This window comes from Nocardioides endophyticus (genome assembly GCF_039543845.1).
GTDB classification, from domain to species: Bacteria; Actinomycetota; Actinomycetes; order Propionibacteriales; family Nocardioidaceae; genus Nocardioides; species Nocardioides endophyticus.
This window is the reverse complement of record NZ_BAABKN010000036.1, coordinates 54,937-170,279: the sequence shown is the minus strand read 5'-3', so window position 1 is coordinate 170,279 and position 115,343 is coordinate 54,937. Positions and strand designations below refer to the sequence as shown.

General features: G+C 70.3%; 106 protein-coding genes and 1 riboswitch (2 of these 107 only partly in view). Of the genes, 45 read left to right on the top strand and 61 right to left on the bottom strand.

The window, feature by feature from the left end; all coding sequences use genetic code 11:
- The 3 genes in view from ABEA33_RS25335 to ABEA33_RS25325 are tightly spaced (at most 7 nt apart) and all read left to right on the top strand, a layout consistent with a single transcriptional unit that may run on beyond the window.
- Positions 1–3, top strand: partial view of a YbaK/EbsC family protein gene (locus tag ABEA33_RS25335; RefSeq protein WP_345529893.1) — the 3' end only. 471 nt of this gene lie to the left of the window's left edge; the window shows 3 of its 474 coding nt (coding positions 472–474); its start codon lies beyond the left edge, outside the window; the stop codon is at positions 1–3.
- The gene (locus tag ABEA33_RS25330; protein WP_345529892.1) at positions 3–359 is read left to right on the top strand and encodes an ArsC/Spx/MgsR family protein; all 357 of its coding nucleotides are present in this window, start codon (positions 3–5) and stop codon (positions 357–359) included. The genes ABEA33_RS25335 and ABEA33_RS25330 overlap by 1 nt, the downstream gene beginning before the upstream one ends.
- Positions 360–366: 7 nt before the next feature.
- Positions 367–1,665: a phytoene desaturase family protein gene (locus ABEA33_RS25325; protein WP_345529891.1), complete on the top strand. Its 1,299-nt coding sequence runs from the start codon at positions 367–369 to the stop codon at positions 1,663–1,665.
- A gap of 97 nt (positions 1,666–1,762) precedes the next feature.
- Here the strand turns inward: ABEA33_RS25325 and metF are convergent, their stop codons facing one another.
- On the bottom strand, positions 1,763–2,653 hold the full coding sequence (gene metF, locus ABEA33_RS25320) for a methylenetetrahydrofolate reductase [NAD(P)H] (protein ID WP_345529890.1): 891 nt from the start codon (positions 2,651–2,653) through the stop codon (positions 1,763–1,765).
- Between the two features lie 65 nt (positions 2,654–2,718).
- On the opposite strand from metF, the gene ABEA33_RS25315 reads away from it, so the two are divergent.
- A complete protein-coding gene (locus tag ABEA33_RS25315) occupies positions 2,719–3,789 on the top strand; it encodes a polyprenyl synthetase family protein (protein ID WP_345529889.1) in 1,071 nt (356 codons plus the stop codon).
- 13 nt (positions 3,790–3,802) lie between these two features.
- On the opposite strand, the gene ABEA33_RS25310 is transcribed toward ABEA33_RS25315, so the two are convergent.
- Positions 3,803–4,174, bottom strand: coding sequence for an Rv2175c family DNA-binding protein (locus ABEA33_RS25310; protein ID WP_345529888.1), 372 nt, complete (start codon positions 4,172–4,174; stop codon positions 3,803–3,805).
- Positions 4,175–4,295: 121 nt separating this feature from the next.
- Between ABEA33_RS25310 and pknB the strand changes: the two genes are divergently transcribed.
- The 5 genes from pknB to ABEA33_RS25285 all read left to right on the top strand — a co-directional run bounded on the left by pknB (position 4,296) and on the right by ABEA33_RS25285 (position 10,435).
- Positions 4,296–6,311 (top strand): Stk1 family PASTA domain-containing Ser/Thr kinase, encoded by a 2,016-nt coding sequence (gene pknB / locus ABEA33_RS25305; RefSeq protein WP_345529886.1) that lies wholly within the window; start codon positions 4,296–4,298, stop codon positions 6,309–6,311.
- A gap of 26 nt (positions 6,312–6,337) precedes the next feature.
- Entirely contained in the window at positions 6,338–7,222 is an 885-nt protein-coding gene (locus ABEA33_RS25300) for a deoxyribonuclease IV (RefSeq protein WP_345529885.1), read from the top strand.
- Entirely contained in the window at positions 7,219–8,115 is an 897-nt protein-coding gene (locus ABEA33_RS25295) for a DMT family transporter (RefSeq protein ID WP_345529884.1), read from the top strand. The genes ABEA33_RS25300 and ABEA33_RS25295 overlap by 4 nt, the downstream gene beginning before the upstream one ends.
- 303 nt (positions 8,116–8,418) lie before the next feature.
- Positions 8,419–9,468: a 3-deoxy-7-phosphoheptulonate synthase gene (aroF, locus tag ABEA33_RS25290; RefSeq protein ID WP_345529883.1), complete on the top strand. Its 1,050-nt coding sequence runs from the start codon at positions 8,419–8,421 to the stop codon at positions 9,466–9,468.
- 37 nt (positions 9,469–9,505) lie between these two features.
- Positions 9,506–10,435: an NADase-type glycan-binding domain-containing protein gene (locus ABEA33_RS25285; protein WP_345529882.1), complete on the top strand. Its 930-nt coding sequence runs from the start codon at positions 9,506–9,508 to the stop codon at positions 10,433–10,435.
- Positions 10,436–10,512: 77 nt separating this feature from the next.
- On the opposite strand, the gene ABEA33_RS25280 is transcribed toward ABEA33_RS25285, so the two are convergent.
- The 14 genes from ABEA33_RS25280 to ABEA33_RS25210 form a co-directional block, all read right to left on the bottom strand.
- Positions 10,513–11,505, bottom strand: coding sequence for a threonine aldolase family protein (locus ABEA33_RS25280; protein WP_345529881.1), 993 nt, complete (start codon positions 11,503–11,505; stop codon positions 10,513–10,515).
- 54 nt (positions 11,506–11,559) lie between these two features.
- Complete coding sequence (locus ABEA33_RS25275) at positions 11,560–12,000, bottom strand: PIN domain-containing protein (RefSeq protein ID WP_345529880.1); 441 nt, start codon at positions 11,998–12,000, stop codon at positions 11,560–11,562.
- The gene (locus tag ABEA33_RS25270; RefSeq protein ID WP_345529879.1) at positions 11,997–12,203 is read right to left on the bottom strand and encodes a type II toxin-antitoxin system VapB family antitoxin; all 207 of its coding nucleotides are present in this window, start codon (positions 12,201–12,203) and stop codon (positions 11,997–11,999) included. The genes ABEA33_RS25275 and ABEA33_RS25270 overlap by 4 nt, the downstream gene beginning before the upstream one ends.
- A 384-nt stretch (positions 12,204–12,587) precedes the next feature.
- A complete protein-coding gene (locus tag ABEA33_RS25265; protein WP_345529878.1) occupies positions 12,588–13,118 on the bottom strand; it encodes a hypothetical protein in 531 nt (176 codons plus the stop codon).
- Positions 13,118–13,708 carry a hypothetical protein gene (locus tag ABEA33_RS25260; RefSeq protein WP_345529877.1) on the bottom strand — a complete coding sequence of 197 codons (591 nt, stop codon included), beginning with the start codon at positions 13,706–13,708 and terminating at the stop codon, positions 13,118–13,120. Before ABEA33_RS25260 ends, ABEA33_RS25265 begins: the two co-directional genes overlap by 1 nt.
- On the bottom strand, positions 13,705–14,871 hold the full coding sequence (locus tag ABEA33_RS25255; protein ID WP_345529875.1) for an MlaD family protein: 1,167 nt from the start codon (positions 14,869–14,871) through the stop codon (positions 13,705–13,707). The genes ABEA33_RS25260 and ABEA33_RS25255 overlap by 4 nt, the downstream gene beginning before the upstream one ends.
- A gap of 11 nt (positions 14,872–14,882) precedes the next feature.
- A complete protein-coding gene (locus tag ABEA33_RS25250; RefSeq protein ID WP_345529874.1) occupies positions 14,883–16,274 on the bottom strand; it encodes an MCE family protein in 1,392 nt (463 codons plus the stop codon).
- Entirely contained in the window at positions 16,271–17,326 is a 1,056-nt protein-coding gene (locus ABEA33_RS25245; protein WP_345529873.1) for an MCE family protein, read from the bottom strand. The genes ABEA33_RS25250 and ABEA33_RS25245 overlap by 4 nt, the downstream gene beginning before the upstream one ends.
- Positions 17,323–18,336 carry an MCE family protein gene (locus ABEA33_RS25240; RefSeq protein WP_345529872.1) on the bottom strand — a complete coding sequence of 338 codons (1,014 nt, stop codon included), beginning with the start codon at positions 18,334–18,336 and terminating at the stop codon, positions 17,323–17,325. The genes ABEA33_RS25245 and ABEA33_RS25240 overlap by 4 nt, the downstream gene beginning before the upstream one ends.
- Positions 18,336–19,427, bottom strand: coding sequence for an MCE family protein (locus tag ABEA33_RS25235; protein ID WP_345529871.1), 1,092 nt, complete (start codon positions 19,425–19,427; stop codon positions 18,336–18,338). Before ABEA33_RS25235 ends, ABEA33_RS25240 begins: the two co-directional genes overlap by 1 nt.
- Positions 19,424–20,791, bottom strand: a complete 1,368-nt coding sequence (locus ABEA33_RS25230) for an MCE family protein (RefSeq protein ID WP_345529870.1) — start codon at positions 20,789–20,791, stop codon at positions 19,424–19,426. The genes ABEA33_RS25235 and ABEA33_RS25230 overlap by 4 nt, the downstream gene beginning before the upstream one ends.
- A gap of 67 nt (positions 20,792–20,858) precedes the next feature.
- A complete protein-coding gene (locus tag ABEA33_RS25225; RefSeq protein WP_345529869.1) occupies positions 20,859–21,758 on the bottom strand; it encodes an MlaE family ABC transporter permease in 900 nt (299 codons plus the stop codon).
- Position 21,759: 1 nt separating this feature from the next.
- Positions 21,760–23,520: an ABC transporter permease gene (locus tag ABEA33_RS27565; protein WP_425577475.1), complete on the bottom strand. Its 1,761-nt coding sequence runs from the start codon at positions 23,518–23,520 to the stop codon at positions 21,760–21,762.
- A 222-nt stretch (positions 23,521–23,742) separates the two neighbouring features.
- Complete coding sequence (locus ABEA33_RS25210; protein ID WP_345529868.1) at positions 23,743–24,738, bottom strand: hypothetical protein; 996 nt, start codon at positions 24,736–24,738, stop codon at positions 23,743–23,745.
- Between the two features lie 209 nt (positions 24,739–24,947).
- On the opposite strand from ABEA33_RS25210, the gene ABEA33_RS25205 reads away from it, so the two are divergent.
- Complete coding sequence (locus ABEA33_RS25205; RefSeq protein ID WP_345529867.1) at positions 24,948–25,697, top strand: hypothetical protein; 750 nt, start codon at positions 24,948–24,950, stop codon at positions 25,695–25,697.
- Positions 25,698–26,150: 453 nt separating this feature from the next.
- Positions 26,151–26,900 (top strand): hypothetical protein, encoded by a 750-nt coding sequence (locus ABEA33_RS25200; protein ID WP_345529866.1) that lies wholly within the window; start codon positions 26,151–26,153, stop codon positions 26,898–26,900.
- A 66-nt stretch (positions 26,901–26,966) separates the two neighbouring features.
- Here the strand turns inward: ABEA33_RS25200 and ABEA33_RS25195 are convergent, their stop codons facing one another.
- The 5 genes from ABEA33_RS25195 to ABEA33_RS25175 form a co-directional block, all read right to left on the bottom strand.
- Positions 26,967–28,643 carry an RCC1 domain-containing protein gene (locus tag ABEA33_RS25195; protein ID WP_345529865.1) on the bottom strand — a complete coding sequence of 559 codons (1,677 nt, stop codon included), beginning with the start codon at positions 28,641–28,643 and terminating at the stop codon, positions 26,967–26,969.
- A gap of 239 nt (positions 28,644–28,882) precedes the next feature.
- Positions 28,883–30,856 carry a copper amine oxidase gene (locus ABEA33_RS25190; RefSeq protein WP_345529864.1) on the bottom strand — a complete coding sequence of 658 codons (1,974 nt, stop codon included), beginning with the start codon at positions 30,854–30,856 and terminating at the stop codon, positions 28,883–28,885.
- A complete protein-coding gene (locus ABEA33_RS25185) occupies positions 30,846–31,646 on the bottom strand; it encodes a hypothetical protein (RefSeq protein WP_345529863.1) in 801 nt (266 codons plus the stop codon). Before ABEA33_RS25185 ends, ABEA33_RS25190 begins: the two co-directional genes overlap by 11 nt.
- 99 nt (positions 31,647–31,745) lie before the next feature.
- Positions 31,746–33,299 (bottom strand): RCC1 domain-containing protein, encoded by a 1,554-nt coding sequence (locus ABEA33_RS25180; protein WP_345529862.1) that lies wholly within the window; start codon positions 33,297–33,299, stop codon positions 31,746–31,748.
- 329 nt (positions 33,300–33,628) lie between these two features.
- Positions 33,629–34,390: a hypothetical protein gene (locus ABEA33_RS25175; RefSeq protein ID WP_345529861.1), complete on the bottom strand. Its 762-nt coding sequence runs from the start codon at positions 34,388–34,390 to the stop codon at positions 33,629–33,631.
- 471 nt (positions 34,391–34,861) lie between these two features.
- On the opposite strand from ABEA33_RS25175, the gene ABEA33_RS25170 reads away from it, so the two are divergent.
- From ABEA33_RS25170 to ABEA33_RS25155, 4 genes are all read left to right on the top strand, one after another.
- Complete coding sequence (locus ABEA33_RS25170) at positions 34,862–36,115, top strand: hypothetical protein (RefSeq protein ID WP_345529860.1); 1,254 nt, start codon at positions 34,862–34,864, stop codon at positions 36,113–36,115.
- A gap of 144 nt (positions 36,116–36,259) precedes the next feature.
- The gene (locus ABEA33_RS25165) at positions 36,260–37,534 is read left to right on the top strand and encodes a hypothetical protein (RefSeq protein WP_345529859.1); all 1,275 of its coding nucleotides are present in this window, start codon (positions 36,260–36,262) and stop codon (positions 37,532–37,534) included.
- Positions 37,535–37,960: 426 nt separating this feature from the next.
- A complete protein-coding gene (locus ABEA33_RS25160; RefSeq protein ID WP_345529858.1) occupies positions 37,961–39,223 on the top strand; it encodes an RsbRD N-terminal domain-containing protein in 1,263 nt (420 codons plus the stop codon).
- A complete protein-coding gene (locus tag ABEA33_RS25155; protein ID WP_345529857.1) occupies positions 39,220–40,326 on the top strand; it encodes an HAD family hydrolase in 1,107 nt (368 codons plus the stop codon). The genes ABEA33_RS25160 and ABEA33_RS25155 overlap by 4 nt, the downstream gene beginning before the upstream one ends.
- A gap of 28 nt (positions 40,327–40,354) precedes the next feature.
- Here the strand turns inward: ABEA33_RS25155 and ABEA33_RS25150 are convergent, their stop codons facing one another.
- The 4 genes from ABEA33_RS25150 to ABEA33_RS25135 all read right to left on the bottom strand — a co-directional run bounded on the left by ABEA33_RS25150 (position 40,355) and on the right by ABEA33_RS25135 (position 45,608).
- The gene (locus ABEA33_RS25150; RefSeq protein WP_345529855.1) at positions 40,355–41,695 is read right to left on the bottom strand and encodes a class II 3-deoxy-7-phosphoheptulonate synthase; all 1,341 of its coding nucleotides are present in this window, start codon (positions 41,693–41,695) and stop codon (positions 40,355–40,357) included.
- 73 nt (positions 41,696–41,768) lie between these two features.
- Positions 41,769–43,226, bottom strand: a complete 1,458-nt coding sequence (locus ABEA33_RS25145; RefSeq protein ID WP_345529854.1) for an APC family permease — start codon at positions 43,224–43,226, stop codon at positions 41,769–41,771.
- A 113-nt stretch (positions 43,227–43,339) separates the two neighbouring features.
- Complete coding sequence (locus ABEA33_RS25140) at positions 43,340–44,368, bottom strand: 6-phosphofructokinase (protein WP_345529853.1); 1,029 nt, start codon at positions 44,366–44,368, stop codon at positions 43,340–43,342.
- A gap of 34 nt (positions 44,369–44,402) precedes the next feature.
- Positions 44,403–45,608 carry a pyrophosphate--fructose-6-phosphate 1-phosphotransferase gene (locus ABEA33_RS25135; protein ID WP_345529852.1) on the bottom strand — a complete coding sequence of 402 codons (1,206 nt, stop codon included), beginning with the start codon at positions 45,606–45,608 and terminating at the stop codon, positions 44,403–44,405.
- A gap of 99 nt (positions 45,609–45,707) precedes the next feature.
- Here ABEA33_RS25135 and ABEA33_RS25130 point away from each other — a divergent pair, with 99 nt between their 5' ends.
- Together ABEA33_RS25130 and glpK are read left to right on the top strand one after the other, a co-directional pair.
- Positions 45,708–46,535 carry a DUF1028 domain-containing protein gene (locus tag ABEA33_RS25130; RefSeq protein WP_345529851.1) on the top strand — a complete coding sequence of 276 codons (828 nt, stop codon included), beginning with the start codon at positions 45,708–45,710 and terminating at the stop codon, positions 46,533–46,535.
- Positions 46,532–47,998 carry a glycerol kinase GlpK gene (glpK, locus tag ABEA33_RS25125; RefSeq protein ID WP_345529850.1) on the top strand — a complete coding sequence of 489 codons (1,467 nt, stop codon included), beginning with the start codon at positions 46,532–46,534 and terminating at the stop codon, positions 47,996–47,998. Before ABEA33_RS25130 ends, glpK begins: the two co-directional genes overlap by 4 nt.
- 135 nt (positions 47,999–48,133) lie before the next feature.
- Here the strand turns inward: glpK and ABEA33_RS25120 are convergent, their stop codons facing one another.
- Genes ABEA33_RS25120 through ABEA33_RS25110 form a run of 3 tightly spaced genes read right to left on the bottom strand, consistent with a single transcriptional unit; the run spans position 48,134 to position 50,267 of the window.
- Positions 48,134–49,027, bottom strand: coding sequence for a hypothetical protein (locus tag ABEA33_RS25120; protein ID WP_345529849.1), 894 nt, complete (start codon positions 49,025–49,027; stop codon positions 48,134–48,136).
- On the bottom strand, positions 49,027–49,536 hold the full coding sequence (locus ABEA33_RS25115) for a flavin reductase family protein (RefSeq protein WP_345529848.1): 510 nt from the start codon (positions 49,534–49,536) through the stop codon (positions 49,027–49,029). The genes ABEA33_RS25120 and ABEA33_RS25115 overlap by 1 nt, the downstream gene beginning before the upstream one ends.
- Positions 49,533–50,267, bottom strand: a complete 735-nt coding sequence (locus tag ABEA33_RS25110) for a lysophospholipid acyltransferase family protein (RefSeq protein WP_345529847.1) — start codon at positions 50,265–50,267, stop codon at positions 49,533–49,535. Before ABEA33_RS25110 ends, ABEA33_RS25115 begins: the two co-directional genes overlap by 4 nt.
- A gap of 84 nt (positions 50,268–50,351) precedes the next feature.
- Between ABEA33_RS25110 and ABEA33_RS25105 the strand changes: the two genes are divergently transcribed.
- Genes ABEA33_RS25105 through ABEA33_RS25095 form a run of 3 tightly spaced genes read left to right on the top strand, consistent with a single transcriptional unit; the run spans position 50,352 to position 52,921 of the window.
- On the top strand, positions 50,352–51,122 hold the full coding sequence (locus ABEA33_RS25105) for an alpha/beta hydrolase (RefSeq protein WP_345529846.1): 771 nt from the start codon (positions 50,352–50,354) through the stop codon (positions 51,120–51,122).
- Positions 51,123–51,154: 32 nt separating this feature from the next.
- Positions 51,155–51,646, top strand: a complete 492-nt coding sequence (locus tag ABEA33_RS25100) for an NADH dehydrogenase subunit 6 (RefSeq protein WP_345529845.1) — start codon at positions 51,155–51,157, stop codon at positions 51,644–51,646.
- A gap of 30 nt (positions 51,647–51,676) precedes the next feature.
- Entirely contained in the window at positions 51,677–52,921 is a 1,245-nt protein-coding gene (locus tag ABEA33_RS25095; protein WP_345529844.1) for an ornithine cyclodeaminase, nickel-pincer nucleotide-dependent, read from the top strand.
- On the opposite strand, the gene ABEA33_RS25090 is transcribed toward ABEA33_RS25095, so the two are convergent.
- From ABEA33_RS25090 to ABEA33_RS25060, 7 genes are all read right to left on the bottom strand, one after another.
- On the bottom strand, positions 52,854–53,819 hold the full coding sequence (locus tag ABEA33_RS25090; RefSeq protein WP_345529843.1) for an ROK family protein: 966 nt from the start codon (positions 53,817–53,819) through the stop codon (positions 52,854–52,856). The genes ABEA33_RS25095 and ABEA33_RS25090 overlap by 68 nt on opposite strands.
- A gap of 4 nt (positions 53,820–53,823) precedes the next feature.
- Entirely contained in the window at positions 53,824–55,575 is a 1,752-nt protein-coding gene (locus tag ABEA33_RS25085) for a TadE/TadG family type IV pilus assembly protein (protein WP_345529841.1), read from the bottom strand.
- Positions 55,572–56,198 (bottom strand): TadE/TadG family type IV pilus assembly protein, encoded by a 627-nt coding sequence (locus ABEA33_RS25080; protein WP_345529840.1) that lies wholly within the window; start codon positions 56,196–56,198, stop codon positions 55,572–55,574. The genes ABEA33_RS25085 and ABEA33_RS25080 overlap by 4 nt, the downstream gene beginning before the upstream one ends.
- A 238-nt stretch (positions 56,199–56,436) precedes the next feature.
- Positions 56,437–57,378, bottom strand: a complete 942-nt coding sequence (locus ABEA33_RS25075; RefSeq protein WP_345529839.1) for an ROK family glucokinase — start codon at positions 57,376–57,378, stop codon at positions 56,437–56,439.
- Positions 57,375–57,791: a hypothetical protein gene (locus tag ABEA33_RS25070; RefSeq protein ID WP_345529838.1), complete on the bottom strand. Its 417-nt coding sequence runs from the start codon at positions 57,789–57,791 to the stop codon at positions 57,375–57,377. The genes ABEA33_RS25075 and ABEA33_RS25070 overlap by 4 nt, the downstream gene beginning before the upstream one ends.
- Before the next feature lies 1 nt (position 57,792).
- Positions 57,793–58,980 (bottom strand): ArsA family ATPase, encoded by a 1,188-nt coding sequence (locus tag ABEA33_RS25065; protein WP_345530051.1) that lies wholly within the window; start codon positions 58,978–58,980, stop codon positions 57,793–57,795.
- Positions 58,981–58,982: 2 nt separating this feature from the next.
- A complete protein-coding gene (locus ABEA33_RS25060) occupies positions 58,983–59,420 on the bottom strand; it encodes an SRPBCC family protein (protein ID WP_345529837.1) in 438 nt (145 codons plus the stop codon).
- A gap of 84 nt (positions 59,421–59,504) precedes the next feature.
- Between ABEA33_RS25060 and ABEA33_RS25055 the strand changes: the two genes are divergently transcribed.
- The 8 genes from ABEA33_RS25055 to ABEA33_RS25020 all read left to right on the top strand — a co-directional run bounded on the left by ABEA33_RS25055 (position 59,505) and on the right by ABEA33_RS25020 (position 70,110).
- Positions 59,505–61,304 carry an AMP-dependent synthetase/ligase gene (locus ABEA33_RS25055; protein ID WP_345529836.1) on the top strand — a complete coding sequence of 600 codons (1,800 nt, stop codon included), beginning with the start codon at positions 59,505–59,507 and terminating at the stop codon, positions 61,302–61,304.
- 196 nt (positions 61,305–61,500) lie between these two features.
- The gene (gene cpaB, locus ABEA33_RS25050; RefSeq protein WP_345529835.1) at positions 61,501–62,229 is read left to right on the top strand and encodes a Flp pilus assembly protein CpaB; all 729 of its coding nucleotides are present in this window, start codon (positions 61,501–61,503) and stop codon (positions 62,227–62,229) included.
- Positions 62,230–62,284: 55 nt separating this feature from the next.
- On the top strand, positions 62,285–63,478 hold the full coding sequence (locus ABEA33_RS25045; RefSeq protein WP_345529834.1) for a CpaE/TadZ family protein: 1,194 nt from the start codon (positions 62,285–62,287) through the stop codon (positions 63,476–63,478).
- 4 nt (positions 63,479–63,482) lie between these two features.
- Positions 63,483–64,946, top strand: coding sequence for a TadA family conjugal transfer-associated ATPase (locus ABEA33_RS25040; RefSeq protein ID WP_345529833.1), 1,464 nt, complete (start codon positions 63,483–63,485; stop codon positions 64,944–64,946).
- Positions 64,947–64,951: 5 nt separating this feature from the next.
- Entirely contained in the window at positions 64,952–66,880 is a 1,929-nt protein-coding gene (locus ABEA33_RS25035) for a type II secretion system F family protein (RefSeq protein WP_345529832.1), read from the top strand.
- Between the two features lies 1 nt (position 66,881).
- Positions 66,882–67,805: a type II secretion system F family protein gene (locus tag ABEA33_RS25030; RefSeq protein WP_345529831.1), complete on the top strand. Its 924-nt coding sequence runs from the start codon at positions 66,882–66,884 to the stop codon at positions 67,803–67,805.
- Positions 67,805–69,430 (top strand): sensor histidine kinase, encoded by a 1,626-nt coding sequence (locus ABEA33_RS25025; RefSeq protein WP_345529830.1) that lies wholly within the window; start codon positions 67,805–67,807, stop codon positions 69,428–69,430. The genes ABEA33_RS25030 and ABEA33_RS25025 overlap by 1 nt, the downstream gene beginning before the upstream one ends.
- On the top strand, positions 69,427–70,110 hold the full coding sequence (locus ABEA33_RS25020; protein ID WP_345529829.1) for a response regulator transcription factor: 684 nt from the start codon (positions 69,427–69,429) through the stop codon (positions 70,108–70,110). Before ABEA33_RS25025 ends, ABEA33_RS25020 begins: the two co-directional genes overlap by 4 nt.
- Here ABEA33_RS25020 and ABEA33_RS25015 read toward each other — a convergent pair.
- The 8 genes from ABEA33_RS25015 to ABEA33_RS24980 form a co-directional block, all read right to left on the bottom strand.
- Entirely contained in the window at positions 70,107–70,292 is a 186-nt protein-coding gene (locus tag ABEA33_RS25015) for a Flp family type IVb pilin (RefSeq protein ID WP_345529828.1), read from the bottom strand. The two genes, ABEA33_RS25020 and ABEA33_RS25015, sit on opposite strands and share 4 nt — an antisense overlap.
- Positions 70,293–70,383: 91 nt before the next feature.
- Positions 70,384–70,599, bottom strand: coding sequence for a Flp family type IVb pilin (locus ABEA33_RS25010; RefSeq protein ID WP_345529827.1), 216 nt, complete (start codon positions 70,597–70,599; stop codon positions 70,384–70,386).
- A gap of 334 nt (positions 70,600–70,933) precedes the next feature.
- Positions 70,934–72,175 carry a M48 family metallopeptidase gene (locus ABEA33_RS25005; RefSeq protein WP_345529826.1) on the bottom strand — a complete coding sequence of 414 codons (1,242 nt, stop codon included), beginning with the start codon at positions 72,173–72,175 and terminating at the stop codon, positions 70,934–70,936.
- Positions 72,172–73,443: a hypothetical protein gene (locus ABEA33_RS25000; RefSeq protein WP_345529825.1), complete on the bottom strand. Its 1,272-nt coding sequence runs from the start codon at positions 73,441–73,443 to the stop codon at positions 72,172–72,174. Before ABEA33_RS25000 ends, ABEA33_RS25005 begins: the two co-directional genes overlap by 4 nt.
- 23 nt (positions 73,444–73,466) lie before the next feature.
- A complete protein-coding gene (locus ABEA33_RS24995; RefSeq protein ID WP_345529824.1) occupies positions 73,467–74,450 on the bottom strand; it encodes a C40 family peptidase in 984 nt (327 codons plus the stop codon).
- A gap of 13 nt (positions 74,451–74,463) precedes the next feature.
- Positions 74,464–74,661, bottom strand: a riboswitch (cyclic di-AMP (ydaO/yuaA leader).
- Positions 74,662–74,845: 184 nt separating this feature from the next.
- Positions 74,846–75,052, bottom strand: coding sequence for a hypothetical protein (locus ABEA33_RS24990; protein ID WP_345529823.1), 207 nt, complete (start codon positions 75,050–75,052; stop codon positions 74,846–74,848).
- 65 nt (positions 75,053–75,117) lie between these two features.
- Entirely contained in the window at positions 75,118–76,395 is a 1,278-nt protein-coding gene (locus ABEA33_RS24985) for an NYN domain-containing protein (RefSeq protein ID WP_345529822.1), read from the bottom strand.
- Positions 76,396–76,406: 11 nt separating this feature from the next.
- The gene (locus ABEA33_RS24980; RefSeq protein ID WP_345529821.1) at positions 76,407–76,673 is read right to left on the bottom strand and encodes a hypothetical protein; all 267 of its coding nucleotides are present in this window, start codon (positions 76,671–76,673) and stop codon (positions 76,407–76,409) included.
- Positions 76,674–76,771: 98 nt separating this feature from the next.
- Here ABEA33_RS24980 and ABEA33_RS24975 point away from each other — a divergent pair, with 98 nt between their 5' ends.
- The 7 genes from ABEA33_RS24975 (at position 76,772) to ABEA33_RS24945 (ending at position 86,791) form a co-directional block, all read left to right on the top strand.
- Positions 76,772–78,550, top strand: a complete 1,779-nt coding sequence (locus ABEA33_RS24975; RefSeq protein ID WP_345529820.1) for a DEDD exonuclease domain-containing protein — start codon at positions 76,772–76,774, stop codon at positions 78,548–78,550.
- Positions 78,551–78,639: 89 nt separating this feature from the next.
- Positions 78,640–79,338 carry a glycosyltransferase family 2 protein gene (locus ABEA33_RS24970; protein ID WP_345529819.1) on the top strand — a complete coding sequence of 233 codons (699 nt, stop codon included), beginning with the start codon at positions 78,640–78,642 and terminating at the stop codon, positions 79,336–79,338.
- Complete coding sequence (locus ABEA33_RS24965; protein WP_345529818.1) at positions 79,335–79,697, top strand: DUF2304 domain-containing protein; 363 nt, start codon at positions 79,335–79,337, stop codon at positions 79,695–79,697. Before ABEA33_RS24970 ends, ABEA33_RS24965 begins: the two co-directional genes overlap by 4 nt.
- Positions 79,690–80,610 carry a glycosyltransferase gene (locus ABEA33_RS24960; protein WP_345529817.1) on the top strand — a complete coding sequence of 307 codons (921 nt, stop codon included), beginning with the start codon at positions 79,690–79,692 and terminating at the stop codon, positions 80,608–80,610. Before ABEA33_RS24965 ends, ABEA33_RS24960 begins: the two co-directional genes overlap by 8 nt.
- A gap of 10 nt (positions 80,611–80,620) precedes the next feature.
- Complete coding sequence (locus tag ABEA33_RS24955; RefSeq protein WP_345529816.1) at positions 80,621–82,108, top strand: DUF2142 domain-containing protein; 1,488 nt, start codon at positions 80,621–80,623, stop codon at positions 82,106–82,108.
- Complete coding sequence (locus tag ABEA33_RS24950; RefSeq protein ID WP_345529815.1) at positions 82,105–82,383, top strand: Lrp/AsnC family transcriptional regulator; 279 nt, start codon at positions 82,105–82,107, stop codon at positions 82,381–82,383. The genes ABEA33_RS24955 and ABEA33_RS24950 overlap by 4 nt, the downstream gene beginning before the upstream one ends.
- Before the next feature lie 136 nt (positions 82,384–82,519).
- The gene (locus tag ABEA33_RS24945; protein WP_345529814.1) at positions 82,520–86,791 is read left to right on the top strand and encodes an Ig-like domain repeat protein; all 4,272 of its coding nucleotides are present in this window, start codon (positions 82,520–82,522) and stop codon (positions 86,789–86,791) included.
- Between the two features lie 13 nt (positions 86,792–86,804).
- Here the strand turns inward: ABEA33_RS24945 and trpD are convergent, their stop codons facing one another.
- From trpD to ABEA33_RS24930, 3 genes are read right to left on the bottom strand one after another with little or no spacing between them, the layout of a single operon-like run.
- Complete coding sequence (gene trpD / locus ABEA33_RS24940; protein WP_345529813.1) at positions 86,805–87,833, bottom strand: anthranilate phosphoribosyltransferase; 1,029 nt, start codon at positions 87,831–87,833, stop codon at positions 86,805–86,807.
- Positions 87,830–88,249: an Rv3143 family two-component system response regulator gene (locus ABEA33_RS24935; protein WP_345529812.1), complete on the bottom strand. Its 420-nt coding sequence runs from the start codon at positions 88,247–88,249 to the stop codon at positions 87,830–87,832. Before ABEA33_RS24935 ends, trpD begins: the two co-directional genes overlap by 4 nt.
- A 10-nt stretch (positions 88,250–88,259) precedes the next feature.
- A complete protein-coding gene (locus tag ABEA33_RS24930; RefSeq protein ID WP_345529811.1) occupies positions 88,260–89,228 on the bottom strand; it encodes a cytochrome c oxidase assembly protein in 969 nt (322 codons plus the stop codon).
- Between the two features lie 73 nt (positions 89,229–89,301).
- Between ABEA33_RS24930 and ctaE the strand changes: the two genes are divergently transcribed.
- From ctaE to qcrB, 4 genes are read left to right on the top strand one after another with little or no spacing between them, the layout of a single operon-like run.
- On the top strand, positions 89,302–89,940 hold the full coding sequence (gene ctaE / locus ABEA33_RS24925; protein ID WP_486348359.1) for an aa3-type cytochrome oxidase subunit III: 639 nt from the start codon (positions 89,302–89,304) through the stop codon (positions 89,938–89,940).
- A 33-nt stretch (positions 89,941–89,973) separates the two neighbouring features.
- The gene (gene qcrC / locus ABEA33_RS24920; RefSeq protein WP_425577474.1) at positions 89,974–90,849 is read left to right on the top strand and encodes a cytochrome bc1 complex diheme cytochrome c subunit; all 876 of its coding nucleotides are present in this window, start codon (positions 89,974–89,976) and stop codon (positions 90,847–90,849) included.
- Positions 90,846–91,934, top strand: a complete 1,089-nt coding sequence (gene qcrA, locus ABEA33_RS24915) for a cytochrome bc1 complex Rieske iron-sulfur subunit (protein WP_425577473.1) — start codon at positions 90,846–90,848, stop codon at positions 91,932–91,934. The genes qcrC and qcrA overlap by 4 nt, the downstream gene beginning before the upstream one ends.
- Positions 91,935–91,936: 2 nt before the next feature.
- Positions 91,937–93,685: a cytochrome bc1 complex cytochrome b subunit gene (gene qcrB, locus ABEA33_RS24910; protein WP_345529810.1), complete on the top strand. Its 1,749-nt coding sequence runs from the start codon at positions 91,937–91,939 to the stop codon at positions 93,683–93,685.
- A 374-nt stretch (positions 93,686–94,059) separates the two neighbouring features.
- Here the strand turns inward: qcrB and ABEA33_RS24905 are convergent, their stop codons facing one another.
- The 4 genes from ABEA33_RS24905 to ctaC form a co-directional block, all read right to left on the bottom strand.
- Entirely contained in the window at positions 94,060–95,268 is a 1,209-nt protein-coding gene (locus ABEA33_RS24905; protein WP_345529809.1) for a L,D-transpeptidase, read from the bottom strand.
- A gap of 103 nt (positions 95,269–95,371) precedes the next feature.
- Entirely contained in the window at positions 95,372–95,770 is a 399-nt protein-coding gene (locus tag ABEA33_RS24900; protein ID WP_345529808.1) for a cytochrome c oxidase subunit 4, read from the bottom strand.
- Entirely contained in the window at positions 95,770–97,524 is a 1,755-nt protein-coding gene (gene ctaD, locus ABEA33_RS24895) for an aa3-type cytochrome oxidase subunit I (RefSeq protein WP_345529807.1), read from the bottom strand. The genes ABEA33_RS24900 and ctaD overlap by 1 nt, the downstream gene beginning before the upstream one ends.
- On the bottom strand, positions 97,521–98,450 hold the full coding sequence (gene ctaC, locus ABEA33_RS24890) for an aa3-type cytochrome oxidase subunit II (RefSeq protein ID WP_345529806.1): 930 nt from the start codon (positions 98,448–98,450) through the stop codon (positions 97,521–97,523). Before ctaC ends, ctaD begins: the two co-directional genes overlap by 4 nt.
- Positions 98,451–98,541: 91 nt before the next feature.
- Between ctaC and ABEA33_RS24885 the strand changes: the two genes are divergently transcribed.
- Together ABEA33_RS24885 and ABEA33_RS24880 are read left to right on the top strand one after the other, a co-directional pair.
- Positions 98,542–99,654 (top strand): cysteine desulfurase family protein, encoded by a 1,113-nt coding sequence (locus tag ABEA33_RS24885; protein ID WP_345529805.1) that lies wholly within the window; start codon positions 98,542–98,544, stop codon positions 99,652–99,654.
- Positions 99,654–99,890 carry a sulfurtransferase TusA family protein gene (locus ABEA33_RS24880; RefSeq protein ID WP_345529804.1) on the top strand — a complete coding sequence of 79 codons (237 nt, stop codon included), beginning with the start codon at positions 99,654–99,656 and terminating at the stop codon, positions 99,888–99,890. The genes ABEA33_RS24885 and ABEA33_RS24880 overlap by 1 nt, the downstream gene beginning before the upstream one ends.
- Here ABEA33_RS24880 and ABEA33_RS24875 read toward each other — a convergent pair.
- A complete protein-coding gene (locus tag ABEA33_RS24875; protein ID WP_345529803.1) occupies positions 99,883–100,866 on the bottom strand; it encodes a carbohydrate kinase family protein in 984 nt (327 codons plus the stop codon). The two genes, ABEA33_RS24880 and ABEA33_RS24875, sit on opposite strands and share 8 nt — an antisense overlap.
- A 64-nt stretch (positions 100,867–100,930) precedes the next feature.
- On the opposite strand from ABEA33_RS24875, the gene ABEA33_RS24870 reads away from it, so the two are divergent.
- Positions 100,931–101,131 carry a hypothetical protein gene (locus tag ABEA33_RS24870; RefSeq protein WP_345529802.1) on the top strand — a complete coding sequence of 67 codons (201 nt, stop codon included), beginning with the start codon at positions 100,931–100,933 and terminating at the stop codon, positions 101,129–101,131.
- Positions 101,132–101,270: 139 nt separating this feature from the next.
- Here the strand turns inward: ABEA33_RS24870 and erpA are convergent, their stop codons facing one another.
- A complete protein-coding gene (erpA, locus tag ABEA33_RS24865; RefSeq protein WP_028645772.1) occupies positions 101,271–101,633 on the bottom strand; it encodes an iron-sulfur cluster insertion protein ErpA in 363 nt (120 codons plus the stop codon).
- Between the two features lie 61 nt (positions 101,634–101,694).
- Positions 101,695–102,789, bottom strand: coding sequence for a glycerate kinase family protein (locus ABEA33_RS24860; RefSeq protein WP_345529801.1), 1,095 nt, complete (start codon positions 102,787–102,789; stop codon positions 101,695–101,697).
- A 35-nt stretch (positions 102,790–102,824) separates the two neighbouring features.
- Between ABEA33_RS24860 and ABEA33_RS24855 the strand changes: the two genes are divergently transcribed.
- The 3 genes from ABEA33_RS24855 (at position 102,825) to ABEA33_RS24845 (ending at position 106,853) form a co-directional block, all read left to right on the top strand.
- On the top strand, positions 102,825–103,706 hold the full coding sequence (locus ABEA33_RS24855; protein WP_345529800.1) for a GNAT family N-acetyltransferase: 882 nt from the start codon (positions 102,825–102,827) through the stop codon (positions 103,704–103,706).
- Between the two features lie 41 nt (positions 103,707–103,747).
- Positions 103,748–104,920: a quinolinate synthase NadA gene (gene nadA / locus ABEA33_RS24850; RefSeq protein ID WP_345529799.1), complete on the top strand. Its 1,173-nt coding sequence runs from the start codon at positions 103,748–103,750 to the stop codon at positions 104,918–104,920.
- 97 nt (positions 104,921–105,017) lie between these two features.
- Positions 105,018–106,853 (top strand): hypothetical protein, encoded by a 1,836-nt coding sequence (locus tag ABEA33_RS24845; protein WP_345529798.1) that lies wholly within the window; start codon positions 105,018–105,020, stop codon positions 106,851–106,853.
- A gap of 3 nt (positions 106,854–106,856) precedes the next feature.
- Here ABEA33_RS24845 and ABEA33_RS24840 read toward each other — a convergent pair whose 3' ends face one another.
- The 8 genes from ABEA33_RS24840 to pspAB all read right to left on the bottom strand — a co-directional run.
- The gene (locus tag ABEA33_RS24840) at positions 106,857–108,014 is read right to left on the bottom strand and encodes a sensor histidine kinase (RefSeq protein ID WP_345529797.1); all 1,158 of its coding nucleotides are present in this window, start codon (positions 108,012–108,014) and stop codon (positions 106,857–106,859) included.
- A gap of 70 nt (positions 108,015–108,084) precedes the next feature.
- Positions 108,085–109,230, bottom strand: a complete 1,146-nt coding sequence (locus tag ABEA33_RS24835; protein ID WP_345529796.1) for a hypothetical protein — start codon at positions 109,228–109,230, stop codon at positions 108,085–108,087.
- A 226-nt stretch (positions 109,231–109,456) separates the two neighbouring features.
- Positions 109,457–111,199 carry an HlyD family efflux transporter periplasmic adaptor subunit gene (locus tag ABEA33_RS24830; RefSeq protein WP_345529795.1) on the bottom strand — a complete coding sequence of 581 codons (1,743 nt, stop codon included), beginning with the start codon at positions 111,197–111,199 and terminating at the stop codon, positions 109,457–109,459.
- Positions 111,196–112,020, bottom strand: coding sequence for a hypothetical protein (locus ABEA33_RS24825; RefSeq protein ID WP_345529794.1), 825 nt, complete (start codon positions 112,018–112,020; stop codon positions 111,196–111,198). Before ABEA33_RS24825 ends, ABEA33_RS24830 begins: the two co-directional genes overlap by 4 nt.
- Before the next feature lie 31 nt (positions 112,021–112,051).
- Positions 112,052–113,278 carry an ABC transporter permease gene (locus ABEA33_RS24820; RefSeq protein WP_345529793.1) on the bottom strand — a complete coding sequence of 409 codons (1,227 nt, stop codon included), beginning with the start codon at positions 113,276–113,278 and terminating at the stop codon, positions 112,052–112,054.
- Positions 113,275–113,970: an ABC transporter ATP-binding protein gene (locus ABEA33_RS24815; RefSeq protein WP_425577478.1), complete on the bottom strand. Its 696-nt coding sequence runs from the start codon at positions 113,968–113,970 to the stop codon at positions 113,275–113,277. The genes ABEA33_RS24820 and ABEA33_RS24815 overlap by 4 nt, the downstream gene beginning before the upstream one ends.
- Positions 113,971–113,975: 5 nt before the next feature.
- Positions 113,976–115,181 carry an efflux RND transporter periplasmic adaptor subunit gene (locus ABEA33_RS24810; protein WP_345529791.1) on the bottom strand — a complete coding sequence of 402 codons (1,206 nt, stop codon included), beginning with the start codon at positions 115,179–115,181 and terminating at the stop codon, positions 113,976–113,978.
- Between the two features lie 112 nt (positions 115,182–115,293).
- Positions 115,294–115,343 carry the end of a PspA-associated protein PspAB gene (gene pspAB / locus ABEA33_RS24805; RefSeq protein WP_345529790.1) on the bottom strand. Its footprint extends 538 nt past the window's final position, so the window shows 50 of its 588 coding nt (coding positions 539–588); its start codon lies beyond the right edge, outside the window; the stop codon is at positions 115,294–115,296.

Genomic DNA, 115,343 nt, shown 5'->3' with positions numbered 1-115,343 from the left:
TGATGGAGATCTGGCTCAACCCGGCGTGCTCGAAGTGCCGCACGGCCGTCGCCGAGCTCGACCGGGCCGGGGTCGACTACACGGTGCGCCGCTACCTCGACGAGCCGCCGACCGTCGACGAGCTCGGTGCCGTCATCGAGCGGCTGGGCCTCGAGCCGTGGGACGTCGCTCGTCCGAAGGAGGCGCGCGAGGAGGGCATCGACCTGCCGAGGGACGCCGAGCACCGCGCCGAGTGGCTGGCCGCGCTGGCGGCGCATCCGCGGACGATCCAGCGACCGATCATCACGGCCGCGGACGGCACCACCGTCGTGGGTCGCGACGAGGGCTCGCTCGCGCGCGTCATCGACGCGGAGGCCTGAGCACCCGATGGCACGGGTGGTGGTGGTCGGCGGCGGCTTCGGCGGCTTGGCGGCGTCCCTCCGGCTGGCCAAGCTCGGACACGAGGTCACCCTGGTCGAGCGCTCGGCCGGCCTGGGCGGGCCGCTGTCGGAGGTGACCGCAGGCGAGTTCGCCTGGGACGCAGGACCGACGTACACGCTGCTGCCCGCCGTCCTGCGCGACCTCTTCCGCAAGTCCGGCCGGCCGATCGAGCGTGAGCTGGAGCTGGTGCCGCTCGATTGCATCCGCGAGCACCGGTTCGCCGACGGCTCGTCGGTCGTGGTGCCGAGCGGGCGGGCGGGCCAGCTCGCAGCGTTCGACGGGCTCAGCCGCGGCCTCGGGCAGCGGTGGGTCGACCACGTCGCGTCGTACGCCGACGACTGGGAGGTGCTGCGCCGGGGCTATCTCGAGAATCCCTGGTCGCCGGACGACCTGCCCCGCAACCTGGCCGCGCGGCTCGACAGCCGGGAGATGCTCTTCAAGCGGCTGAAGAAGACCTTCAAGGACGAGCGGCTGCGGCTGGTGGCGGGGCACCCGTTCGTCGCCGAGGGACACGACCTTCGCAACGTGCCGGCGTGGGCGGGCTCGACGGCGTACGTCGAGCAGCGGTTCGGCGCCTGGACCGTCGAGGGCGGGATGGCCCGGCTCGGCGCCGCGCTCACCGACCGGCTGACGACGCGGAAGGTCACCACCCTGACCGGCACGAAGGCGACCGACCTCGTCGTCCGCGACGGCCGGGTCGTTGCCGTGGAGACCAGCGTCGGCTCGCTCGACGCCGACGTCGTCGTGTGCGCCGTCGACCCGCGCGGGCTGCCCGCGCTGGCGGCGTACGTCGCGCGCACCATGCCGGCGATCCCGCCGGTGGTCGCACACCTGGGGCTGGAGGGTGACCTGCCGGACCTGCCGCATGAGCTGGTGCTCCACGGCGAGGCCACGCTCGTCGTGCGCACCGGGGGGCGGGCTCCTTCCGGCGCGTCGACGCTGACGGTGCACGGGCGTGGTCGACTCTCCGAGGACATCCTGCGCGCGCTGGCGCGGCACCGGATCGACGTCCGCAAGCAGGTGGTGGAGCGGGTCGACCTCAGCCCGCGCGAGCAGGTCGAACGCTGGGGAGGCTCACCCATGGGCGTGCTGTGGCAGGGCCGCGCGACCGTGCGTCAGCGGCTCGGGCCGCGCACCCCGATCGCCGGCGTGTACGCCGCGGGCGCCCACGCCACTCCCGGGGCCGGGCTGCCGTTCGTGGGGCTGTCGGCCGCGCTGGTGGCGGCTGAGGTCGGGCCGGCGTAGGTGGTCGCGTCGGGATAGCCACGGACGATCTGGTTGCCTCCGGGACCGCCGCACGACCATTTCGTCCGTGGGTACGCCGCCGACGCCGCGGCCGAGCTCAGACCGACATGTTGAGGGCGGCGAAGATCTCGCGCGTCGCCTTCGACCGGTTCAGCGTGTAGAAGTGCAGGCCCGGCGCGCCGCCGGCGAGCAGCTCGTCGCACAGCTCGACCGCGATCTTGATGCCCTCGGCGCGTACGGCGACCGGATCGCCCTCGTGGGCGGAGATCCGGTCGATGATCTCGGCCGGCACCTCGGTGCCGATCAGCTCACCCTGGCGACGGATCGCGTTGAGGTTCAGGATCGGCATGATGCCCGGCAGGATCGCGATGTCGACCCCGCGGGCCCGGACCCGCTCGACCAGCGCGAAGTAGTCGGACGCGCGGAAGAACATCTGGGTGACGGCGAACTCCGCACCGGCCCGCGCCTTCGCGACCAGTACGTCGGCGTCGTGGTCGAGCGACTCGGCCGACGGGTGGCCCTCCGGGAACGCGGCCACCCCGACGCTGAACTCGTGGCGAGCGCTCGCCATCTCGACGAGCTCCTGGGCGTAGTTGAGCCCGCCCTCGGTCGGCGCCCACTCGGCCCGGGGACCCTCGGCCGGGTCGCCCCGCAGGGCCAGCACGTTGTGCACGCCGGCTTCGGCGTACGCGTCCAGGATGCCCTCGAGCTCCTCGCGGGTGTGGCCGACGCAGGTGAGGTGGCCGAGCGGCGTCAGCGAGGTCTCCGTCGCGATCCGGCCGGTGACCCGGACCGTGGTCTCGCGGGTGGAGCCGCCGGCGCCGTACGTCACGGAGACGAACGTCGGGCGGTAGGGCTCGAACTCGCTGATCGCCTGCCACAGCTGGACCTCGCCGGCCTCGTCCTTCGGCGGGAAGAACTCGAAGGAGAACGACCGCTCGCCGGCTCGGATGAGGTCGCCGATCCGCGGTGCCTGCGTGTTCGCCATACGCAACAGTCTAAGGACGGGGACCACTCATCCGGCATCGTCGTCCACTGGTTAGTCTCGTGGCCGTGACGGCGAACGGGTGGGACAGCGCCGGGTTCCGCGCCCGCGTCCAGGGTGCGCTCGACGCCTTCATCGACCAGCAGGCGGCCCTGCTGGAGCCGCTCGGCAGCGACGCCGTCCGGCTGGTGGCCGAGGCCCGTACGTCGGTCAGCGGCGGCAAGCGCTTCCGGGCGTCGTTCTGCTACTGGGGCCACCGCGCCGTGGCTCCGACGCCGGCCGACGAGGACGCCCTGGTCCGCGCCTGCGCCTCGCTCGAGCTCCTGCACGCCAGTGCGCTCGTCCACGACGACCTCATGGACGCCTCGGACACGCGTCGCGGCCGTCCCGCCACGCACCGCGCGTTCGAGGCCGAGCACCGCGCGGCCGGTTGGCGCGGCGACCAGGAGCAGTACGGCGCGGCCGCGGCGGTCCTGCTCGGTGACCTGCTGTTGAGCTGGGCCGACGAGCTGCTGCGCCGCTGTGGCCTGCCGATCACCCAGGTCGCTCCCGCTCTCGAGGTGTTCGACCGGTGCCGGTCAGAGGTGATCACCGGGCAGTTCCTCGACGTCTCGGTCCAGGCGCGCGGCCACGCGGACGTCGATGCCGCGATGACCGTGCTGCGCTACAAGTCGGCCAAGTACTCCATCGAGCGTCCGCTCCACATCGGTGCCGCGCTCGCCGGCGCCTCCCCGTCGACGATGCGGGCGCTGACCGAGTACGGCCTGCCGCTGGGTGAGGCGTTCCAGCTGCGCGATGACCTGCTCGGCGTCTTCGGCGACCCGGACTCCACCGGCAAGCCCGCCGGCGACGACCTGATCGAGGGCAAGCGCACCGTCCTGGTCGCCCTTGCCCTCGACGGCGCCTCCGCCTCGGACGCCGCGCTCCTCGACCGGTCCCTCGGCACCGACCTCTCCCCCGACGAGATCGCCGAGCTGCGCCGGATCATCGACTCCTCCGGCGCGGCCGCCCAGGTAGAGGCGGTCATCGACGAGCTGGCGACCCACGCCGTACGGTCCCTCGACCGGGCCGGCCTCGACGAGCACGCCACCGAGGTGCTGCGCGGGCTTGCTGCGTCGGTGACCAGTCGGACCGTGTGAGACCCCGCCGACGCTAGAGCGAGATTGCCTGGGCACGCCGCTTGACCTCGGAGCCGCGGTTCTCGCGCAGCGCGTCGATCGGGCGACCGGGGTAGTCGTCGTCGGTGAAGATCCAGGCGATGCACTCGCGGTCGTCGTACCGACCGTCGTGGAGGATCGTCAGCAGGCCGGGCAGGCCCTTGACGACCAGTCCGTCCTGGATGAAGTCCGCGGGGACCTGCTGACCCGCACCCGGCGACGGGACCGCCGCGGCGAGCTCGTGCTCGCGGATCATCGTGCGCACCTTGCCGACGGTCACACCGAGGGCCTCGGCCGTGGCCGCCCAGTCCAGCCAGGCCGGGACCAAGGCGGCGAGGTCGGCTTCGGCGAGTCGCGAAATGTCCATGACACCAGTGTTCCACCCGCCGGCTCGCCACGCCGCACCGCCGCCCAACAGGCCTGCGGCGTACGCCGTCCGTACGATTGGGCCACCGGATCCTTCCCCGTCCGGCCACAGGAGGGTCGCTGTGCAGCGAGACGAGCACGGAGATCGGCGCGCCCGCGCAGGCGGCGCCGATGCCGCACCCGACCCCATGACCGGTCGGCTCCTGGACGGTCGCTACCGGATCGGCTCGCGGATCGCCCGCGGTGGCATGGCCAGTGTGTACGAGGCCACCGACCTCCGGCTGGACCGCACCGTCGCGGTGAAGGTGATGCACCCCGGGCTCGGCGACGACAACGAGTTCGCCGAGCGGTTCGTGCGCGAGGCACGCGCGGCGGCCCGGCTGTCGCACCCCAACGTGGTCGCGGTCTACGACCAGGGCGACGACGAGGGCACCGTCTTCCTGGCGATGGAGCTGATCCCCGGCCACACCCTGCGCGACGTCATCCGCAAGGAGAGTCCGATGTCGCCGGCGAAGGCGCTGGCCGTCATGGAGCCGGTGCTCTCCGCACTCGCCGCCGCGCACCGGGCCGGCCTCGTGCACCGCGACGTCAAGCCCGAGAACGTCCTGATCGCCGACGACGGCCGCGTGAAGGTCGCCGACTTCGGGCTGGCCAAGGCGGTCAGCACCGACACCCAGCACACCGCGACCGGCGGCGTGCTGATCGGCACGGTCTCCTACCTCGCCCCAGAGCTCGTCATCAGCGGCCGCGCGGACGCCCGCGCCGACGTGTACGCCGCGGGTGTGGTCCTCTTCGAGCTGCTCACGGGCACCAAGCCCCACGAGGGCGAGACGCCGATCCAGGTCGCCTACAAGCACGTCCACGAGGACGTCCCGCCGCCGTCGACCTTCGAGCCCGGGCTCCCGGCGTACGTCGACGCGCTGGTCGCCCGCGCCACGGCCCGCGACCGCGAGCTGCGCCCTGCCGACGCCGCGGTGCTGCTCCACCAGGTGCACCGGGTCAGCCACGCGCTCGCCGAAGGCGTGCTCGACGACGCCGACCTGACCGCCGACCTGACGCCGCTGCGAATGCAGGTCGAGGCGGTGGAGGCGCCAGGACCGGATGACACGGCTCCGGAGCCCTTCGACAGTCGTGAGTTCGCGACGCTGACCGCCCCGATCCGCACGGTCAGCGAGCCCGCGCCCACACCTCCACGCCCCGCGCCGCCACGCCCACCGGCACCGAAGGCCGAGCCGCCGGGTCGCCGTCGGTCGCGCAAGGGGCTCGTCCTGCTGATCGTGGCGCTGCTGCTCCTCGTCGCGGGCGGTGCCGGCGCCTGGTGGTTCCTCGACGGCCGCTACACCTCGACCCCGGGCGTCCTCGGGATGACCCAGAAGGCCGCCGAGCGCGAGCTCGAGGCGGCCGGACTCGACCCGAAGGCGGGCGACCCGGCGTACTCCGAGACCGTCGAAGCGGGCCGGGTCGTGTCCACCGACCCCGACCCGGGCTCGAAGGTGCTCGACGGCGGCACCGTCACGATCACGCTCTCGCTCGGCAAGGAGCGGTACGACGTACCCGTGCTCAAGGATCTGACCGAGGACGAGGCGCAGGACGCGCTGACGACCGGCCACCTCGGGTTCGGCACCACCACCGAGAAGTGGTCCGACACGGTCGCCGCCGGCATCGTCATCTCCAGCTCGCCCAAGGCGGGCACCACTCTGCGCCCCGACGCCCCGGTCGACCTGGTCGTCAGCAAGGGCCCGAAGCCGGTCAAGCTCCAGGACTGGGTCGGCAAGGACGCCGACGACGCCAAGGAGTGGTTGAAGGACAAGGGACTCAAGGGCAAGGTCTCCAAGGAGGAGTACTCCGACGACGTCGACGAGGGCGACGTGATCTCGATGGATCCGCCCGCCGGCACCACCGTGCACCGTGGCGACACGGTGTCGTTCGTGGTCTCCAAGGGCCCCGAGCTGGTCGAGGTCCCGTCGGTGCGCGGCCAGGGTGTGGCGGCAGCGACCGAGACGCTGGAGAACCTCGGGTTCAACGTCGAGACCCACGACGCCCCGGGCTCGCTGGGGCTCGGGTTCGTCTTCTCGCAGTCCCCCGGCGGTGGCGAGATGGTCCGGCCGGGCTCGACCATCAGCCTGAGTCTGATCTGACCGCACAGCCCGGATAGGTTGTGCCGGTGCTCGATCCAGCCTGCCGAAATCCGATCGGAACCCATGTCCTGGTCGGCAAGGGCCTCGTCGACGGGGCGGTCGCGAACGCCGACGAGGTCGGCTGCGAGACCTTCCAGATCTTCGTCGGCAACCCGCGCGGCTGGGCGCTGAGCGCGGGCAAGCCGGCCGAGGACGCCCGCTTCCGCGACCTGATGGCCGAGCGCGGCACCCGGACCTTCATCCATGCGCCGTACCTCGTCAACCTCGGCTCGCCGACCCCCGCGACGTACGAGAAGTCGGTGGCCTCGGTCGCCCACAACCTCAAGCGGGCCGCCGAGATCGGCGCGGAGGGCGTGGTCGTGCACACGGGCTCGTTCGTCGACCCCAGCGACGGCGACAGTGCGGCGCGCTACGGCACCGCGATGAAGCAGGTCCGCGAGGGCCTGCTCCCCCTCCTCGACGCTGTCGCCGACGACGCCGCTCCGTGGCTGCTGTTGGAGCCCACCGCCGGGCAGGGCCGGTCCCTGTGTGCGGGCGTCGAGGACCTCGCGCCGTACCTCGACGCGCTCGACCACCACCCCAAGGCCGGGATCTGTCTCGACACGTGCCACATCTTCGCGGCCGGTGCGCCGCTCGACGAACCGGGCGGTACGACGGCCACTGTCGACCGAATCGTCGAGATCGGCGGCGCCGGACGGCTGCGGCTCGTGCACGCCAACGACTCCATGGACGTCCGCGGCGCCTTCAAGGACCGCCACCAGCGGATCGGCGAAGGACACATCGGCGAGGGCGCCTTCCGCGAGCTCTTCGCCCACCCGGCGACGGACGGCGTGCCGTTCATCCTCGAGACGCCCGACTCCCGCAACGCCGACACCCGCGACATCCCGTTGCTCAAGCGCCTGCGCGGATGACCACCGAGTCGCGCCGTACGTCGCTGCTCGCGACGGCGGCCCTGCTCGGCGTCACCGCGTGCTGGGGCAGCACGTTCTTCCTGATCCACGACCTGGTCGAGCGGGTCCCGCCGGTCGACTTCCTGGCGCTGCGCTTCTCGATCGCCGCGGTGCTGCTGCTGGTCGTCGCCCCGAAGGCCGTGCTGCGACTGTCGGCCGAGGCACGGCGGCAGGCCCTCGTCCTCGGCGGTCTGTACGGCGTCGCGCAGATCATGCAGACCGTCGGACTCGCCCACACCCCGGCGAGCGTGTCTGGCTTCATCACCGGGATGTACGTCGTCGCGACGCCGCTCTTCGCCGCCGTACTCCTCCGCAACCGGATCACCCCGATGACGTGGGCGGCCGTGCTGCTGGCCTTCGCCGGACTCGCGGTGCTCACCCTCGACGGACTCTCCATCGGGTACGGCGAGGCGATCACCTTCCTGGCCGCACTGCTCTACGCGCTGCACATCGTGGGGCTCGGCGCGTGGTCCAACGCCAGCGACGCGATCGGGATGTCGATCGTCCAGATCGTCGTGGTCGCGGTGATCTGCCTGGTCGCCAGCGCCCCGTACGGGATCGTGCTGCCCGACAACGGCCGCGACTGGCTGTCGGTCGTCTACATGGCGGTCTTCCCTGCGGCGATCGCGCTGCTCGCCCAGACCTGGGCTCAGGCCCACCTGCCGGCCACCCGGGCGGCGATCGTGATGAGCATGGAGCCGGTCTTCGCCGCCCTCTTCGCGGTGTGGTTCGGCGGCGAGTCGATGACGGTGCGGATGGTGACCGGCGGCGTCCTGGTGCTCACCGCGATGCTGATCGTCGAGATCGGCCCGCGCCGCAAGATCGAGGCCGAGGTGCCGCACATCGCGGTGTGAGGCTCGCCGTACGTCGTCGAGTGACGCGAAATGGCCCTCGGACAGCCTCGAAAGGGGCCAGTTCACGTCGCTCGACGGATCTGGCGTCCGGAATCCGGGCAGTCCGCCGGGCGCCACCAACACTCGCCTAGTCTCGACCTGTGGCGACCACCTATCTCTTTGGACACCTGCCGGGAGCACCCGTGCGGGCCGTCCTCGTATAGGCGGGCTCCACTCCATCCAACGCCCCCGGCCACCCGCGGGGCGTTCTGCATGTCTGGGCCCCGACGACGTGGCCGACTCTGCCCCGAAAGAGGAACCACCATGGTCGTCGTGATGTCCCCCGAAGCCACCGATGAAGACATCGCGCGCGTCGTCGAGCGGGTCGAGAGCGTCGGCGGCGAGGCCTTCGTCTCCAAGGGCGTCGTCCGCACGATCATCGGGCTGGTCGGCGACATCGAGTCGTTCCACCACCTCAACCTGCGCACGCTGCGCGGCGTCGCCGACGTGCACCGCATCTCCGACCCCTACAAGCTGGTCAGCCGCCAGCACCACCCCGACCGCTCGACGGTCTGGGTCGGCCGCCCCGGCCAGCAGGTGCCGATCGGCCCGGACACTGTCACCTTCATCGCCGGCCCGTGCGCCGTCGAGTCCGCCCAGCAGACCCTCGAGGCCGCCCAGATGGCGAGGTCGGCGGGCGCCACGATCCTGCGCGGCGGCGCCTACAAGCCACGCACCTCGCCGTACGCCTTCCAAGGTCTCGGCGTCGCCGGCCTGGAGATCCTCGCCGACGTGCGCGAGGCGACCGGCCTGCCGGTCGTCACCGAGGTCGTCGACGTGCGCGACGTCGCCGTCGTGGCGGAGTACGCCGACATGCTCCAGATCGGCACCCGCAACGCCGCGAACTTCGGGCTGCTGCAGGCCGTCGGGGAGGCCGGCAAGCCGGTGCTGCTCAAGCGCGGCATGACCGCGACCATCGAGGAGTGGCTGATGGCGGCGGAGTACATCGCGCAGCGCGGCAACCTCGATGTCGTCCTGTGCGAGCGCGGCATCCGCACGTTCGAGCCCGCGACGCGCAACACCCTCGACATCTCCGCGGTGCCGGTCGTCCAGGCCGCCAGCCACCTGCCGGTCATCGTCGACCCGTCCCACGCGGCCGGCCGCAAGGACCTCGTCGTACCTCTCTCGCGCGCTGCTATCGCGGTCGGCGCCGACGGTGTGATCGTCGACGTACACCCCAAGCCGGAGGTCGCGCTGTGCGACGGACCGCAGGCGCTGGAGGGTGCGGAGCTGCGCGAGCTGGCGCAGGCCATGCGCCGCTTCCCGGAGCTCGTCGGTCGGCAGCCTGCCCGGGCTCCGGAGCCGGTCGTCTAATCTGTCGCACCGGTAGGCACGGCCGGGAGGGAGACCGATGACGGACTGCGCGAACTGCGGCCACGAGCTCGGCGTCGGCCGCTACTGCACCAACTGCGGCGCGTCGGTGGACGACGCCGTGGCGAGCCCGGACGGGGACTGGCGCACGGACACCGCCGAGCGCCCGCGTACGCCGCCGCCACCGCCCGCTCCGCCCCCTGCCTCACCACCGCCTGCCTGGACGCCTCCCCCGGCGCCCCGGTTCCCGTTGTACGCCGACGAGGTCGCCGAGCCGGACGAGGAGGTGTCCCCGCAGGCCCACCACCGGGGGTCACGACGGGCGGGCGGGTGGGTGGCGGCGGCCGTCGTGCTCGTCCTGGTCCTCCTGATCGGCGTCTGGCTCGTCACCACCGGCGACGACGACGAGCCCCCGACAACGGGACGACCGGGCGGCAGCGCTCCGGCAACCGCGGACGACCAGCCCAGCCAGGACGATCCCAGCGACGAACCACCCTCCCCGGCCCCGAGCGGGCTGACCGCCGAGAGCCAGGTGACCGTGCCGGCGACGTCGGCGCCCGGAGCGGACGTCGAGGGCAACCCGGTGAGCTTCGAGGGCACCAACATGCTCGACGGGGTCCCGGAGACCTGCTGGCGGATGCCGGGTGACGGCACCGGCGAGGAGATCGTCGTGACGCTCCCCCGGGAGACGCGCCTGCGCTCGGTCGGCATGATCAACGGCTACGCGAAGCAGGGCGGCGACGTCGACTGGTACCACGGCAACCGCCGGGTCGAGCAGGTCGAGTGGGTCTTCGACGACGGCACGACGGTCCCGCAGACCCTCGGCGACACCGAAGCGGTGCAGTCCACCGACGTCGACGTCACGACCACGACGATCACGATCCGGTTGGTCTCCGTCTCCGCGCCCGGCAAGGGGCCCTCACGGCGCGACTTCACCGCGATCAGCGACCTGCTCTTCGTCGCCCGCTGACGCCGTACATGCGGCTCACGCGGGGGTCGTGAGTCTGAGCGTGCGCTCAGGCGCACGCTCAGACTCACGACCCGGGATCAGAGCGAGCCCAGCGCCGCCGCTGCCTTCTCGGCGTCGGCACGCGTGATGTCGAGGTGCGTCACCAGGCGTACGGCGGTCGGGCCGACCGCCGAGACCAGCACCCCTGCCTCGCGGGCGGCCGCGACGAAGTCCGCGGCGTCCGTCCGGGGCACCACCACGATGTTGGTGTCGACGCTGGTCGGATCGACCCCGCATGCCTCTGCCAGCAGGCGGGCGTGCTCGTGGTCGTCCGCAAGCCGATCGATGTGGTGGTCGAGCGCGTGCAGGCCGGCGGCGGCGAGGATGCCGACCTGGCGCATGCCGCCGCCCATCCGCTTTCGCCAGATCCGCGACTCAGCGATCGCGTCGGCGTTGCCCACCATCAGCGAGCCGATCGGGGCGCCGAGGCCCTTGGACAGGCAGACCGCCATCACGTCGGCGATCGCGCCGTACTCCTCGAGCGGGACGCCGGTCGCGACGTGCGCGTTCCAGATCCGCGCACCATCCATGTGCACCCCGACGCCGACCCCGGTGGCGTACTCACGCAGGTCGCGCAGGTCCCCGATCGGCAGCACCGCGCCGCCAGCGAAGTTGTGGGTGTTCTCGACGGCGATCGCGGCCGTGGGCACGAAGAACGGCCCCATGTCGGGGGCGAAGATCGTCTGGATCATCGGCAGGTCGACCTGTCCGCGGGGATGGATCCAGGTCCGCATCGTCACGCCCGAGTAGGCACCGTGGGCACCGAGCTCGGCTCGGGCGATGTGGGCGCTCGCCTCGCACAGCACCTCCTGGCCGGGCGCCACCAGGGAGCGTACGGCGAGCACGTTGGCCATCGAGCCGGTCGGCGTGAACATCGCGGCCTCGTGACCGAACATCCCGGCCACCCGCTCCTCCAGGAGCGCGACGGTCGGGTCCTCGCCATACACGTCGTCCCCGACGTCGGCGCGGGCCATCGCGGCCCGCATCGACTCCGTCGGCTTGGTCAGGGTGTCGCTGCGAAGGTCGATCATGCAGCGATCCTGTCAGGCTGCCGACCTGGCAGCACCGCCCACGCGCGGGACTTTCTATGCGACCGAGCCGGGCGAGACGATCCAGCGCGTACGGAGGTCGGGACGGACCCGCGCCAGCTGACCGAAGTCGGAGTCGTAGTGCACGACGGTGACCACCTGGTCGTCGTACGAGTGCCGCAGCGCCGTTGCCGCGATCTGAAGGTCGCTGACCCCTACTGCCCTCCCGACACCTGACTCGAAGAGCAGCCCTTGGAGGTCAATGGCGGTCCGAGCCACCTCCTCGTCTGGCGGTAGGAACACCTTGCCGCGCTGATTGTCGCCGAGGATGGTGCGGTAGTCCGCTGGGCTCCGGGCCGAGTAGCACTCCTCCAGCAGCTGCGGCAGACAACTGGCGAGCTCGCCGGTCGCGAGCAACCCGACCACGGCCTCGGCAACCGCAGGAGCACGATGGATGCGCTGCGTCACGGAGTTGTCGACCAGGTACAGCTGCCTCATCGCTGCGCTTGTACGACGACCTCCGGGTCATCGAGATCGCTTGCAATGCCCGCCTGCAGACGCTCCACGTAGTCGAGTGCGCGTGCCTTGCGGACCACCTGCTCCAGTGCCTCGATCACCGTGCCTCGCTTCGTGGTCTGGCCAGTCGCGGCCATGGCGTCCGCCAGCAGGCGTTCGTCGAGTTCGATCAACGTCTTCGCCATCATTCACCTCGCAGATATACAGATCTCGAACACAATATATCCGGACCGCTAGTGCAGCTGACGCTTGGCCGCCTGGGAGCACCCAGCCGATCCCGACGAGTCGACCCGCTCCCTGCGGGTCACGCAGTGACACCCACAGGACGCCGACCGTTGCCGCAAGCGCGGCCTGTTCGGCGCCCGAGGGCGCTCGGTGACCTCGCCGCCGCGCCACCGGATAGACCGCTGCCGCTGCCACGAGCCCGACGGCCGCACCTCGGAAGGCCACCGGCGGGTTCGACCGAGCAACGGCGGTCGCGGCTACGGCACCAACGCCTGCACCGGCCAAAGCCAGTGCGATGGGTGGTTTCGAGGCTCGCTTCGCTCGCACCTCAACCACCGGCGTCGCTAGAGCGGCTTCAGGCCGGTGATCACCCAGGTCGCGCCTTTGCGCTCGGCCGTGATGTCCAGCTGAGCGGCGGACACGGACGCCTCCTTGTCCTTCTCGCGGAAGCTCTTCTGGTCGACGAAGACCAGCAGCGTCGCCTTGGAGCCGGTGAGGTCCTCGACCCCGGAGACCTGGACCTGGGCCGTCAGGGTGAGCTTCTGGCCGGGAGCCCGGTCCTGGAGGCTGGCGAAGAGGGTGTCGTACTCCTCGCGTGCCTGACCGGCCAGCACCTGGTCGGCGAAGGCCCGGGTCGCGTCCGGCTGGTTGTAGTCATAGCTGAGCACCTGGGTCAGGCCACGTGAGACGACGGTGATGACGTCCTCCTGGATGGTCTTGTCCAGCTGGGCACGGTTCTCCAGAGCCGGGTCGTCCTGCAGTGTGCGGGTCTGCCAGGCCAGCACGGCCGCGACCACCAGCAGCGCGACGGCCAGTGCCACCACCAGTCCCCGGAGCGTGGCCACGTTGCGCACCATCGTTGCGGTCCGCGCCATCAGATGTTCACCGCCACTTGCTGCAGGTTCTCGATCTTCCACTCCCCGTTGACCAGCACCAGGTCGGCCGAGAACCGGTTGCGCTTGACCGCAGGCTTCTCGGACCCGTCGACGGGCTCGACCGTGACCTCGACCGCCGCGAGCAGGGTCGCGGACCGGTCGGTGAGCTCGGTGAGGGCGGCCTGCACCACCCGACCGGAGGCGATCTTGCCCTGGTCGGCGAGCATCTGCTGCTCGCTGTCGCCGACCGACAGCAGCTGGTCGTGCAGCACGCCGGTCGACACCGACTGCCAGGCCTTGATGCCCGCCTCGACGTCCCGGCCGTCCATCGTGGTCATCGTCTCGACCGCAGCCGTCCCCTCGACCACCGCGGTGTCCCGCAGCGCGGCCCGGGCTCGGTCCGGATCGTTGTCGGCATCGCGCCACGACCAGAACGCCACCGCCACCGCTATCACCGCGACGACCAGGAGCAGCCACGCGAGGCCGCCGACGCGGGGCTTCCTCGAGCCGTCGGACTCGGCCGGCTCGTCTGGCTCGTCCACCTCGATCGGCTCGTCCAGCGCCGTCGACTCGTCCGCTCGGTCGCTCACGGCTTGCCTCCCATCAGGTCCTGCAGGTCATCCGCCGAGCTCAGCGTCGTCGTGCGCGAGCTCTTGCCGTCCTTCTTGCCACCCTGCACGGACATCGGGCCGCGCACGTTGGTCCCAGAGGATACGGGCGCCGTGCAGCCGGCGTCGGTGTTGAACGGCTCCCCCGGGCTGGTGTCGGTTCCCGGTCGCATCTCGGTGCCCTTGTATCCCTCGACACACGGAAGGGGGTTGAAGAAGGACAGTTGAGCACCGGACTTCATCCCCTTGCTGGTCATCACCGCGTAGGTGATCGAGATGCCCTCCGGCAGCTTGATCATCGTCTCCTTGACCCCGTCCGCGTTGGCGCCGAAGACCTCAGCCGTCGAGACCAGGTTGCTCATCAGCTGGCCGAGCGGCTGTCCGACGGTGCTGAACAGCCGGTCCAGCTGCCGGGCGGCCGCGGGGGTCTGCTCGATCACGCTGCGCCAGTCCTCGTCCTGCTCCTCGAGCGAGTGTGCCAGCAGGTTGAGATCGCTGCTGAAGCTCTTGAAGCTCGAGGCCGTGGCCTCCTGGGTGGCGAGCACCTTGCCGGAGTTGTCGATCAGGCTGACCGTCGTCAGGAAGTTGCGGTCGGCGGTCCGGGCGAACTCCGTGGACGTCTTCAGCAGCCGCGCCAGGTTGGCACCGTTGCCGCGGGTGAAGTCGTACACCTCGTCGGTCACGGTGTTCAGGTCGTCCGAGGGGATCGAGGCGACCAGGTCGCGGCTGCTGCGCAGCAACCCGTCGATCGAGGGCGGGAGGTCGGCGGCGGTGAGCGTCAGGTGCGCGCCCTCACCCAGCTTCTTGCCATCAGTCGAGCCGCCGCGCAGGTCGAGGTACTGCTCGCCGATGGCGGAGCGGTCCACGACCCGGGCCTGTACGTCGGCCGACATCTCCGGCGAGCCCCGCTTGATCCGGAGCACCGCCCTCGCGCCGTCCCGGTCCGCCTCCAGGGACTCGACCCGGCCCACCGGCACTCCCCGGTAGGTGACCTCGGAGTTCTCGAAGAGACCTCCCGCCTCGGGCATGTCCACGGTGACCTCGTAGCCGCCGTAGTAGCGGTCCAGACCCACGTAGTGCACCGCCAGGAAGGTGGTGGTGCACAACGCGATCACCACGAAGATGACGACCTTGGTCTTGGTCATGAAGGTCAGCATCAGTCGGCCTCCGTGCTCGACGACGGCGACGCCTCGGCGGTCGCGCTCGGACTGGCTGACTCGCTGGGCACCTGGACCGATGGCCCCGGCAGCCCCGGCAATGCCGAGTCGGTCGGCGGCAGCAGGCTGGGCGTGGGCGAGACGTCGTCCGTCGGACCGGCGGACGGGCTGGCCGCTCCATCGGGCGAGGCCTTGCCGGACGGGCTCGGCTTGCCCGACGGCTTCCTGCCCTCCGGTGCCTTGGTCGACTTGCCAGCCTTCTGACCGCGGACCTGAGCCCCGCCCCCGCCCTGGACTTCGGCGAAGGGATCGATCGCCGGCTCCGTTCCCTCATCGGCATACTGTGGCCACGGGCAGCCCAGGCCCGTGCAGGTGGCCGGCAACGAGGTGTAGCTGGCGGTCGCGAACACGTTGAGGTAGTCGCCCTTGATCGCGCCGAGCACGGAGTCCGGGAACGGGTAGGTGAGCAACAGCTCCAGCGAGTTCGGCAGCGCGTCGCCCGACTCGGCCAGCTCACGCAGGATCGGCTCGAGCAGCTGCATGTCCGCGACCATGTCCTTCTGGGACGCGTTCAGGGTCCGCACGCTGACGTCACTGAGCTTGTCGAGAGCCTTCAGCATGTCGACCAGCTGGCCGCGCTGCTCGGCCAACGCCTTCATGCCGGGGCTCAGTCCCTCCAGGGCCTCGGCGATCTTGTCCTTGTCCCGCTCCAGGGTCGTGGAGAGCTTCGCCACCGAGTCCAGCGCGGCGGTGATGGCTCCCTTGCGCGCGTTGAGGTTGGTCATGAAGGTCTCCATGTTGTTCAGGAAGCCTCGGATCTCCTCGGGGCGGCCGGCAGAGACCTGCTGCAGCTCGTGGGAGATGTCCTGGAACTTGGCGAGCCCGCCACCGTTGACCACCAGCGACAGGGCGCCCAGGACCTGCTCGACCTCGGCCACCTGGCTGGTCTCGCCGATCGGGATGTTCGCACCCGACTGCAGCGCGGGCGCGTCCGGGGCGTCCTCGGCGGGACGGATCAGCGCGACGTACTTCTCACCCAGGAGCGAGGTCTGCTGGAGCCGGGCGGTGGTGCCCTTCGGGAGGACGACGTCGCCGTTCACCAGCAGGGTGGCCCGGGCACTGCGCCCGTCCGGGTTGAGCTCGATCGAGGCGACCCGACCGACCGCGATGTTCTCGACCTTGACGCTGCTCTGCGGCACCAGGTCGACCACGTCGTTGAAGTCCGCGGTGATCTCCAGCGGGTGGTCGCCGACGTCGGCGCCGCCGGGCAGGGGCGTGTTGTAGAGGTCCTTGCCCAGGCTGCACCCGGTCAGCAGCAGGGCCAGCACCAGGGAGAGGGCCAGGCCCACCAGCGGGCCGCGCCGGCCAGTCCTGCGGCTACGGGTGCTCATCGACGCCTCTCTTCGGTGGATCCGCCGAGCATCGTCGGCGGGGCGTCGCGTGAGGTCCGGGCGGTCAGACCGTCGTTGCTCCACAGCGAGACCTCGTTGACGTCGCCGCGGGCGGCGATCACGCCGTAGTCGGCGTCATAGGCGTCTTCCAGGTTGTGCAGCAGCAGCGGAGCCAGCTTGATCATCTCGTCGAGCGACTTCTGGTTCTCCTTCAACGCCTTCGACGTCGGCACGAGCTGGTCGACGCTGGTCTCGAGGTCGGCCCGGTTCTTCCTGATGAAGTCGTCGAGCACGGCCATCGCACCGGCCAGGTTCTTGGCCATCTTGCCCATGTCGTCGCGGTCGTCGGCCAGGAAGCCCGCCACGTCGGCGAACTGGTCGCTCACCTCTGCCACGGCGCTGTCGTTGTCGACCAGCATCGTGTTGAGCTTGTCGAGGTTGGCGAGCATGGAGAAGAAGCTCTCGTCCACGTTCGACAGGGTCGCGCTGGCCTTGCCGAACTCGCTGATCATGGTGTTCAGCTTCTGGCCCTGCCCGTCGAGGTTGTTGGCGCCCACCTTGATCAACCTGGCCAGGGCGCCGTTCTTGTTGGCGCCCTTGGGACCGAGGGCGTCGGCCATGTCCTTCAGGCCGGCGTACAGGTCGTCGATCTCGACCGGCACCGCGGTGTCGTCGAGGTCGATGACCGTGCCGCTGCTCAGCTTGCGGTCGCCCGAGCCCTTGACCCACGGCTGGGTCATCTGCACGAACCGGTCGCTGACCATGGTCGGCGCGATGATCACGGCCTTGGTGGTGGCGGCGACCGGCTGCTCCGGGTCGAGCTCCATCGTGACCCGCACGCTCTCGCCCTCGGCGCTCACCTCGGTGACCGTGCCGACCGGCACGCCCAGCACCTGGACGTCCGAGCCGGGGTAGAGACCCACCGTGGAGTCGAACATGGCGGTGACCTTGATCGGCTCGGTGCGCATCAGGGCACGTGCCCCGAGCGCGCCGACCACCACGAGGCCGAGCACCAGCGAGATGACCAGCCGGCGACGCATCGGGTGACTCATGAGGCACCTCCGGGGTAGCAGTTGCGGACCACGTCGTTCTCCAGCACCGGGTCGTTGTTCTTGTCGAAGAGACCGCACAGGTAGGCATCCACCCACTTGCCGTTGCCGGTGGCGGCACCCAGCACCCGGTAGTAGGGACCGAGCTTCTCCAGGGCCTGGTCGATGTTCTTCTGGTTGCGGTTGAGGATCGCGGTGACCCGGTCGAGCTTGTCCAGCGCCGGGGCGAGCGTCTTGTCGTTGTCCTTGACCAGGAGGCGCAACTGCTCCGCCAGGTCCGCGGTGCCGACGAAGAGCGCGTGCACCGCCTCCCGGCGGTGCTGCAGCTCACCGAGGAGGTCCGATCCGTCGTTGATCAGTGACGCCAGCTCCGTGTTGCGCTCGGCCAGGGTGCCGGTGACACCGTCGGTGGCCTCCAGCAGTCCGTCCAGCGCGGAGTCCCGCGACGAGATGGTGCGGGACAGGTCGGTCAGTCCGCCGACCATCCGCTGCACCGAGTCGGGGGTGTTCTCGAACGCGGTGGCCAGCGCGTCGAAGCTCTGCTCCAGCTGCTTGGTGTCGATCTCGCCGAACGTCTCGGAGAGGTCGGACATGGCGGCGTTCACGTCGTACGGCGTGGTCGTGCGCTCCAACGGGATGGCTCCCTCGAGCGACCCGGTGCCGAGCGGGTCCACGGCGACGAACTTCTGGCCGAGCATCGTCTTGACCTTGATCGCGGCGGTGGTCGCGTCGTGCAGGTCCACGCCCTTGGCCTGGAAGCTGACCACCACCCGGTCGCCGTCGAGCCGCACGTCGGTGACCTCACCGACCCGGACGCCGGCCACCCGGACCTCGTTGCCGGGCTTCAGGCCGCCGGCCTCGGTGAAGACCGCCTGGTACTCCTTGCCGGCGCCGAGGATCGGCAGCGAGCTCATGTTCATCGCGCCGTAGAACGCCACCCCCATGACGACCAGGCCGATCACGGCCAGCACCACCCGGTTGCGCTCTGCGAACGCGCGTGGGAACCGAGACATCAGCGACACCTCCCGGCGACCGGCTTGACGCCGAGGTCGCCCATGTAGCCCTCAGGCATGGGGATCCGTCCGTCCATGGAGCACAGGTAGAAGTTCAGCCAGGAGCCGTAGCTCCCGATCCGGCCGATCCGGTCGAGCTTGACGGGCAGCTTCTTCAGGAAGCTGTCGACCTCGGTGCTGTGCTTGTCGAGGTTGGCCGAGAGCACGCCCACGTGCGCGATCGACTTGCGCAGCGGCTGGCGGACCTCGCTCAGGAGGTCGGCGACCCTGGTGGTGAGCTTGCCCATCCCTTCGATGGACTCGCCGATCGAGGCCCGGTCCTCGGCGAGCCCCGAGACCAGCTGCTGCATCGCGACCAGCGTGGTGTCGAGCTGTCCGGAACGCTCGTTGACCGTCGTCATCACGCCGCTCAGGCTGGTGATCAGCTCCCCGATCACCTGGTCCTTCTCGGCCAGGGTCGAGGTCAGGCTGGCGGTGCTCTGCAGCAGCCCGTCCACGGTGGCGTCCTCGCCCTGGAAGACCGCGATGATCTGCTCGCTGAGCCGGTTGACGTCGTCGGGGTTCAGCATCCGCAGCAGCGGCCGGAACCCGTTGAAGAGCACCGTCAGGTCCAGCGCCGGCCGGGTCTCGTCGACCCCGAAGGTATGGCCGGGCTTGATCGCCGACTCGGTCGTGGCGCTAGCCGGTCGGATGTCGTTGCCGCCAGTGTCGCTGCCGGGCCCACTCAAGGGCGGCTGCTCGACGGCCAGGTAGCGCTGGCCGACCAGGTTGCGGAACTTGATCTGGATCACCGAGCCGGCGTCGACGCGCATCCCCTTGCGGATCGTGAACGTCACCTTGGCCAACCGGTTGTCGGTGAGCGTCACGTCCGTGACGGTGCCGACCTTGACCCCGGCGATCCGGACGTCGTCGCCGCGGTTGACGCTGGTCGCGTCGTTGAAGATGGCGGTGTAGTCCTGGGCTTCCCCGGCCGAGCTGTTGCGGATGGTGGTGGCCAGGATCCCGGTGGCGGTCACCGTGGCGATCGTGAAGACCAGGCTCTTGATGATGATGGCCCACATCGGGCCGTGGTTGGCGTCCTTGGCTGTCATTTCAGCTCCACCTCTGTGTTGCGGAGGGTCGGCCCGAGCAGGAGGCTGTTCCAGCGCGGGTACTCGCTCGGGGCCATCCCCTGGGTGGGTGCGACCAGCTCGGCGATCAGCTGGTTCTCCGCCGGCGAGTTGGCGTCGCCGAGCCCGGCGAGCGCCATCAGGTAGGACTCCGCCTGGGCACCGGGCGGCGGTCCGATCTGGGCCGGGTCGTCGGTGGAGGCGTCGAGGGGGTCGTCGGCCACCGGCACCTCTGGCCAGGACCTCATCTTCTCCTCACTGGTGTCCGCGCTCTGCTTGGCCGCCTTGGTGCCGACCTCGCCGGTCACGTACGGGCACCGCGGCGGCGGGTCACCCTTGGTGAAGTGGACGTCGTCCTTGCCGACCAGGTACTTGTCCCGGGCCGGCATCACGGTGAGGATGCCGTGCATGCCGGGCTCGTCGGTGCCCCTGCCCAGCGCGTCATCCATCTTCGGCTTCATGTTCGCCACGGCCCGGAAGAGGCAGGGGAACTGGGAGGCGTACGGCTCGGTGGCCGCCAGCGCCGCTCGGCTCTCCTTGGAGAGCACCACGATGGTGTCGTGGTTGTCGGAGACCCAGCCGCGAGCGGTGTCGGCCGAGCTGATCACGCTGGCGTAGACGTCACGCAGCTGGACCTGCTTGTCGGCCAGGGTCTGCATGCTGGTGGTCATCGTGCTGAGGGCGTCGACCAGGTCGGGCGCGGCCACGTTCCACTGGTCCGCGACCCGCGCCAGACTGGCCAGGTCGTCGGCCATCTGGGGCACGTGTGGGTTGAGCTTCTGCACGTAGCGCGACCACTGGACCATCGTGTCCCCGAGCTCCTTGCCCTGCCCGCGCAGCATGTCGGAGAACTCGCCGAGCATGGCTGAGAGCTTCTCCGGCTGGATCGCCTTGAGCACGGGCAGCAGCGCGTCCAGCACCTGCTGCAGCTCGGCCGCCTCGGCCGAGGCGTCCTGGTGGATCACGTCACCGGCCTGCAGGTTGGTGCTGCTGGGCTGGGCGGGCACCACCAGCGCGACGTACCGCTCGCCGAACATGGTCTTGGGCAGCAGCCGGGCCACGACGTTGTCGGGCACCTTGTCCAACGTCGCGGGGTCCAGCGCCAGCCTCAGGTCGGCGCCCTCGTCGGTAGCGGAGATCTTCGCCACCGCGCCGACCGGGACCCCGTTGAGCTTGACGTCCGAACCGACCTGGAGGGCGTTGCCGACGACGTCGGTGCGCAGGATGATGTCCCGGTGCGGGATCAGTGCCCGGCTGTAGGACAGGTAGGCGACCACGAGCCCGCCGGCCAGCAGCGCCAGGGTGAGCACGCCGAGCAGGACGTCTCTGACCCGACCGGCGTTCATTGCGGGGTCCCCTTTCGATTGTTCGCGGAGGAGCGAAGCGGAGGAGCGGAGAATCGAATGGGGTGCTTCATCCGGCGATCCTGACCGTGGTGGCCGCGCCCCACAGGGCCATCGAGAGGATCAGGTCCAGCACCGCCACCGCGACCAGGCTGCGGCGTACGGCGCGGCCCACGGCCACGCCGACTCCGGCCGGTCCGCCGGTGGCCTGGTAGCCCATCCGGCAGTGCACCATGATGATCATCACCGAGAAGATCAGCACCTTGACGAACGACAGCAGGATGTCGATCGGTGGCAGGAACAGGTTGAAGTAGTGGTCGTAGGTGCCGGCCGACTGTCCGTAGACGAAGACGGTGACGGCCCGCGCTCCGGCGTACGACGTGAGCAGGCCGATCACGTAGAGCGGGATGATCGCGATGAACCCGGCGATCACCCGGGTGGTGATCAGGTAGGGCACCGGCGAGACGGCCATCGCCCGGAGCGCGTCGACCTCCTCGTTGATCCGCATCGCACCCAGCTGCGCGGTGAAGCCGGCGCCTACGGTGGCCGAGAGGGCCAGGGCGGCGACCATGGGGGCCACCTCGCGGGTGTTGAAGTAGGCCGAGATGAAGCCGTTGAGGGCCGAGGCACCGATCTGGTCGAGCGCGGCATAGCCCTGCATGCCGACCACGAAGCCGACCGAGAGGGTCAGCCCGAGCATCACGCCGATGGTGCCGCCGATCACGGCCAGGGCACCCGAGCCGAAGCTCACCTCCGAGAGCAGGCGCAGCACCTCCTTGGGGTAGTGCCGCAGGGTCCCGGGGATGTGCGCCAGGACCTGGAGGTAGAACCGCAGGTCGGCGCCGAGCTGGGCGAGCTTGTCCACCGGGCGGCGCAGCAGGCGCGGGGCGCCCTCGGAGAGCTTGCTGGTGTGCTTCGGCCGCTTGGGGACGGCCATCGGGGGGAAGCTGAGCGTCGGGTTGTCGGCCATGTCAGGCCCCCTTCATGGGCACCAGCGTCAGGTACAACGCGGTGAGGACGAAGTTGACGAAGAAGAGCATCAGGAAGGTGATCACCACGGACTGGTTCACCGAGTCGCCGACGCCCTTGGGTCCGGGTGCGGTGTTGAGGCCCCGGTAGCAGGCGATGACGCCGGCCAGGAACCCGAAGATGACCGCCTTGATCTCACCGACCCACAGGTCGGAGATCTGGGCCAGCGCGGTGAAGCTGGACAGGTAGGCACCGGGAGTGCCGCCCTGGAGGACCACGTTGAAGAAGTAGCCGCCGAGCACGCCGACCACCGAGACCAGCCCGTTGAGCAGCACCGCGGCGACGACACAGGCGATCACGCGAGGGACGACCAGGCGTTGCACCGGGTCGAGTCCCATCACCCGCATCGCGTCGATCTCGTCGCGGATGGTGCGGGCCCCGATCTCGGCGCAGATCGCGGCACCACCCGCGCCGGCGATGACCAGGGTGGTGACGATCGGCGACGCCTGCTGCACGACCGCGAGCACGCTGGCCGCGCCGGTGAACGACTGGGCGCCGATCTGCTTGGTCAGGGTCCCCAGCTGCAGCGCGATCACCGCGCCGAGCGGGATCGAGATCAGCATCGCGGGCACCCACGACACGCTGACCACGAACCAGAACTGCTGGAGCGTCTCGGTCCACGAGAAGGGGCGGCGGAAGGTCGCCCTGACGGTGTCGAGGGCGAGCGCGAAGAGGCTTCCGGTCCCGTCCAGCGCCCGGATCGGGAGGCTGGGCTTCGGGATGGCTCGCGCTCGATCGCTCTCCTCGTCGTCGGCGACGTACAGGGTCGCGGCGCCGGCGCTGACGCGGTCGCGGTGGCGCTCGGCGCTGGCCCGCACCGCTCCGGAGCGAGGCGCCAGCTGACGGGGCAGCACCTCGATGGCGCGAGCGCCCGTGTGCACCATGGTGGAGCCGGGGTAGCCCACGCCCTCATAGCTGACCGGGTCGGACCGCTTGTGGTCGGCCTCCTCGCTCATCCCGATCGGGCCGTCGGGGTCGCCGCTCATGAACTGGCTGACCACCGGGTGGTCGGTCATCAGGAACTCCTCGCGGGGCCCGAACATGACCAGCTCGCGGCGGTAGAGCATGCCCAGGTTGTCGGGCAGGGTGCGGGCCAGCTCGATGTTGTGGGTGACCACGAGCATGGTGGCGTCGGTGGCCGCGTTGACCTCGATCAGCAGCTCGGCCAGGTTGGAGGTGCGCACCGGGTCGAGACCCGAGTCGGGCTCGTCGATCAGGATGATCTCGGGGTCCATGACCAGCGACCGGGCCAGGCCGGCGCGCTTCTTCATGCCGCCGGAGATCTCACCGGGCAGCTTGTGCTCCTGGCCGACCAGGCCCACCATCCCGAGCTTCTCCATCACCACGTCCCGGACCTTGGTCTCCTTGAACTTGGTGTGCTCGCGGAGTGGGAAGGCGACGTTGTCGTAGACGCTCATCGAGCCGAAGAGTGCGCCGTCCTGGAAGAGCACCCCGAACTTCTTACGCAGCTCGAGGCGCCGCGACTCACGCGCCGAGACCATGTCGACGCCGTCGATGAAGACCTGCCCCTGCTCGGGCTTGGTGAGCCCGATCAGCGACTTGAGGAACACCGACTTGCCGGTGCCCGACGGGCCCATCATGGCGGTGATCTCCCCGGGGGGCAGGGTCAGCGTGACGTCGTGCCAGATGTTCTGGCGACCGTACGTCTTACTGAGTCCGATCACTTCGACGGATCCGCCCACGGGAGGGCCTCCTGGTTTCGTAGGGGTGGCCCTGGGGCGGGCCGGGTTGATAATCGGGTGTGAGCTGCGTGGTCACGCTCGCATGACTCGTGTGACCCCGGTCACCTGCTACCGAGGACAGCCTGCATCGTCAGTGGGCTAGATCAGGCGAGAACGTCGAGATCGGTCGCATCGACCTCCGGATGTTGTGACCGGGGTGACAACATGCGAGCGTGCGCCGGCCTAGCGGTCCTCGCGCTCCGGGTAGTCGAACGGCTTCGGGCCGGGGCAGTAGTCGGTCAGGCCTCCAGCCTTCGCACCGGCCTCGGTGGCGAGCTTGGGGCTCGACGCTCCCGGCGGCAACGGGGCTGGGGCACCGTTCACACTGAGATCGCACGCCCATCCGCTCCGCGCCACCACCGGGTTGTCGGCACCCGAGACGGAGAGCGTCATCAGCCGCGACAGGTCATCGCCGGCCGTCGTCGTGCACCCCGTGAACGGCGGTATCGTCATCGACCCTTTCATCTCGCCGCCGAAGATCGCATCCCAGTAGGTAGAGGGGTCGTGAGTGCGGTACCACTCCTTCTCATCACCTACCGGCCGGTCATAGAGGGGCGTGCGCAGCGTGACCGGCGCCGGCTCCACGGTGCGGCAGTCGCCGTTGAGCTCGAGGTCCACACCGTCGACCCGCACCGACAGAATCCGGACGTTCAGGCTATCCGCGATGACAGTCTCCAGGTACGTGACATGGTCGTAGTTCTGGAAGCCGGGACGGGGGTTGGACTCGTAGAACTTGCGATCCAAGAGCACCTTGAGCGGCGCGGGATAGTCCCCCGCTCGGCGCTGGCTGACCTGAACGGTGGCCTCGACCGGCATCAGCCCGAACCCGACCGACCGCACCGTCATCGGCGCCAGGTATCCATAGTTGGCCGGCGCGCCCTTCGGCGACACGAAGTACCCCTCGGCGCGTACCTGCCCCGACGAGAGGTCGTCGCTGTTCGCGAGGGAGGCCACCTCGGCCACCACCATGGCGGCCGGGGTGCGGAACCACTGCTTGGCCCGCCGGGCGTAGGAGAGCCCTCCCTGCCCGGCGTTGGCCCACGACCCGAACGTCGCGTCAGGCAGGCCCGGGTACCACTCGGGCTCGTCGTCGGCCTGGGAAGACTGCGCGGTGGTCAGCAGTGCGGCCAGCAGCAGCACGGCCAGGCCACCGCGAGCCAGGAGCTTGCGTCGTCGCATGACCCCAACGTGACGTAGGGACGACGGGACGGCAACCAGGTCCGCGACATCCGTCACACCCGGTGCCGATAGTTGTGACGCCCATGACAAGTGTGGGACCCGCATCGAGGCTCGTGGCGGGATCTCGTGCCCCGGCACGCTCGGCCCCCACAGGATGCGGAATCGGTGTCACCTCCGACACCGTCACCATGAGACAAGGGAGCAAAGCAATGCACCTCCGTCAGGTCCTCACCCTCTGTGCCGCTGTCGCGGTAGCCGGGGCACTCGCCACCCCCGCCGTCCAGGCCAACAGCCCCACCGGCAACGACATCACCACCATCCAGGTCAACGGCAGCTCCACCGCCGGCACCGTCGCCACCACCGGCACCTTCAACGGCGGCACCGCGACCTTCGTCGCCCTCGGCTACACCGCCACCTGCAGCGGAGGGACCGCCGGCGGACACGTCAACCGCGGTCCCCTCACCTCCGGCGGCACCGCCTTCACGTTCACCACCCTCAGCGTCACCTGCAACACCTGGTGGGGCATCAGCGCAACCATCGCCCTCGCCCCCAGCTGCAGCATCGACGTGAAGATGGGCGGCGTGCGCACCTCGCCCAACGACAACGTCCACGACTCGTACAACCCGACGGCCACGATCGACACCGGTCTCTACAACAGCGCGGCGCCGCAGAAGGTCCACAACGTCCTGGGTACCATGGTGCTTCCCGCACCCGCCCGCAACTGCGTCACCGTGACCCTGTCCTCCGGCACCTGCAAGGCCTACGTCCAGGGCAACGCGAACGTCGAGTTCGACGAGGCCGTCAAGACCGTCAGCGGCGTCCAGTACCAAGACCTGTACCTCCGAGGCACCGGCCTGTCCCTCTACGGCCAGACCGCCTCGTGCCTGGGCCTGTGGTCCGGCGCCGTCACCCTCAACAACATCGATTTCAACATCCCAGCTGAGATCGACTTCCAGTAATCCGCCAAGCCGATGGCCCGGTGACAGGACGCCTTGTCACCGGGCCATCGGCCACGGAAGCCGGCTACTTCTTCCCGGCGAACCTCCCGCTACCGGCGCTGGACTTGAGCTGGGTGTTGCCGAGGTACTGGATCGGCTTCGCGCAGTTCCCCCGGTAGGCGATCGTCACCCTCTTACCCTTCTTGATCGTCACCTTCGCCTTGCCCGTCGGCGACTTGGACCCGTCATCTGGCCGGCCACACCCTGGCAACCTTTGTCTTCGAGGCCACCGGCGGCACCGGCGGTGGCTCTGGTGCGCGCGCATCCGGGACACCGAAACGTGCGAAATGTGGTGAAAAGCAACAAGTACTGCCCGTGATCGGCGTGATCCCTTGCCCGGGGACCGGCTTGGCCGCACATCATGCGGACGCGGCGTCACCCCGACACCGCCACCGTGAGACAAGGGAGCAAGCAGTGCATCTGCGTCAGGTCCTCACCCTCTGCGCCGCCGTCGCCGCAGCCGGGGCACTCGCCATCACCCCCGCCGCCCAGGCCAACAGCCCCACCGGCAACGACATCACCACCATCCAGGTCAACGGCAGCTCCACCGCCGGCACCGTCCCGACCACCGGCACCTTCAACGGCGGCACCGCGACCTTCGTCGCCCTCGGCTACACCGCCACCTGCAGCGGAGGGACCGCCGGCGGACACGTCAACCGTGGCCCCCTCACCTCCGGCGGCACCGCCTTCACGTTCACCACCCTCAGCGTCACCTGCAACACCTGGTGGGGCATCAGCGCAACCATCGCCCTCGCCCCCAGCTGCAGCGTCAACGTGACCATGGGCAACAGGTGGATCGCCAACGACAACGTCCACGTCTCGTTGCCGTCGGGCACCATCGATACCGGCCTGTACACCGGCGCGGCGACGCAAAAGGTCCACAACGTGCTGGGCTCCCTGGTGCTTCCCGCGCCCGCTAACCACTGCGTCACCGTCACTCTGTCCTCCGGCACCTGCAAGACCTACGTCCAGGGCAACGTGAACGCCGAGTTCGACGAGGCCGTCAAGACCGTCAGCGGCGTCCAGTACCAGGACCTGTACCTCCGAGGCGTCGGCCTGTCCCTCTACGACCAGACCGCCTCGTGCCTCGGCATGTGGGCCGGCAACGTCACCCTCAACAACATCGATTTCAACATCACCCCGGGGACCATCGACTTCCAGTAGCCGGACAGACCGATGGCCCGGGGACAGGAGTCACCCTGTCACCGGGCCATCGGCCACGGAAGCCTGCTACTTCTTCACAGTGAACTTCCCGTTGCCGGTGCTGGCCTTGACCAGGGTGTTGCCGAGGTACTGGATCGACACCGTGTACTTGCCCCGGTAGGCGGTCTTGGCCTTCTTGCCCTTGGCCTTGAGCTTCTTGGCCACCAACTTGTTGAACTTCTTCACCGCCAGCTTGACCGCACCCTTCGCCGACACGCCGACGGTCTTGACGACGATGGTCTTCTTGCCCTTCTTGATCGTCACCTTCGCCTTGCCCGCCGGCGACTTCGACGCCGTCACCTTGCCGGCCACGGTCACCGTCGCGGCCTTCTTGGCGACCGTCACCTTGGCGACCTTCGTCTTCGACGCCACCTTCACCACCGGCGGCGGCGCCGGCTTGGTCACGGTCACGGCCGCCGAGGTCGAGGTGACCGTGGTCTGCCCCGCCTTGGTCGCGGTCGACCGGTAGGCGACGGACTTGCCCACCATCGCCGCGGTCACCGCCAGCTGGGACCCATTGCCCGCCACCGGGGCCCCGTCGACCAGCCACTGACTGGTCACGGCGTCCGGCGACGCCGAGAACGTCCCCGGCGTCGCCGTCAGCGTGCCGCCCACCGACGCGGCACCCGCCACCTGCGGCAGCTCGGCCCGCAACAGCTTTGCGACGATCACAGCACCCCCTCGCTGCACGGGGCCGCTACCAGGGTTGACGGCATTGTCGTTGTTGGCGAGCGCGATCTGGGTGAAATCGCGACCATTCAACTCCGGCACGGGGTTCTCGTACATGCCGTAAAACGCGGCCCAGTGGTGGGTGTTCCGGTCACGATCCACGATCGCGAAGTCGTCTGCGCTACCGCCGCTCGCGAGGAGCACCGGCTCCACATCGGTGATCTCCTCGGGCATCGCCGGAGTCGCGATCGCACCACCGAACCCCGCCAAGGTGTTGTCCGCCAACAGGGCCAACGCGGAGTTGCCGGCGCTCGCGATCGCCTTCACGTTGCCTGGCTCCGACAAGGCATTCGGCATCTGGTTGCCCGGAGTGCCCCACTGCACCACGGTGCCCTGCTCGGTCAGCGCAAAGAACCGACTGGTGCTGGCTGCGATCGCGGTCGCCTTCAACCCCGCCGGGACATCGAGCATCCCGGCGTAGTTCCGGCCCCAGGCCACGACCGACCCATCGGTCTTGAGCGCGATCGCCGCAACTGAGCTGATGGCCAGCTGCTTGACCCCGCTCAACCCCGCCGGGACATCCAACGGGGAACCCAGCGCGGACTTCTTCCCCCACACCAGCACCCGCCCGTCACGGGTCACCGCGCCTGCAAAACGATCGGCCGCGGCGATCTGAGCGACCTTGGCCTCAGCCACCTCCGCCGGCACCTGGTGCAACCGGTCGGGACTGCCACCCCACCCGACCACCCGACCGTCCGCCGCCAACGCCAACGTGGCCGCGGCCGGGAGCACGACCTGCGAGACCGCGACACCGGCCAACGACGCCGGGACCGTCGACTGGCCGTACTCGTTGCCTCCCCACACAGTCAGCTCACCGGCCTGCGCCAGCGAGACCGGCATCCCCGGGACCGACAACGGGATGGTTTCCGCCGGGTCCGCGCTCGCCGGCACCACCCCCGCTGCGCCCAGCACGAGCGCCACCGCCGTGATTGCGGCGCCCCAGGCCAACCGTCCCCGTGCCAACCGTCTCCGCATGACCACTCCTCCACCAACTCCGCAACGAACACGCCTACGGCGTGACTTGCGGCACACCGTAAGCCCGCAGTGCGACCCGTCCAACGCATACGCGACCCGACAACCGCCCCGACCCCGGAACTTGTCACCCGCATGACGAAATCCCGCCGAAACACCGGCCTGGCCTCCGGCACACCCCTGGACTCGTCACGGCCACGGGGCTGCTCCAGCAAGGGCATGCCGAGGTCCGCCAAAGAGGATCAGTGCCGGGCCGGGCGCAGGCGCACCGAACGCTCCACGGACAGGTAGTGGGTGTCGCCGCGGTAGCGGACGACCAGCCGGGCGCGCTTGGCGGCCAGCGCCTTCGGGATGCGGACGGTCACCCTGCCATGGACGAGCGTCAGGATGCGCTTCCACCCGTGGGGTCCGCGTACCACGACGGTGCCAGTGGCGGTGCCGGCCTTGCCCTTCACGCGGATTTGAAGTCGTGGCGGGCCCTGGCGGGACAGGGTGAGGGCCAAGGCGGGGGTGGTCCGGGTCGGCGGTGTGGTCGTCGGCGCCGGCGTGGGCGTGGGGGTGGGGCTGCTGGTGGTGAGCTCGGGGATCCGCAGCTCGCTGGACGTCGCGGAGCCGGGGACGAGGCCGTCGCCGGTGGCGTTGATGCGCACGCTGATGCGGTGTCCACGGTCGGCGGCGCCGACGAGGTACTGGATCCCGGTGGCGCCGGTGATGGGCTGGCCGTCGCGCAGCCACTGCCTCGTGAAGGACAGCTCGGCCCTGGCGGCCCGCCAGCTGCCGCGGTCGCTGCTGAGCGCGGTGCCGACGTCGGGCACCGCAGCCCCCGTCGTGATCCGAGGAGCAACGGTGTTGACGGCGGCGCAGGAGCCGTACACGCTGATCGGTCCGCCGTTGACGCAGGAGCGCTCGACGGGGGTGGTCGCCTGCTGGGCGAGGAGATCGCGGGGCGCGAGCGAGAACTCCTGCCAGTGGGCCGGCATCGGGGACTGGTCCTCGTCGCGGACGACGTGGTGGAAGCCGACGTTGACCCAGGCCACGGGGTCGGTGAGTGGCGCCGTCTCGGCCGCGACGTAGTCGGGGACGGCGAGGTTCGGGCAGCCGATGTTGAGGTTGTCGGAGGCGTACTCCTGGCAGGGGTGGTTGTTGGTGAAGCTGACCTTGGGTCGGGTCAAGGGGTCGTAGGGGTCCTGGATGGCGTTGTTGACGATCTCGTAGGACCGTGGGTGTCCGTCGGGGTTCAGCGACGTCGGGTTCAGGACCCGCCACCAGGTCTGGGGATCGACGTCGTCGGGGGCGTTGAACGCCTGGGTGCGGACCGTGCCGGCTCCTTCTATGTGGGCCGGGCTGAGTGGGTCGGGCTGGGTGTAGTCCCACTGCTCGACCCGCTGCTCGCCGGTGCCGATGCCGAAGTCGACCCGGTAGACCGCGTTGTGCCAGTGCGACTGCGCGCGCCTCGCGGGCTCGTTGTCTGCCGGGTTGACCGGCCACCCGACGGCCGGGTCCTCCGAGAACAAGGAGTCCAGGGGAGCCAGGTCCCCGGTGGCGCCCAGACCGACCGTGATCGTGCCCTGGTCGGTCAACGTGACCTTCTGCTGGTACTCGTACCAGCTGATCTTGGTCAGCGAGGAGATCTCCAAGGCACGACCCTGTTGGACGTAGCTGTCGCTCTGAGCGTCGTTGTCCTCGTGAGCCGCCCAGCCGAGTCCGGTGCCGACCTCGTCGAGACAGATGCCGGGGATGGTCCGTTCGACGAGATCGGGGCCGAACATGAACGACTGCTCGACGGGCATGGTCTCGCCGAGGCAGGTCCTGTCGTCCTGCTGGAGCAGGGCGTAGCCGCCGAAGCCGAAGCCGGTGACGTCGTTGAAACCGACCGTCCCGGAGTCGTAGGGGACGACCAGCTGGGCGAGGTAGAGGGAGTCGATGACGGGCAGCCAGTCGGAGGAGCCGCTCGGCCCCGGCGCCGGCCGGAACTGCACCTGCTCCAGCACCAGTCCCTTGACCGGGTCGATGCGCGCACACATCCGCCACGCGGAGCCGGTGTCCAGGGTGCGGGTGACCTCGGCCGAGCCACAGCCGAGACCGGGCCCGTCCTCGGCCGCGGCCACCGAGGCGAGGCCGGTGGGAGCGACGATGGCGATCGGTCCCGTGAGCACCAACGCGAGCGCCAGCAGGCGACGCACGGCACGGGTGCGCGGGAGGTGGTCACTGCGCATGGCTGGGTGCCTCCAGCTCGGTCCGGAGCACCGTTCGGGTGCTGAGGTCGACGACGATGTCGGTGGTGTCGAGGTACTGGCCCGTCGGCAGCGCGACCATCAGCTGGACGCACCGGTGCCGGCCGCAGACCTGGGTCTGGGGGGAGGTCGGCCGCGCAGCGGCGGGCCGCCAGGCCCCGGCGATCGCGGAGACCTGGTCGGGGACCAGCAGCGGCGTGTTGCTCAGCTTGCGGTACTCCGCCACGAACGCGGGGGCGGGCTTGGCCTCGAGGGCGAGGGCGAGGGCGGTGGCGGTCTCGGCCTGGGTGGGCGGCAGCTGGAGCCCCTGGGTGCTCTCGTCGCGCACGATGGTGTGGTGGGTCAGGTCGACGAGCAGCTGGTGGAGCCGGTCCGTGGCGTAGTCGTAGACCGCGACGGTGACCAGGCGGGCCGGGGTGCGCTCAGCAAGGGCGGGCAGGTCGGCGGTGAGCAGCTCCCCGCCGGGCTCGCCCAGGATGTCGCGCGCGTCGGCAGGCATCGCCTGCCGCGCCAGGTGGTAGGCGTAGCCCCGCTCAGCGCTGCTCAACGGCTCGTTGGGCGCGCCCAGCTTAGGAGCGGTCTCGGGCAGCGACCCGTCGCCGGCGACGCGCAACCCGGTGTCGTCGTGTGCCCGCTCGCTACGCAGCGCGCCGGGGACCAGTCCCCCGGGTGCCGCGAACGTCGGCAGCAGGACGGCGCAGAGCACGCCGACTACGCCGAGTACGACAGCGGCCAGCACCGCGCCACGGTGCCGGCGGGTGAGAGACGTCATGACAGCCTCCTGGTGGGGGATGCTTCGTCGACCTGGATGTCGCGGCCGGGGCTCACCGTGTGGTGTGCCCCGGCCACGACATGTTGTCTGCCGGGTTGGTCAGACCTTGAACTTGGTGGTGGCCTTGGCCGAGCTCACCCGGGTGTTGCCGGCGTAGGCCAACGTGGCGGTGTACTTGCCGCGCTTGACCTTCTTGACGGTCACGGTGGCAATGCCCTTGGCGTTGACCTTGGCGTTGACCGTCTTCTTGGTCTTGCCCTTGAGGGTGATCTTGACCTTGCCGGCCGGGGAGATGCCCTTGGTGGTCTTGACCGTCACCGTGATCTTGACCTTCTTGGCGATCTTCTTGGTCTTGCCCGTTGCCTTGACCTTGGCGGTGACCTTGCTCTTCGCCTTGGGCGCCGGCGGCGGGGTCACGGTCACCTGGGTGACGGGGCCGAGCGTGGTGGAGGCGGAGGTGACGGTCTGGCCGGCGCGGGTGGCGGTGGTGCGGTAGCTGATCGCCTTGCCGACCTGCGCTGCGGCCACGGCCAGGGTGGTGCTGGTCTGGCCCGCGATGGCGTCGCTGCCGGCGTACCACTGGCCGGTGGCCGGGGCATCCGGCGTCAGCGAGAAGGTGGCCGGGGTCGCGGTCAGGGTCTGCCCGACCTCGGGCTTGCCTGCGATGGTGGGCTTGGTGAGGTCGCGGAAGCTGGTGATGACAGCGGCCGCGTGGCCGTTGCTCACCGCGATCGCGGAGACGGGCTGACCGGTAAGCGCTGCGGGGATGGTCTTCACCTTTACGTCGTTGCCCCAGGCGCTCACAGCGCCGTCGGCGGTCAAGGCAGCGGAGGTCGAGCCCAGGCTGAGGCTGGTCACCGTGGTGGCGGGAGTGAGGCCGTCGAAGGGCGGCTCACCCATGGGGATCAGGACGCCGAAGCCCCAGATGTCGATGGTGCCGTCCTCGAAGACGACTCCGCTCTGCACCATGGCGGTAGCGATCTTGGCGACCTTCTTGCCACCGAAGTCGGGGAGGTCGAGGACGCCGGGGTAGTCCGCGCTGCCCCAGATCACGACCTTGCCGTCGCTGCGCAGGGCCAGCACGTGAGAGATCGAGGCGGAGACGTCCACCAGGTCGGTCAGGCCGGTCGTGGGCAGCGGGTAGAGGGGTTCGTCGCCCCAGGTCGCGAGGGTGCCGTCGGGGCGCACCGCGTAGCCGGTGCCGCTCTGGAGGGCGATCGCCTTGGCCCGGAGATCGGTGGGGACGTCGCCGAGCGCGCCGGAGTTGCCCCAGGCCCTGATGCTGCCGTCGGTGCGCAGGATCGCGGCGTTGCCGGTGGTGAGAGCGATCGCGGCTGCGTCAGTGACCCCGGTCGGTGCGCCGGCCACCTCGGCCGTCGGGGATTCGTCGGTGCCGCCCCAGACCCGGACTCCACCGTCGAGGGTGACCACCCCGGTGACGTTGTCGTTGGTGGCCACCGACCGCACCGGCCCGGTGAGGTCCGCGGGGATCGGGATGGCCGGACCGGCGTTGGGGTTGTCCTCGTCGCCCCAGCTGACGAGCGCGCCGGCCTTGGCCGACGGCGGGGCGGTGACGGAGTGGGCCGGGACGCCGACCGCTCCGATGGCTAGGGCACTGACTGCCGCGGCGGCCAGAAGGTTGCGCAATCGCATGTCTGTCTCCATATCAGGCGCAGGAGGACCTCCCTCCCAGTAACGCGCCGAACTCTTGCCGAGATCCGAGGGTCGTGGCGGGAATGCGGCGTCAGGACGCCGCAGAGAAACCCGGAAGTTGTGAGGCCCATCACAAGTTGTTCGCCGCCATGGGCCAGCCCGATGTCGGTCGCGACCAGGCGCCGATCCACCGTGCCGGGTCGGAGTGGGTCCCGTTCGAGCATCGGGCTCCGATTCGAGGGCGTCGGCGTGCCCGGACATGCCGGTGGCCCGGCGGCAGAGTTTCTGCCACCGGGCCACCGGGTCACTGGACTACCGAGCCGGGTGTGTCACGGGTTCACACGGAAGTCGATCTCAGCCGGGATGTTGAAATCGATGTTGTTGAGGGTGACGGCGCCACTCATCAGGCCCAGGCACGAGGCGGTCTGGCCGTAGAGGGACAGGCCGGTGCCCCGGAGGATCAGGTCCTGGTAGACGGTGCCAGCGACGGTCTTCTTGGCCTCGTCGAACTCGACGTTCGCGTTGCCCTGGACGTAGGCCTTGCAGGTGCCGGAGGACAGGGTCACGGTGACGCAGTTGAGGGCGGGAGCGGGAAGCACCAGGGTGCCCAGCACGTTGTGGACCTTCTGCGGCGCCGCGCTGTTGTACAGGCCGGAGTCGATCGTGGCCGTCGGGTTGTACGAGTCGTGCACGTTGTCGTTGGGCGAGGTGCGCACGCCGCCCATGTTCACGTTGACGCTGCAGCCAGGGGCCAGGGCGATGGTGGCGCTGATGCCCAGCGGGGTGTTGCAGGTGATGCTGAGGGTAGTGAAGTTGAACGCGGCGGTGCCGGAGGTGATGGCGCCGCGCTTGACGGTTCCAACGACGCTACCGGCGCTGCAGGTGGCGGTGTAGCCGAGGGCGACGAAGGTCGCCGTGCCGCCCTTGAAGGTGCCGCTGGTCGCGACGGTGCCGTTGGTGGACACGTTGTTGATCTTGATGTACTGGAGGGTACCGCCGGTAGGAGTGGTCGCCTGGGCGGCCGGGGCGATGGCGAGTGCCCCGGCTGCCGCAACAGCGGCACAGAGGGTGAGTGCCTTACGCAGATGCATTACTTTGCTCCCTTGTCTCACAGTGCTGGTGTCGGGAGTGACACCGTGACCGCATCATGTGGGCCTGGGCCGGCGCCGGGGCAAGGGATTCCGCCGATCGCGGGCAGTACTTTATGTTTTCCATCATATTTTCGATCTGCGGATTGCGCCGATACCGTCCGATGCGCTAAGGGCGCGCGAGCCTTTTGTCTGCGGCGGGCCGGGCAGCAACTCCCCCGCCCCAGCTCCGCACCGGCGGCCCGGTCAGCTCAGCTCGACGGGGCCAGCGGGTGGCGCGAGTGCACCCCCTGTGACCTGGCATTGCCAAAAGTTGTCATGCAGGTGAGCAATTCCCGCCCTGTTCTCAGATCAGCGCGCCTCCGGGCGTGACCCGCAAGGTAAAACGCCCTGGACTGTGACGTGCACCACTGCGCTGGGTCTGAGGGGCCGGGCGCAGGCACCGCCACCCTGGCATCGCTCGGAGGAGGTCCGTTGACCGGTCACGACGATCGACCCGACATCAGGCAGCGAAGGCGTGTCGATCGACTGCGCGCCGAACTGGGACTGGCCCCGGTCCCCACGCACGTCGGCACCGAGCTGCGCACCATCGCGCCGCTCGTCTCCGAACAGGTGACCCGATTGCTCCGCCTCGACCCGACCTACACCGCGCTCTCCCCCGACGGGCAGACCCAGCTGCTCGCCGCCCTCACCCGGGTGGTCGACGAGTTCGCCCTCCTCGTCGAGAACCGACCACCTCAGGCGCCCACGGTGGACACCATGCTCGCCACTCTCATCCAGCTCGAGGACGAGACCCAGGCGTGCCGGGCGGCCCTCAACACGGCGCTCCAGACGATCCGGGAAGTGGCTCGGGTGCTGTGGCCCCAGCTCCCCCACGCGCAGTCCTACTCCACCCAGCTCGACACGGCCGTGACCGGCTACGCGCAACGCCTCCACTCCCGGACGATGAACGCCCAACGGGCACAGTGCACCAAACCGACAAGTCCTCCCCAGGCCGTCGACACCACCGTCGAGGGACTGCTCGACCTCGTCCACCGTCGATGGGGCACCCGACCTGTCCAGCTCTACCTGACGGTCAGCACCCTGGCAGCCGCGGACACCTCGTCACGGCGCGAAGCGCCAAGAGGCACAGGACCACACCTGACGACGCGCCCCCTGCGCCACGTGATCACCGACCACGTCGTCACCGTCACCGAGAACCCCGTGCCACCACCACGATCCGCAACGACGACCGACGCGCCCGTCGTGGTGTCCGTCGGTCCCGTGCCCGCGAGTCAGATCGAGCTGGTCCACGACACCGCGCTCCTGCTGCTGCGCGTGATCCGCGCGGGTGTAGCGACACCACCGTCGCCCGTACGGATCCACGTGCCCAACCTCGGGTTCCTCCACCCGTACCCCAGCGAAGCCAGCGTCCGGAAGATCAGGGACCTCCTGCTCCCGCTCACCAGACAAGGCGGCCACCGGCGCAGCACCCTGGGCCGCACCCTGCAGCTCCGCCTGCGGACCGCTGCCACCGCCCAGGGCCTCGCCAGGCAGCTGGCGATGCACCCCCAGACCGTGCACAACCACCTCACCATCCTCCGCACCCTCTACAACCACGATCTGGACTTCGCCGGGGACAACCTCTCCATGCAGGCCGCCCTCGACCTCGTGCTCCCCCTGTGGGAGATGGAGACGACGGGACGCGACCCCGATGACCCACGTCGGCAAAAGTTGTCAAGCGGGTGAGTAATTGTCGCAATTGTTCTCGGCCAGGGCTGCCGTGCGCGTGACGCTCAAGGTAAAGAGCCCTGGACTATGACCGGCATCACTCCGAACGGCAGGGGGACGAGCGGAGCTCCTGCACCTGGCCACGCTCCGAAGGAGGGATCGATGAACGATCACCAGGATCGACCCGACATCAGGCTGCGACGACGGATCACCCGCCTGCGCGCAGACCTGGGGTTGGTACCGGTCCCTGCGCACGTCGGCACCGAGCTCCGCGAGATCGCCCCGCGCGTCTCCGAGCAGGTGGTCCGAGTGGTACGCCGCGACCCCACTCACCTGGCACTCTCGCCCGACGCACAGGTGCTGCTGCTCTCCACCGTCGGCCGGGCGGTGGACGAGTTCGCCCGCCTCGTCGAGGACCGACCACCTCGCGCGCCCGCCGTCGAGGCCATGCTGATCGAGATCGTCCACGTCGAGGGCCAGCTAGAGCCGTGCCGCGCCGCCGTCCACGCCGCGTTCCAGACGCTGCGCGAGGTGACTCGTGCGCTCTGGCCACAGCTCCCGCACGCGCGGTCCTTCTCCGCCCAGCTCGACCTGGCCCTCTCCAGGTACGCCGGGCGGCTGTGCGCCAGGACCATGGCTGCCCACCGCGTGGCGGCCGCCGTGCCCACGGATCGTAGGAGGCGCGACGGCGAAGCCCACCTCGACGGACTGCTCTCCCTGGTGGAGCACCGCTGGGGCGCCCATCCGGTCCAGCTCTACCTCAGCGTCACCACCCTCGGAGCAGTCGACATCCGGTCGCGACGGGACCCGGATCATCGAGACACCGCGCGCCCCATTCGCATCATCACCACTGACCACGTCGTGATCATCACCGAGGACCCCACCCCGCCCCGACCGATCAGCGCTGCACAACCACACATCGTGGTCTGCGTGGGACCTACGCCTGTGAGCGGGATCCCTCTGGCGCACGACACCGCACTCCTGCTGCTCCGGCTGATCCGGGCCGGAGTGGCGGCACCGCCTTCCCCGGTCCTGATCGAGGTGCCCGAGTTCGGGTTCCTCCACCCCTCTCCGAGCGAGGCCAGCGTCCAGAAGATCACCGACCTGCTGCTCCCGCTCGGCGGCCACGGCACACACCGGCGAAGCGCCCTGGCACGCACCCTCCAGCTCTGCTTACGGACCGCCACCACCGCCCAGGGGCTCGCCAAGCAGTTGGCGATGCACCCCCAGACCGTGCACAACCACCTCACCATCCTCCGCACCCTCTACAACCCGAACCTCGACTTCGCCGAGGACAACCTCTCCATGCAGGCCGCCCTCAACCTCGTCCTCCCACTTTGGGAGCTCGAAGCAGGGGGGCGCCCGCACCCGTCTGCGCAGAACGGAAAGAAACTCCCCGGAAATCGCTCCGCCACGGAAACGTTCGACCTACCCTGACGGCACCCCTGCCCGGAGGAGCTCAGATGCGCCCGACACAGCGGCCCCACCACGCCTCGTCGGCAGGCGGAGCACCGCCGTCTCCGGGCCACGACGACGGATTCTTTGTGAGCCACATAGCAACTTCTGGCCTGCTGTGCTCCGAACTCCTTGCCGTGGCACCCCGGGCATGCCTCAATCAAGGCGACAGATGGCAACTCTCAGGGCCGGCACCCTCCCGTCGGCTCCCGAGGGTGACGCGTAGGAGCCCGGCGATCCTCTCATCCGTCAGGTCACGGGGCGCTGTCGGAGCGCCCCGTGACCAACATCAGGCCGGGACCGGAGGAGTACTTCGAAAGCCATGGATCCATGACCCGAGACGTACCCGACGATCAGGAGTCACAGGACGATGAGCGACCGCAGGTCCAGGACGGGAACCGTCCGGCCATGACCGACGCCGCACTGGTGCACGAGATCGGGTCGCCCTTCCCTTCGCAGCTGTTCAGCCCGCTCGCGACGCGGATGGTGGAAGAGATCGTCAGCCGGGTCCAGGACGAGGTCCCCGCCTACGCGGTGGGCGACGACGGTGACCCCTGTCCACACCTGGAGGTCGCGGCGCGCGCCGCCGTACGGGTCTTCCTCGACGGCAACTCCAGTCGTGAGTCCGAGCGGCGCAAGCTCGACGAGCTGTTCCGGCGACTGGGCCACCGGGAGGCACAGCGGGGCAACGACCCCGGGCCGATGGTCGCGGCGCTGCGGATCGCCAGCCGGTGCGCCTGGGACCAGGTCGCCGACTTCGCGGTGTCCCAGCAGTACTCCGTCACGACGTTGCGCGACATCTCGGCCTCGCTGATAGCGTACGCCGACCACCTCGGCGACCAGCTCGTCTCCGGCTACGAGCTCGGCTCCCGGTTCACGACCCACAACCGGACGACGTCCAGGGTCCGGCTGTGGGACTTCATCATCCACTCCACCGTCGGGCGCATCTCCCCGCTGCGCCCGCTCGGCATGGACGAGGGCGAGCTGCGCCGCCTCGCCGAGGACGCCCAGTGGCCGCTGCCCGAGCGCGTCGTCGCCCTGGCTGTGACCTTCCACGGCAGCCCGCCGCCGCTGCCGGAGCGCGACGAGGTCCTCATCCGGGTCGGGAGCGACCGGATCTTCGCCCTGTGCCCGGAGGAGGAGGTAGAGGCTCTTGCCGCCCAGGTGACGGGCTCCGGCAGCGACCGGAGGGTCGCTCTGAGCTGGCCCGTCCACCCCGACGAGGCGGGCAGCGCCCTGCTCTGGACTGCTCGGGCGCTGGACCTCGTGCGACTCGGGGTGATCGCGCCGACGTCACTCGTCAGGTGCAGCGACCACGTGACCCAGCTGTGGCTGCACGCGGAGCCGTCGATGCGACAGCGGCTGTGCCAGCAGCTCCTGGAGCCGCTGCTGGCCGAGACCCCCAATTCGCGCGAGATCCTCTCCGACACCCTGCTGGCCTGGCTGGAGACCCGCGACAGCGCGCCGGCGATCGCCGCGAAACTCGACGTACACCCCCAGACGGTGCGCTACCGGTGGAAGCGGATCAACGAGCTCTTCGGGGACTCCTTGCACGACCCCGAGTTCATCCTGCAGGTGACGATGGTGCTCAAGACCAGCGTGCCGATGTGGAAAGCCGGCAACCAGAGCGACTTCGAGCGCTTCCGTGACAGGAAGCTGCCGGGGCCATGAGCGTCCCGACCATCCCCCTGTTCTCGGGCCTCGTCGCCGCCGACGTCGTCGCGTCCGGTGCGACGTGGTGGGGCTCGGAGCTGGTCGGGCGGGAAGGGCTGGCGCCGGCGATCGCCGTGCTGCTGGTGGCCTCTCCGCTCGGGTTCCTCGTCGCCCGCTACGCCCCGCTGCCGGTCTCGCGACGGCTGGGCCGTCGCAGCGGCGTCAGCCATCTCGGTGCCTCGGCCGACCTCGCGCTGCCGCGACTCCGTCAGCTGGTGATCGAGGTGGAGCACGTGCTCACGACGGGCCGTCTCGTCGTCGTGGACGTGGCGCCCCTCGACGTACAGCACAAGCACGACCTGCGCTGGTTCGCGGGCGCGCTGGCCCACGGCTCCACCGACCCCGTCGCCCGAGCCATCGCGAGGCTCGCCGGGCCGGGGCGGCCCACCGGTGTCAGCCAGGGACCGGCGCACGAGCTCCAGGGAGCAGTGGACCGACACCCAGTGCGGTTCGGGCTGAACGGCGAGGCGGCGGTCGGCGAGGCAGTGGGCACCACGGTGCGCGTCGACGTCGACCTGCGGCCGATGGGGCACATCACGGTGGCCGACGAGGTGCGGAAGACCGCGGCCCGGTGCCTGTCGACCCTGCAGAAGGAGGGCATCGAGCCCATCCTGGTGTCCACGACCCTGAACAAGCCGGAGCTCATGCGGGTCTCGGAGCAGGTGGGGGTCTCGCAGTTCCACACCGGCACCGACGTCTCCACCGTCGCCGCGTCCCTCCCGCAGGACTCCACCGGCGTGCTCCGGGCGGTGGGCGCCTCCGACCGAGCCGGCGAGACGACCCTGCCCGGCGAGTCGGGAGAGGACACCGTCGTGCGGTGTGCGGACCCGTCCATCGAGTCCGCTCTCGAGTCCATCAGGCTCATCCGCACGCTGCGCCGCTCGCGCCGCGTCGCGCGGGTGTGCGCCGCGGCCTTCATCGTCGTGGCGGTGCCGCTGGCCGCGACCGGCATCCTGTCACCGGCGTACGCCGCGGTCGCTGCCACCGTCGGGCTGCTGCTCGTGGGGGCGGTGGCGTGCTCGATGGTGCTGATGCACAGCTCGCCGCCGGCTGAGGACTGATCCTCGTCCGGGCTCGGCCTTCGCAGGCTCAGACCTGGCGCAGCATGTCCGCGACGAGGAACGCCAGCTCGAGGGACTGCACCCGGTTGAGGCGGGGGTCGCAGACCGACTCGTAGCGGTGGGCGAGGTCGAGGTCGGTGAGGTCCTCGCCGCCGCCGACGCACTCGGTCACGTCGTCGCCGGTGAGCTCGACGTGCAGGCCTCCGGGCCAGGTGCCGAGCGAGCGGTGCACGTCGAAGAAGCCCTGGACCTCCTCGATGACGTCACCGAAGCGGCGGGTCTTGTAGCCCGAGCTCGCCTCGAAGGTGTTGCCGTGCATCGGGTCGCAGATCCACGCGACCTGGACGCCCTCGGCGGTGACCTTCTCGATCAGCGGCGGCAGGCCGTCGCGGATCTTGCCGGCGCCGAAGCGGGTGATGAAGGTGAGCCGGCCGGCCTCGTTGTCGGGGTTGAGCTTGGCGGCCAGGGCGAGCGCGTCGTCGGGCGTCGTGGACGGCCCGAGCTTCACGCCGATGGGGTTCTTGATGTGGCTGAGCAGCTCCACGTGCGCCCCGTCGAGCTGACGGGTGCGCTCGCCGATCCACACGAAGTGCGCCGAGACGTCGTACGGCGTCTGCGTGCGCGAGTCGATGCGGGTCAGTGCGTGCTCGTACTCGAGCACGAGTGCCTCGTGGCTCGAGTGGAAGTCGACGCGGTGGAACTCATCCGGGTCGGCGCCGATCGCCTTCATGAAGGTCAGTGCGCGCTCGATCTCGGACGCCATCTGCTCGTACTGCTGGCCGACAGCGGACTCGCGGACGAAGTCGGTGTTCCAGGTGTGCACCTGGCGCAGGTCGGCGTACCCGCCCGTGACGAACGCGCGCACCAGGTTGAGCGTGGCGGCCGAGGAGTTGTAGACGTCCACGAGCCGCTGCGGGTCCGGGACCCGGGACTCGGGGGTGAAGTCGAAGCCGTTGACCGCGTCGCCGCGGTAGGCCGGCAGCGTGACTCCGTCGCGGGTCTCGAAGTCGGAGGAGCGCGGCTTGGCGTACTGCCCGGCGATCCGGCCGACCTTCACGACCGGCACCGAGGCGGCGTACGTCAGCACGACGGCCATCTGAAGCAGCACCCGGAGCTTGTTGCGCACGTTGTCGGCGGTGACGCCCTCGAAGGTCTCGGCGCAGTCGCCGCCCTGGAGCAGGAACGCCTCGCCGCGCGCGACGGCCGCGATCTTGCCCTTGAGGTCGTCGCACTCCCCCGCGAACACCAGCGGCGGCGCGGTGCGGAGCCGGGCGACGGCGGAGTCCACGGCGGACCGGTCGGGGTACGACGGCTGCTGCGCCGGGTCGAGGGCGTGCAGGGAGGCGAGGTCGGGGACGGTGCTGCTCACCAAGCAAGGGTACGGCGCGGTTGCGGCCGACCCCGATTCGGCGGCTGGGACCGAGACGCGGCCCAGGAGCCGGTCAGTCCTCGAGGTGCTCGATGTCGCGGAAGCCGGTCTTCTTCGCCCGGATGCCCCGGTTGGTCATCCAGGTGAACACCCACAGCACGATGCCGAGCAGCAGCAGCCCGCCCGCCACCTTGTACTGGATCCAGTCCTCGCGGTCGCGAGCCCACGGCCCGGCGAGGTAGAGGCAGGCGGCGGCGCCCGCGAAGGGCACCCATCCCGGCGCCTGGAAGCGCCCCTTCTCGGGGTCTCGACGCAGGACGATGCAGGCGACGTTGACGACCGAGAACACGCAGAGCAGGAGCAGGGCGGTGGTGCCGGACAACGCGGAGATCACCGAGGTGTCGGCGAGGAATGTCACCACGATGATCAGGCCGAGCGCGAGCACCGTCGAGAACGCGATGCCGGCGTACGGCGTCCGCCGGCCGGGCAGCACCTTGCCGAGCGTGCGCGGCAGCACGTCCTGGTTGGCCAGGCCGTACAGCAGCCGGCTGGCCATGAGCATGTTGAGCAGGGCCGTGTTGGCGACCGCGATCACCGTGAGGAACGGGAAGATCTTGTCGATCGGCAGGCCCGGGGCGCCGGTCTCGACGACCGCGAGCAGCACCTTGCCCTCATCGGCGACGACCGCCTCGATCTCGCCCTCGGGGATCACCGCGATCACCGAGATCGCCACCAGGACGTAGAAGATCACCGCGATGCCGAGCCCGGTCAGCATGACCCTCGGGAAGATCTTCTCCGGGTTCTGCGTCTCCTCGACCATGTTGACGGAGTCCTCGAACCCGACCATTGCGAAGAACGCGATCGCCGTCGCGACCGTGACAGCCAGGAACAGCCCTCGGTCGGACTGGGAGTCGAAGACCACGATCCGGCCCAGGTCGGCGTCGCCCTTCGCCATCACCCAGAAGCCGATCAGGATGACGATGACCAGGGCGGTCATCTCGATCAGGGTGAGGACGACGTTGAACTTCACGCTCTCGCCGACGCCGCGCAGGTTGATCCCCGCGAGCAGCACCATGAAGACCATCGCGACGATCGTGATCGCGGTCTTGCCCTGCGACACGTGCCAGCCCAGCCCGTCGAAGCCGGCCAGCAGGTTGGTCGCGAGGAGGTTGGAGGAGGTGGACGCACTGGTGATGCCGGAGCAGATCACCGCGAACGCCACCAGGAACGTGACGAAGTGGATGCCGAACGCCTTGTGCGTGTAGAGCGCGGCGCCGGCCGCCTGCGGGTACTTCGTCACCAGCTCGAGGTAGGAGAACGCCGTCAGCGTCGCGACCGCGAACGCCACCAGGAACGGCACCCAGACCAGGCCGCCGACCTCGAGCGCCATCTCGCCGGTCACGGCGTAGATGCCGGCCCCGAGGATGTCCCCGACGATGAAGAGCAGCAGCAGCTTGGGACCGAGGACCCGCTTCAAGTCCGGTGAAGGGCCGTTCACGTCCTCGGTGTCGGATGTGCTCGTGGAGCTCATGTCGCCACTCTCCCCCACCCGGGGCGGGTCTAACCAGGGGCGCGACTGCTGGACGTCATACGGAGGGAGCAAGTGGACACACTGACCGCATGACGTCCTGGCGGCGATGAGGCCTATCCGAAGAAGACCTGCGCCTCGGCGTACTCCGACTCGCTGACGAGCTTGAGCTCGGCGGTGCCCTCGGCCAGCGGCACCCGGGCGATGGTGGTGCCGCGCAGCGCCATCATCTTCCCGAAGTCGCCGTCGGCGACCGCGTCGATCGCCTGGAGGCCGAAGCGGGTGGCGAGCCAGCGGTCGAACGCCGTCGGCGTACCTCCGCGCTGGATGTGGCCGAGGACCACGGCCCGGGCCTCCTTGCCGGTACGCCGCTCGATCTCCTGGGCGAGCCGGTCGCCGATGCCGCCGAGGCGCACGTGGCCGAAGTCGTCCACCTCGCCGGACACCAGCGTCATGTCGCCTCCCTCGCGCGGCATCGCGCCCTCGGAGACCACGAGGATCGGCGCGTAGCGCGACTCGAAGCGGCTCTCGATGAGGCGGCAGACCTCCTCGATGTCGAAGGGCTGCTCGGGGATCAGCACGATGTTGGCGCCGCCGGCGATGCCGGAGTGCAGCGCGATCCAGCCGGCGTGGCGGCCCATCACCTCGACGACGAGCACCCGGTGGTGGGACTCGGCGGTGGTGTGCAGCCGGTCGATCGCCTCCGTCGCGATGTTGACGGCCGTGTCGAAGCCGAACGTGAAGTCCGTGCCGGACAGGTCGTTGTCGATGGTCTTGGGGACCCCGACGACGTTGACGCCGAGCTCGGCCAGCTTGGTGGCGACGCCGAGGGTGTCCTCGCCGCCGATCGCGACCAGGGCGTCGACGCCGTCCTTGGCGAGGTTCTCCTTGATCCGCCCCACCCCGTTGTCGAGCTTGAACGGGTTGGTCCGCGAAGAGCCGAGGATGGTGCCGCCGCGGGGCAGGATCCCGCGACACTGCTCGATGCCGAGCTCCATCGTCACGCCCTCGAGTGGGCCGCGCCAACCGTCGCGGTAGCCGACGAACTCGAAGCCGTGGCTCTTGACCCCCTTGCGCACCACCGCTCGGATGACGGCGTTCAGGCCGGGGCAGTCCCCGCCTCCGGTGAGTACTCCGACGCGCATGCCGCTCAGTCTGGTGGGAAAGCGTCGTCGACTTCTAGTGCTGCGGCTGACCGATCTCCTCGAGCAGTTCGCGGAACCATGACACGGAGGGGTCGAACGCCTTGCCGCCCTTGATCCGGGGGAACTCGACGACCCGCAGCACGTCGCCGGCGTCCTCGTCCTGGCCGACGACGCCGCTCTCGCCGCGCAGCGCGGCGTCGGCCGCGAGGTCGGCGCAGGCCCGGATCAGGGCCAGGTCCTCGTCGTTGGCAGGCGCCGAACGGGAGAAGTAGCCGCTCTTCTGCACCATCGTCTTCTCCGCCCCGACCATCCCGGCGAACTGCTTGGCGAACCACGACCCGGGGTTGATGGTGTCGAGCTTGACGTGGCCGAAGGCGTCCCGCTTGGGCTCCTCGCCGCGGGCGAGCATCTCCCCCACGATCGTCGAGACGCCTGCGCCCTCCGAGAGGAAGACGTTGACGCAGCCGGTCTCGTCCATCACGGTCTTCAGGCGCTCGGCCTCGGCCGCGACGTCGAACTCGACCTCGGGCACATAGACGCCGTGCACGTCCCAGGACCGCTGGGTGTTGCCGCCGAACCCGGAGAACTCCTGGGTGGAGAGCCACTCGCGGTACTTCGCGGCCGTCGCGGCCGTCAGCCAGCCGCAGTGGCGGCCCATCACCTCGTGGACGATGAGCATCCGGGGGTTCGAGGAGTGCTCGGCGACGATGTTGCGGGCGAAGAGCGCGCCCTGCTCGGCGGCCGTCCACGCACCGAGCGACTGACGGATCGGCACGACGTCGTTGTCGATCGTCTTGGGCAGGCCGACGACGGTCAGCTCGTAGCCGTTGTCGTGGAGGTACGCCGCGAGGTCGGCGGCCGTCGTGTTCGTGTCATCGCCGCCGATGGTGTGCAGCACGTCGACGCCGTCCTGGGTCAGCTGCTCGGCGGCGACGTGCAGCGGGTCCTGTCCCTCGATGACCAGCCCGCGCTTGACGCAGTCCTTGACGTTGGTGAGCTTCACCCGGCTGTTGCCGATCGGACTCCCGCCGAACCCGTGGAGCAGGTGCGCGCGCTCGCGGTCGTCCGGCCTCACGACGATGTGCTCGCCACCGAGGAGACCGGCGTACCCGTTGAGGTAGGCGATGATCTCGATCTCGGGCGCGAGCGCGGTGTAGCGCTCGATCAGGGCACCGACTGCCGAGGACAGGCAGGGGGCCAGGCCACCGGCGGTGAGCAGGGCAACGCGACGGACGGTCATGGGGGTCTTCTGCTTCTTCCTGGTTCGGGCTCGATCAGCCACGCTTTCGTCCTTCAAAGACTAAAGGGTGCGGTGCCCGGTTGTCGCTAATGTCGCGACATGACGTTCTCGATCGTGGCCCGCTCCGCCGACGGTGAGTCCTGGGGAGTCGCCGTCGCCTCCAAGTTCCTGGCCGTGGGATCCCCCGTGCCGGCCGCCGTCGCCGGTGTCGGCGCCATCGCGACCCAGGCAAGCGCCAACGTGGCCTACAAGGGCCAGGCCCTGGCCCATCTCGACGACGGCGCCACCGCACCGGTCGCGCTCCAGCGGCTGCTGGAGGAGGACGAGGGGCGCGACCATCGCCAGGTCGGCATCGTCGACGTCGACGGCAACGCGGCGAGCCACACCGGCTCCGCGTGCCTGGACTGGGCGGGCAGCGTGATCGGCGACGGCTACGCGATCCAGGGCAACATCCTCACCGGCTCCGAGGTCGTCGAGGCGATGGAGGCCGCCTGGCTGGACTCCTCCCCCGAGGCCCCGCTCGCCCATCGGCTGCTCGAGGCACTGGCGGCCGGCGATGCCGCGGGCGGCGACTCCCGCGGCCGCCAGTCCGCGGCGCTGCTGGTCGTCAAGGACGAAGCGGGGTACGACGGGCTCGACGACATCGCCGTCGACCTACGGGTCGACGACCATCCTGAGCCGATCACCGAGCTGGCCCGCCTGCTGGCGCTGAGTGACCTCTACCTGACCGCGTCGACCGAGGAGGAGAAGGTCCCGGTCACCGCCGAGCTGCTCGAGGAGCTAGAGGAGCTCGCGACCGCCGCCGGGCACCGCGACTTCGCCGCCTGGGTCGGCACCGAGAACTACGAGATGCGGGTCGCGCCCGACGCCTCCTGGATCGACGTACGCATCCTCGAGATCATCCGGGACACAGAGGCCGACAGGTGAGCGTCCTCGCCATCGACGCCGGTACGACCGGGGTGACGGCGCTCGTGGTCGAGCACGACGGGCGAATCTCGGCGCGCGGCTACCAGGAGTTCGCCCAGCACTTCCCCAAGCCGGGCTGGGTCGAGCACGCGCCGGAGGAGATCTGGCAGGCGACGATGGAGGCGGCGCGGGACGCACTGAAGCAGACGGATGCGAGCGCGCTGCAGGCGATCGGCATCACCAACCAGCGCGAGACGGTGATGCTCTGGGACCGCGAGACCCTCGGGTCGCCACGGCGGGCGATCGTCTGGCAGGACCGTCGTACGGCGGACCTGTGCAACCGCCTGCGCGCCGACGGCCACGAGGACCGGGTGCGCGAGCTGACCGGGCTGCGGCTCGACCCGTACTTCTCCGGCACCAAGCTGATGTGGCTCGCCGAGCACGAGCCGCACACGTGGGCGCTGGTCGAGTCCGGCCGCTACGCGATCGGCACCGTCGACTCCTACCTGATCACGCGGATGACCCGCGGGACCTACCACGTCACCGACGTCTCCAACGCGTCCCGGACGCTCCTCCTCGACCTCGAGACGGGCGACTGGTCAGACGAGCTGTGCGGCCTCTTCGGCGTACCCCGCGATGCCCTGCCCGAGCTCGTCCCCAACTGGGGCGAGATCGCCGTCACCGACCCGAAGTCGTTCCTCGGCCTCTCCCTGCCGATCGCCGGGCTGGCCGGTGACCAGCAGTCGGCGCTCTTCGGCCAGACCTGCTTCGACGAGGGCGACTCGAAGTGCACCTACGGCACCGGGTCGTTCGTGCTCACCAACACCGGCTCGAATATCCAGCGCTCCGAGGCGCTGCTGGCCTCGGCCGCATGGAAGTCGCCCGACGGCACCATCACCTATGCGTCCGAGGGGTCGATCTTCGTGACCGGCGCGGCCGTGCAGTGGCTGCGCGACGGCATCCAGATCGTGGGTTCCGCCGCCGAGAGCCAGGCGGTCGCGTCGACGGTGTCCGACAGCGGCGGAGTCGTCTTCGTGCCCGCCCTGACCGGGCTCGGCGCCCCGCACTGGGACCCGCAGGCGCGCGGGCTGATCGTCGGCCTGACCCGGGGCACGACGCGCGCGCATGTCGTCCGCGCGACCCTGGAGGCGATCGCCTTCGAGGTGCGCGACGTGCTGGACGTGATGCCCGCGCTCTCGTCGCTGCGCGTCGACGGCGGCGCTGCCGCCAACGACCTGCTCTGCCAGCTGCAGGCCGACACCGTCGGCGTACCCGTCGAACGACCGAAGGTCGTCGAGACCACCGGCCTTGGCGCGGCCTTCTTCGCCGGCCTGGGCGTGGGGGTCTGGTCGTCCACCGACGACCTGCGCCACACCTGGACCCTCGACCAGCGCTTCGAGCCCACCTCCGACCGGGTGGCCGCCGACGCCGCCCATGCTCGTTGGTCGCGTGCTGTGGAGCTGGCCAAGGGGTGGGCGGAGTGAGGTTGTCGGGGTAGTCCCTTCAGCTTCGCCAACGCAGCCGCGGCAGAGTCCCGCGAGCGGGTGGGCGAGGGCGGCGGCGTACCCACGGACGAAATGGCTGCCCGTGGGCGGCCCGAACGACCAGAACGTCCGTGGCTACCCCTTCAACTTCGCCAACGCGGCCGCAGCAGAGTCCCGCGAGCGGGTGGCGTCGGCGAGCTCGGACTGGGCCTCGGCACGGGCGTCCTCTGCGTCGGAGAGCTCGTCGTCGGTCTCCTCGGCTGAGGCCTCGAGCTCGTCGATCTTGCTGCGGAGCTCGGCGATCTCGGCCTGGAGCTGCAGGCTGCGGGCCTCGAGCTCCTCGACGGCGGTGACCGTCTCGTCGTACGCCGCGGTGGCCTCGACGACGACGGCCTCAGCCTCGTCGAGCGTCTCGGTGGCGGCGGCGACTGCCTTGGCGTCCGCCTCCGGGTCCCGTACGACGTGCAGGTCCGGTCGGGCGGGAGGCTCGGCGTCGCGGGAGGGGGCGGCGAAGCCCAGGGCCTCCGGGACGGCCACGGCCGCCTCGACGTCGGCCGGGTCGAGCCCGGTGCTGGCGAGCGCAGTGGTGAGCATGCCGCTGCGCAGCGCCAGGCCACACCGTTCGTCGACCATCGCGGCCGTCAGCGTCGCCTCGACCTGATCGGCCACGGCCTCCGTCACGCGAGTGCCCTCCTCGCGGGCGATCCGCCGGGCACCGGTCGTGACGGCAGCGGTCAGCTGCCGGCGCTGGCGACTGAGCGCGCGCAGCTCGTCGGCCGACATCGATGCCTGCGCCTCGCGCAGGGCGGCGCCGACGGTGAGCACCTGCTCGACCTGGTCGGTGTCGCGACGGACCAGCAGATTGACGACCCAGGCCGCCGTCGACGGCTTGCGCAGCGCCTTCACCTGCGCGGCGAGCGAGGTCCCCTTGAGCTCCTTGGCGCGCGCGTCCCGAGCCGGGGTGAACTCGGGCAGGGGCAGGCCGTAGAGCTCGTCGGCGATCTCGAGCAGCGCGGCGTCCGTCGCCATCACTCCTCCGCCCGGCGGTAGCGCCCCCGCCGGTGCACGAGCGGCGCGTCGTCCTCGCCGACGGTGACCTCCTGCAGGATGCAGGTCAGCAGGGTGGACCAGCCGACGTCCTCGGCCGACTCCAACGACACCGCCACCCAGGTCGACGCCTCCGCCAGCCGTGGCCCCCACGGCGTGGCCACGAAGGACGCCGTACGCCACGGCCCACCGGGTGCCGGCGCGGTGCCCGCGAACGCCTCCGCGAGGTCGCGGTGCGGCCACGACAGCAGCTGTACGACGGCGCGACCGGTGCGCGTCACGACGTCGGCCAGGTCGCTGTCGGGATCGACCAGCATCAGCACGTGGGCGGGGTCGCCGTTGGCGACCATCAGCGACGACACGGTCAGCCCCGCGCGTCCGTCGGCGTCACCGGCGGTGACCAGCGCGACGGCGCCGCCGAGACGTCCGCGGAGCCGGCGGACCGGGTCCGGGTCGGGATCCGCGAACGGATGGGTGTCGTGGATGGTCACGACGCGAGCTTCGACGCGCCGCCCTGGTCGCCGTCCTTCGGCCCGTCCGACTGGGCCTTGGACAGCTCCTTGGCCCGGCTGGCGTACATGTCGACGTACTCCTGACCCGAGAGCCGCATGATCTCGTACATGATCTCGTCGGTGATCGAACGCAGGATGTAGCGGTCGTTCTCCATGCCCTCGTAGCGAGAGAAGTCGAGCGGCTTGCCGAAGCGCACGACCGGCCGGGTGAACCGGCCGAAGGTCTTGCCCGGCGGCGCCACCACGTCGGTGCCGACCACGGCGACCGGGATCACCGGGACCTTCGACTCGAGCGCCAGCCGCGCGACGCCGACCTTGCCGCGGTAGAGCTTGCCGTCGTGCGAGCGGGTGCCCTCGGGGTAGATCCCGAAGAGCTCGCCCTCGGAGAGCACGCGCTTCGCGGAGATGATCGCGCCTTCGGCCGCCCCGCCGCCGGAGCGGTCGATCGGGACCTGGCCGGAGCCGGCGAAGAAGGTCTTCTGCAGCCAACCCTTGAGGCCCGGCGAGGTGAAGTACTCGGCCTTCGCCACGAAGGTCACCCGTCGCGACAAGGTGAGCGGCATGAAGAGCCAGTCGGCGTACGACAGGTGGTTGCTGGCCAGGATCGCGGGACCCTCGATCGGCACGTTCTCGGCACCCGTGACGCGCGGCCGGAAGATCATCCGCAGCCATGGACCGAGTGCGATCCACTTCAGGAACCAGTAGAACACCGCAACCTCCGCCCAGCCCTAGAGTCCGTTCTCGGCGAAGCCTAGGGCATGTCGCCCACGGCCCGGTTGGTGCACACTGCGGCCATGACGATCCACCCGCTCGCCACGCCGTACTCCGCCCCCGCCCGGCCCGAGCTCACCGGAGGCCGCCGCATCGGCGTGCTGCTCAGCCACGGGTTCACCGGCCAGCCCGCCTCGATCACGCCGTGGGGCCAGGCGCTGGCCGAGAAGGGGTACGCCGTGGAGGTCCCCCGGCTGCCCGGCCACGGCACGACCTGGCAGGAGCTCAACACGCTGCGCTGGGAGCACTGGTACGCCGAGGTCTCGCAGGCGCTCGACAGGCTCGTCGCCGAGAACGACGCCGTCGTCGTCGGCGGGCTCTCGATGGGCGGCGCCCTGGTGCTCCGCCTCGCCGAGGAGCACCCGGAGATCGCCGGCGTGATCGTCGTCAACCCGGCGGTCGCCAGCAAGCGGCTCGACGTGAAGCTGCTGCCGGTGCTCAAGCACCTGGTGGGGTCGTTCCCGGGCATCGCCAACGACATCAAGAAGGAGGGTGTCGAGGAGCACGGGTACACGAAGACCCCGCTCAAGGCGATCCACTCCTTCATGCAGGCGTGGCCGATCATCATCGCGGACCTGCCGAAGATCACCATGCCGGTGCTCTACTTCCGCTCGACCGAGGACCACGTCGTCGACGAGGCGTCGCAGCCGCTGATCACCAGCGGGGTCTCCTCGCGGGACGTGACCGTCGTACCTCTCGCGAACAGCTATCACGTGGCCACGCTCGACCACGACGCCCCGCTGATCTTCGCGGACTCCGCCGAGTTCATCGCCCGGGTGACCTCGGCGCCATAGGCAGTTTGCGCCCGGGGGCATACGCTCGTCATGTGCCGGAGCATCCCCACGACGACGAGTTCGACCTCGGCCGCGACGCCGACGCCCATATCGCGGCCGACGAGCTCGCGTGGCAGGCGATCGTCGACAACTACGGCGACCGCGTCGAGATCGACGAGCCGCCCGCAGCACCCGTCGTAGGACCGGTCCTGGACGCCCCCTTCGGTGGCCGGTTCGGCGACCCTCGCGCGTTCGCGACCCCGGACGAGGAGATCGCCGACGAGGTCGAGCAGGCCGACGAAGAGGAGGGCTACGTGCCCCCGGAGCCGCCGCCGTTGCCGACGATCGCGCCCGACCGCGGCCTGGCCTGGGCGGGTGTCTTCGGCTCCCCGCTCGTCCTGCTGGTCTGCCTGATCGTGTCCATCTCGATCCCGACCTGGCTGGGCTACCTGTTGGTCGTCGCCTTCGTCGGCGGCTTCGTCTACCTGGTGCTGCAGATGCCCCGCGAGCCGCGCGAACCCTGGGACGACGGCGCCCAGATATAGGCCCCCGATCCAGAGCGTTAGTGTGCACCGGTGAGCGTCAACGAGACCGTCGAGATCACCGGCCACCTGATGGACCACGGCATCCTGTCGCGGGTCCTCGACGACATCCGGGAGTACGCCGGCGACTACACGATCGACCGCTTCGACGTCGGCCGGGAGACCGATGACCCGTCGCGCGCGGTGATCACCGTGATCGCGGAGGACGACGAGTCGCTGCAGCGGCTGCTGATGCGGCTGCAGACGCGCGGCGTCAACCAGGTCGACCCCGGCGAGGCCAGCGTCGCCGAGGCCGACCGCGACGGGGTCTTCCCCGACCACTTCTACTCGACGACCAACCTCGAGACGCGAGTGCGCGTCGACGGCACCTGGCTCGAGGTCGCCAACCCCGAGATGGACTGCGGCCTCATCCTCGAGCGCGACGCCGGCGGTCGCCCCACTCGGGTCTACACGCTGCCGATGTCCGACGTACGCACCGGGATGCTGGTGATCACCGGCGCCGACGGCGTACGCGTGACCGTCCCGACGCCCGACGCCAGCGCCGAGGCGTTCGGCTTCATGGAGTCCGAGGTCTCCTCCGAGAAGCCGCAGGCGGTGCTGGTGCGCCAGGTCGCCGACGGCATGCGCGAGGCCAAGGCCGCGGGCAAGAAGATCCTGTGGGTCGGCGGGCCCGGCGTCGTACACACCGGAGCGGCACCCGCCATGGTCGCCATGGTCAATGCGGGGTACGTCGACGTGCTGTTCGCCGGCAACGCGCTGGCCACCCACGACATCGAGTCCTCGCTCTACGGCACCAGCCTCGGCGTCGACCTGGCGATGGGGCGCGGCGTCGAGCACGGGCACGAGCACCACATCCGAGCGATCAACACGATCCGCAAGGAGGGCTCGATCCGCGAGGCCGTCGAGTCCGGCGTGCTCAGCGGCGGGATCATGCACGCGCTGGTCACCGAGGGCAAGACGTTCGTGCTGGTCGGCTCGGTCCGCGACGACGGCCCGCTGCCGGACGTCTACACCGACGTGATCGACGGGCAGCGGGCGATGCGCGCCGAGCTCGACGGCGTCGGCTTCTGCCTGATGGTCGCGACCATGCTGCACTCGGTCGCCACCGGCAACATCCTGCCGGCGTCGATCCCACTGGTCTGCGTCGACATCAACCCGGCGACCGTCACGAAGCTCGCCGACCGCGGGTCGTCGCAGGCCCGCGGCATCGTCACGGACGTCGGGCTGTTTCTCGAGCAGCTCGCAGTCGAGCTCGTGCCCGAGTACCGGCGCTCCTGAACCGCTGACGCGCGAGATCGGCTGCCCCGATCGCTCCCGCCTCCGGCCCGAGGGCGGCGCGCACCACCGGCGGGACGGTCCGGTGCTCGGCACCGACCAGCGACTCCCGCAGCGCGCGTCGGGCCGGCTCGAGCAGCAGGTCGCCGGCAGCGGAGAGTCCGCCGCCGATGACCACGATCTCAGGGTCGAACGACGCCACCAGGTTGGCCACGCCGACCCCGAGCCACGAGCCCACCTCGTCGAACGCCGCCAGCGCGACCTGGTCTCCCGCTTCCGCGGCCGCGGTGATCGCCGGCCCGGCCAGGTCCGCGATGCCCTGGTCGCGGACGAAGCGGGTGAGGGCGTTGCCGCTGCAGTACTGCTCCCAGCAGCCGGTGCCGCCGCACTCGCACGACCGGCCTCCGGGGACGACCTGGGTGTGGCCGAACTCCCCCGCCATCCCGTTGTAACCGCGCAGCACCTCACCGTCGAGGATCAGCGCACCACCGATCCCGGTGCCGAGGGTGACCATGACCGCGCTCCCGGCATCGCCGACCGCGCCGTACGTGAGCTCGGCGCGGGCAGCGCAGTTGGCGTCGTTGTCGAGCACGACCGGTGCGCTCCACCGCTCCGCCAACCGCGCTCGCACTCCCTCGTCGCGCCAGGGGAGGTGCGGCGCGAACCGGACCCGCTCACCCTGCGCGTCCACGAACCCGGCCGCGGCGATCCCGATCGCGCCGACGCGTCGTACGCCGGCGATCTCCTGCACCGCCTCGGTCAGCGCGTCCTCGACCAGCCGGGCCTCGACCCGCCGGCCCGGCGTCGTACGGGTGGCGGTGCGCAGCACTCGGCCCGTCGAGGAGACCGCCGTGGCCAGGACCTTGGTCCCGCCGATGTCGACACCGATGAAGAGGGGCACCGGGCTATTCGATCAGACGGACCGGGTCTCCGCTCACGTACGCCGTCCACGTGGTCGTGTCGCTCACGGATCCGCTGGCGAAGTTCACCTTGAGCCGGAACCAGCACCCGCCCGTGCTGTTGAAGTCGCAGGTGTAACCCGACGGGATGGGCACGGCGATGGTCTCGGACTTCCCGTTCCACGACGAGCTGATGCCGATCGAGCACGTCGGCAGGGTCGCGACCTGGAAGCCCGACCCCTTGCAGTTGGTCAGCGACATCGCGGTCTCGGTCGGCGGCAGCACTGTCAGGGAGCCCGCCGCCTCCGCGTCGCCGATGTCGAAGAACTTGAACACCAACGTCTGGCCTGCGGCTCCGGGCAGGATCCGGATCAGGTTGAAGGTCGGGGAGGCAGCGGTCGCGTTGGCGTAGATCGACATCTTCCCGTACGCCGTGACTGCGATCGAGGCAGCCGGGCCGCCGTACGCCCGGACGGAGAACCGGTTGCTGCCCCCACCCTTGACCGCGGTGTTGTCTCCGCTCTGGGTGTACATCGCGAAGTCGCTGAGGTCCCCCGTCGGCTCGTAGCTGCCGGACGTCGTCGGAGCCGTGCTCACCGCGCCACCGAGGGCGACGTTGGTGCGCACCTGGAGGTAGTAGTTGCCCGCCTCGGTCGGAGTGAAGCTGCACAGCGTCACCCACTGGTGGAAGACCTTCGCCAGCGGAGCGTTGTACGCCGCGTCGCCCTTCTTCAGCGCGTTCGCGGTCAGCTGCGCCGAGGTGTAGCCGGGATACTGCCGGGTGCAGCCCGGCTCCGGAGTGGCCGTCTTGGGGTTCTGGGAGTCGGAGGGCTGACGCAGCCCGAAGGACGTGATGGTCACCCCGGCGTCGGCGTCTGCCATCTGGTCCCCAGTGCAGAATCCGTTGGGTGAGTCCGGCGCCGCCCCGGTCCTCCTGTAGCGGCTCTTGGCGTCGGTAGTCGCGAAGTCGTTCCAGTTGTCGTTGTCGACGGTGCCGGTCGGAGCTGTCCGGCAGAAGTCGTCGGTCGCCACGAACGCCGGATCGTAGAGCTGCAGGGTGATGAGGTGCCCGACCGCCTCCGGCTGCACCCGCACCAGATAGGTGTAGCCCAGCGGGTCGAACTCGTCGTTCACCGTGCCGGTGCAGCCGGACACCCCGGAGGCGCAGGTGCGTACGGCGTACTGGTCGCCGTTGCCCTTCGGCACGTTCGGACCGTTGACGTTCATCCAGAACTGAGGGTTGGTCGAGCAGTTGGCCAACGGCGGCGCGGACAGCTGCGATGCCGCCGGTGGAGCTCCGGAGGTGCCCAGCGGCTCGATGCCCAGGGTGTTGCAGGGGCTGCCCATCGGCTGCGGGCCGGTGTAGTCGGCCACGGCGTGCCGCGTGATGGTCGAGTCGTCGAACCCGATCAGCCTGCCGAAGAGGTTCGGGATGGTGCTGCTCACCGAGACCTCGAGCTGGCTCGGCTGGACGCCCGGCTTGACGACAACCCCGCTCGAACCGGAGTCGGGATAGCCGTTGCGCGCGGAGACGTCGCGCGCCGTCGACGCGGCGGAGGTGATGTCCTGCGGCATGTAGATGACGCCGGCCGAGGCGGCCACGTCAGCGGCCTTCTGGACGCGCTGCGCCTCGGCGTACATCCGGGCCACGTCGACGGTGATGGCACACAGTCCGAAGAGCAGCGCCGCGACGAAGACGCTCACGACGACGGCGGCGACACCGCGCTCGTCCGACGACGCCGACCTGTAGCCCCTCATGGGTGCGGGAAGGGGGACGTGGACTTGCAGTTGTCCGGCGGAAGCGGCTCGAACTTGCCCACCGCGCGGTCGTCGACGGTGACCATGTCCGGGAACAGGCCGGTGGTGAAGTGGTGCGTGACGCGCAGGTAGACGCCGACCGCGTCCGACTGGCCGGCGCACGCGTTGACGGAGGTCGACTTCCAGGTGCCGTTGGCGTACCTGAAGGCGTTGGCGTCCTCGCTCCACTTGAACTTCACGCAGCTGTCGTATCCGGAGCACGAGGTCGGCATCGTCGTGTTGCTGTTGGCGCCGGGGTAGCCCTTGCTGTTGGCCTTGTAGACCAGGATGTACTCGATCGAGTCCTTGTTCATCGATGAACCCGAGCTCTCGATCGCATCGGCGGCCAGTTCGGCCAGCCCCGGTGCCGGGCTGTTGCCCGGAGCGCAGATCGGCGCGTCGTCCTCGCGGTAGGTACAGACGCCGGGTCCCGACATGACGGCTGCGGTGGTGGTCGCGGCACGCACGCCGACCCTGGCGGCAGAAGCCACCGCGACGTTGTCCTTCACGAGCATCGACAGCTCGATGATCCCGAACAGCATCGTGAAGAGGATCGGCAGTACGAGGGCGGCCTCGACCGCCACGGCACCGCGCTGGTCACGCGTGCGCCGTGCAGGCTGGCGAAGCGGTCTCCCGAACACCGGTCTCCCTTCCGAGACACCGGACGCTAGAGCCGCTCGCCGCCCCCGCGCATTGCCAAGGACGGGAAACCATCCCCGGGGACCACGAAGTCTGACCAAACGGACGACACGTGCGGGGTGGTGGTGGCTGAGGTGCGAGCCGCGTTGGCGGCGGGCCTCGAAACCACCGAGCCGTACGCCGTCAGCGGCGGGAGAGGTCGGCCGCTCCGATGAGGCCGGCCTTGTTGCCCAGGCGGGCCTTGCGGACCTCCGGGATCGGCCGGAAGCCGCGCCCGACGAGCTGGCCGGCGAACGCCGTACGGGTCGGTTCGAGCAGCAGCTCGTCGGCCTCGCTGACGCCGCCGCCGATGACGACAACGCCGGGGTCGAGAATCTCCGTCAGCGAGGCGATGCCCTCACCCAGCCAGCGGCCCAGCTCGGCGAGCTGCTGACGGGCACCCTCGTCGCCGTGGCGGGCAGCCTCGGTGATCAGCGGTCCGGTGATCTGGCGCAGGTCTCCCCCGGCACGCTGGAGCATGCCCTGGGCGATCATGGCGCCGCTCATGGCCAGCGAGCGCGCCTCTCGCACCAGCGCGGAGCCGCTGGCGTACTGCTCGAAGCAGCCGTGCTTCCCACAGCCGCAGAGGATCCCATTGGGGACCACGCGCATGTGGCCGATCTCGGCGCCGACGCCGTTGGCGCCGCGGTAGACCTCACCGTCGAGCACCAGCCCGCCACCGACACCGGTGCCGACGGTGACCAGCAGGAGGTCGTCGGCGTCGTGCCCGGCACCGAACGCGAACTCGCCCCACGCGGCGGCGTTGGCGTCGTTCTCGATCACCACCGGCAGCTCGACGCGCTTCTCGAGCTCGCTCTTGAGGTCCTCGTTGCGCCACGCCACGTTGGGGGCGAAGAGCACGACGGCGCGCGCTTTGTCGACGTACCCGGCCGCCCCCACACCGACCGTCTCGATGGGGTGCCGCTCGCGTAGCCGGGTCACCAGCCCCGCGATGGCCTCCTCGATCGCCTCCGCATCGGTGGCCGGCGACTCGACGCGCAGCTCCTCGACGATGGTGCCGTCCTCGTCGACCACGCCGCCGGCGATCTTGGTGCCGCCGACATCGATCCCACAGGCCAGGCTCATCGGTCTCCCTCCTCGGGATCAGTCTCCACGTCGGGCTGCACATCAAGATCTGCGGGCCAGTCGCCGGTGTCGTCCAGGTCGATGTGCTCGACCCCGCTCGAGGGTTCGCGTCCCTCGGGTGTCGCGGCCGCGAACAGGCCGGAGAGGGCCTGGAGCGCCGCAGTCGCCGCTGTCGCCAGCTGCTCCTTGACCTCGGGCCGCAGCTCGCGCACCAGGTGCACGGTCCGGCAGATCGGGCAGACGCTGCACTCGGCCGCGCCGGTGTCGAGGTGGGTCTCGAGATCGGGGATCGCGTCCTTGGCCCAGCCGGAGAGCGCGCCGAGCAGCTTGGCGGCCTCCTCCGCCACCGAGCCCACCGGCTCTGCCCCGAATCCGGCGCCGTCGTTCGTCGAGGGGTCGTCGTCCTGGCTCATGTCACCTTCCGGTCTCGTCCACGGGGTCCTCGACGAACCGCACCTGCAGTTCCCCCTGCTCCACCCGGGCTCCGGCGATGCGATAGCGCGCCAGCCCGGATGGGAGCGTGATCAGCCGACGATACGATCCCACGGTCACGACCAGATCGTCGCCATTGCGCGCCAGGTCGACCTCGGCGCGTGAGACCAGCGGCAGCGACAGCCGCAGGACGGCCCCGTGCTCGCCGCTGCTGATGCGGAACGGGCCCCGGCCCTTGGCCGCCGCCAGCGGGTCGTCCTCGTCGTACACCTCCCGGGCGAGGGCCGTCAGCGCCTCGACGCCGACCGGCTCCCGCGGTCGGTACGCCGAGCGCCGGATGGGCAGTCCCGCAAAGGACTCCGCCACCCGTTCCAGCACCTCGTCCTGGGCCATCACCCAGCCCGCGCGCCAGTCGTCGGCGCCCTCGGCCGGGAAGATCCGGTTGGCGACGACCCCGTCGACGCGGTAGCCGAAGAGCGACAGGGTCGTGTAGGCCCGCCGCGCCTCGGCAAGCACGACGTTCTCGGGGGTGAGCACGATCCGCACGCTCGCGTCCGGGCCGCTCAGCAGAGCGCGGACCTCCTCGAGCTCGGCATGCAGGCGCTCCAAGGCGTCGAAGACGGTGTCCCCGGGCATCGGCACGCCGGCGGCACGGCTGAGCACCGGACGCAGCGCCTTGATCACCCGGCGTTCGACGGGCAGCACCCGGTGCATGTACCAGCCGAGCGCCTCGGGCAGCGCGAGCAGCCGCAGCGTCTCGGCGGTCGGGGCACAGTCCACGACGATCACGTCCCACGCGCCCGAGAGCGCCTGGAGTCGCAGCTCGAGCAGCGCGAGCACCTCCTCGGCGCCGGGGATGACGGTCAGCTCCTCGGCCGCCACGGGGTCGAGGCCGGCGACGTCGAGGATCGAGAGCAGGTAGCGCTGGATGTCGGCCCACGACTGCTCGAAGCGCAGCTGGGCATCGACCTGCTGGACGAAGAGCCGGTCGGCCACCTCGGTCGGCTCCGCGCCGATGAAGCCCGGCGCACAGCCGAAGGCATCGGCGAGCGAGTGTGCGGCGTCGGTCGACAGGACCAGCGTGCGCTGGCCACCTGCGGCGGCGAGGGCGGCGGTCCCGGCTGCGACGGTCGACTTCCCGACCCCTCCCTTGCCGGTGAAGAGGAGGATTCTCAGAGCGACTCCACGCGCTTCTTCAGGCCCTTGAGCGCGGTGTCGATCAGGATCTTCTCGCCCTTGCGCTTGAGCATGCCGATCAGCGGGATCGAGACGTCGAGCGCGAGCCGGTAGGTCACCTCGGTGCTGCCGTCGCCGCGGTCTTCGAGCACATAGGCGCCGTCGAGCGCGCGCAGCATCTTGCCCTCGACCAGGGTCCAGGTGACCTCGTCGTAGCCGTCCCACTCGTAGGCGAGGGTGTACTCGTCCTTGATCGGGCTCACGTCCAGCGCGAAGAAGACCTGCTCGGCCCAGCCGCCGTCACCCTCGGCGGTGACCTCCGCCGTGGTGACGCCCTTGGCCCACTCGGGGTAGGCCGCGAAGTCTCCGATCACCGCCATGATGTCCGCGGGGGCTGCGTCGATCACGATCGACGAGGTCGTCTGCTCGGCCATCGTGCTTCCCCTGGTGGTCTCGACGGTTCGGGCAGCGAGCGTACCGGATCGGCCGCGCGCCGGGGCGCGCGGTAACCTCAGCCGGTGCGCGAGTTCTCGACCCCCCTGACGACCGAGATCCCGACGACCGGCAACCTCACCGACGACGTGGTGACCAATGCCCGCGAGGCCGGATCGACCGTGCAGTTCAGCCGCCGTCCGGGCGGCCTCGACTCCGGTTGGGAGGACGTCACCGCTGCCGAGTTCCTCGCTGAGGTGAGCGCCGTCGCGAAGGGTCTGATCGCCGCCGGCATCGAGGTCGGCGACCGGGTCGCGCTGATCTCCAAGACGCGCTACGAGTGGACTCTCTTCGACTACGCCATCTGGTTCGCCGGAGCGGTCACCGTGCCGATCTACGAGACCTCCTCCGCCGAGCAGGTGCAGTGGATCCTCAGCGACTCCGCGGCCCGCGCCGTGGTCACGGAGACGCCCGACCACCTGGCCCGGGTGCGCGAGGTCCGTGGCGACCTCGACGAGCTCAACCACGTCTGGTCCATCACCGACAACGCCGTCGACACGCTCAGCCGACTCGGCGGCGACATCGCCGACGAGGAGCTGGAGAAGCGGCGTACGACGGCGACGCCCCTCGATCTGGCGACGCTGATCTACACCTCCGGCACGACCGGTCGGCCCAAGGGCTGCATGCTCACGCACGGCAACTTCATGTTCGAGCTCAGCGTCGCGGTCGACGAGCTGGAGGAGCTGTTCCTGGAGCAGAAGGCCGCCACGCTGCTCTTCCTGCCGCTCGCCCACGTCTTCGCCCGGATCATCCAGGTCGGCTGCATCAAGTCGCGCACCCGACTCGGCCACTCTGCCGACATCAAGCAGCTGTTGCCTGACCTCGCCGAGTTCAAGCCGACCTTCATCCTCGCGGTCCCCCGCGTCTTCGAGAAGGTGTTCAACACCGCCTCCCAGCGCGCCACCGCAGACGGCCGCGGCAAGATCTTCGACGCGGCCGCGGAGACGGCCATCGCCTACTCGCGGGGCATCGAGCGCGGCAAGATCCCGGTCCGGGTCCGCGCCAAGCACGCGATCTTCGACAAGCTCGTCTACGGCAAGCTCCGCACCGCCCTCGGCGGCGAGTGCGAGTACGCCATCTCCGGTGGCGCGCCGCTCGGCGAGCGGCTGGGCCACTTCTACCGCGGCATCGGCCTGGTCGTCCTCGAGGGCTACGGCCTCACCGAGACGACAGCGGCGCTCAGCGCCAACCTGCCCGAGGCGACCAAGATCGGGACCGTGGGCCGACCGCTGCCCGGCACCGCCGTACGGGTGGCGGACGATGGGGAGCTGCTGTTCCGCGGCGGCCAGGTGATGGCCGGCTACTGGCGCAACGACGACGCGACCGCCGAGGTCATGGAGAGCGACGGCTGGTTCCACACCGGCGACCTTGGTGAGGTCGACGACGAGGGCTTCGTCCGGATCACCGGGCGCAAGAAGGAGATCCTGGTGACCGCCGGCGGCAAGAACGTCGCCCCGGCCGTCCTCGAGGACCGTCTGCGCGGCCACCTGCTGATCGACCAGTGCATCGTCGTCGGCGACGGTCAGCCGTTCATCGCCGCGCTCGTCACGCTCGATCGCGACTCGGTGCCGGTGTGGGCCGAGCAGCACGGCAAGAGCCGCAACATCGCAGACCTGGTTGACGATCCGGACCTGCGCGCCGAGATCGAGGCCGCGGTCGACGACGCCAACAAGGCCGTCTCCAAGGCCGAGTCGATCCGCAAGTTCACGATCCTCGCGGACGAGTGGACCGAGGAGGGTGGCCAGCTCACCCCGAGCCTCAAGCTCAAGCGCAACGTCGTCATGCGCGAGCTCAAGGACGAGGTCGCCGCGCTCTACGTCGGCTGACCCGAATTGCGGAACCGCTCTTCCCGGAGCAGGTCCAGACCACTCGTACGTCTTCCGGACAGATCGGCGCGCCCGGCTCTAACCTGCTCCTGCTTCAACCCCGGCGGGGGCGGGGGTTGACGGCTTAGCCGTCGCCCATTTGCTCGACCGCGCCCGGGTTCCGGACGCGGTCACTCCTCGGGAAGGTTTGGCGACCGTGGTCCATCGGAAATTTCTCCTGCTCGGCGCAGTGCTGGCCGCCGTGGCCGGTGCCGCGCTGGTGTTCCTGTACGTGCGCGGCGCAGATGCCCGCGCCGAGAGCCAGTTCGACACCGTCCAGGTGCTGCGGGCGACGGCCCCCATCGAAGTCGGCGAGAGCATCGCCACCGCATCGCAGGGTGGCAAGCTCGCGCTCGAGAACGTGCCGCGCGACCAGGTCCTGCCCGACGCGCTGACCAGCATCGACTCCCTGGGCAAGCAGGCGGCCCTCGTGAAGATCTACCCCGGCGAGCAGATCGTGGCCGCGAAGTTCGGCAGCAACGCGGTGGCTCCGAGCGGGCTGCAGATCCCCAAGGGCCAGGTGGCGATCTCGATCAACCTGACCGACACCGCGCGTGTCGCCGGCTTCGTCAACCCCGGCTCCCAGGTCGCGATCTTCATGAACGGCTCGTCGCCCGAGGGCAAGCCCTTCACTCGGATGCTCCTCGATCGGGTCACCGTCATCGGCGTCGGATCGACCACCCCCGTCTCGACGACCACCACCGACGAGACCGGGCAGCAGACGACCGAGGCGCTCCCCCGCACCCTGATGACGCTCGCGGTCGACCAGAAGACAGCGGAGCGGGTCCTGTTCGCATCAGGCAACGGCGAGCTGGCGTTCGCGCTGCTGACCGAGGCCAGCACCGTCGGGCCGGCCCCCGGCGTCACGGCCGACTCGCTCTTCTGACCCAGCTCACAGCTCGTCCGTCAGCACCCAGAGCACCACTCGGAGGGAAGCTCGCATGCCGATCGTCGTAGACCCGGACAGTGGCACAGTCGCCACGCTCCTGGCCGCCCTGCCCAGCACCGCCCAACCGTCAGCCCACGGGGTCCCGTCCGGAGATCGTCTGCTGCGCTGGCTCGACGAGCACCCGACGGAGTACGTCGTCGTGGTCGGCCCCAGCCTCTCGCTGGAGGAGGCGCTTCTACTGTGCGAGCGCCTGCGCGTCAGCCGACCGGCGCTGAGCCTGGTGCTGGTCCGGCAGCAGATCGAGGCCGCGATGCTGACGCGCGCCATGTCTGCCGGCGTACGCGAGGTGGTCGCGTTCGGCGACACCCAAGCGCTGCTGGGGTCGGTGTCCCGGGCCGAGGAGCTGCACCTCGCCCTGCGCGGCCCCGGCAGCCCGGCCACGACCGGGCGCATCGTCACCGTCTTCTCCCCCAAGGGCGGGGTCGGCAAGACCACGCTGGCGGTCAACCTCGCGGTCGCGCTCAGCCGGGGCGGCGCCAAGCGGGTCTGCCTGGTCGACCTCGACCTCGCCTTCGGCGATGTGGCGATCACCCTGCAGCTGCTCCCCACCCACTCGATCGAGCACGCGATCGGCTCGGAGGCGTCCGTCGACCTGCCGCTGGTCGAGAGCCTGCTCACCAAGCACGAGGCGTCGGTGATGGTGCTCGCACCGCCGAGCCATCCCGACGTCCGCGAGCGCATCACCGCGCTGCTGGTCTCCCGCATCCTGGGTGCGCTGCGCACCGGGTTCGACTACATCGTGGTCGACACCGCTCCCGACTTCGACGAGCACACGCTGACCGCGCTCGACGAGACCGACGAGTGCGTGATGGTGGCGACGCTCGACCTGCCGACGCTCAAGAACGTGAAGATCGGACTGGCCACGCTCGACTCGCTGGCCATCGCCGCGGGTCACCACCACGTCGTCCTCAACCACGCCGACGAGGACACCGGACTGACCATCCAGCAGGCCGAGGAGATCCTGGCCCGCAAGATCCAGATCCGGATGAAGAGCTCCATCGACGTCGCCCGGTCCACGAACCAGGGCGTCCCGATCATGTCCAGCCAGCCCGAGCACGCCGTCAGCAACGCGATCCGGGCGCTGGCGTCCCAGCTCGCCGGCGGGCCGAGCGAGCCCTTCCCGGTCGCCGACGAGGAACATCGCCGGCAACGCCGCAGCAGCCGTCGCATGAAGCTGCGGAGGTGATGAGATGAGCACCCTCTCCGAGCGGCTCGCCGCCATGCGTCAGGCCCAGCCCAGCCCCGCTCCCGCCGCTCCTCGCCACGACACCGTCGACGCCACCACCAACACACCTTCGGGCGGCAAGCGCCGGGCCACGCCGGCCCCGGCCGCGGTCGCCGACGCCGAGCTCCGGGCACGGGGCGGTCGCCCGTCGGGCGACGAGGACCGCCTCGGCGAGGTCCGGTCGATCGTGCACGGCGAACTGCTCAACACGCTCGGCCCGCGGCTCTACGAGGCGGACCTGGACCAGGATGAGCTCGACCAGGAGCTGCGCACCATCCTCGCCGAGGTGCTCGCCTCGCAGGAGCGACCGCTGAGTGCGAGCGACCGGCTCCGGGTCACCCAGGAGATCCGCGACGACATCATCGGCTACGGGCCGATCGAGCCCTACCTCCACGACGTCGACGTCTCCGAGGTCATGGTCAACGGCCCCGACAGCATCTTCGTCGAGCGGAAGGGCAGGTTGACGCCCGTGCTCGCACGGTTCGCCGACGAGGACCACCTGCGCCGGACCATCGACAAGATCGTGTCGCAGGTCGGACGACGCGTCGACGAGTCGAGCCCGATGGTCGACGCCCGCCTCCCCGACGGGTCGCGCGTCAACGCGGTCGTGCCTCCACTCGCCGTCGACGGCTCGATCCTGACGATCCGCAAGTTCGCCGCCGACCCGTACACCGCCGAGGACCTGGTGCGGTTCGGCACCCTCAGCCGCACGTCTCGGGACTTCCTGGAGGCCTGCGTCCGCGGTCGGCTCAACGTCGTCGTGTCGGGCAGCACCGGTGCCGGGAAGACCACCACGCTCAACGTGCTCTCGTCGTTCATCCCGGACGACGAGCGCATCGTGACCATCGAGGACGCCGCCGAGCTCCAACTGCACCAGGAGCACGTCGTACGCCTGGAGTCGCGACCCTCCAACATCGAGGGCCGCGGGGCCGTCACGATCCGTGACCTGGTCAAGAACAGCCTCCGGATGCGGCCCGACCGGATCATCGTCGGCGAGGTCCGCGACGCGTCCGCACTCGACATGCTCCAGGCGATGAACACCGGTCACGACGGCTCGATCTGCACGGTGCACTCAAACGGCCCCCGCGACACGCTCTCCCGCGTCGAGACCATGGTCCTGATGGCCGGGATGGACCTGCCGATCCGAGCCATCCGCGAGCAGGTGGCCTCCGCGGTCGACCTGATCGTGCACCAGTCCCGCTTCCGGGACGGCAGCCGCCGGATCACCCACATCACCGAGGTGGAGCGGATGGAGGGCGAGGTCATCACCCTGCAGGACATCTTCGTCTTCGACCACTCCCAGGGCTACGACAGCGACGGCCGGGTGCTCGGACGCCTGACCTCGACCGGCCTGCGCCCGAAACTGCTCGACAAGCTGCGCGAGTACAACGTCATCGTCGACCCGATGATCTTCGCGACGGCGGGCTGACGCAGATGAACAAGACTCCCCGGCTCCGGAGCGCGCGACGTGCGGCGTACGCCATGCTCGTGTGCGTTCTCGCCGCGCTGTTCGCAGGGCCGCTTGTTGCGGGGCCGGCGGCAGCAGACGACTCCGGAGCCGGGGTCACCCACGTCGAGGTCGCCGGCGATCGGCTGCGCGTGCTGGTCTCGGTGCCTGCCGGCACCGAGGTTGACCTCGGTGGCGTCGCCGTCCAGGTCGACGGCACGGATGCGGGGGCTCAGGCGGAGTCCGCCGGTCAGGCCGGCCGCGTACGACGCACCGCGGTGCTGGCCATCGACACCAGCGAATCGATGCTCGGTGAGCGGGCGACCGCGGCCAAGGGCGCCGCACTGGCGTACCTCGACACCGTCCCCACGGATGTCTACGTCGGGATCGTGACCTTCGACGGCGACGTGGAGACACCGCTGGCGCCGAGCCTGGACCGCGACGACGCCCGCGCCGTCATCGAGAGCCTCGAGTACGGTCGCGGGACGCGGCTCTTCGACGGCGTCGAGGCCGCGATCGAGCTCGCCGGCGACGACGGCCAGCGCTCGCTGCTGGTGCTCTCGGACGGCGCCGACACCACGGACACGCCACTCGCGGACGTCACCGACCGGGTCGCCGACAGCGAGGTGCTTCTCGATGCCGTCTCGCTCCAGGCCCAGGACACCTCGCTCACGGCACTCGCGGAGGCGGGACAGGGTCAGGTCATCAGCGCCGAGCCGGATGCCCTGGCTGCGGCGTTCGCCGAGGAGGCCGACGCCCTCGGCCGCCAGGTCCTCGTCACGGTCACGGTGCCCGACGAGGTCACCGCCACCGAGGCGACGGTGACCGTCTCGATCCCCGCCGGCAGCACCACCCTCGAAGCGACGGCGTACACGACCGTGCGCAAGAAGGCGCGCGTCGCCGCGGCGTCCGCACCGGAGCCGGTCGCCGCTGTGAGCGAGTCGGTCGAGGTGCCCGAGTGGGCGATGTACGCGGGCATCGCGGCCGTCGGGCTCGGGCTGCTCCTCATCCTGCTGGTGCTGGTCCCGGCGAAGCCGAAGCCGCTGGGGGCCGCCGCCCGGGTCGACGCCTACATCGGCGGCCAGCACTCGTCCGAGCAGGCCCGACCGACGGAGGCGCTCGCGCCCGTGCGCCAAGCGGCGACCAAGGTGCTCTCTCGCAACCGGGGCCTCGAGGAGCGCATCGGCCTGCGGCTCGAAGGTGCCGGGAGCGAGCTCCGCCCGCCGGAGTGGCTGCTGGTGCACGCGGGCATCGCCGTCGCGACGACCCTGCTGCTCCTCCTCCTCGGTGGAGGCAATGTGCTGCTCGGCGCGGTCGGGCTGCTGGCCGGCGTCGTGGGGCCGTGGGTCTACCTCGGGTTCCGTCGGTCGCGGCGGCGCAAGGCCTTCAACGCGGCCCTGCCGGACGCTCTCCAGCTGATGTCGGGAGCGCTGGAAGCCGGTCTGTCGCTGCCCCAGGCCGCAGACACGATCGTCAAGGAGGGCCTCGAGCCCATCGCCTCGGAGTTCCGTCGGGCACTGGTGGAGACGCGGCTCGGAGTCAGCCTCGAGGACGCGCTCGACGGCGTCGCCGAGCGCCTGCAGAGCGAGGACCTCGGGTGGGTGGTGATGGCGATCCGCATCCAGCGCCCGATCGGCGGCAACCTGGCCGAGCTCCTCGGGACCGTGGCCGCCACCATGCGCGAGCGGGAGTACATGCGTCGTCAGGTGGCCGCGCTGGCCGCGGAGGGCAAGCTGTCGGCCTACGTGCTCGGCGGGCTGCCACCGGCGTTCCTGCTCTACCTCGTCGTCTCCAACCGCAACTACGTGATGCCGCTGTTCACGACGCCGATGGGGCTGATGATGCTGCTCGGCGCAGGACTGCTGCTGTTCGTCGGAATCTTCTGGATGAGCAAGATGGTGAAGGTAGAGGTCTGACATGGTCATGCTCTTCGTCCTCGGTCTCGGCCTGGTCACAGTCGCCCTGGCCCTCGTCGCGGCCGCCCTGCGGCCCACCGTGCAGACGGGCGGTGTGGCCCGGTCGATCGCGGTGCTCGAGTCGATCACCTCGCCCGCGCCGGTCGAGCTCACCCGCGAGGTCAACCCACCGTTCGCCGAGCGGATCCTCGAGCCGATGCGCGCTCGCGCCCTGCGCCTGGGGCGCCGCCTCACCGGCGCCGACTCGTCCGAACGGATCCGGCGCAAGCTCGACCTCGCCGGCAACCCGGCGGGCTGGACCGTCGACCGGGTCGTGTCGGCCAAGGTGCTGTGCACCGTCGTCGGCTTCCTGGTGGCGCTGGCGGCCTCGCTCGTCTTCGGCCTCTCACCGACCACGCGCATCGCGATCCTGGTCATCGGTGCCGCGATCGGCTGGTTCGGTCCCAACCTCTACCTGTACCAGCGCACGTACGAGCGCACGGAGCTCATGCAGCGCGAGCTGCCGGATGCCATCGACCTGCTGACGATCTGCGTCGAGTCGGGTCTCGGCTTCGACGCCGCCATCCAGCAGGTCGCGCGCAGCACCAACGGCCCGTTCGCCGACGAGCTCAACCGGATGCTCCACGAGATGCAGATCGGCAAGGGCCGCGGCGACGCGCTGCGGGCGCTCAGCGAGCGGAGCAACGTCGCCGACGTCCGCTCGTTCGTGGGCGCGATGGCGCAGGCCGACGCGTTCGGCATCCCGGTCGCCCAGGTGCTGCGCACCCAGTCCCACGAGATGCGAGTTCGTCGGCGACAACGAGCCGAGGAGCGCGCCCAGCAGGTGCCGGTGAAGATCACCGTGCCGCTGATCTTCTGCATCCTCCCCTGTCTGTTCATCGCGGTGATGGGCCCGGCCGCGATCTCGATCATGGATGGCTTCTGATGCGTGCCCTGGCCGGGGCAGCGCTGACCGACGCGCAACGCCGCAGGCGCGGCATGGCCGGCATCGCGCGGGCCTTCGGACTGATCGCGGTGCTGGCACCGGCCCTCTCTTCGCAGGACGGGGTGGTGCTGCTCGGCGTGGTCGCCGTCGGGGCTATCTGGGCCACCACCCAGGTCGTCGAGCACCGCCTGGTGCGCGGGGTCTTCACCGCCGAGCTCGTCAGCGCGGGGCTGGTCGGGCTCGTGTGCGCAGTGACCTGCTACCTCGCCCCGGAGTCGGACTCGGGGCCGGGGATCCTGGGGGTCCTCGCGATCCCGCCGGTCACCGCCGCGATCCTGAGGGGGGCGCAGGCCGGCATGCTCGCACTGGCAACCTGCATCGGCGTCTTCGTGACCATCGCGTGCCTGTTGGACGCGATGACCCTCCAGCTCGCGAGCACCACGTTCACCTGGCTGCTGACCGGACTCGGCTTCGGCCTGATCGGCGCCGCCCTGCACAGCACGCTGCTCGGCTCCGACCAGATCGCGGCGCACCGGAGCGCCCAGTCGCTCATCCACCAGCTGGTGTCGGTCTCGGACCGCCTCGGCTCCCCGCTCGAACCCGAGGTGCTCGGCACCGACCTGCTCAACAGGCTCAGTGCCTCGCTCGGCGCCGCCGACCTGCCCGTCCGCGGGCTGATGCTCCAGGCACCGACCGACGGTGAGCTGGTCTGGGTCGCCGGCGCCGCGACGGGTTCGAACTGCGACCTCGCGATGCAGGCCGTGGTGTCAGCCCGCCCGACCGTCATGGCTCACTCGTTCGCGCTCCCGCTGCTCAGCGACGGCCGGATCGTCGCCGTCGTCTCCGGCCACCTCTCTCCCACGGTCGACCGGATCGCCCTGTCCGAGCGGCTGCAGCGGCTCGCCGGCGGACTCGAGGACCAGGCCGTGGTGCTGGAGACAGCGCTGCTCTTCACCCGCTTCCGCAACACCGCCACCGTGGCCGAACGTCGTCGCCTCGCCCGCGAGATCCACGACGGCGTCGCCCAGGACCTCGCATCCGTCGGCTACCTGCTCGACGCGATCAACGGCCACCCCGACCCGTTGGAGCAGGCCCTGCTCCTCGAGCAGCTCCGCGGCTTCCTGACCGAGGTGCTGGCCGACCTGCGGCGCGCGCTGGTGGACCTGCGCACCGACACCGGCCCCGGGCAGAGCCTGGGCGCCGCGCTCGAGGACCTGGCCCGCAACGTCCAGACACTCACCGGCATCGCGTTCCACGTGCGAGCCGCGGAAGCCGGCACCCGGCTCCGCCCGGAGGTCGAGGCGGAGCTGCTCCGGATCGGGCAGGAGGCGATCACCAATGCGGTGCGGCACTCAGGCGCGACCGACATCTGGGTCACCTGTCGGGTCGCGGCGCCGTACGCCGAGGTGAGCGTCAGCGACAACGGCTGTGGGCTGGGCACCGCGCGTGCCGACTCCCACGGCCTCCAGATCATGCGCGAGCGCGCACGCCTCATCGGCGCCGAGCTCGTGCTGACCACCCGTCCTGGTGGCGGTGTGGTGCTCAAGGTCAGGGCGCCAGGCGCGTCCACGACTGACGACCTCGACTCGGACTTCGGGTCTCAGCCAGGAAGGGTCCCCGCATGACTTCCACTTCCACCTCCACCCCCAGGACGACCGACACCCCGATCAGGGTGCTGCTCGTCGACGACCACGACCTGGTCCGGGCAGGCCTGCGCGGCGTCTTCGACCGGGAGGACGACCTGGCCGTCGTCGGCGTCGCCTGCAACGTCGAGGGCGCGATGGCGGCGTACGCCGAGCTCCGGCCCGACGTCGTGGTGACCGACCTCCAGCTGCCTGACGGCACCGGCATCGACATCGTGCGCGCCGTACGACGGGGCAACGACCGCGCCGGCCTGGTGGTGCTCACCATGCACACGGGTGACCGGCCGCTGCTGGCCGCGATGGACGCGGGCGCGTCGGCGCTGGTCGGCAAGGACGCCCCCTCCTCCGACGTGGTCAACGCGGCCCGCCGTTCCGTGGTGTCACCGCGGTCGTTCGCAGCGGCCGGTCTGCTCCAGGCCCTCGGTCGTCGGGCGGCCCGGGAGTCGGGCCGGCTCTCCGACCGAGAGACCGAGATCCTCCGGTTGCTCGCCGACGGCCAGGGAATCGGCGAGATCGCCGCCGAGCTGTACATCAGCCGGTCGACGGCGAAGACGCACGTCGCCCGGATCTACCAGAAGCTCGGAGCCGCCAATCGTGCTCAGGCGATCGTGATCGCGATGCGCACCGGCCTGCTCTCGAGCGTGGACACGCTCAGGGTCTAGCAGTTCGCGCTGGCGCCGTTGGCGGCCATGTGCCCGGCCAGCTCGTCGCAGCCCGGGTCGAACAGCGTGTCTCGTACAGTGCCGCCCAACAGGAAGACGACGGACGCGACCACGGCCGCGATGCCGGCGATCATCATGCCGTACTCGACGGCCGATGAGCCGCGTTCGTCCTGATGCTGCATGACCCCTCCGTCGATCCGGGTACAAATAGGTTTCGACCGTGGTCCGCTTTGCGGGGGTAGCGGACCACGGCCGAAGTCGGTGTGTGATCGATCAGGTGCAGCTGTTGCTGGTGCTCTGACCGTCGGCCTGGATCGTGGCGCACGTGTCGTTGAACGTGTCGCTGATCATGCCGCCGAAGAGGAAGACGACGGCGACGATGAGGGCCGCGATACCGGCCACGAGCAGGCCGTACTCGACGGCGGAGGCTCCGGCCTCGTCACGGTCGACGCGACGGGCCTGGAGGAGGTTGCGCAGGTGCTCCAACATGGGTGAATCCCTTCAAGTTCGCACCGGGCCGGTGGAGGTACCGGTTCTGCCGGTCTGGGGCGTGCCCCGTTGAAGGGAATCGTCGTCTCCCCAGCGGTTGAGCGGGATCGGGTGATGGTCTCGACCGGAGTAGTCCGTTCGGGCCATGCCCGTCGGCCGAAGGTCCAGCCGCACGACCTGACGGTCGGGCGTCGACGTACGGTCACGCGATCGCGTGACAGTGGTGGCGGGCGGCGGTGCGTGGGCAACCGTTCCAGAACGCACAACGGTTGCTGGCTCACCGCAGGCCCCGCGGCACCTACCTCGATGCACCCGCCGAGCTTCGTCCCCCGCCCTAGAACCCGCGCTCGTCAAGCTGGCGCGCGATCGCGATCCGGGTCAGGCCGAGGGGATGCGACCCGAACCAGAACTGCGTGATCCGCGGCGGCATCGGATCGGCGAGCGAGCGCAGCGCGAGCTGGCGCTGGACGGCCTCGAAGGCGGCGGCGTCGTGGGTGACCTCGAGCGCGTCGACGTCGGCGCGGGTCTCGATCTGGCGGCTGATCGTGTTCTGGACCGGTGACGCGAGCAGGGTGCCGATCGCCAGGAGCGCGAGCATCAGCGGTACGACGGCCGGGTCACGCATCGGGGGACGTCCCCGCGCTGCCAGGGCTCCGAGCACCAGAGCCAGCAGGCCGATGCCGAAGACCGCGCCGGCGGCACCCAGCAGCGACCCCGTGCGTACGTCGTCGTGCTTGGCGTGCGCGAGCTCGTGGGCGACCACGGAGAGCGCTTGGTCGCGCGGGACGTCGTCGACGAGGTTGTCGTAGAGGACGACCCGCCGGGTGCCACCGAAGCCCGACACGTAGGCGTTCAGCGTGGTCGTACGCCGCGACGCGTCGGCGACCAGCACGTCATCGACCGGCACGCCCTCACGCTCGGCCAGCTGGAGGACCTCCGTGCGCAGCGGCCCGTCGGGGAGGGAGGTGAAGTCGTTGAAGATCGGCTCGACGATCACCGGGTAGACGAAGGATCCGAGCAGCACCAGGATGCCGAGCAGCCCGCCGGCGACGGCCGGCCAGGCGCGGCTCCAGCGCCGGGCGCAGCCGACGAGCACCACCAGCAGCACCGAGGTCGCCACGATCTGCACGGCCTCGGTGCGCACCAGGTCGGCCGCGAACCCGCTCCATGCCTGGTTGCTGAGTCCGTTGTCGAGCACGTGGCGCCGCATCAGCACCGCGAACGGCAGCGTGATGACCCGCCCGATGACCACGACCGCGGCGACCGCCAGCACGACCCGCACCCACCACCAGCCCCGCAGCAGTCCGACCAGCCGCGGTCCCCAGCGGCTGAAGCCGAGCACGCACGACACCACCAGCGAGACCGCGAGCGAGCTCCAGCTCCAGACGCGTGCCCACCGCGCGTAGTCCTCACCGCGGGCGATCTCCGCGGCGGTGAAGACCGATGACGCGGGCGCCGGATCGGGGGTGCCGCCGGGCACCGGGTGCCAGGGCACCAGCAGCACGGCGAGCACGACGAACGCGAGGCCGCCGACGAGCGTGACGACGAGGGCAATGCGACGGTCGGGAGCGATCATGCGGCCAACCCTGACAGCAGGTCCCGCCACTCGGCGGTCAGCTCGGGCACGGAAAGGTCCGCCTCTGCCCGGAGGGCGGCACCCACCGACTGGCCCCGGTCGACGGCGCGGTAGAAGGCGACCAGGGCCGGCTCCCCGCGCTGCTCGGCGAGCACCTTGCAGGCCAGCCAGGCGCTCTCGTACGTCGCGCCCAGCCGCGGCGTACGCGTGCCGAACGCCGCGGCGTCCGGGAGCTGGCGCGGCGGACCGCTGCGTCGTACGGCGGCGATGATCTGGGCCGCCGACTGCTCGACCGGCAGGTCGACGTCGCGCAGCGCCACGTAGTCGGCGAAGCCCTCCAGCAGCCAGAGCGGCGTCCGGCTGTCCCAGGCGCCCGCGGCGACGTGGGTGGCCTCGTGGCTCATCACCACCTGGGCCCCGGTGCGCTGCAGGCTCCCGAAGACCTCGGGGTTGGCGAAGACGTGGACGGGCGCGTCCGGGACCGTCGACCCGTCGGCCGACGTCGTCACCGCCGCGATCTGGTCGTAGTCGCCGTCGGCGGCGCCCAGGGCCTGCTCGAGCCCGTCCGTCGACGCGGGCACCTCGACGACCAGGCCGCGACGCCAGGCGGGCAGCACCGCGCGCACGACCGGCACCGCGGCCTCGGCACGGGCGGCGTAGCGGTCGGCCTCCCGGGGACCCCCAGCGACGACGACCAGGGTCGACGGGGTGCGTCGCACCTGGACCGGGCCGGAGAGCCACACGGGTGAGACCCGCCCGCCACCGCCGAAGCCTGTGAGCGCGACCCGGTCGCCGACGTCGACGAGGTGCGCGTCGATCTCGGCTCGGGCCGAGACCCGGTCGAACCCACGGAAGCGCCAGACCGCGTCGACGGCCGCGTCCCAGGCACCGTCGGAGGAGGGAGCGCCGTCGTCGTCGACGTAGCGCACCGAGAAGTCGGACACGTCCAAGGCCTCGGCGTTCGCGACCAGGGCTGCCAGGATGTCCCCGGCGGCGGGATCGTCCGCGGGAGCGAGCGCGCGTGCCGCCTCCCGGTCCCCGTCGCGTACGGCGCTCGCGAACGCCGCCAGCGTGCCGCCGGCGAGCGTCCGGTCGACGCTCGGCGCAGCAGCCGGCGGCCTCGGCGCGACGTACGGGTCGTCGCGGGTGAGCGACCAGGCCAGCAGGCCGGACGCCACGAGCAGGCAGAGCACTCCCCCGAACAGCAGAGGGCCGGTCGCCCACCATCGGGGGCGACCGGCCTTCACTCGCTGGTCGAGGCTGCTCACCTCGGCATTGTGTCTCGTGAGTCCTAGCCGGGTCGCACCGCGCCCGAGTAGGGCATCGAGGAGACCGAGGAGACGACGACGCCGGTGCCGGGGTTGGCAGCGTGCACGATCATGCCGTTGCCGATGTACATGCCCACGTGGCTGATCGGGCTGTAGTAGAAGACCAGGTCGCCCGGCTGCAGGTCGCCCATGGCGATGTGCGGTCCGCTGCCGAACTGGGCGCTGGACGAGTGCGGCAGGCCGACGCCCGCCTGGGCCCAGGCCATCATGGTCAGGCCCGAGCAGTCGAAGGCGTTGGGGCCGGCGGCGCCGTACACGTAGCTGTCGCCGACCTGGGCGAGCGCGTACTGGACGGCAGCGGCCGCACGACCGGAGGCGGGCACGTCGGACGGGACCCGTACGACGCCGCGCGAGAGCATCTCCTCGCGCTCCTTCTCCTTCAGGTCACCGAGGACGGTCTTGGCCTCGGCGAGCTTGTCGTCGACGATCGCCTTCTCCTTGGCGAGCTGCTTCTCCGTCTCGGCGACGTCGGCGGCGCGCTTCTCGGTGGCGTCCTGCCGGATGCCGAGCGCCTCGGCCTCGGTGGCGTACTTGTCGAACAGCTGCGACTGGAGGTCGTTGAAGGCCGACATCGTCGACAGCTGCGCGAGGAAGGTCTGCGGGTCGTCGGAGACGACGACCTGACCGACGTTGGACAGGCTCTCGCCCTCGTACTGACGCACGATCGAGTCCTGGACCTGGTCGCGAACGTCCTCGAACGCGGCGTCCTGGCGGTCCTGGTCTGCCTCGAGGGAGTCCAGGTCGCCCTGCAGGTCGCGCAGCTCGAGCTTGGCGTCGTTGTAGCGCTCCTGGGCCTGCTCGGCCTCGTGGTAGAGCCGGTCGACACGCTTCTGCACGTCGTCGATGTTCGGCTCGGCCTGAGCGGGGGTCGAGGGCATGAAGCCGACAGCGGCGATCATGGCGCAACCCGAGAGCATGGTGATGAGGCGCTTCCGGCTCTTCTGCACGAGCAGGAGTTCTCCCTTGTACGTCGTACGCCTACCGGGTGAGCTGACGGATTCGGGCACGACATTTGCCCTACCCCGGTCCGGCTCCGACACAGGTGGTCGAGTCCTTCGCGGGGATTCACCCCTGGCAGCGGGCTGGCCCGCCACCGATGGTTCCCCGGCTCCGGGCTCCTCGACAGGTCGACGAGTCCGGACTCAGCGCGGTGGCCGCGCAAATCCGAGTGATTCACTCCCCGGCCACCTGAACGCCTGAGGCTAGTCGGAGAGGTACGGACCAGCCAAACTTTCAACCGGTGTCGCGCCGGTTTTTACAGTGAGTTTGTGCACGCCCCGTCCGAATCCGGACCGCACGTGTCCCATGCGTCACATCCGTCACACCGGTCACAGGGGCCCGATCAGGCCGACTCCAGGTGCGGCGGGTCGACGGGCCGGACCAGCCGCAGCGGCGGCACCAGTCCGCTCTCCGCCAGGACGTCGAGCGCGCGCTGCTCGTCGTCGTCGAAGGTGAGCTCGGGGGGTGGGCCCAGCAGCACCGTGACCACACAGTCGTGGCAGTGCAGCCCGCGTACCTCGCAGGTGTCGCAGTCGATTGTCGTCCTCATGTCAGGAACGGTGACAGGGACCACCGACAACGGGGACCGGTCGGACCGGAGCCCGGCGTGTCGGCTCAGCGAGCGATGAGCGACAGGAGCGCGTCCGGGTCGACCACGCGCGCCCCGTCGCGGGCGACGTCGACCGCGATCTCGCGGTCCGCGGTGACCACCAGGACCACCCGGCCGGTCGGCTCGACCGCCACCAGGTCGCGGATGACGTCGTCGGCGATCACGCCGCGCGGGCTGTAGAGGACGCGTACGCCGCGCGGGGCGACGACCGGCGGCCGGTGGTCCGTCTCGGCGGCGTCGAAGACCACTGTCGTCTCGGCGCCGGTGCGCGCGACCAGGGCCGCCAGCGCCGCGGTCAGCCGGTTGCGCTGAGCCTCCAGCGACGAGCTCGGCCAGGCCCGCTTGCTGACGTTGTAGCCGTCGACGAGCAGGCGTGCCCGCGGCATGTGGAGGTACTGCTCCAGCAGTCCCGGGTCCGCGGCCCCGAGGGCGCCGGCCGAGCTCGGTGTCCGTACGCCGGCGGCCGCGACGTCCGCCTCGACCCGGTCGGCCGGTGTGCCCTCGACGGTCGGGAGGCCGAGCTCGCGGCGCAGCCCGGTGGCCGCGTCGATCACGGACTCGAGGAGCAGGCGGGCCCGGACCGTCGCCTCGTCGCGCTCCGTGCGGGCATCGCGTCGGGCCTGGACGCCTTCGGCGTCTCGTCGCTCGACCTGGCCACGCAGCTGCCGGTTCTCCTTCTCGAGGGCCGCGACGCGGGACTCGGTCTCGGCGCGCAGCCGTGCGACCTCTGCCTCGCCCCGGTCGGCTCTCGCCCGGGACTCCCGCTCGGCGGCGCGCGCCTCACCGAGCCGGCGCCGCAGGGAGGCGTGCTCGGCCTGGTGCTCCGCCCGGAGCTCGTCCTCGCGTGCCTGCTGGGCGGCGCGCAGCTCGCGCACCGACTGCTCGGCGTCGGCGAGCCGCTTGCGCAACCGCTCGAGTTCGCGGCTCTCGCCGACCGTCACGGACTCCTCGATCCGGGCGACCCGTGCGGCCAGGGCCTCCGCCCATCCGTCCGGCCGCGTCAGCCACAGGCGCGCGGCCACCGCCACGTCGTCGGCTTCGTCGGGCTCCGGTCGCGCGGCGACCTGGACTCCGACCCGCTCCCTCACCTCGTCGTCGACGAGCGCCTCGGCGATGGCACTCGCCCCGAGCCGGGCCCGCCGCGCGGGGGCGAACGTCGCCAGTCGTCGTACGGCGGGAGGAAGCGTGGGCACGTCGGGCAGCACGTCGGCCACCTGGGCGACGACGCGGGTGCGGACGGGCTCGGGCAGCCCGGCCAGCTCTAGAGGCTCGGCGGCGGACACGGTGGGCTCCGTCAGCTCGTCTCGAGCTGAGCCGGCTCGCGCTCCGCCGCCTCGTATCGGTCGACGAGCTCGATCGCGTCGGAGCGGCCGCACCAGCGACAGGACACCTGCTCGACCGACTCGGTGCGCAGCTCGGTCTCCTCGACCTGGTGCTCGCCCGCGAGGTCGAAGTGCCAGAACTCGGTCGTACGGCGGGTCCGGGTCACGTCGAAGCGGGTGAGGTTGCCGCAGCCGGCGCACCGCCAGCGCTGCCCGTCGCCGGGGATGGTCAGGGCCATCGCACCTCCTCGGACACGTCTGCGGTCGAGTCCCACCCTACGGGTGGGTGCCGCGCGGCGCCGCCGGATTGTCGGTGGCCGCCTCTAGCGTCCCAGACATGAGCAGTTGGGAGGTGCAGCGCAGCTTCGACGAGCTGGGCCGACCACTGCGCGACATCACCTTCTGCGTGGTCGACCTCGAGACCACCGGTGGCTCGGCCGAGGGCGGCTCGATGATCACCGAGATCGGCGCGGTCAAGGTCCGCGGCGGCGAGGTGCTCGGCGAGTTCCAGACCCTGGTCAACCCGCGCACCGAGATCCCGGCGTTCATCGCGGTCCTGACCGGCATCACCAACGGCATGGTGTCCGACGCCCCGCCCATCGAGGCGGCCCTCCCGGCGTTCCTCGAGTTCGCCTCCGGATGCGTGCTCGTCGCGCACAACGCGCCGTTCGACGTGGGCTTCCTCAAGCACTTCGCCGAGCAGCAGGGCCGACCGTGGCCGCGCTTCGAGGTGCTCGACACCGCCAAGCTGGCCCGCCGGGTGGTCACCCGCGACGACGCACCCAACTGCAAGCTCTCCTCGCTGGCCAAGGCGTTCAACTCCGCGACGACGCCCAACCACCGGGCGCTGTCCGACGCCCGCGCGACCGTCGACGTGCTGCACGGCCTGATGGAGCGGCTCGGCGGCGTCGGCGTGCACACCTTCGAGGAGCTCTCGACGTTCTCGTCGCGGGTCACCACTGCCCAGCGCAAGAAGCGGCACCTCGCCGAGGGACTGCCGCACGCCCCGGGCGTCTACCTCTTCCGCGACGACCGGGCGCGGGTGCTCTACGTCGGCACCTCACGGGACCTGCGCAGCCGGGTCCGCTCCTACTTCACCGCCTCCGAGACCCGGTCCCGGATGGGCGAGATGGTCGGGATCGCCAGCGTCGTCGATGGCATCGAGTGCGCGACCGGGCTCGAGGCCGAGGTCCGCGAGCTGCGACTGATCGCCGAGCACAAGCCGCGCTACAACCGGCGGTCCCGCTTCCCGGAGCGGGTCCACTTCGTGAAGCTGACCCGCGAGCCGTGGCCGCGGCTGTCGCTGGTGCGCCGGGTGCTCGACGACGACGCCGACTACCTCGGGCCGTTCTCGTCGAAGAAGACCGCCGAGAAGTGCCTGGCCGCGCTGCACGACACCTTCCCGATCCGCCAGTGCTCCGACCGGATGGCCCGCGACCCCCGGGACAGCCGCAGCCCCTGCGTGCTGGCCGAGATGGGCCGCTGCCTATCCCCCTGCGACGGCAGCGTCGACGAGGCGACCTACGCCGCGGTCGTTCGGCAGCTGCGCGACACCCTGCTCCAGCGCCCTGACGAGGTCGTCGACGCGATCAACGCCCGGATGGCCGCGCTCGCCGAGGACGAACGGTTCGAGGAGGCCGGCAACCACCGTGACCGGCTGGCCGCCTTCGTGCGTGCCGCCGCTCGCACCCAACGGCTCTCCGCGCTCACCCGGTGCCCGGAGATCATCGCGGCGCGCCGTGACGAGCCGGGCCGCTGGGAGGTGCACGTCGTACGCCACGGGCGCCTGGCCGCCGCCGGGGTGATCCCGCCGGGCGCCGATGCCGCCGGCTTCGTCGCGACGCTGCGGATGTCGGCCGAGACGGTCCTCTCCGGCCCCGGGCCGGTCCCCGCCGCGACCGCCGAGGAGACCGAGAAGATCCTGCGCTGGCTGGAGTCCCCCGGCATCCGCCTGGTCGACGTCGACGGCGAGTGGACCTGCCCGGTCGCCGGTGCGACCCGCCACCTCGCCGTGCACGACGCCGTCAACCAGTCCCGGTTGTCGCTCGTGCCCTTCGATGACCGTCGCGCACTCAGCACGGTGCACCAGCCCCCGTCCCTTGGCGTTCGCTCATAGCCCGTTCGGGCTACTGCCCCTCGGACGAAGGGCTCTTTCCGCTTCCGACCCCTCCCTCGGCACGTGCCGACGCGCCTAGGCTCCGCGACGTGGAGCCCCGCGATCTCTCGGACGTCTGGGTGCTGGTCCCCGTCTTCAACGAGGCGCCGGCCCTGGGTGGCGTGCTGCACGACCTGCTGCAGGTGTTCCCGAACGTCGTGTGCGTCGACGACGGCAGCAGCGACGGATCCGACCTGGTTGCACGAGCTCACGGCGTTGCCGTGCTCCGGCACGCGATCAACCTGGGCCAGGGCGCGGCGCTGCGGACCGGCCTGGAGTTCGCCCGCTCCGAACCGGATGCGTCCTACGTCGTCACGTTCGACGCGGACGGCCAGCACTCCGTGGCGGACGCCCTCGCCATGGTGGAGGTGGCGATGGCGGAGGACGTGGACGTGGTCCTCGGATCGCGAACCCAGGGCCGCGCCGTCGACCAGCCTCGGACGAAGGCGCTGCTGCTCAAGGCCGGCCTCAGGTACGCCCGTTGGTCGAGCGGCCTCGAGCTCACCGACACCCACAACGGCCTGCGCGTGCTCAACCGACGCGCGTTCGAAGCCCTCGAGCTCCGCCAGCGCCGGATGGCCCATGCGAGCGAGCTCGAGCGTCTGATCGCCTCGAACAAGCTGACCTGGCGCGAGCACCCCATCTCGGTGACCTACTCGGAATACTCCATGAGCAAGGGCCAGTCCAACCTCAACGCGTTCAACGTGCTGTTCGACCTCTTCGCCGCGCGACTGGACTCACCGTCGTGATCATCAAGGTGGTGCTCGTCGTCGGAGCGGTCGTCGGAGCGGTCTGGTTGCTCCGCGGCTCTCGGCACGCGGGCCGGCTGGCGTTCACCCGGGTCTGCTCCCTTGCCTTCGCAGCGGCCTGGATCGTCGCGGTGTTGTTTCCCGGGCTCGTGACGACCGCGGCCAATCTGGTGGGGGTCGGTCGCGGCACGGACCTCGTGATCTACGCGCTCGTGCTGGTCGTCCTCTTCAGCGGGCTGAGCCAGTACCGCCGCACGCGCGAGCTCGAGAGCCAGCTGGCTGAGCTGACGCGCGCCCTCGCGCTGGCGAACCGGCAGGACGGACGGCGCCGCGAACCGGTCGAGGCAGACCATGTCTGACGATGCCGTCGTCGGATTCATGGTCCCCCACCACGGGTCGTTCACGTACCTGCGCGCCGCGGTCGAGAGCGCCCTGGCACAGTCGGACGAGCGCTGGAGCATGACCGTCGTGGAGGACGGCGCGGACCGCCGTGTCGGTGCGTGGCTCCGCTCTCTCGACGACCCTCGCATCGTGCATGAGCAGAACCCGGTCAGGCTCGGCATCGCCGGGAACTTCCAGCGCTGCCTGGACCTCAGCCGGACGATGTACGTGACGTTCCTCGGCAACGACGACATCCTGCTCCCCAACTACGTCGAGACCATCGTCTCTGCGACGGCGGCATACCCGAGGGCCACGGTCGTCCAGCCACGCGTCCAGGTGATCGACGCCGACGGACAGCTGTGCTGGCCGATCGCAGACCGCGTCAAGGCCAGGATGGCTCCGCAGCCACGTCAGGCCGTGGAGCTGGCGGGCGAACCCCTGGTCACCTCCCTGATGCGCGGGAACTGGACCTACTTCCCCTCGCTGTGCTGGCGCCGGGAGCACATCTCGTGGCTGGGCTTCCGTCAGGACCTCCCGACGACCCTCGACCTGGCTCTGCTCGCGGACGTCCTGATCGCGGAGGGCACGATGGTGATGCTGCCGGAGGTTGCCTTCCAGTACCGCCGGCACGCTGCAAGTGCGTCGTCCGCGGCCGCTCGCGACGCCGACCGCTTCGGCGAGGAGGCGGCACTCCTGGACGAGCTGGCGGTCCGTTGCCACACACGTGGCTGGGAGCGGGCGTGCCGAGCGGCCCGGGTCCGGCTGACGTCGCGTCTCCACGCAGCACAGATCGGCCTCGCGGCCGCGCACGGCAGGGACTGGGGCCGGACCGGCACCGCGCTCTCCCACGCGCTGACCCCGTCGGCGCACGCGCGGCAGACGACGTCGTGAGTGCCCGCCGATGACGAGTCCTCGGCGGAGAACCTCCGCGTTCGTGCTGCTCGGCATGCTGCTCCTGCAGGCGGCCTGGATGCTCGTCGTACCCGCCTTCCGTGGACTCGACGAGCACGACCACGCCTACAAGGCAGCTGCTGTGGCACGGGGAGACTGGTCGACCACGCACGAGGGGCTACGCGGCCAGTGGGGCGAGCTGGTCGAAGTCCCCCGCGACCTGGTGGCCGCTGCCCGTCCGGTGTGCGAGTCGCTCAGCTACACCACGTCCGCCAACTGCACCGCGTACCGGGCCGGTCCCGACGATCAGGTGGAGGTCACCAGCTCGGCGGCGAGGTACAACCCGGTCTTCTACTTCGTCATCGGCTCCGTGGCACGGCCCTTCAGCGGCGACGCGGCGCTGTATGCGATGCGCGCCGCCGCCGCGATGATGTGCGCGGTGATGCTCGCGCTCGCGGCGGCGACGCTTCGAGGCCAGGACGGTCAGGGACGTTGGGCGGTCGTCGGGTTGGTCGCTGCGACGACACCCGTCGTCGTCTACTCGACGACGGTGGCAGCACCCAACGGCCTCGAGATGGCGTCGGCTGCAGTCGTGTGGGCAGCCGCGAGCCGACTCGCGACCGGTGGCGCTGGGGCACGTGGCCTGCTGGCTGCGGTGACGATCGGTGCCGTGCCCCTCGCGACCGTGCGCACCTTCGGTCCACTCTGGCTCTGCCTGATCCTCGTCGTCGTGCTGGTGGCGTACGGCACCGACCACGCACGACGACTCGTTCGACGTGCCGACGCCCGACTCGCCGCCGCGGTCATCGGGCTCGCCGTGATCGGTGGTCTCGCGTGGAGCGCGAGCGCCTCGACGAACGCTCCGCCGCCAGCGGACCAGACGGGAGCAGCAGCCTCGGTCTGGACGGTGCTTCCGGGCCAGGCGCTCCTGTGGCTGCTGCAGAGCGTCGGCGCGTTCCCGGCGCGCGACGACCCGGCGCCGCTGGTGGTCTACGCCGTGGTTCTCTCCGGGTGGGCGGTCCTGGTCGGCCTTGCCGCCCGACTCGCTGCACGGCGAGAACGAGCAGCGATCCTGACCGTCGTCGCGATCTCCGTCCTGCTGCCGAGCGCTGTCACGGTCGCCACGTACTCCGCGGTGGGCACGGCATGGCAGGGCAGGTACAGCTACCCGGTGGCCATGGGAGCGCTGATCCTTGCCGGCATCGTCCTGGATCGTGCCGACATCGCGTCGCATCGGGCGCTGAGGCTGACCGGCGCGCTGGCTGCCACCGGGATCGCGATCTCCCAGGTCGCCAGCCAGTTCCGCGTCCTCGGGCTCGACAACCCGACGGTCCCGCTGGCGAAAGCCGCGGACTGGCCGGTCCCCGCACCTGTCTCGGTCGCCGTCCTCACGATCGCCGGGGCACTCGCTCTCGGGTGCGCGACCACGGCCGGCGTGCCCAGGGCAACGCGGCGGCCAGTGCGTGCACCGCGGCCGGAGGTTAGGGTCGGCGGGTGATCACCGCCATCGTCTTCGTCAAGGCCGACGTCGCCCGCATCCCAGAGGTGGCCGAGGCCATCGCCGCCCTTGAGGGGATCAGCGAGGTCTACTCGGTGACCGGCCAGATCGACCTGATCGCGCTGGTCCGGGTCCGCGACCACGACGACGTCGCGTCGGTGGTGGCCGACAAGCTCAACAAGGTGCCCGGCGTGCAGGCTACCGAGACGCACATCGCCTTCCGGGCCTACTCCAAGCACGACCTCGAGTCGGCGTTCTCGCTCGGTCTCGACTGACCTATCCCCCGGGTGTCGGCCAAACGGCCACATCCCGTGGTCGGCGTGGGTCATCTTCGGACTCGACAGGCAGCTCACCCACCTTTTCGCCTCTACGCTCGGTCGACCTTCGACCGGTGGAAGCTGGAGGAACGTCGTGCTCGCTCGAGGAGTGCACGCCCGGGTCGCCGCAACGGTGGCGGCCCTGGCAGTCCTGGCGGCGCTCTGCGCCGCCCCACCTGCGTCGGCCGCACCGGCCGCGCCGACCGGGCTCACGCCCGGCATCGGCGACACCGTCGACGCGACACCCGTGCTGGGCTGGGACCGCGTCCCCGACGCCACCAGCTACGAGGTCGACATCTCGGCGGCCGCCGACTTCTCGACGAAGCTCGTCTCGACCATCAGCACGGTCAACCGGCGTGTCACCCCGACCATCCAGCTGCCGATGAGCGACCTGTACTGGCGGGTGCGCGCCAAGAGCACCACGGGGACCAGCGACTGGACGACCGCGTCCTTCTCGCGCAGTCGGCTGGCAGGCCCCGTCCTCCGGGCGCCTAGCGACGGCGAGCTGCTGGACCAGCCTTCCGAGCCGGTCGTCTTCCGATGGGACCCCGTGCCCGGAGCCACCGGCTACACGGTCGAGGTCGATCGCGGCCCGGACGTCGACTGGATCGGCACGATCAGCGGGACGACCCGGACGACCACGTCCACCCCCATCGCGATCGCCAGCGGCGAGTGGGCCTGGCGGGTGATCGCGACACTGGCGAGCGGGCAGCTGACCTTCCCGTCGGTGTCCCGCACGTTCACGCTCGGCGACCTCGACCCCGTTGTCGTGACCAGCCCGGCTGACGGCCAGGACCTCGAGGACGTCGTGCTCGACTGGGCTCCGGTGACAGGTGCACTGCGCTACGAGCTGCGAGTCAGCACCGACGACGAGTTCGCGAGCACCAACATCGTCGACGCCCGGACGGTCAAGGGGACGCGGTACTCCCCGCCGACGACATACGACGTCGACGACTACTGGTGGCAGGTGCGGGCGATCGACCCGCTCAGCGTCGCCGTGCCGTGGAGCGCCGTGCCGATCCACAGCTTCACCCGCACCTGGGACCCACTGGCGACGACCCAGGGGCATGGCATCGACCCCAACCCGGCGCCCGACCTCAACGGTGCACCGCGCCTCGTCTTCCCGCCCAACGCCCTCTCGCCGGCCGTGACCGGCGACATGTACTTCCAGTGGACGCCGGTACGGCACGCCACGACGTACCGACTCGATGTCGGGACCGACGAGTCGTTCTCGCCCGGCACCTTCAGCTCCTGCACCACCCCGCTCACCACGTTCACGCCGGAGCGGATGGGGGCGAACCAGTGTCTCCTCGGCCTCAACACCTCGCTGTACTGGCGGGTGAAGGCCCTCGACGGACCAGCGAACGTGCAGGGCTACTACTCGCCGATCGGTCGCTTCCGCTACTCACGCCAGCAGGTGCACCAGGTCGCCCCCGCTGACAACGAGCTCGTCGACCTGCCGAGCCTGCGCTGGGACCCGGTGGCCGGCGCCGAGAGGTACGCCGTCAGCGTGGTGTCGCACACCGGTGATTCCTACGGGACGACGACCTACTCGACCTCGTGGACCGTCCCCGACGAGCTCGACCCGGCGTCCGGCCCTTTCGAGTGGACCGTGCAACCCATCGGCAATGACGGCACCGCGACCCCGCTGACGATCGGCGCCAGCCGGACCTTCCGACTCACCGGCAACGTGCCGGAGACGGCTGTCGGCCCGCTCACACCGCTGGCGCAGGGCGCGGCGCCCACGGACCGCTTCCCCGCGCTGCGCTGGGAACCGCTGGACGGTGCGGCGACCTACCGGCTCTGGGTCGGGACCGCCGGAACGAACTCGTTCCACCCGGTGGACGGCGCGTTCGCCTATCCCGCCGCCACGGACGACGGGAAGCTCAACATCGCAGGCGGCAACTACGAGTGGTTCGTGCAGGCCTTCGACGAGGACGAGCACCTGATCGGCCAGATCGACGACAGAGGCGCCTTCACGGTCACCTCCCCCGCTCCCGTCACCGGCCACCAGGTCGCGATCAAGGGCAGCAGCCTCGACAGCGGATCGACCTGCACCTACAGCCTGCTCGACACCCCGGGACGGATCTGCCCGACCACCGCCGGCACCCCCGTCCTCAACTGGCAGCCGAATGCGGACGTGGCGTACTACCTGGTCTACGTATCCCGGGACCGCAACTTCCAGAATATGGTCTACGGCAGCTACTCCGACTCGACCGCGCTGCCGAAGACGGTGAGCACGCGCTGGACCAAGGCTGCGACGCTGCCCGAGAGCCAAGCAGGCACGGCCTACTACTGGTACATCCGACCTTGCAAGGCCCCCGGCGTCTGCGCCGCCGACCCCCTCCAGGCCAACCACGCCTTCGAGAAGCGATCCCCCCAGGTCATCACCGACCCGGTCCTCGAGACCTCCAGCGACATCACGTTCTCGTGGAGCGACTACCTCGCGACCAACCAGGCGGCGGCCCCGCATCCGGTGACCGGAGAGCGCTCCGACCAGGAGGCACGGACCTACCAGGTCCAGGTGTCCTTGACAGTCGGATTCGACCGCGTGATCGACGACGTGGTGGTCGACCAGACGACGTACACGGCGTACGGCAGGCTCTACCCGGAGGGCACGCTGTACTGGCGGGTCCGAGCGTACGACGGCGACAACCGCGCCCTCCCGTGGGGCGACACCCGGATGTTCGTGAAGGGCTCACCACGGCCCTCGCCGATCTCCCCGACCGGCGTCCTCTCGATGACCGATGCGTTTCGCTGGACTGCGCCCCCGTTCGCGGTCAGCTACGACGTCCAGGTCTACAAGCAGGCGGACACGACCGCGTCCCCGGTCAACAAGGTCATCGACGAGCGCGTGAGCGTGGCCGCCCTCGCCCCGCTCACGCCGCTGCCCGCTGGCACCGACTACGTGTGGCGGGTGCGCGGCGTCGACGACAGCGGCAACCCGGGTGGGTGGAGCGACTGGGCCGCCTACCGGATCGAGGGGGCCGCACCCATCCTCGACCTCCCGGCAGCCGATGGGACGATGCCGACCGCGGACGGCCTCTACACCTGGAACTCCGTTCCGGGGGCGACGACGTACAGGCTCGAGCGACGTGAGCTCACCGGCGCCGTCAAGGAGACGGTCACGACCGCTGCCCTGGCCTGGGCTCCGACGGCCAAGATCCCGGCCGGCGCGTGGCAGTGGCGAGTCACCGCCCTGGACGCAGGCGGGGCTGCCATCGCGTCGTCGGCCTGGCGCAACGTCACGGTCCAGGCCGGACCCATCGCGACCACCTTGCCCGTGGTGACCGGATCGGGCTCAGTCGGCGAGCTGTTGCACGGCAGCAACCCCATCTGGGACGTGCCCGATGTCGTCGCGACGTACCAGTGGCTGCGCAACGGCGGCGCGATCTCCGGCGCCACCGGAGTCGACTACGAGGTGGTGACCTCCGACGTCGGCAAGAGCATCTCGCTCCGCGTGACCGGCAACGTCGCCGGCTACGACCCGGCCACGGCCGTCAGCAACGCCGTCACCGGTGTGCTCGGTGCGACCACCAGCGCCGTGACGCCTCCCGCCATCAACGGCTCCGGTCGGGTGGGGACGACGCTCAACGCGACGCTGCCGGAGTGGGACCAGGCCGGGATCGCGACGACGTACCGTTGGCTGCGCGACGGCGTGGTCGCGAGCTCGGGCACGTTGTCCTACGCGGTGCGCGACAGCGATCTGGGCAGGACGATGACCTTCCAGGTCACCGGAAAGAAGGCCGGGTACGGCGATGCTGTCGTCACGACGCCAGGAGTCGTGGTCGCAGCTGGCGCAGCACCCAGCCCTTCGGTCCCGCCGACCATCACCGGTCAGCCCCAGGTTGGTCAGCGCCTCGGCGTCTTGCTCGGGTCCTGGGGCGCCGGGGTCCGGTACACCGTGCAGTGGCTGCGCGACGGCAACCCGCTGTCGGGCGCCACGACGACGACCTACACCCCGGTGGCGGCCGATGCGACGCACGCGCTGAGCGTGCTGGTCACCGCTACCCGCACAGGCTATGAGAGCGGCACCGCCACCACGGCTGCGGTGAAGGTCGCCCGGATGACCTCGACGACGACGCTCACCCTCCCCTTCACCACGCTCAAGGCGAAGGGAGGACGGAAGGCGAAGGTCAAAGCGACCGTCACCGTCACCGTCCCCGGGTGGCCGACGCCGTCGGGTCAGGTTCGGGTGCGCGACGGCAAGAAGGTCATCGCGACGGCGAAGCTGAAGAAGGACGGCACGGTCACCGTCAAGCTGAAGAACTTGAGAAAGGGCAAGCACCGGCTCGTCGCGACGTACGACGGCACGAGCACGGCCGCGAAGAGCACGTCGACCCGCCTGGTGCTGAAGGTCGTCTGACAGCGGCGCCGAATCAGCGGGCGGACGCGGCCACCCAGCGCTCGAGCGCAGCCTTGGCAGCTCCCGAGTCGACGGCCTCGGCCGCTCGCGCGAACCCGGCCACCAGAGCCGTCTGCGGGTCCTCGGTCGGGGTGTCGTGCACGGCGAGCGCCGCGGCCGCGTTGAGCAGGACGGCGTCTCGGACCGCCCCGGTCTCGCCGTCGAGCAGGCGTCGTACGACGTCCGCGTTGTGCGCGGCGTCGCCACCGCGCAGGGCCTCGGTGGTGCTGCGCGCGATGCCCAGCTCGGCGGGGTCGACCGTGGTCTCGGTGACCTGACCCTCGTGCACGCGCCAGACCCGGGACGTCGTGGTCGTGGTGAGCTCGTCGAATCCGTCGTCGCCGCGGAACACCCAGGCATCCACACCGCGACCGGCGAACACCCCGGCCATCACCGGCGCCTGCCGCGGGTCGGCGCAGCCGATCGCCTGGGCGCCCGCGCGGGCCGGGTTGGTCAGCGGGCCGAGCAGGTTGAACGTCGTGCCGATGCCGAGCTCGCGCCGCGCGACGGCGGCGTGTCGCATGGCCGGGTGGAAGGTCGCGGCGAAGCAGAAGGTGATGCCGGCCTCCTCGGCCACGGCCGCCACCCGGTCGGGGGTCAGGTCGAGCCGGATGCCGAGCTGCTCGAGCACGTCGGCCGAGCCGGACTTCGAGGACGCGGACCGGTTGCCGTGCTTGACGACCCGCGCACCCGCGCCGGCGGCCACGATCGCCGCCATCGTCGAGATGTTCACCGACATCGAGCGGTCTCCGCCCGTGCCGACGATGTCCAGCAGCCGGCCCGGGATCGAGAGCGGCGTCGCGACGGCGTACATCGCCTCGACCAGGCCGAGGACCTCGTCGATCGTCTCGCCCTTGGCGCGAAGCGCGACGGCGAAGCCGGCGATCTGCGCGGGGCTGGCCTCACCGGAGAGCAGTTCCCCCATCGCCCACGCGGTCTGCGACGCGTTCAGGTCGGTGCCGGCAACCAGCGCGCCGAGGACCTCCGGCCAGCTGTGGCTCACGTCGTGGCAGGGACGCGCGAGCGCAGCAGCGAGATGACCGTCTCCGCGAGCTGGATCGGGTCCAGCGGGTGCGGTACGGCGGCCTCGGCACGCGACCAGGTGGCCAGCCAGGCGTCCTGCGGCCGGCCGGTCAGCACGACCACCGGCGGGCACTGGTAGATCTCGTCCTTGAGCTGCTTCGCAATGCCCATCCCGCCGGCGGGCACGGCCTCGCCGTCGAGGATCGCCAGGTCGATCGTGCCGGCGTCCATGTTCTGGATCACGACCGGCTCGGTGGCCACCTCGACGTACTCGAGCTCGGGCAGGTCCGGGTGCGGCCTGCGGCCGAGGGCCAGGATGACCTGCTGGCGGGTGTTCACGTCGTCGCTGTAGACCAGCACCTTCAGGGGCGCGGTCGGGGAGGTCGAGTCGCTCACGTTCGGGAGCCTACCGGTCACCGTCGGCCGTGCGGGCGGATGCCGCGCGTTCTTGCTCGGCCCGTTCCCGCGCCTCGAGCAGGTCCAGCCGCCGGTCCTCGCGCTTCGCCTCCTGCATGGACTGCCGCACCCACTGCACGAACAGCACCCCGAAGAGCACCAGCGCGATCAGGTCGCCAGATCCCCAGAGGATGCCGCCGGCGAGGTGCTGGTCGTCGATCGGAGCGGGCAGCCAGCTGCCCATCGGGCCGTCGTGCAGGTTCGCGTAGTGGTCGCCGCCGATGATGTCCTCCTCGGCCATGATCGTGACGCCGAGGAACGCGTGGAACGGCAGGGTCAGCACGACCAGCAGCATCCGGAACGGGTAGCCGACCTTGCCCGGCAGCGGGTCGACGCCGACGATCGGCCAGAAGAAGAGACATCCCACGAGCACCAGGTGGATGTGCATCATCTCGTGGAGGTACGTCGAGTCGAGCGTGGCCGGGTACCAGCCCGAGAAGTAGAGCGCCCACGGCGAGATCACGTAGAGCAGGAACGTCAGCGGCGGGAAGGTCAGCACCCTCGCCACCCGCGAGTGGAGCACGACCAGCAGCCAGCGCCGCGGACCGGCGGGCAGCGTCCGCAGCGCGAGCGTGACCGGGGCACCGAGCGCCAGCGACATCGGGACCAGCATCGACAGGATCATGTGCTGGACCATGTGGACGCTGATCAGCGTGTCGTCGTACGTGCCGAGCCCGGACGCGGTCGCGAAGTAGAAGAGCCCCATCCCGATCGGCACGAAGGCGATCGTGCGGCCGACCGGCCACCGGTCGCCGCGCCGGTGGAGGGTGACCACTCCCCAGAGGTAGAGACCGGCCACCCAGACGGTCAGGACGAACGCGACCGGCTGCAGCGACCAGCCGGTCAGGACGGTCCCGAAGGTGAACCGGGGCAGGTCCGCACCGGTGTCGAGGACGGTCACGACCGCTGGGATGAGCACGTTGTGAACTTTATGACGCCGAAACGCAGGGGGTCGGGGTGCCCTCCCCCTCAGGTCACGACATAATGACCGCGTGGCGACAGCAACAGCGATCCCAGCCTCCCGTCTGCACGGGCACCACGACCGACCGAGCATGGTCTCGGTCGGCACGATCATCTGGCTCTCCAGTGAGCTGATGTTCTTCGCGGCCCTGTTCGCGTCGTACTTCACGATCCGGGCCGTGAGCCCCGAGCTGTGGGCCGACAACACCGCGATCCTGAACGTGCCGTTCGCCTCGGTGAACACCACGATCCTCGTGTTGTCGTCACTGACCTGCCAGCTGGGCGTCTTCGCCGCGGAGCGCGGCCAGGTCGGCCGCACCGGCTCGGTGTTCAACGTGAAGGGCTGGGGCCTGCGTGAGTGGTTCGTCCTCACGTACGTGATGGGCGCGGTCTTCATCGCCGGCCAGGCCACCGAGTACGCCTCGCTGGTCAAGGAGGGCGTCACGATCCAGGACTCGGCCTACGGCACGATGTTCTACCTCACCACCGGCTTCCACGGAATCCACGTGACCGGCGGCCTGATCGCGTTCCTGTTCGTGCTCGGTCGCACCCTGGTCGCCCGCAAGTTCACCCACGAGCAGGCCGTCAGCGCCATCGTCGTGTCGTACTACTGGCACTTCGTCGACGTGGTGTGGATCGGCCTCTTCGCCACGATCTACCTCGTCAAGTAGCCCCGAGCCGACCGACAAACGCAAGGACTCAAAGTGCGTCTCCTGAATCGATCCGCAGGTCGACTCTCGCGGCACCGCCGTGGCCCGCTCGCGGGTGTGCTCGTGATCATCGCGGGCCTGCTGCTCACCGGCGGCATCTTCACCGCCGTCGTCAACACCACCGCCCAGGCCGACGAGACCGTGTCCAACACCGAGCAGATCGCCCAGGGGCGTGACCTCTTCCTGGTCAGCTGCTCCTTCTGCCACGGCCAGAACGGCGAGGGCATCCGCGACGAGGACGGCGACTTCCTCGGGCCCCCGCTGATCGGAGTCGGCGCCGCAGCGGTCGACTTCCAGGTCGGCACCGGCCGGATGCCGATGGTCCAGCCCGGCGCGCAGGTGCCGAGCAAGCCCGAGACCTTCGACGACGAGGAGACCGCGGCGCTCGCGGCGTACGTCGCCTCGCTGGGCCCCGGCCCGGCGATCCCCACCGAGGACGACTACAGCATCGAGGGTCTGTCCGACGAGGAGCGCGAAGCGGCGATCACTCGCGGTGGCCAGATCTTCTTGACCAACTGCACCGCCTGCCACAACTTCGAGGGCTCTGGCGGAGCCATGCCGCACGGCGGCTACGCCCCGAACCTGGGCGAGACCAGCGCGCGGCACATCTACGAGGCGATGCTGACCGGCCCGCAGAACATGCCGAACTTCGCCAACGGCAACCTCTCCCCCGACGAGAAGCGCGACGTGATCGCGTACCTCTACTCGCTGCGCGAGATGCCCGACTACGGCGGCTTCGGCCTCGGCGGACTCGGCCCGGTGCCCGAGGGCATGGCGGCCTGGCTGCTCGGCATCGGGCTGCTGGTCGGCTTCGCGATCTGGATCGCGGCCCACACGACCCGTACGACCAAGAAGAAGGTGGACGCGTGAGCACCCCACCCGTGACCGACGGTCACAGCCACGACGAGCCGGTGGACGAGCACCTCCCCGCGCGCGACGACCTGTACGCCAATCCGGGTCTGGAAGAGCACCACTGGCGTCCGACGGACGTCGACCCCAAGGCTGAGAAGCGCGCCGAGCGCCAGGTCGCGGCCCTCTTCACCCTGTCCGCGGTCTGCACGATCCTGCTGCTGGTCTCGTACTTCACGATCGACGCCGATGACACGGTCGGCGGGCTCGGTGCGCAGAACCTGGTCTTCGGCCTGTGCCTCGCCGGCGCCCTGCTCGGCATCGGCATCGGCATCATCCAGTGGGCCCGCAAGCTGATGGCGGACGTCGAGATCATGGAGTACCGCCACCCGGCAGCGTCCTCCGAGGAGGACCGGGCGGCCACCATCCAGGCGCTCAGCGACGGCCTCGAGGAGTCCGGCATCGGCCGGCGCCCGCTGGTGCGCAACTCGCTGCTCGGTGCGCTCGGCCTGCTCGGCCTGCCTGCGGTCGTCTTCCTGCGCGACCTCGGCCCGACCAACGCCCAGGTGGTGGCCAACCCGCCGTTCCCGGGCTCCGGCCTCGAGCACACCGTGTGGACGAAGGGCATGCGCGTCGTCCGCGACGTCGTCGGCTCCCCGATCCGCCCGTCCGACCTCGAGATCGGCGACCTCGTGAACGCCGAGCCGGAGGCGCTGTTCAACGGCGGCGAGGACGGCGAGCCGATGGAAGGCGTCGCCCTCCAGGTCGCAAAGTCGAAGGGCGCGGTCGTCGTCGTACGCATCGAGCCCGACGAGATCACCGCCCCTCCGGGCCGGGAGAACTGGTCGGTCGACGGCATCCTCTGCTACTCGAAGATCTGCACCCACGTGGGCTGTCCGATCTCCCTCTACGAGCGGACCACGCACCACCTGCTCTGCCCCTGCCACCAGTCGACCTTCGACCTCGCCGACGGCGCTCGAGTGGTCTTCGGGCCGGCCGCCCGTCCACTCCCCCAGCTCGCGCTGGCGGTCGACAGCGAGGGCTACCTCGTTGCTCAGGCCGACTTCGACGAACCCGTGGGACCTAGCTACTGGGAGCGTGGCTGATCATGGACACCAGCAAGGTCGCCAACAGCAACACGACGACCGCGGCGACGACACAGAAGCCGAGCAAGGCCGCCGCGGTCGCCACCTGGGCCGACGAGCGCCTCGGCCTCGCCACGATGGCGAAGAAGAACCTCCGCAAGGTCTTCCCGGACCACTGGTCCTTCATGCTGGGCGAGATCGCGCTGTGGAGCTTCGTCGTACTGCTCCTGACGGGTGTCTTCCTCACCCTGTGGTTCACGCCGAGCATGGGCGAGGTGCAGTACAACGGCACCTACGAGCAGCTGCGCGGCATCCACATGTCCGAGGCCTTCGCCTCGACGCTGCGGATCTCGTTCGACGTCCGCGGTGGACTGCTCATGCGGCAGATGCACCACTGGTCGGCGATGCTCTTCATCGCCTCGATGATGATCCACCTGCTGCGGGTGTTCTTCACGGGCGCCTACCGCAAGCCGCGTGAGCTCAACTGGGTCATCGGCTCGCTGCTGCTGCTCCTCGGCACGCTCGAGGGCTTCACCGGCTACTCGCTGCCCGACGACCTGCTCTCCGGCACCGGAGTGCGCGCCGCGGACGGGTTCATCAAGGCGAGCCCGGTCGTGGGCACGTACATGTCGTTCTTCCTCTTCGGAGGCGAGTTCCCAGGTGAGTCGATCATCCCGCGGCTCTACACGATCCACGTGCTGCTGATCCCGGGCCTGCTGCTCGCGCTGATCGCCGCCCACATGCTGCTGCTCGTCTACCACAAGCACACGCAGTGGCCTGGTCCCGGCCGCACCGAGAAGAACGTCGTGGGCTACCCGATGCTCCCGGTGTACGCCGCCAAGGCCGGTGGCTTCTTCTTCATCGTGTTCGGCGTGACCGCCCTGCTCGGCGCTCTGCTAACGATCAACCCGGTGTGGAAGTACGGCCCCTACGACCCGTCGAAGGTGACAGCGGGCTCCCAGCCCGACTGGTACATGGGCTGGCCCGACGGCGCCCTGCGGATCATGCCGGGCATCGAGACGCACCTCTGGGGCTACACGATCAGCTGGAACGTCATGCTGCCGATCCTGGTGCTGCCGCTCCTGATGTTCACGATCCTGATGCTGCTGCCGTTCCTCGACGCCTGGATCACCGGCGACAAGCGCGAGCACCATCTGCTGGAGCGCCCGCGCAACGCGCCGACCCGGACGGCCCTCATGGTCGCCCTGATGACGATGTACGGCCTCTTCTGGATCGCCGGCGGCAACGACATCATCGCGATCAAGCTGCACTCGTCGATCAACCAGATCACGTACTTCCTGCGAGGGGCTGTCTTCATCGGCCCGGTGATCGCGTTCCTGATCACCCGGCGTTGGTGCATCTCGCTGCAGCGCAAGGACAACGAGACGCTGCTGCACGGCTACGAGACCGGCATCATCATGCGCTCCCCCGAGGGCGGCTACTCGGAGCGGCACCTGCCGCTCCCCGAGTCGCGGGCCTACACGCTCACCGCCCGCGAGCGCGACCCCGCTCTCAACGGCGGGCCCGAGGGCACCGATGCCAACGGCATCCCCGCTCCCGGCGAGGGTCGCCTGGCCGGACTGCAGCGCCGGGTCCGCACGCTCTGGTACGCCGACAACGTGCAGAAGCCGACGCCAGAGGAGCTCGCGGAGGGTCACCACCACGCCGACCACGAGCACGAGCTCCAGGAAGGCCAGGAAGGTCACGCGGCCGACGGCCACCAGTTCGACGGCCACCACCTGGTCGAGGACGAGAACCTGCGCTCGCACTGATCGATCGCCCCGACGGGCGGGTCGCGACGCAGCACGACAAGAAGCAGCCTGAAGGCCGCCCACTCCCCCGGGAGTCGGGCGGCCTTCGTGCTTCTCGTGAGCCCGACACGGTGGTTGGGTGCACAGGTCGCCAGGCCTGAGCCTCGAAACCACCGTCGTCCGACCTGCGAGCACCGAGTGGTCACCAACCGCAGGCCCACCGCCGCCCAGCGGTGAGCCAGCAACCATCCGAGCTCACAGAACTCCCCAGAACGGTTGCCCAGCCACCGCCGCCCGGTCCGCGCCACCGTAGGTACGCCGATGGGTCACGCGCTCATGGTGGCTTCGAGGCTCGCCGCTAGCGCCGCTCGCACCTCAACCACCGTGTCGGTCGGTCAGGACAGCGCGGAGCCCTGCTTGAACTTCGCGAACGACTCGTTCCAGTCGCCGTAGCCGTTGTCGAAGGTCATCCGGCGGTCGGTGCCGGTGTAGACGACGACGTCGCCGCGGCGGCTCATCGCGTAGAGCCACTGCGCATTGGCGTCGCTCATGCCGGTGCAGCCGTGCGAGACGTTGGCGTAGCCCTGGGAGCCGACCGACCACGGTGCGCCGTGGATGAACTCTCCGGAGTAGGTGAGCCGCATGGCCCACTTCACGTTGTCGATGTCGTAGGCGTCGGCACTGCCGGCAGGGATGCCGACGGTCTCGGAGTTCATCCGCTTGGTGTCGAACTTCTCGATGATCACCTTGATGCCGGAGCGGGTCGTGAAGCCGGGCTTGCCGGTCGTGATCGGGATCGTGCGCAGCAGCTTGCCGTTGCTCAGGACCTTCATCTGGTGGGTCTGCGCGTTGACCTTGTAGATGTGCGCCTCGCCCACGTGGAAGTCGAGCTCACGGCTCTCCTGGCCGTAGATGCCGCCACCTGCCGGGACGCTGTTGACGTCGACGTCCACGTGGACGTCCGTGCCGGCCTGCCAGTACTTCTTGGGGCGCCAGTGCGCCTCGGTGGCACTCAGCCAGTGCCAGGCGCCCGCCTGGGCCGGAGAGGACGTGACGGTCATGTGCCTCTCGAACGCCGCCTTGTCGGTGACCGGCAGGTCGAAGGTGACGATCACCGGCATGCCGACGCCGACGGTCTCGTCCGCGAGAGGCGCCACGGACGGGTAGGTCTGCTGGTCCAGGGTCAGGTCCTGCGTCGCGAACCGGGTGGTGCGCCGGACCTGCTTGCCGTCCTCGGTCTCGGCGGTCGTCTTCACGACGTACGACGTGCCCGGCTCGAGCCGGCCGGTGGCCTTCCAGACCGCACCGTCCGCCGAGACCTCGCCCGGGAGTGCACCCTCGGCCGAGGTGGCGCGTACGGCGGTGATCGTGCCGCCGTCGGCCCTCACAGAGAGCTCGGTGTCGACCGGGACGTCGGACGCGCCGCGCTTGACGTTGGCGGTGACGTGGACGGCCGCGGCAGCCGCCGCGCTCGGGGACTCGCTCGAGTCACCCGTCAGCGCCGAGGCTCCCGGCACGTCATTGCTGTCGCACGCGGTGAGGGCGAACCCGGCCAGGATCAGGGCCGCGGTCGCCGCCAGCGGGCGCAGGCCTCGGTCGGACATGCTGGAACTCCCCCATGAAGGCGTGCATAACGGTCTGCCCCAGGGTAACCGCCGACCCCAGACGAACCCATTCTTCGGTGCACCGCCCGCGTGCCGGGAGCGCTCAGTGCGCGTGCACGCCGCGGTAGTACTCGAAGATCCACCCGGTGAGGGCGACAGCGCCGATGACCACACCGATGACGAACAGCCACCAGGCTCCCGCGGCGATCCCGAAGACACACACCGACAGTGTCAGCGCGCACCACAGCGGCCACCAGGAGTACGGCGGGAAGAAGCCCAGCTCGCCGGCGCCGTCGGCGATCTCGCCGTCCTTGCGGTCCTCGGGGCGCGGGTCCATGTTCTTGGCATGGAACCCGAGGTAGAGGGTCACCATGGCCGAGAGCAGCGTCGTCATGACCAGCGCGGAGGTGCCGGTCCAGTCACCGGTGATGAACCAGTACGCCGGGCTGACCAGCACGAAGAAGATCGTGCAGATCGCGAAGATCCAGGCCTCGGACTTCATCAGGCGTTGCCCTCCGGGTCGTCGTTGCGGTCGCGCAGCATCTCCTCGCGACCCTCCATGTCAGGCGCGTCGGCAGGTCCGCCGACCCGGGCCATCTCGTTGTCCTCCAGCTCGATCGCCGCCACCTCCGGGTGGTGCAGGTCGAACGCCGGCGACTCCGAGCGGATCCGCGGGATGGTGACGAAGTTGTGCCGCGGCGGCGGGCAGCTGGTCGCCCACTCGAGCGAGCGGCCCCAGCCCCACGGGTCGTCCACGGTGACCAGCGGAGCGCGGCGCGAGACGTAGACGTTGTAGAGGAACGGCAGGGTCGAGGCGCCGAGCAGGAACGCGCCGATCGTGGACACCTGGTTGAGCGTGGTGAACCCGTCGTCCGGCAGGTAGTCGGCGTAGCGACGCGGCATGCCCTCGACGCCGACCCAGTGCTGCACCAGGAAGGTGAGATGGAAGCCGATGAAGAGCAGCCAGAAGTGCAGCTTGCCGAGGCGCTCGTCGAGCATCCGCCCGGTCATCTTGGGCCACCAGAAGTAGAAGCCCGCGAACATCGCGAACACGACGGTGCCGAAGACGACGTAGTGGAAGTGCGCGACCACGAAGTAGGAGTCGGACACGTGGAAGTCCAGCGGCGGGCTGGCCAGGATGATGCCGGTCAGGCCACCGAAGAGGAACGTCGTGAGGAAGCCGATCGACCAGAGCATGGGCGTGTCGAAGGAGATGGACCCGCCCCACATGGTCCCGATCCAGTTGAAGAACTTCACGCCTGTTGGGATGGCGATCAGGAACGTCATGCCGGAGAAGAACGGCAGGTCGACGGCGCCGGTGACGAACATGTGGTGCGCCCACACGGCGACGGACAGGATCGCGATGCCGAGGGTGGCGCCGACGAGGCCGATGTAGCCGAAGATCGGCTTGCGGCTGAAGACCGGCAGGATCTCGGTGATGATGCCGAAGAACGGCAGCGCGATGATGTAGACCTCGGGGTGCCCGAAGAACCAGAACAGGTGCTGCCACAGGATCGCGCCGCCGTGGGCGGTGTCGAAGACGTGGGCGCCGAGCTGTCGGTCGGCCTCGAGCGAGAGCAGCGCGCCGGCGAGCACCGGGAAGGCGATCAGCACGAGCAGGCTGGTGACCAGGGTGTTCCAGACGAAGATCGGCATCCGGAACATCGTCATGCCAGGCGCACGCATGCAGATGATCGTGGTGATGAAGTTGACGGCACCGAGGATCGTGCCGAGACCGGCCATCCACAGACCCATGATCCAGAGGTCACCACCGACGCCGGGTGAGCGCACGGCGTCGGACAGCGGCGTGTAGGCGAACCAGCCGAAGTCGGCCGCGCCCTGCGGGGTCAGGAAGCCGGAGGCAGCGATCAGACCACCAAACAGGAACAGCCAGTAGCTGAACATGTTCAGGCGCGGGAACGCCACGTCGGGCGAGCCGATCTGCAGGGGCATGACCACGTTGGCGAAGCCGAAGAACAGCGGCGTCGCGAAGAGCAGCAGCATGATCGTGCCGTGCATGGTGAAGAGCTGGTTGTAGAGCTCGTCATTGACGACCTGCATGCCCGGGTAGGCGAGCTCCGACCGGATCAGCATGGCCATCAGGCCGCCGATCATGAACCACGCGAACGACGTGCCCAGGTAGAGCTTGCCGATCAGCTTGTGGTCGGTCGTCGTCAGGATGGTCGCCAGCATCTGCCCGAGCGGCTTGCGCGGCTCGGCAATGGCGGTGGTCGGGTGTGCGGACGTGGCGGTCACTCCGCCCCCTCCTCGGACTCGTCACCGGACTCGAGTCCGGCAGGTGTGCTGGCATAGTCGCCGCCGAGCAGCGGCAGTTCGGACGTGGCGCCCGCGTCCTCCAGCTGCTGGAGGTGGGCGTCGTACTCCTCCTGCGTCACGACATGGACGTCGAAGAGCATCCGGGAGTGGTAGACGCCGCAGAGCTCGTAGCACTTGCCGCGGAAGTCGCCGGTCCTCGTCGGGGTGATCGAGTAGTGGTTCACCCGCCCGGGGATCACGTCCATCTTCATCAGGAAGCCGGGGATGCCGAAGTCGTGGATGACGTCGGGCGAGTGCAGGTTGAAGCGGGTCGTGACGCCGACCGGCAGGTAGAGCTGCGGGATCTGCGAGCCCGTGCCGGAGTCGTGGACGTACGACGAGTACGGGAACTCGGTCGAGTTCGGGGTGACCTCGCAGTCGCCCTTCTCGCCCACGCCGTAGTTGAACGTCCAGGACCACTGCTGGCCGACGATCTCCATGCAGTTGTCGTCGGGGCGGTCGTCGTCGAGGACGTAGTTCTGGGTCTCCACCGTGTGGGCGAAGAACACGATCACCATGATGACCGGGGCGATCGTGTAGAAGATCTCGAGCGGCAGGTTGTAGCGCGTCTGCACGGGGATCTCGTCGTCGCTACGACGGCGGAAGCGGATGATCGCGTAGACGATCAGGCCCCACACGATGATGCCGGTCACGAGTGCCGCGACCCACGCGCCCTGCCACAGGCTGAGGATCTTCTCCCCCTGCAACGACGCGGGGTCGGGCATGGCGGCGCGCTTCCACTCGTCCTTCGTCTCAGACGAGCAGCCACCGAGCACCAGGACACTGATACCGACGGCGGCAAGGGCGGCCATGCGACGCATGGTCACCGGCTTCCCGGCCGTACGCCTGGGGAGTTGCAGACCCACGAACGAGCCTCTCTCTCAACGATCACGGATAGGTCGAACACTATCGGAATCGCACCCCCGATGACCCGCTGGGGTGCCGTAGGTTGCGGGTGTGAGAAAAGCCGCGGCCTACCCCCCGGGCTACCCCACGGGCTATTTGGACTCGGCCTCCTCGGAGCCATTACACCCTGCGGCGCGCGAGACCCTGATGGCGGCCTACGACCGCGGGTACGCCGATCCGCGACGGCTCCACGGCCCCGGCCGCGACGCCCGCCTGCTCCTCGACAACGCGAGAGCCGTGGTGGCGGAGTGTCTGGAGGTGCGACCGGACGAGGTCACCTTCACCCCTTCGGGCACTGCCGCCGTGCACCTCGGTCTGCTCGGCCTGCGCCCCTCAGGTACGACGGTCGCGCACTCGGCCGTCGAGCACTCCGCCGTCGTGCACGCCGCGACCTGGGCGGGCGATGCGGTCGAGATCCCGGTCTCCCGTGCCGGGCGGGTCGATCCCGGGCTCGGCGGCGTCTCGGGCGGCGTCATCGCCGTGCAGAGCGCCAACCACGAGGTGGGGACCCTGCAACCGGTCGCCGAGATCGCCGGCCTCGGCGTACCCCTCTTCGTGGACGCCTGCGCCTCCATGGGCCGGCTCCCGCTCCCCCGCGGCTGGGACGCGCTCGCCGGCTCCGCGCACAAGTGGGGCGGCCCGGCCGGCGTCGGCGTCCTGCTGGTCCGCAAGGGCGCGCGCTGGCGCAACCCGTTCCCAGCTGACGACCGCGGGGACGAGCGCGCGGTCGGCTTCGAGAACGTCCCGGCCGCGCTCGCCGCGGCCGCTGCGCTCCGGGCGGTGGTGACCGAGCGCGACGAGGTCAACGCCCACCAGTCCGCGCTCGTGGACCGGATCCGCGCCACGGCGGCACAGATCCCCGACGTCGAGGTGGTCGGGGACCCGGTCCACCGACTCCCCCACTTGGTGACGTTCTCCTGCCTCTACGTCGACGGCGAGGCGCTGGTGACCGAGCTGGACCGTCGGGGGTACGGCGTGGCCAGCGGCTCGGCCTGCACGGCGTCGACTCTGACCCCGAGCCGGGTGCTCGAGGCGATGGGCGTGCTCACCCACGGCAACGTCCGGGTCTCGCTGACCCGCGACACCACCGCCGAGGAGGTCGACGGCTTCCTCGCCGTACTGCCTGAGGTCGTCCGCGACCTCCGCGCCGAGGCAGGCTTCTAGTGCTGCCGAGCGACCTGGAGCTGGACTGCCGCGGGATGCTCTGCCCGCTGCCGATCATCGAGCTCGGCAAGAGGTACGCCGAGGTGCCGGTCGGCGGCCTGGTCGCCGTCGTGGCGACCGACGTCGCCGCACGCACGGACGTGCCGGCCTGGTGCCGGATGCGCGGTCAGGAGTACGTCGGTGAGGAGGAGGCCGACGACGGGTCGCCGCGCTACGTCGTACGCCGGATCAGCTGATGCTCTTCAGGTGCGGCTGCACCTCGGCCGCGGCGGCGGCGCCGTAGGACTCCTCGATCCGGGCCAGGAACTGCGCCGGCGTGAAGGAGTACTCCTGGGTGCCGACCGTCTCCACGACGTATGCCGCGAGCACGCAGCCGACCTGCGCGGCACGCTCGAGGTCGAGGCCCCAGGCCAGCGCGGCGAGGAAGCCGGAGCGGAACGCATCGCCGACACCGGTCGGCTCGACCGCGTCGACGCCGGTGGCGGCGGGCAGCTCGAAGGCGGACTCGCCCCGACGCTGCACCCGCACACCGTCCTTGCCGAGAGTCGTGACCTGCACGCCGACCCGGTCGAGGACCTCGGCGGCGGTCCAACCGGTCTTCTGCTCGATCATGTGCGACTCGTACTCGTTCGAGAAGAGGATGGCCGCGCCGTCGATCAGCTTGCGGATCAGCTCGCCGTCGCTGAACGCGAGCTGCTGGCTCGGGTCGGCGATGAAGGGGTAGCCGCGCTGGCGGCACTCGTCGGTGTGGCGCAGCATCCCGTCGGGGTCGTCCGCGCCGATCAGCACGTAGTCGGGCGCCCCGACCCGCTCGACGACCGGGCCGAGCTCGATCAGCCGGGCCTCGCTCATCGCGCCGGGGTAGAACGACGCGATCTGCGCACCGGTCGGGTCGGTCGTGCAGACGAAGCGGGCCGTGTGCCGCGTCTCCGAGATCCGCACGTGGGAGCAGTTCACGTTGTGCCGCTCGAGCCAGGACCGGTAGTCGGCGAAGTCCTCGCCGGCCGCGCCGACGAGCACCGGGCGGAGGCCGAGCTGGCCGAGGCCGAAGCACATGTTGGCCGCGACGCCGCCGCGGCGGATCTCCAGGTCGTCGACCAGGAAGGAGAGCGAGATCTTGTCCAGCTGCTCGACCACCAGGGAGTCGGCGAACTTGCCCTGGAAGCTCATCAGGTGGTCAGTGGCGATGGATCCCGCGATCAGCAGCGACATGACACGGGAGACTACCGACCGGTACCGCTACATCTACTAATCCGTAGCCCTTAGCGTCGAAGCCATGACCGCCCCGAGACTTGCGTACGACGACGCCTCCACGCCCGCCGAGATGCACTCCGACTGCCTGGCCGCCCAGGCGGTCCTGACCCGGCCACTCGCCGCCGCAGCGGTCCGGCTCTCGCAGGAGCAGCCCAAGCGCGCGGAGATGGAGATCCCCGCGGCCGCCGCTCGGATCGCGCACGCGATCTACGGTGACGCCTGAGCCCCGTTGGTCGAGCAGCGAGCGCTAGCGAGCGTCGTCGAGACCCCCGCAGGGCGCTGAGACGCACATCAGCCCCGGACCGATTCGGTCCGGGGCTGATGTTTCAGTTCAGGTTGCTTCTCGAGTCACCGGGTCTCGATCAGTGAAAGGAGTCACCGCAGGCGCAGGAGCCGGTCGCGTTCGGGTTGTCGATCGTGAATCCCTGCTTCTCGATCGAGTCGACGAAGTCGATCTGCGCGCCGTTGAGGTAGGGGACGCTCATCCGGTCGACCACGACGGACACGCCGTCGAAGTCCGTGACGACGTCACCGTCGAGGGTGCGCTCGTCGAAGAACAGCTGGTAGCGGAGCCCCGAGCAGCCGCCCGGCTGCACCGAGATGCGCAGGGCCAGGTCGTCGCGGCCCTCCTGCTCCAGGAGGCTCTTCACCTTGCCGGCCGCGACGTCGCTCAGGTTGATCTGGTCGGTGCGGCGCTCAGTGGTGGTCTCGACCTGCTCGGTCATGTGCATTCTCCCCAGGGTCGACAGAAGTCAGTTACTGGGTCCAATGGTCGCACACGGACGGTTATTCCCGGGACTCGCGCGACCAGGTGCGGGCCACACGCTCGGCCAGGTCCGCCAGGGCACCGGCCGGGTCCGCGAAAGCTCGCTCCTCCCCCGCCGCTTCGACCAGCGAGTACGCCGACTCGATGCCGAGTGCCCGCATCTCCCGCGAACCCACCTGCACCTGGCCCGCGAGCACCACGCACGGGCGCAGCGCCTCGCCGGCGATCTCGGCGACGCCGTACGGCACCTTGCCGCCGCGGCTGGAGTAGTCGAAGGCCCCTTCCCCGGTGATCACCAGGTCCGCCTTCCCGGCCCGCTTCGACAGCTGCAGCACCTCCGCGACCAGCCGGATCCCGGGCTCGCGGGTGCCGCCGAGGAGCAGGACGGCGAAGCCGAGACCACCGGCTGCTCCGGCACCCTCGGCGAGCGCGACCCTGCGATCGGTGGCGGCGGCGAGCTCCTGGAGCCAGCCGTCGACGACCGGCAGCCGCTCCTCCGCGATGCCCTTCTGCGGGCCGAAGACCTTGGTGGCGCCGAAGAGCCCGGTCAGCTGGTTGTCCACGTCGGTGGCAGCGACCAGCTCGATGTCGAACGCCGGCAGCTCGACGCGGCTGATGCCCGCCAGCCCCGCCACGCCCTGGTCGAGCGGTCGGTCGGCCGTGGCGCCCAACGCTGCCAGCATCCCCGCGCCGCCGTCGTTGGTGCCGCTGCCACCGAGGCCGAGCACGACCCGGGTCGCCCCGGCGTCGATCGCTGCGGCGACCAGCTCGCCCACGCCGTACGTCGTCGCCGACTCGGCGCGCTCGCCGCCGGTCAGGTGCAGGCCGCACGCCTGCGCGCTCTCGACGTACGCCGTGACCTGACCGCGTCGCCCGTGCACCAGCAGCGTCGCGGGGGTCGGGTCGCCGTGCGGTCCGCGCACCGTGACCGCCAACAGCTCGCCGCCGAGCGCGGCGTGCAGCACGTCGACGAAGCCTGGACCACCATCGGACATCGGCGCGAGGTCGAGCTCGTCGCCCGGGGCCCGCCGCAGCCAGCCGGCCGCGATCGCCTCGGCCGCCTCGACCGCGGAGAGCGTGCCGGCGAACTTGTCGGGGGCCACCAGAACTCGCATGCGCCCATCCTGTCGGACTCTCTAGGGTCAGCGGTGTGGCAGGCCTGACGATCCGTCCGATGACGCCCGACGACGTCCCCGAGGCGGAGCGGGTGAGCGACGAGGGGTTCTTCGAGCTCGACACCCGGATGCAGCGGATCTCCGGGCCGGCGCCCGAGCGCCGCTCCGACCAGCACCGCGCGGTCTGGATCGAGCGCACCCTCCACCTGGTCGGCACCGACCCGGGCGGCTGCTGGGTCGCCGAGGACGAGACCGGCATGGTCGGGATGGCCACGTCGTACCGCCGAGAGACGCTCTGGTGCCTGGCGACGTACGCCGTGCTGCCGGGTCGCCAGGGACAGGGCATCGGCAAGCCGCTGCTCGCGGCGGCGATGAACCACGGCCGCGCCTGCACCCGCGGCATGTTGTCGTCGTCCTCCGACTCCAAGGCGGTCCGGGTCTACCGCCAGGCGGGGTTCGACCTGCATCCGCAGATGTACCTCACCGGCACCATCGACCGCTCGACCCTTCCCGTCGTCGAGAAGGTCCGCGAGGGCTCAGCGTCCGACATCGACCTGATGGACTCTCTCGACCGCGGCGCGCGCGGCGCCGGGCACGGACCCGACCACGAGCTGATGCTGCGCACCTGGCGGCTCCTCGTCTCCGACACGACGACCGGGTCGGGCTACGCCTACCTCAACGAGCGCGGCCAGCTCGCGCTGCTGGCCGCGTCCAACCGGCGTACGGCGACCCGGCTGCTGTGGGCCGCCCTGGCCGACGGGCCCGCGGACGTGACGGTCAGCCACGTCACGGGGGCCAACCAGTGGGTCCTCGACGTGGGGTTCGCTGCCCGGCTCGAGCTGCACCAGGAGGGCTATCTCGGGCTGCGCGGGATGAAACCGCCCGCGCCGTACGTTCACAACGGTGCACTGCTGTGACCGCTGCAGTGACCGTTGTGACGCGAGAATAGGATCGACCTATGACGACCGTCGACCTCCCGCTGCTGCCCCTCGGGCGCGGCACCGATCTCAACAGCGAGCGTGGCGTCGAGTGCCCCGGCGATCTGCCCGCGGCCTCCGACCCCGACCTCGTCGCACGGGCGCTGGCCGCCAAGGAGGCTCTCGGCGACAAGGTGTTCGTGCTGGGGCACCACTACCAGCGCGACGAGGTCATCCAGTTCGCCGACGTCACAGGCGACTCCTTCAAGCTCGCACGCGACGCCGCGGCACGTCCGGACGCGGAGTTCATCGTCTTCTGTGGCGTGCACTTCATGGCGGAGTCGGCCGACATCCTCACCGGGCCGGACCAGCAGGTGATCCTCCCCGACCTGGCCGCCGGCTGCTCGATGGCCGACATGGCCCGGCTCACCCAGGTCGAGATGGCGTGGGAGGCGATGACCGCGGCCGGCGTGGCTGACTCCGTCGTACCCGTGACCTACATGAACTCCAGCGCCGACATCAAGGCGTTCTGCGGCCGCAACGGCGGTGTCGTCTGCACGTCGAGCAACGCCGAGGTCGCGCTCGAGTGGGCCTACGACCAGAAGCCGGACGCGAAGGTCCTGTTCCTGCCCGACCAGCACCTCGGCCGCAACACCGCGGTCCTCAAGATGGGCCTCACCCTCGACGACTGCGTCGTCTGGGACCCGCACCGCCCGAACGGCGGGCTCACGACCGAGCAGCTGCGCGACGCGAAGATGATCCTCTGGAAGGGCCACTGCTCCGTGCACGGCCGCTTCTCCGAGGAGGTCGTCGACGAGCTGCGCGCGACCATCCCCGGCATCCAGATCCTGGTGCACCCGGAGTGCAAGCACGAGGTCGTGCTCAAGGCCGACCTGGTCGGCTCGACCGAGTTCATCATCAACACCATCGAGGCGGCGCCCCCCGGCTCGAGCTGGGCGATCGGCACCGAGCTCAACCTCGTGAAGCGGCTCGCGGCCGCCCACCCCGACAAGCGGATCACGTTCCTCGACAAGACGGTCTGCTACTGCTCGACGATGAACCGGATCGACCTCCCCCACTTCGTGTGGGCGATGGAGTCGCTCGTCGCGGGCCAGGTCGTCAACCGGATCGAGGTCGACCCGGAGACGGAGCAGTACGCGCTGGTCGCGCTGGAGCGGATGCTCGCCCTGCCGGGGAAGACCAGCAAGGACTGACGCGGTCGCGGATCGGTCGAGCCTCGTGATGTAACGCGATGAGGCGGTTGTGCGCTTACCTCCTGTGAGAGACCGGTCCACGCCCACCAGGAGCACCATGCGCATCGCCGTCGTCACGCTCGTCGTCAGTCTGGCCGCCACCGTCGGTCTCGCGGTGCCCTCAGTAGCCAGCGAGCCGCCCGACGGTCCGCGGTGGTCGACCCCGATCCGCGTCGGCGGCGGGGAGTGGCCGGGGTCGCTGCTGGTCACGCCCGGTGGGGTCCAGCAGCTCGCGACCCACTGGATCCCCGGCAGCGGGTGCATGCGCCCCGAGTGCGGCACCAGCTACTTCCGTCGCTCCGTGGACGGCGCCTGGGCATCGGTCGCGTTCGCCGACGCCGTCGACGCCCTGAGCAGTCATGAGCGCGGCTGGGACGTCGACACGCAGTCCGCCGGGGGCTCGACCGACGTCACGATCCGGTCACGTCAGGACGAAGGTCCTTGGAGCACTCGCGAGGTGGTGCCCGGTCTGACGACCACGGACCTGACCTGGCCGCCCGACCTGTTCCTGACGGACGACGACCGACCGGTGATCACGATGATGACGCGAGTGCCGGGCGGCGACTACCACTTCCTGAGCGCCGAGCAGCGCAGTGGCACCTGGACCTCCGTGTCCCTCGACCTCGGCTCCAGCTACACCGGCGTCCAGACGACGTCCACTCCCGGGGGCGGCCTCCGGTTCGCCCGGTACGACGGCTCCCACACCGTCGTCAGCGAGCGCGCCGTCGACGGCTCCTGGGAGCCCGACACGGTCCTGCCGACGACGGCCCGCCCGGTGCGATGGCTCAGCCCTCACATGATCGCGCTGGTCGACAGCTCCACCGGCGCCCTGTCGGTCATCGAGGAGGACCAAGACGGCGACCACCTCTGGACCGTCGATCACCTGAGCTCGTCCTTCGAGCGGGGTCCCTTCGTAACCGACAAGCACGGTGCCCCGACGGCCGCCTGGATCGCGACCGGCGGGCGACTGATGGTGGCGTCGCGGCTGACCGACCACCGGGGGTGGTCCAAACCGGTCGAGCTCGCGCGTGGGCTGCCGACGTACCTCTCCCCGAGCATCACCGACGACCCCACAGGCAACGTGACCGTCGCCTGGGCCGACACCAGCAACGCGACGCACGCACGCCAGCGTCCGGTCGGTGGCAGCTGGCTGCCGGAGCTCCGGGTGCCGTCCGCCCTTGCCCGCAACACGGAGACGGGCCCGGTCCTCGGCAGCGACGCCTCTGGGCGCGTCATCCTGGTCAGCGGCGGCGTCTACTCGGCCGACCTCACCCCGCCGGTCGCGGTCAGCGCCATCACCTCGATGCCGTTCCGCGGCTGGGCCGCCTCCCCGTCGTTCCGGGTCGGCTGGGGCACGACCTGGCTGCGTGCCACGTCCCACGACGTGCGCTACCGCACGACCAGCGCCCTGGCCCGTGGTGCGTCGTGGCGCTCCCTGCGGGCCGGGACGGCCCAGCGTGCGGCTGTGCTCACCGGCCGCCAGGGGCGGACGTACTGCATCGAGGCCCGCGCCCACGCGGGCACGACCACAGGGCCGTGGGGCAGCGCCCGCTGCGTGACGACGCCCCTGGACGACCGGAGGTTCGACGCCGACCGGAGCTGGACCCACAAGCGCGGCGAGACCCGCACCCGGACGCGCGGCGCGACCCTGGTGCTCCGCGACGTCCGTGCCCAGCGGCTAGCGCTGCTCGTCGACCGGCGCTCCCGGGGCGTCGTCAAGGTCAGCTTCGCCGGACGCTCGCTCGGCACCTTCCGCCTCGCCCGCGGGATCGGCCCACAGCATCGGCTGATCGAGCTGGGCCGCCTGGGCAAGGTCCGCCGCGGCAAGCTGGTCGTCCGGGTGATGTCCCGCGGGCAGCTGGTGCGGGTGGAGGGCGTGTACGCCGGGCGCTGAGCGCTACACGGGCAGCTCGAACCAGGCACAGGTCCCGCCGTACGGCGAGTCCATGAGCCCGATCCTGCCGCCGTGCGCCTCGACGATCCGGCGGCAGGTCGTCAGCCCGATGCCCGAGCCCTCGACGTCCTCGTTGACCCGCGCGAGCGGCTGGAAGACCCGCTCCTGCTGGTCCGCCGGGATGCCGGGACCCCGGTCGCAGACCTCGATCCGCCACCGGTCTCCGCGCAGGACACTGTCGACCTCGATGTGAGGCGGCTCGTCACCCCGGGTGAACTTGGCCGCGTTGGCGACCAGGTTCTGCAGCACCGCCCGCAGCTGCACCGCGTCCCCGAGGACGGTAGGGAGGTCGCCGACGATGACCGTGGCCTTGGCCAGCGGCGCGGCCAGGTCCTCGACGACGTCACCCAGGACGGTGGCGAGATCGACCGGGCCGCGCTGGAGCTCGCCGCCGACCCGGGCGAACTTGAGCAGGTCGTCGATGAGTGACTGCATCCGGCTCGCACCGCCGATAGCCCGCTGGACCAGGAACGTCAGGCCCTCGTCGGTGTCGTCCAGCTCGTCGCCCATCATGTTCAAGGACATCGTCACCGCGGTGAGCGGGTTGCGCAGGTCGTGGCTGACCTGGCCGGCGAACGCGGCGAGCTGCTCGTTGGACCGCTCCAGCTCGCGGGTCCGCAGCTCCAGCTCGAGCAGGTCCACGACGCGGTCGGCCAGCCCGACCAGCGCGTGCTCCTGCTCGTCCGTCAGCGACCGTGGCCGCTCGTCGAAGACGCACAGAGTGCCGATCACGACATCCTCCGGCGTCCGCAGCTGGTGGGCGGCGTAGAACCGGACGCTGCCGATCACCCCGGTGACGACGGGGTTGTGCCGGAACCGCTCGTCCGCACTGGCGTCCGGCACGATCACCGGCTCGCCGGCGTCCAGGACCACGTTGCACATCGAGTCCTCGCGAGAGCACACCGACGCGTCGAAGCCGTGGGTGGCGATCTGGTGCTGCTCGGTGTCGGTGATCAGGTTGATCGTCGCCATCGGCACCTGCGCAACCTGCGCGGCGATCTCGACCAGGGCCAGCAGGTCCGAGCGCGGCGGCTCGACCAGCACGTGGTACTTGCCGATCTCGGCGACGCGCAGCGCGTCCGTCCCCCCAATGGTCGTCACGGCGTGCAGATTATTACGGACGGCGTACGAGGTCACGTCGCTCGGGCCGCCGCAGCCGGAGGTCGCACGTCTAGGGGGTGGGAGCAAGGCCCTCGACGTCATTGAACCCGTCCCACAGCTGGTACCCGACCAAGGCGAACACAGCAAGAGCGAGAGCGCCGACGATCACCGACGCCCACGGGCCGGTGAGGTTGGCGAGCTTCGCGATGATGCTGAGGATGAAGGCGACGGCCCCGTCGGCTGCCTTGCGAGCCGTGGACACCCAGGCGATGCGGTTGAGGTGAGTGGCGACGGCCGGTCCCACCCGCTCTGTCTCAGCGGTGACGTCGAGTCCTGCGCCGATCGCGACCTGCCAGGCTCGGTCAGCTCCGAGCCGGCCGAACACCGAGCCCACGGCGTTGTTGAACACGTCCTCGGCGGACTCCTTGAAGTGGTCCTTCACTTGGTCGACCTTCTCGTCGAAGCGGTCGCGGAACCGTTCGGGGACGAGGTTCTGGAGCCTGGCGAGCGTCCACTGGATGAGTTTGAGCGCGCCACGACGGAGCCAGTGAACGGCCTCGCGAACCTCATCGAACGCCTTCGCGACGATGCCGGACTTGTCGAGGTCTTCCAGACCCTTGACCGAGGTGCCCAACACCGCCCACATGACCGTGCTGCCCGCGAGGCCACGGAACTCGTCGCCGCCTGCGACCTCGAGCTTCTCGAGCTCGTCCTTGACGCTCGAGGGCACCTCCGGGCCAGGGAGCGGGGTGCCGAACAGGATGTACTTGAGCTCGTCGAGGTAGGCGGTGTCGTCGGTGGGGTCGTCGACACCTCGGCTGGTGCGGCCGAATGCGGCGAGCGACAGACTCGGCTCCTCCGCAGCGGCCAGCAGGAGGTATCCGGTGTTCAGGTTGCCGGTGAGGACCGCAATCGAGCGGGATGCCGCCTCCTGGGCGCTACCGGAGTCTCCGGCCACGGCGTCGATCGTGGCCTCGGACCTGGCGATGAGGTCCCCAACCTGCTCCTCGAAGGCGCCTTCGGGGTTGCTGAACGTCAACAGAGCACGCGTCTCGTCGACCGCGTCGCTGTCGAGGATGAACGCGTCGATGCCGTCGACGGTCAGATCGGCGACAGACGCAGCGGAGTTGACGATCGCGAGCGTCGCGTCCTGCCAGCTGTCGGCGGCGGCCTGGAGCTCCGGTGACGGGGTGTGGTCCAGCGTGGTGTTCGACATGAGACTGTCCCTCCGAGATAGCCCGCGCCACCCGGGCCGTATCGACCGCCTGGGGGCGTTGAGCACGAATCGTTGGCCCGGTGGGTCGTCACCACCCGACGGGAGCATCCTCCCGCCGTGCACGGGGCACGGCATCACCTCGGTTGGGGAGGTTGCTGTGCAGCCGAGCAGGCGCCGCTGTCGTAGCGACCAGCCTGGATCCACGACCCGTCGTACTGCACCGCGGTCACCGGGAGAAGCTCGGTGGACCACCTCCACCGGCCGGCGGGCCACCGGTGCCGCCGAACCCACCGCCGAGGCGGAAGGAGGGCCGCTGGTTGCTGCTGTCATCCGTCGTCGGGAGCGCCTGGTCGAGGTCCGCGAGCACGACGACGTCTCCGGCGGCGAGCCCGTCGACCACCTCGACCCTGGTGGCGCCGACGACGCCGGTGGTCACCCGGGCCCGGGAGACGGTCTCGCCGTCTTGCACCGACACGGCGCCGTCGGTGACCGCGGACGCGGGCACCGTGACGACGTCCTCGGCGGTGCCGGTGACCACCGAGACCGAGGCGTTGAGACCGGTCGCGATGTCGAAGTGCTTGCGCTTCAGCGTGATCGTCACCGGGTACGTCGACGAGTCGTCTGGCACGGTGCTGATCTGGGTCACGGTGCCGGTGAGCTCCTGGTCTGAGCCCGCGGGAGTCGCCGAGGCCCGCTGCCCGACGGCGAGCTGCTGCGCCTGCGTGCCGGTCGCATCGACCAGGACCGTCGTCGTGCCACGGGAGACGAGCACGAACACCTCCGTGCCGAACGACACCGAGTCGCCCTCGGCGGCGTCGACCGCGACCACCTCGCCGGCGAACGGCGCGGTCACCGTGGCCATCCGCAGCTCCTGCTGGGCGACGACCAGGTCGGCCTTCGCCTCGTCGATCGCGGCCTGGTCCTTGGCCAGGGTGGCCGCGCTGACGGTCATCCCGCCCGAGGAGCCCTGGCCTTCGGTGCCGGTCGACGGCGTACCGATCGATGGGGCGCTGGTCGACGGCGTACTGGGCGACGGCGTACTCGTCGACGGGGTGCTGCTGGGCTCGTCGTCGGACTCGAGCCCGGCCACCGCCGCGGTCAGGGTGGTGGCGAGGTCACCGAGAGCCGCCTGCAGCGTGCCCTGGTCGGTCGCGACCTGCTGCTGAGCGGTCTGCACGGTGGCGAGGGCGTCCGCGCAGGCCTGGTCGGTCGCATCGTCGGCCGTCGGGTCTGTCGTGGCGCCCGGGGTTGCGGCGGGGGCGGCGCTGGGATCGGCGCTGGGGTCGGCGCTGGGGTCGGTCGAGGTGCCGGACGTGAACGCCGCCGCACAGGCCGCCTGTTGCGCCGTCAGCGCAGCGCGCGCGGCGCTCAGCGACGCGCTGACCGTGGACTGGGCGGCGGTGACCGCCCGCTGCTGATCCGCCAGCTCGGCGAGTGCGTCGTCCGAGCCCTTGGTCGGACTCTTGGTGGGACTCTGGGTCGGGCTCTCGGACTGGCCCTCGGTCGGAGTCTCGCTTGAGCCGCCGGTGTCCTGGTTGCCCGACCCTGACGACGAGCTCGAGGAGGAGCTCGACGAGGCGACGGTGTCGGCCTGGGCGTCCTGGTCGGACTCGAGCTGCGCCCGGGCGGACGCGAGCGTGGCCCGGGCCTGCCGGAGCGACTTGCGCAGGCCGGTGTCGTCGAGGGTGCCGAGCACGTCGCCGGCCTTGACCCGGTCCCCCGCCTCGACCCTGACCTCGTTGATGTCGCCCGACGTCGCGAACGACAGGTCGGCGCGTCCCGCGGGCTCCACCGCACCGGACAGGTCGAGCGTCTGCTCGACGTCGCCGACAGTGACGGTCGCCGTGCGGTACGACGTGTCGTCGGCGTCGTACGCCGCGTAGCCGACGCCCACCACCGCGACCGCCACGGCACCGGCGATCACCCGGCGCGCACGGCGTCCGGGCCGACGCATCCGGGCGACGTTCACCAGGCGCTCCCGAGCCGGCCGCCACCCGGGCCACCCATGCCGAAGCCACCGGTGCACTCACCGTCGACGGGCTGGGAGACGCTGATCGAGGTCGCGGTGACGGCGCCGGTGTCGTCGGAGTCGCCCTGGGCGTTCACGCAGACCCCGACCTTGACAGCGGCGGCGGTCGCCTTCGCGGTGGTCCTGTACGTCGTGTCGTCGCCGACCGTGACGCTCACGTCGGTGGCGGCGTCGGCGCCCGGTTGGGTCGCCGAGACGGTGAAGCCGGTCCCGGAGACCGCGGTGACCTCGCCGACCGTCCCGAGCCCGCGACCGGCGCCGTCCGGCAGGTCGCTGGGCAGGTCGCTGGGCAGGTCGCTGGGCAGGTCGGTCGGGGCGCCCTCGGGTCGCTGACCGCCACTTCCCCCGAAGCCACAGCTGCCGTCGTCGGACGCCGACATGACTCGCACGGTCGTCGCCGTGACCTCGCTGGCCTCGCTGTCGGTGCTGTCCGCCGACGTGACCACGACACACGAGCCGACGGTCACGTCGGCGAGGGTGCCGTCCACCTGCTGGGCGAAGGTCGTGTCCTGCGCCCACGACACGGCCACCTGGCCGGAGGCCTGGCTCTGGACCTGCACGGTGCTGCCGCTGACGGCGGCGACCTCGCCGGAGGCGCCGGAGCGCATGCCGCCCTGGCCGGCGGGCAGCTGGCCGGCCTGACCGCCCGCCGTCCGGGTGTCGTCGGAGGCGTCGTCGGCGGAGTCGCTGCCGCAGGCGGCGAGCGTGGCCAACAACAGCACCGAGGAGGCGGTGGCGAGGGTGACGCGGGCGAGGGTCATCGGGTTCCTTCCCAAGGTTCTGTGCGGGGTTTCATTCACTGCGGAGCGCATCGATCGGGGTGAGACGGGCGGCGCGGCTGGCCGGGTAGACCCCGAAGCCGACGCCGAGGGCGAGGGAGGTGGCCAACGCGGCCAGGGTGGCGAGCAGCGACAGGGTGACCGGCTGGTCGATGAGCGCCGGCAGCACCCACGAGCCGACCACTCCGATCAGGACGCCCGCCACGCCACCGGCGAGGCCGAGCATGGACGCCTCGACCAGGAACTGGCGCCCGATCACGCTGGGCGTCGCGCCGAGCGCCTTGCGCAGCCCGATCTCGCGGATCCGTTCGGTGACCGAGATCAGCATGATGTTCATGACCCCGACCCCGCCGACCAGCAGCGAGATCGCGGCGACACCGGTCAGCAGCACGGTGAGCGTCTTGTTCGTGGAGTTCGCCGTCTCGACCAGGGAGACCTGGGTCGAGATGCTGAAGTCGGCGTCGGCGGCGGTCACGTCGTGCCGCGTGAGCAGCAGGCTGTTGATCTCCTGGTACGCCGCGCTCAGCGTGTCCGCGGACGTCGCCTCCACGTAGATCGTGGAGACGGCGCTGGTGGTCGAGCCGGTGATCGACTTCGCCGTACTGATGGGCAGCAGCACCTGGTCGTCCTCCGACGTACCGGTGGAGGACGCGCCCGAGGAGTCCAGGACCCCGATCACGGTCAGCTGCCGCCCACCGATCGTGACGGTCCGCCCGACCGGGTTGCCGACGGTGAAGAGCTCGCCTGCGGTGTCGGACCCCAGCACGACGACGTCGGCGCCGCTGCTGACCTCGGCGTCGGTGAAGAACCGGCCCGAGGCGAGGGTCCGGGCCCGGATCTCCACCCACGACGGGGTGGTGCCGACGACGGAGGTGGTCCAGTTGGTCTCTCCGGCGGTGACCGCGAGCGAGGACGAGCTGACGGCGGCGACCCGTTCGGCGTCCGGCACCACGGCACTGTCGGCGACGGCGGCGGTGTCCTCGAGGGTCAGCGTCGTCGCGGACCCGAACCCGCCGCGTACGCCGGAGGAGTCGGTCGTGCTGCCGGGCGAGATGATCAGCAGGTTGCTGCCGAGCGCGTCGATCTCCAACTTCACCTTGTCCTGGGCACCCTGGCCGAACCCGACGGTCAGGATGACCGAGGCGATGCCGATGACGATGCCGAGCATGGTGAGGATCGAGCGCATCCGGTGGGCGCGGACGGCCTCGCCTCCGGCACGGACGGTCTCCAGCCAGTTCACGCGCTCACCCCGGCGCGGGCGGTCGGGAGGTCGGAGACGATCTGGCCGTCGTGGATGACGAGGTTGCGTCCGGCGCGGCCGGCGACCTCGTGCTCGTGGGTGATCAGCACGATGGTCCGACCGCTGTCGTGGAGCTCGTCGAGCAGGCCGAGCACGTCGGCGGTCGACTTGGAGTCCAGGTTGCCGGTCGGCTCGTCGGCCAGGATCATCGCCGGCTCGGTCACCAGGGCACGCGCCACGGCGACGCGCTGCTGCTGGCCGCCCGAGAGCTCACCGGGCCGGTTGTCGATCCGGTCGCCGAGGCCGACCCGCTCGAGGGCGGCGACCGCGCGATCGCGGCGCTCGGCACGGTGCACGCCGGCGTAGATCAGCGGCAGCTCGACGTTGCGCCACGCGGAGAGGCTCGCGAGCAGGTTGAACTGCTGGAAGACGAAGCCGATCCTGCGGTTGCGGACCTCGGCGAGCTGGACCTCGGTCATCATCGAGACGTCTTCGTCGGCGAGGAGGTATCGACCCTCGGTCGGGTTGTCGAGGCAGCCCAGGATGTTCATCAGGGTCGACTTGCCGGAGCCGGAGGGGCCGACCACGGCGACGTACTCGCCCTCGTGGATGGTGGAGTCGATCCCGCACAGCGCCTCGAACTCGATGCTGCCGGAGTGGTAGGTCTTGCGGATCTGCTCCAGCTCGATGATCGCGGTCACTGGCCGGACCCGCCCATCGGCATCGCGCCGCCGCCATCCAGCTGGGTGAGGCCGGGCATCCCGCCGCCCGGGAAGCCACCCTGCGGCAGATCGCCGGACCCGCCGGACGGCGCCCGGAAGCCTTGGACGACGATCTCGTCGCCCTCCTCGATACCGGAGGTCACCTCGGTCGCCATGCCGTAGGTCTCGCCGGTCTCGACCTCGGTCTTGACCTCCTCGCCGTCCACGAGCTTGGTGACATAGGTCTTGCCGTCCTCGGTGGACAGCGCGTTCGTGGCCACGGTGAGGACGTCGGGGATCTGCTTCACGACGATGGAGACGGTGGCCGCGACACCGACGTACAGGCTCTTCTGCTTGCCCGTGATCTCGATCGTGACCGGGAAGACAGCGGCACCGCTGTCGTTGGTCTGCGCCACCAGGCCGACCTCGGAGACGGTGCCGTAGATGGTGTCGTCGACACCGGTGGCGGTGATCTCGGCCTGCAGGCCCTTCTTGAGCTGGTCGACGTCGGCCGCCGCGACCGTCCCGTCGACCACGTACGAGTTCGTCGAGACGATCGAGATCGTCCCGGTCGAGGTGTCGGAACTGGAGCCCGAGTCCGTGCTGTCGCCGCCCGTCCCGGAGGGCGAACCCTCGCTCGAGGACGAGCCGTTGCTGCTCGAGCTCGTGCCGGTGGCATCACCCTTGGCGAGGTCGACACTGGTGACGGTGCCGGCGATCGACGCCCGCAGGGTCGCGTCGTCGACGGCCGCACGGGCGTCGGCGAGGCTGGCCCTGGCCGAGACGACCGCGGCGTTGTCGGCGGCGAGCTGCACGTCGCTCTCGCCGTTGTCCTCGTCCTCGTCGAGCTGGGTGACCGCGGCCTCGAGCGACGTCACGGCGGCGGCCCGGCTGGCGACCAGCGCGGTGTCGTCGACCCGGGCCAGGGCGGCGCCCTTCTTCACCTTGTCGCCCTCGGCGACGAGCACCTCGGTGACTGTCCCGGACACCGCGAAGCTCTCGTCGCTGAACCTGCGGGCGGCGATCGTCCCGTCGGCCGAGACCGTCTGCTCGATCGTCTGGCTGCTGACGGTGGTCGTGGTGCTGGTCTCCGCCGCCGTCGAGTCGCGGGTCATCAACCAGACGCCGCTCCCGGCGGCCACCGCCAGGGCCACGGGTACGGCGATCCAGACCCGCCTCCGTCCGCGCAACGAGATCCGCACCAGCACTCCTCCTGACGATCGAACGCCCCGAAGGGCCGGTCAGGAGGACTGTCGCGGTGCGGGCTGTGGCGGGTGTGGGGTGTTCCTGTGGGCTACCTGTGGGTCGGACCGTCTACAGCCCGGGAGCGCCCCAGATGGCGAGCCAGCGACCGAGGTCCTGCT

Coding starts and splice junctions, on each gene's coding strand:
- ABEA33_RS25330 (WP_345529892.1), top strand. CDS start 3: ATGGAGATCTGGCTCAACCCGGCGTGCTCGAAGTGCCGCACGGCCGTC.
- ABEA33_RS25325 (WP_345529891.1), top strand. CDS start 367: ATGGCACGGGTGGTGGTGGTCGGCGGCGGCTTCGGCGGCTTGGCGGCG.
- metF (WP_345529890.1), bottom strand. CDS start 2,653: ATGGCGAACACGCAGGCACCGCGGATCGGCGACCTCATCCGAGCCGGC.
- ABEA33_RS25310 (WP_345529888.1), bottom strand. CDS start 4,174: ATGGACATTTCGCGACTCGCCGAAGCCGACCTCGCCGCCTTGGTCCCG.
- ABEA33_RS25295 (WP_345529884.1), top strand. CDS start 7,219: ATGACCACCGAGTCGCGCCGTACGTCGCTGCTCGCGACGGCGGCCCTG.
- aroF (WP_345529883.1), top strand. CDS start 8,419: ATGGTCGTCGTGATGTCCCCCGAAGCCACCGATGAAGACATCGCGCGC.
- ABEA33_RS25285 (WP_345529882.1), top strand. CDS start 9,506: ATGACGGACTGCGCGAACTGCGGCCACGAGCTCGGCGTCGGCCGCTAC.
- ABEA33_RS25280 (WP_345529881.1), bottom strand. CDS start 11,505: ATGATCGACCTTCGCAGCGACACCCTGACCAAGCCGACGGAGTCGATG.
- ABEA33_RS25275 (WP_345529880.1), bottom strand. CDS start 12,000: ATGAGGCAGCTGTACCTGGTCGACAACTCCGTGACGCAGCGCATCCAT.
- ABEA33_RS25270 (WP_345529879.1), bottom strand. CDS start 12,203: ATGGCGAAGACGTTGATCGAACTCGACGAACGCCTGCTGGCGGACGCC.
- ABEA33_RS25265 (WP_345529878.1), bottom strand. CDS start 13,118: ATGGCGCGGACCGCAACGATGGTGCGCAACGTGGCCACGCTCCGGGGA.
- ABEA33_RS25255 (WP_345529875.1), bottom strand. CDS start 14,871: ATGACCAAGACCAAGGTCGTCATCTTCGTGGTGATCGCGTTGTGCACC.
- ABEA33_RS25250 (WP_345529874.1), bottom strand. CDS start 16,274: ATGAGCACCCGTAGCCGCAGGACTGGCCGGCGCGGCCCGCTGGTGGGC.
- ABEA33_RS25245 (WP_345529873.1), bottom strand. CDS start 17,326: ATGAGTCACCCGATGCGTCGCCGGCTGGTCATCTCGCTGGTGCTCGGC.
- ABEA33_RS25240 (WP_345529872.1), bottom strand. CDS start 18,336: ATGTCTCGGTTCCCACGCGCGTTCGCAGAGCGCAACCGGGTGGTGCTG.
- ABEA33_RS25235 (WP_345529871.1), bottom strand. CDS start 19,427: ATGACAGCCAAGGACGCCAACCACGGCCCGATGTGGGCCATCATCATC.
- ABEA33_RS25230 (WP_345529870.1), bottom strand. CDS start 20,791: ATGAACGCCGGTCGGGTCAGAGACGTCCTGCTCGGCGTGCTCACCCTG.
- ABEA33_RS25225 (WP_345529869.1), bottom strand. CDS start 21,758: ATGGCCGACAACCCGACGCTCAGCTTCCCCCCGATGGCCGTCCCCAAG.
- ABEA33_RS25210 (WP_345529868.1), bottom strand. CDS start 24,738: ATGCGACGACGCAAGCTCCTGGCTCGCGGTGGCCTGGCCGTGCTGCTG.
- ABEA33_RS25205 (WP_345529867.1), top strand. CDS start 24,948: ATGCACCTCCGTCAGGTCCTCACCCTCTGTGCCGCTGTCGCGGTAGCC.
- ABEA33_RS25195 (WP_345529865.1), bottom strand. CDS start 28,643: ATGCGGAGACGGTTGGCACGGGGACGGTTGGCCTGGGGCGCCGCAATC.
- ABEA33_RS25190 (WP_345529864.1), bottom strand. CDS start 30,856: ATGCGCAGTGACCACCTCCCGCGCACCCGTGCCGTGCGTCGCCTGCTG.
- ABEA33_RS25185 (WP_345529863.1), bottom strand. CDS start 31,646: ATGACGTCTCTCACCCGCCGGCACCGTGGCGCGGTGCTGGCCGCTGTC.
- ABEA33_RS25180 (WP_345529862.1), bottom strand. CDS start 33,299: ATGCGATTGCGCAACCTTCTGGCCGCCGCGGCAGTCAGTGCCCTAGCC.
- ABEA33_RS25175 (WP_345529861.1), bottom strand. CDS start 34,390: ATGCATCTGCGTAAGGCACTCACCCTCTGTGCCGCTGTTGCGGCAGCC.
- ABEA33_RS25165 (WP_345529859.1), top strand. CDS start 36,260: ATGAACGATCACCAGGATCGACCCGACATCAGGCTGCGACGACGGATC.
- ABEA33_RS25160 (WP_345529858.1), top strand. CDS start 37,961: ATGACCGACGCCGCACTGGTGCACGAGATCGGGTCGCCCTTCCCTTCG.
- ABEA33_RS25155 (WP_345529857.1), top strand. CDS start 39,220: ATGAGCGTCCCGACCATCCCCCTGTTCTCGGGCCTCGTCGCCGCCGAC.
- ABEA33_RS25145 (WP_345529854.1), bottom strand. CDS start 43,226: ATGAGCTCCACGAGCACATCCGACACCGAGGACGTGAACGGCCCTTCA.
- ABEA33_RS25140 (WP_345529853.1), bottom strand. CDS start 44,368: ATGCGCGTCGGAGTACTCACCGGAGGCGGGGACTGCCCCGGCCTGAAC.
- ABEA33_RS25135 (WP_345529852.1), bottom strand. CDS start 45,608: ATGACCGTCCGTCGCGTTGCCCTGCTCACCGCCGGTGGCCTGGCCCCC.
- ABEA33_RS25130 (WP_345529851.1), top strand. CDS start 45,708: ATGACGTTCTCGATCGTGGCCCGCTCCGCCGACGGTGAGTCCTGGGGA.
- ABEA33_RS25120 (WP_345529849.1), bottom strand. CDS start 49,027: ATGGCGACGGACGCCGCGCTGCTCGAGATCGCCGACGAGCTCTACGGC.
- ABEA33_RS25105 (WP_345529846.1), top strand. CDS start 50,352: ATGACGATCCACCCGCTCGCCACGCCGTACTCCGCCCCCGCCCGGCCC.
- ABEA33_RS25085 (WP_345529841.1), bottom strand. CDS start 55,575: ATGAGGGGCTACAGGTCGGCGTCGTCGGACGAGCGCGGTGTCGCCGCC.
- ABEA33_RS25075 (WP_345529839.1), bottom strand. CDS start 57,378: ATGAGCCTGGCCTGTGGGATCGATGTCGGCGGCACCAAGATCGCCGGC.
- ABEA33_RS25070 (WP_345529838.1), bottom strand. CDS start 57,791: ATGAGCCAGGACGACGACCCCTCGACGAACGACGGCGCCGGATTCGGG.
- ABEA33_RS25060 (WP_345529837.1), bottom strand. CDS start 59,420: ATGGCCGAGCAGACGACCTCGTCGATCGTGATCGACGCAGCCCCCGCG.
- ABEA33_RS25045 (WP_345529834.1), top strand. CDS start 62,285: ATGCCGATCGTCGTAGACCCGGACAGTGGCACAGTCGCCACGCTCCTG.
- ABEA33_RS25040 (WP_345529833.1), top strand. CDS start 63,483: ATGAGCACCCTCTCCGAGCGGCTCGCCGCCATGCGTCAGGCCCAGCCC.
- ABEA33_RS25035 (WP_345529832.1), top strand. CDS start 64,952: ATGAACAAGACTCCCCGGCTCCGGAGCGCGCGACGTGCGGCGTACGCC.
- ABEA33_RS25030 (WP_345529831.1), top strand. CDS start 66,882: ATGGTCATGCTCTTCGTCCTCGGTCTCGGCCTGGTCACAGTCGCCCTG.
- ABEA33_RS25025 (WP_345529830.1), top strand. CDS start 67,805: ATGCGTGCCCTGGCCGGGGCAGCGCTGACCGACGCGCAACGCCGCAGG.
- ABEA33_RS25020 (WP_345529829.1), top strand. CDS start 69,427: ATGACTTCCACTTCCACCTCCACCCCCAGGACGACCGACACCCCGATC.
- ABEA33_RS25015 (WP_345529828.1), bottom strand. CDS start 70,292: ATGCAGCATCAGGACGAACGCGGCTCATCGGCCGTCGAGTACGGCATG.
- ABEA33_RS25010 (WP_345529827.1), bottom strand. CDS start 70,599: ATGTTGGAGCACCTGCGCAACCTCCTCCAGGCCCGTCGCGTCGACCGT.
- ABEA33_RS25005 (WP_345529826.1), bottom strand. CDS start 72,175: ATGATCGCTCCCGACCGTCGCATTGCCCTCGTCGTCACGCTCGTCGGC.
- ABEA33_RS24990 (WP_345529823.1), bottom strand. CDS start 75,052: ATGAGGACGACAATCGACTGCGACACCTGCGAGGTACGCGGGCTGCAC.
- ABEA33_RS24980 (WP_345529821.1), bottom strand. CDS start 76,673: ATGGCCCTGACCATCCCCGGCGACGGGCAGCGCTGGCGGTGCGCCGGC.
- ABEA33_RS24975 (WP_345529820.1), top strand. CDS start 76,772: ATGAGCAGTTGGGAGGTGCAGCGCAGCTTCGACGAGCTGGGCCGACCA.
- ABEA33_RS24960 (WP_345529817.1), top strand. CDS start 79,690: ATGTCTGACGATGCCGTCGTCGGATTCATGGTCCCCCACCACGGGTCG.
- ABEA33_RS24955 (WP_345529816.1), top strand. CDS start 80,621: ATGACGAGTCCTCGGCGGAGAACCTCCGCGTTCGTGCTGCTCGGCATG.
- qcrB (WP_345529810.1), top strand. CDS start 91,937: ATGGACACCAGCAAGGTCGCCAACAGCAACACGACGACCGCGGCGACG.
- ABEA33_RS24905 (WP_345529809.1), bottom strand. CDS start 95,268: ATGTCCGACCGAGGCCTGCGCCCGCTGGCGGCGACCGCGGCCCTGATC.
- ABEA33_RS24900 (WP_345529808.1), bottom strand. CDS start 95,770: ATGAAGTCCGAGGCCTGGATCTTCGCGATCTGCACGATCTTCTTCGTG.
- ABEA33_RS24875 (WP_345529803.1), bottom strand. CDS start 100,866: ATGTCGCTGCTGATCGCGGGATCCATCGCCACTGACCACCTGATGAGC.
- ABEA33_RS24870 (WP_345529802.1), top strand. CDS start 100,931: ATGACCGCCCCGAGACTTGCGTACGACGACGCCTCCACGCCCGCCGAG.
- erpA (WP_028645772.1), bottom strand. CDS start 101,633: ATGACCGAGCAGGTCGAGACCACCACTGAGCGCCGCACCGACCAGATC.
- ABEA33_RS24860 (WP_345529801.1), bottom strand. CDS start 102,789: ATGCGAGTTCTGGTGGCCCCCGACAAGTTCGCCGGCACGCTCTCCGCG.
- nadA (WP_345529799.1), top strand. CDS start 103,748: ATGACGACCGTCGACCTCCCGCTGCTGCCCCTCGGGCGCGGCACCGAT.
- ABEA33_RS24845 (WP_345529798.1), top strand. CDS start 105,018: ATGCGCATCGCCGTCGTCACGCTCGTCGTCAGTCTGGCCGCCACCGTC.
- ABEA33_RS24835 (WP_345529796.1), bottom strand. CDS start 109,230: ATGTCGAACACCACGCTGGACCACACCCCGTCACCGGAGCTCCAGGCC.
- ABEA33_RS24825 (WP_345529794.1), bottom strand. CDS start 112,020: ATGACCCTCGCCCGCGTCACCCTCGCCACCGCCTCCTCGGTGCTGTTG.